This window comes from Anaerotignum lactatifermentans, assembly GCF_016902535.1.
Taxonomy (GTDB): Bacteria; Bacillota; Clostridia; order Lachnospirales; family Anaerotignaceae; genus Anaerotignum; species Anaerotignum lactatifermentans_A.
Map to the genome: position 1 here is coordinate 1 of NZ_JACSNY010000004.1, position 115,343 is coordinate 115,343.

At 48.4% G+C, this 115,343-nt stretch carries 103 protein-coding genes, 1 tRNA gene, 2 pseudogenes and 3 riboswitches (1 of these 109 running past the window's edge); of the genes and pseudogenes, 83 read left to right on the forward strand and 23 right to left on the reverse strand.

What is annotated here, in order from left to right:
- Positions 1-484: 484 nt before the first annotated feature.
- The 6 genes from H9X84_RS04055 to H9X84_RS04080 all read left to right on the forward strand — a co-directional run bounded on the left by H9X84_RS04055 (position 485) and on the right by H9X84_RS04080 (position 9,592).
- Positions 485-1,210 carry a DUF554 domain-containing protein gene (locus H9X84_RS04055; protein WP_205133210.1) on the forward strand — a complete coding sequence of 242 codons (726 nt, stop codon included), beginning with the start codon at positions 485-487 and terminating at the stop codon, positions 1,208-1,210.
- Between the two features lie 457 nt (positions 1,211-1,667).
- Positions 1,668-3,638: an FAD-dependent oxidoreductase gene (locus tag H9X84_RS04060; RefSeq protein WP_205133209.1), complete on the forward strand. Its 1,971-nt coding sequence runs from the start codon at positions 1,668-1,670 to the stop codon at positions 3,636-3,638.
- Positions 3,639-3,666: 28 nt separating this feature from the next.
- Positions 3,667-4,509, forward strand: a complete 843-nt coding sequence (aroE, locus tag H9X84_RS04065) for a shikimate dehydrogenase (protein WP_205133208.1) — start codon at positions 3,667-3,669, stop codon at positions 4,507-4,509.
- Between the two features lie 26 nt (positions 4,510-4,535).
- Positions 4,536-5,834, forward strand: coding sequence for an MFS transporter (locus H9X84_RS04070; protein ID WP_205133207.1), 1,299 nt, complete (start codon positions 4,536-4,538; stop codon positions 5,832-5,834).
- 92 nt (positions 5,835-5,926) lie between these two features.
- Positions 5,927-7,363, forward strand: coding sequence for a hypothetical protein (locus tag H9X84_RS04075; RefSeq protein WP_205133206.1), 1,437 nt, complete (start codon positions 5,927-5,929; stop codon positions 7,361-7,363).
- A gap of 228 nt (positions 7,364-7,591) precedes the next feature.
- Entirely contained in the window at positions 7,592-9,592 is a 2,001-nt protein-coding gene (locus H9X84_RS04080; RefSeq protein ID WP_205133205.1) for an FAD-dependent oxidoreductase, read from the forward strand.
- A 315-nt stretch (positions 9,593-9,907) separates the two neighbouring features.
- Here the strand turns inward: H9X84_RS04080 and H9X84_RS04085 are convergent, their stop codons facing one another.
- Positions 9,908-10,789: a LysR family transcriptional regulator gene (locus tag H9X84_RS04085; protein ID WP_205133204.1), complete on the reverse strand. Its 882-nt coding sequence runs from the start codon at positions 10,787-10,789 to the stop codon at positions 9,908-9,910.
- Positions 10,790-10,976: 187 nt separating this feature from the next.
- Between H9X84_RS04085 and H9X84_RS04090 the strand changes: the two genes are divergently transcribed.
- The 11 genes from H9X84_RS04090 to H9X84_RS04140 all read left to right on the forward strand — a co-directional run bounded on the left by H9X84_RS04090 (position 10,977) and on the right by H9X84_RS04140 (position 21,189).
- Positions 10,977-11,780, forward strand: a complete 804-nt coding sequence (locus H9X84_RS04090) for a shikimate kinase (protein ID WP_205133203.1) — start codon at positions 10,977-10,979, stop codon at positions 11,778-11,780.
- A 23-nt stretch (positions 11,781-11,803) separates the two neighbouring features.
- A complete protein-coding gene (locus tag H9X84_RS04095) occupies positions 11,804-12,652 on the forward strand; it encodes a sugar phosphate isomerase/epimerase family protein (RefSeq protein ID WP_205133202.1) in 849 nt (282 codons plus the stop codon).
- 21 nt (positions 12,653-12,673) lie between these two features.
- Complete coding sequence (locus H9X84_RS04100; protein WP_205133218.1) at positions 12,674-12,955, forward strand: putative quinol monooxygenase; 282 nt, start codon at positions 12,674-12,676, stop codon at positions 12,953-12,955.
- Positions 12,956-12,985: 30 nt separating this feature from the next.
- The gene (gene aroE, locus H9X84_RS04105) at positions 12,986-13,858 is read left to right on the forward strand and encodes a shikimate dehydrogenase (RefSeq protein ID WP_205133201.1); all 873 of its coding nucleotides are present in this window, start codon (positions 12,986-12,988) and stop codon (positions 13,856-13,858) included.
- 156 nt (positions 13,859-14,014) lie between these two features.
- On the forward strand, positions 14,015-14,512 hold the full coding sequence (locus H9X84_RS04110) for a pyridoxamine 5'-phosphate oxidase family protein (RefSeq protein WP_243423541.1): 498 nt from the start codon (positions 14,015-14,017) through the stop codon (positions 14,510-14,512).
- Between the two features lie 55 nt (positions 14,513-14,567).
- Complete coding sequence (locus tag H9X84_RS04115; protein ID WP_205133200.1) at positions 14,568-15,260, forward strand: Crp/Fnr family transcriptional regulator; 693 nt, start codon at positions 14,568-14,570, stop codon at positions 15,258-15,260.
- Between the two features lie 52 nt (positions 15,261-15,312).
- Complete coding sequence (locus H9X84_RS04120; RefSeq protein ID WP_205133199.1) at positions 15,313-15,822, forward strand: HD domain-containing protein; 510 nt, start codon at positions 15,313-15,315, stop codon at positions 15,820-15,822.
- Positions 15,823-16,043: 221 nt separating this feature from the next.
- Positions 16,044-17,639 carry a GBS Bsp-like repeat-containing protein gene (locus tag H9X84_RS04125; RefSeq protein WP_205133198.1) on the forward strand — a complete coding sequence of 532 codons (1,596 nt, stop codon included), beginning with the start codon at positions 16,044-16,046 and terminating at the stop codon, positions 17,637-17,639.
- Positions 17,640-17,648: 9 nt separating this feature from the next.
- The gene (locus H9X84_RS04130) at positions 17,649-19,055 is read left to right on the forward strand and encodes an MBOAT family O-acyltransferase (RefSeq protein ID WP_205133197.1); all 1,407 of its coding nucleotides are present in this window, start codon (positions 17,649-17,651) and stop codon (positions 19,053-19,055) included.
- An 11-nt stretch (positions 19,056-19,066) separates the two neighbouring features.
- On the forward strand, positions 19,067-20,461 hold the full coding sequence (locus H9X84_RS04135; protein WP_205133196.1) for an alginate O-acetyltransferase AlgX-related protein: 1,395 nt from the start codon (positions 19,067-19,069) through the stop codon (positions 20,459-20,461).
- Positions 20,462-20,472: 11 nt separating this feature from the next.
- Complete coding sequence (locus H9X84_RS04140) at positions 20,473-21,189, forward strand: hypothetical protein (RefSeq protein WP_205133195.1); 717 nt, start codon at positions 20,473-20,475, stop codon at positions 21,187-21,189.
- A 100-nt stretch (positions 21,190-21,289) separates the two neighbouring features.
- Here H9X84_RS04140 and H9X84_RS04145 read toward each other — a convergent pair whose 3' ends face one another.
- Complete coding sequence (locus H9X84_RS04145) at positions 21,290-22,183, reverse strand: LysR family transcriptional regulator (RefSeq protein WP_205133194.1); 894 nt, start codon at positions 22,181-22,183, stop codon at positions 21,290-21,292.
- Positions 22,184-22,343: 160 nt separating this feature from the next.
- On the opposite strand from H9X84_RS04145, the gene H9X84_RS04150 reads away from it, so the two are divergent.
- From H9X84_RS04150 to H9X84_RS04170, 5 genes are all read left to right on the forward strand, one after another.
- A complete protein-coding gene (locus H9X84_RS04150; protein ID WP_205133193.1) occupies positions 22,344-22,808 on the forward strand; it encodes a MarR family winged helix-turn-helix transcriptional regulator in 465 nt (154 codons plus the stop codon).
- Between the two features lie 25 nt (positions 22,809-22,833).
- Positions 22,834-24,594 (forward strand): ABC transporter ATP-binding protein, encoded by a 1,761-nt coding sequence (locus tag H9X84_RS04155; RefSeq protein ID WP_205133192.1) that lies wholly within the window; start codon positions 22,834-22,836, stop codon positions 24,592-24,594.
- Positions 24,587-26,452 carry an ABC transporter ATP-binding protein gene (locus H9X84_RS04160; protein ID WP_205133191.1) on the forward strand — a complete coding sequence of 622 codons (1,866 nt, stop codon included), beginning with the start codon at positions 24,587-24,589 and terminating at the stop codon, positions 26,450-26,452. The genes H9X84_RS04155 and H9X84_RS04160 overlap by 8 nt, the downstream gene beginning before the upstream one ends.
- Before the next feature lie 230 nt (positions 26,453-26,682).
- Positions 26,683-27,816, forward strand: coding sequence for a suppressor of fused domain protein (locus H9X84_RS04165; RefSeq protein ID WP_205133190.1), 1,134 nt, complete (start codon positions 26,683-26,685; stop codon positions 27,814-27,816).
- Positions 27,817-27,961: 145 nt separating this feature from the next.
- A riboswitch (FMN riboswitch) is annotated at positions 27,962-28,080 on the forward strand.
- Positions 28,081-28,206: 126 nt separating this feature from the next.
- Positions 28,207-29,769 carry an FGGY-family carbohydrate kinase gene (locus H9X84_RS04170; protein ID WP_205133189.1) on the forward strand — a complete coding sequence of 521 codons (1,563 nt, stop codon included), beginning with the start codon at positions 28,207-28,209 and terminating at the stop codon, positions 29,767-29,769.
- A 104-nt stretch (positions 29,770-29,873) separates the two neighbouring features.
- On the opposite strand, the gene H9X84_RS04175 is transcribed toward H9X84_RS04170, so the two are convergent.
- Complete coding sequence (locus H9X84_RS04175) at positions 29,874-31,124, reverse strand: shikimate kinase (protein ID WP_205133188.1); 1,251 nt, start codon at positions 31,122-31,124, stop codon at positions 29,874-29,876.
- Between the two features lie 178 nt (positions 31,125-31,302).
- Here H9X84_RS04175 and H9X84_RS04180 point away from each other — a divergent pair, with 178 nt between their 5' ends.
- The 7 genes from H9X84_RS04180 to H9X84_RS04210 all read left to right on the forward strand — a co-directional run bounded on the left by H9X84_RS04180 (position 31,303) and on the right by H9X84_RS04210 (position 39,747).
- Entirely contained in the window at positions 31,303-32,937 is a 1,635-nt protein-coding gene (locus H9X84_RS04180; RefSeq protein ID WP_205133187.1) for a family 10 glycosylhydrolase, read from the forward strand.
- A 246-nt stretch (positions 32,938-33,183) separates the two neighbouring features.
- Positions 33,184-34,308: a carbohydrate kinase family protein gene (locus H9X84_RS04185; RefSeq protein ID WP_205133186.1), complete on the forward strand. Its 1,125-nt coding sequence runs from the start codon at positions 33,184-33,186 to the stop codon at positions 34,306-34,308.
- 24 nt (positions 34,309-34,332) lie between these two features.
- On the forward strand, positions 34,333-35,157 hold the full coding sequence (locus H9X84_RS04190; protein WP_205133185.1) for a class II fructose-bisphosphate aldolase: 825 nt from the start codon (positions 34,333-34,335) through the stop codon (positions 35,155-35,157).
- 21 nt (positions 35,158-35,178) lie between these two features.
- Complete coding sequence (locus H9X84_RS04195) at positions 35,179-36,333, forward strand: radical SAM protein (protein WP_205133184.1); 1,155 nt, start codon at positions 35,179-35,181, stop codon at positions 36,331-36,333.
- 22 nt (positions 36,334-36,355) lie between these two features.
- Positions 36,356-36,556: a FeoB-associated Cys-rich membrane protein gene (locus H9X84_RS04200; RefSeq protein ID WP_243423562.1), complete on the forward strand. Its 201-nt coding sequence runs from the start codon at positions 36,356-36,358 to the stop codon at positions 36,554-36,556.
- Between the two features lie 125 nt (positions 36,557-36,681).
- Complete coding sequence (locus H9X84_RS04205; protein WP_205133182.1) at positions 36,682-37,482, forward strand: copper amine oxidase N-terminal domain-containing protein; 801 nt, start codon at positions 36,682-36,684, stop codon at positions 37,480-37,482.
- 363 nt (positions 37,483-37,845) lie between these two features.
- A complete protein-coding gene (locus H9X84_RS04210; protein ID WP_205133181.1) occupies positions 37,846-39,747 on the forward strand; it encodes a 5'-nucleotidase C-terminal domain-containing protein in 1,902 nt (633 codons plus the stop codon).
- A gap of 107 nt (positions 39,748-39,854) precedes the next feature.
- On the opposite strand, the gene H9X84_RS04215 is transcribed toward H9X84_RS04210, so the two are convergent.
- Positions 39,855-40,499, reverse strand: a complete 645-nt coding sequence (locus H9X84_RS04215; protein ID WP_205133180.1) for an HAD family hydrolase — start codon at positions 40,497-40,499, stop codon at positions 39,855-39,857.
- A gap of 4 nt (positions 40,500-40,503) precedes the next feature.
- Entirely contained in the window at positions 40,504-40,800 is a 297-nt protein-coding gene (locus H9X84_RS04220; protein WP_205133179.1) for a thiamine-binding protein, read from the reverse strand.
- A gap of 139 nt (positions 40,801-40,939) precedes the next feature.
- Between H9X84_RS04220 and fumC the strand changes: the two genes are divergently transcribed.
- A complete protein-coding gene (gene fumC / locus H9X84_RS04225) occupies positions 40,940-42,304 on the forward strand; it encodes a class II fumarate hydratase (protein WP_205133178.1) in 1,365 nt (454 codons plus the stop codon).
- An 18-nt stretch (positions 42,305-42,322) separates the two neighbouring features.
- A complete protein-coding gene (locus H9X84_RS04230; RefSeq protein WP_205133177.1) occupies positions 42,323-43,498 on the forward strand; it encodes an NAD(P)-dependent malic enzyme in 1,176 nt (391 codons plus the stop codon).
- An 86-nt stretch (positions 43,499-43,584) separates the two neighbouring features.
- Here H9X84_RS04230 and H9X84_RS04235 read toward each other — a convergent pair whose 3' ends face one another.
- A complete protein-coding gene (locus H9X84_RS04235; protein WP_205133176.1) occupies positions 43,585-44,046 on the reverse strand; it encodes a YaiI/YqxD family protein in 462 nt (153 codons plus the stop codon).
- A 104-nt stretch (positions 44,047-44,150) separates the two neighbouring features.
- Between H9X84_RS04235 and H9X84_RS04240 the strand changes: the two genes are divergently transcribed.
- A complete protein-coding gene (locus H9X84_RS04240; RefSeq protein WP_205133175.1) occupies positions 44,151-44,498 on the forward strand; it encodes a DUF1667 domain-containing protein in 348 nt (115 codons plus the stop codon).
- A gap of 59 nt (positions 44,499-44,557) precedes the next feature.
- Here the strand turns inward: H9X84_RS04240 and H9X84_RS04245 are convergent, their stop codons facing one another.
- Complete coding sequence (locus H9X84_RS04245) at positions 44,558-45,196, reverse strand: lactate utilization protein (RefSeq protein ID WP_205133174.1); 639 nt, start codon at positions 45,194-45,196, stop codon at positions 44,558-44,560.
- A 161-nt stretch (positions 45,197-45,357) separates the two neighbouring features.
- On the opposite strand from H9X84_RS04245, the gene H9X84_RS04250 reads away from it, so the two are divergent.
- The 6 genes from H9X84_RS04250 (at position 45,358) to H9X84_RS04275 (ending at position 49,891) form a co-directional block, all read left to right on the forward strand.
- Positions 45,358-46,155, forward strand: coding sequence for a TrmH family RNA methyltransferase (locus H9X84_RS04250; RefSeq protein ID WP_205133173.1), 798 nt, complete (start codon positions 45,358-45,360; stop codon positions 46,153-46,155).
- Between the two features lie 115 nt (positions 46,156-46,270).
- Positions 46,271-47,215 (forward strand): 3'-5' exoribonuclease YhaM family protein, encoded by a 945-nt coding sequence (locus tag H9X84_RS04255; RefSeq protein WP_205133172.1) that lies wholly within the window; start codon positions 46,271-46,273, stop codon positions 47,213-47,215.
- Positions 47,208-47,516: a hypothetical protein gene (locus tag H9X84_RS04260; RefSeq protein WP_205133171.1), complete on the forward strand. Its 309-nt coding sequence runs from the start codon at positions 47,208-47,210 to the stop codon at positions 47,514-47,516. The genes H9X84_RS04255 and H9X84_RS04260 overlap by 8 nt, the downstream gene beginning before the upstream one ends.
- Complete coding sequence (locus H9X84_RS04265; RefSeq protein WP_205133170.1) at positions 47,503-48,105, forward strand: CRISPR-associated protein Cas4; 603 nt, start codon at positions 47,503-47,505, stop codon at positions 48,103-48,105. The genes H9X84_RS04260 and H9X84_RS04265 overlap by 14 nt, the downstream gene beginning before the upstream one ends.
- Position 48,106: 1 nt before the next feature.
- Positions 48,107-49,471, forward strand: a complete 1,365-nt coding sequence (gene rlmD, locus H9X84_RS04270) for a 23S rRNA (uracil(1939)-C(5))-methyltransferase RlmD (RefSeq protein WP_205133169.1) — start codon at positions 48,107-48,109, stop codon at positions 49,469-49,471.
- Positions 49,472-49,546: 75 nt separating this feature from the next.
- A complete protein-coding gene (locus tag H9X84_RS04275; RefSeq protein ID WP_330634400.1) occupies positions 49,547-49,891 on the forward strand; it encodes an SdpI family protein in 345 nt (114 codons plus the stop codon).
- Positions 49,892-50,025: 134 nt separating this feature from the next.
- Here H9X84_RS04275 and H9X84_RS04280 read toward each other — a convergent pair whose 3' ends face one another.
- Positions 50,026-50,982, reverse strand: coding sequence for a carbohydrate kinase family protein (locus H9X84_RS04280; protein ID WP_205133167.1), 957 nt, complete (start codon positions 50,980-50,982; stop codon positions 50,026-50,028).
- Positions 50,983-51,006: 24 nt separating this feature from the next.
- On the reverse strand, positions 51,007-51,696 hold the full coding sequence (locus H9X84_RS04285) for a D-lyxose/D-mannose family sugar isomerase (RefSeq protein ID WP_205133166.1): 690 nt from the start codon (positions 51,694-51,696) through the stop codon (positions 51,007-51,009).
- Between the two features lie 209 nt (positions 51,697-51,905).
- Between H9X84_RS04285 and H9X84_RS04290 the strand changes: the two genes are divergently transcribed.
- The 3 genes from H9X84_RS04290 to H9X84_RS04300 all read left to right on the forward strand — a co-directional run bounded on the left by H9X84_RS04290 (position 51,906) and on the right by H9X84_RS04300 (position 54,541).
- The gene (locus tag H9X84_RS04290; RefSeq protein WP_205133165.1) at positions 51,906-53,207 is read left to right on the forward strand and encodes an SPFH domain-containing protein; all 1,302 of its coding nucleotides are present in this window, start codon (positions 51,906-51,908) and stop codon (positions 53,205-53,207) included.
- Between the two features lie 252 nt (positions 53,208-53,459).
- Positions 53,460-53,894, forward strand: a complete 435-nt coding sequence (locus H9X84_RS04295) for a MarR family winged helix-turn-helix transcriptional regulator (protein ID WP_205133164.1) — start codon at positions 53,460-53,462, stop codon at positions 53,892-53,894.
- Positions 53,891-54,541: a YczE/YyaS/YitT family protein gene (locus tag H9X84_RS04300; protein WP_205133163.1), complete on the forward strand. Its 651-nt coding sequence runs from the start codon at positions 53,891-53,893 to the stop codon at positions 54,539-54,541. The genes H9X84_RS04295 and H9X84_RS04300 overlap by 4 nt, the downstream gene beginning before the upstream one ends.
- Before the next feature lie 179 nt (positions 54,542-54,720).
- Here the strand turns inward: H9X84_RS04300 and H9X84_RS04305 are convergent, their stop codons facing one another.
- The gene (locus H9X84_RS04305; RefSeq protein ID WP_205133162.1) at positions 54,721-55,830 is read right to left on the reverse strand and encodes an alanine racemase; all 1,110 of its coding nucleotides are present in this window, start codon (positions 55,828-55,830) and stop codon (positions 54,721-54,723) included.
- Positions 55,831-56,144: 314 nt separating this feature from the next.
- On the opposite strand from H9X84_RS04305, the gene H9X84_RS04310 reads away from it, so the two are divergent.
- The 14 genes from H9X84_RS04310 (at position 56,145) to H9X84_RS04375 (ending at position 71,253) form a co-directional block, all read left to right on the forward strand.
- Positions 56,145-57,335, forward strand: a complete 1,191-nt coding sequence (locus tag H9X84_RS04310) for a M20 metallopeptidase family protein (protein ID WP_205133161.1) — start codon at positions 56,145-56,147, stop codon at positions 57,333-57,335.
- Between the two features lie 16 nt (positions 57,336-57,351).
- Positions 57,352-58,158 carry a DUF3100 domain-containing protein gene (locus H9X84_RS04315; protein ID WP_205133160.1) on the forward strand — a complete coding sequence of 269 codons (807 nt, stop codon included), beginning with the start codon at positions 57,352-57,354 and terminating at the stop codon, positions 58,156-58,158.
- Between the two features lie 128 nt (positions 58,159-58,286).
- Positions 58,287-58,646: a hypothetical protein gene (locus H9X84_RS04320; protein ID WP_243423538.1), complete on the forward strand. Its 360-nt coding sequence runs from the start codon at positions 58,287-58,289 to the stop codon at positions 58,644-58,646.
- Positions 58,647-58,886: 240 nt separating this feature from the next.
- On the forward strand, positions 58,887-60,320 hold the full coding sequence (locus H9X84_RS04325; RefSeq protein WP_205133159.1) for an alanine/glycine:cation symporter family protein: 1,434 nt from the start codon (positions 58,887-58,889) through the stop codon (positions 60,318-60,320).
- 139 nt (positions 60,321-60,459) lie between these two features.
- Entirely contained in the window at positions 60,460-61,716 is a 1,257-nt protein-coding gene (glyA, locus tag H9X84_RS04330; RefSeq protein WP_205133158.1) for a serine hydroxymethyltransferase, read from the forward strand.
- A 235-nt stretch (positions 61,717-61,951) separates the two neighbouring features.
- Positions 61,952-63,427, forward strand: a complete 1,476-nt coding sequence (locus H9X84_RS04335; protein WP_205133157.1) for a histidine kinase — start codon at positions 61,952-61,954, stop codon at positions 63,425-63,427.
- Positions 63,428-63,445: 18 nt separating this feature from the next.
- Positions 63,446-64,180 (forward strand): response regulator transcription factor, encoded by a 735-nt coding sequence (locus tag H9X84_RS04340; protein WP_205133156.1) that lies wholly within the window; start codon positions 63,446-63,448, stop codon positions 64,178-64,180.
- Between the two features lie 331 nt (positions 64,181-64,511).
- Positions 64,512-66,191, forward strand: coding sequence for a formate--tetrahydrofolate ligase (locus H9X84_RS04345; protein ID WP_205133155.1), 1,680 nt, complete (start codon positions 64,512-64,514; stop codon positions 66,189-66,191).
- Between the two features lie 23 nt (positions 66,192-66,214).
- The gene (locus H9X84_RS04350) at positions 66,215-66,838 is read left to right on the forward strand and encodes a cyclodeaminase/cyclohydrolase family protein (RefSeq protein WP_205133154.1); all 624 of its coding nucleotides are present in this window, start codon (positions 66,215-66,217) and stop codon (positions 66,836-66,838) included.
- Positions 66,835-67,686, forward strand: coding sequence for a bifunctional 5,10-methylenetetrahydrofolate dehydrogenase/5,10-methenyltetrahydrofolate cyclohydrolase (locus H9X84_RS04355; protein ID WP_205133153.1), 852 nt, complete (start codon positions 66,835-66,837; stop codon positions 67,684-67,686). Before H9X84_RS04350 ends, H9X84_RS04355 begins: the two co-directional genes overlap by 4 nt.
- Entirely contained in the window at positions 67,676-68,986 is a 1,311-nt protein-coding gene (locus tag H9X84_RS04360) for a bifunctional folylpolyglutamate synthase/dihydrofolate synthase (RefSeq protein ID WP_205133152.1), read from the forward strand. Before H9X84_RS04355 ends, H9X84_RS04360 begins: the two co-directional genes overlap by 11 nt.
- Positions 68,970-69,764, forward strand: a complete 795-nt coding sequence (locus H9X84_RS04365) for a formate/nitrite transporter family protein (protein WP_207750529.1) — start codon at positions 68,970-68,972, stop codon at positions 69,762-69,764. Before H9X84_RS04360 ends, H9X84_RS04365 begins: the two co-directional genes overlap by 17 nt.
- Positions 69,761-70,348 carry a 5-formyltetrahydrofolate cyclo-ligase gene (locus tag H9X84_RS04370; protein ID WP_205133151.1) on the forward strand — a complete coding sequence of 196 codons (588 nt, stop codon included), beginning with the start codon at positions 69,761-69,763 and terminating at the stop codon, positions 70,346-70,348. Before H9X84_RS04365 ends, H9X84_RS04370 begins: the two co-directional genes overlap by 4 nt.
- Before the next feature lie 93 nt (positions 70,349-70,441).
- Positions 70,442-70,540: riboswitch (THF riboswitch) on the forward strand.
- A gap of 197 nt (positions 70,541-70,737) precedes the next feature.
- Positions 70,738-71,253: a folate family ECF transporter S component gene (locus H9X84_RS04375; RefSeq protein ID WP_205133150.1), complete on the forward strand. Its 516-nt coding sequence runs from the start codon at positions 70,738-70,740 to the stop codon at positions 71,251-71,253.
- A gap of 103 nt (positions 71,254-71,356) precedes the next feature.
- Here H9X84_RS04375 and H9X84_RS04380 read toward each other — a convergent pair whose 3' ends face one another.
- Positions 71,357-72,025, reverse strand: coding sequence for a Crp/Fnr family transcriptional regulator (locus H9X84_RS04380; protein WP_205133149.1), 669 nt, complete (start codon positions 72,023-72,025; stop codon positions 71,357-71,359).
- Positions 72,026-72,598: 573 nt separating this feature from the next.
- On the opposite strand from H9X84_RS04380, the gene H9X84_RS04385 reads away from it, so the two are divergent.
- On the forward strand, positions 72,599-72,994 hold the full coding sequence (locus tag H9X84_RS04385; protein ID WP_205133148.1) for a hypothetical protein: 396 nt from the start codon (positions 72,599-72,601) through the stop codon (positions 72,992-72,994).
- A gap of 261 nt (positions 72,995-73,255) precedes the next feature.
- On the forward strand, positions 73,256-73,603 hold the full coding sequence (locus H9X84_RS04390; RefSeq protein WP_205133147.1) for a DUF1622 domain-containing protein: 348 nt from the start codon (positions 73,256-73,258) through the stop codon (positions 73,601-73,603).
- 372 nt (positions 73,604-73,975) lie between these two features.
- On the opposite strand, the gene H9X84_RS04395 is transcribed toward H9X84_RS04390, so the two are convergent.
- The 3 genes and pseudogenes from H9X84_RS04395 to H9X84_RS13255 form a co-directional block, all read right to left on the reverse strand.
- Positions 73,976-75,862, reverse strand: coding sequence for an LTA synthase family protein (locus H9X84_RS04395; protein ID WP_205133146.1), 1,887 nt, complete (start codon positions 75,860-75,862; stop codon positions 73,976-73,978).
- Positions 75,863-75,965: 103 nt separating this feature from the next.
- Positions 75,966-76,643, reverse strand: a complete 678-nt coding sequence (locus H9X84_RS04400) for a LysR family transcriptional regulator substrate-binding protein (RefSeq protein ID WP_330634402.1) — start codon at positions 76,641-76,643, stop codon at positions 75,966-75,968.
- A gap of 96 nt (positions 76,644-76,739) precedes the next feature.
- Positions 76,740-76,940: pseudogene (locus H9X84_RS13255) on the reverse strand (LysR family transcriptional regulator); the annotation flags it as partial.
- A 150-nt stretch (positions 76,941-77,090) separates the two neighbouring features.
- On the opposite strand from H9X84_RS13255, the gene megL reads away from it, so the two are divergent.
- Entirely contained in the window at positions 77,091-78,293 is a 1,203-nt protein-coding gene (gene megL / locus H9X84_RS04405) for a methionine gamma-lyase (protein WP_205133144.1), read from the forward strand.
- Positions 78,294-78,404: 111 nt separating this feature from the next.
- On the opposite strand, the gene H9X84_RS04410 is transcribed toward megL, so the two are convergent.
- From H9X84_RS04410 to H9X84_RS04425, 4 genes are all read right to left on the reverse strand, one after another.
- Positions 78,405-79,157, reverse strand: a complete 753-nt coding sequence (locus H9X84_RS04410; RefSeq protein WP_205133143.1) for an IclR family transcriptional regulator — start codon at positions 79,155-79,157, stop codon at positions 78,405-78,407.
- Between the two features lie 180 nt (positions 79,158-79,337).
- Complete coding sequence (locus tag H9X84_RS04415; RefSeq protein ID WP_205133142.1) at positions 79,338-80,075, reverse strand: DUF4367 domain-containing protein; 738 nt, start codon at positions 80,073-80,075, stop codon at positions 79,338-79,340.
- Between the two features lie 141 nt (positions 80,076-80,216).
- Positions 80,217-81,575: an MATE family efflux transporter gene (locus H9X84_RS04420; RefSeq protein ID WP_205133141.1), complete on the reverse strand. Its 1,359-nt coding sequence runs from the start codon at positions 81,573-81,575 to the stop codon at positions 80,217-80,219.
- Positions 81,576-81,668: 93 nt separating this feature from the next.
- Positions 81,669-82,352, reverse strand: a complete 684-nt coding sequence (locus H9X84_RS04425) for a TraX family protein (RefSeq protein ID WP_205133140.1) — start codon at positions 82,350-82,352, stop codon at positions 81,669-81,671.
- A gap of 148 nt (positions 82,353-82,500) precedes the next feature.
- Between H9X84_RS04425 and spoIVA the strand changes: the two genes are divergently transcribed.
- From spoIVA to H9X84_RS04440, 3 genes are all read left to right on the forward strand, one after another.
- Positions 82,501-83,979 (forward strand): stage IV sporulation protein A, encoded by a 1,479-nt coding sequence (gene spoIVA, locus H9X84_RS04430; protein ID WP_205133139.1) that lies wholly within the window; start codon positions 82,501-82,503, stop codon positions 83,977-83,979.
- Between the two features lie 366 nt (positions 83,980-84,345).
- Entirely contained in the window at positions 84,346-84,912 is a 567-nt protein-coding gene (locus tag H9X84_RS04435) for an RNA polymerase sigma factor (RefSeq protein WP_205133138.1), read from the forward strand.
- Positions 84,909-85,658, forward strand: coding sequence for a hypothetical protein (locus H9X84_RS04440; RefSeq protein WP_205133137.1), 750 nt, complete (start codon positions 84,909-84,911; stop codon positions 85,656-85,658). Before H9X84_RS04435 ends, H9X84_RS04440 begins: the two co-directional genes overlap by 4 nt.
- 211 nt (positions 85,659-85,869) lie before the next feature.
- Here H9X84_RS04440 and H9X84_RS04445 read toward each other — a convergent pair.
- Positions 85,870-87,262: pseudogene (locus tag H9X84_RS04445) on the reverse strand (MATE family efflux transporter).
- Positions 87,263-87,483: 221 nt separating this feature from the next.
- Positions 87,484-87,567, forward strand: a riboswitch (ZMP/ZTP riboswitch).
- Between the two features lie 56 nt (positions 87,568-87,623).
- Between H9X84_RS04445 and pflA the strand changes: the two are divergent.
- From pflA to H9X84_RS04540, 19 genes are all read left to right on the forward strand, one after another.
- Positions 87,624-88,340 (forward strand): pyruvate formate-lyase-activating protein, encoded by a 717-nt coding sequence (pflA, locus tag H9X84_RS04450; RefSeq protein WP_205133136.1) that lies wholly within the window; start codon positions 87,624-87,626, stop codon positions 88,338-88,340.
- 36 nt (positions 88,341-88,376) lie between these two features.
- Complete coding sequence (gene pflB / locus H9X84_RS04455; protein ID WP_205133135.1) at positions 88,377-90,611, forward strand: formate C-acetyltransferase; 2,235 nt, start codon at positions 88,377-88,379, stop codon at positions 90,609-90,611.
- A 229-nt stretch (positions 90,612-90,840) separates the two neighbouring features.
- Positions 90,841-91,026, forward strand: coding sequence for a ferredoxin (locus H9X84_RS04460; RefSeq protein ID WP_205133134.1), 186 nt, complete (start codon positions 90,841-90,843; stop codon positions 91,024-91,026).
- Between the two features lie 11 nt (positions 91,027-91,037).
- Complete coding sequence (locus H9X84_RS04465) at positions 91,038-91,382, forward strand: cupin domain-containing protein (RefSeq protein ID WP_205133133.1); 345 nt, start codon at positions 91,038-91,040, stop codon at positions 91,380-91,382.
- Between the two features lie 38 nt (positions 91,383-91,420).
- Positions 91,421-93,049 (forward strand): hydroxylamine reductase, encoded by a 1,629-nt coding sequence (hcp, locus tag H9X84_RS04470; protein ID WP_420314289.1) that lies wholly within the window; start codon positions 91,421-91,423, stop codon positions 93,047-93,049.
- Positions 93,050-93,239: 190 nt separating this feature from the next.
- Positions 93,240-94,706, forward strand: coding sequence for a S1C family serine protease (locus H9X84_RS04475; RefSeq protein WP_205133131.1), 1,467 nt, complete (start codon positions 93,240-93,242; stop codon positions 94,704-94,706).
- A 610-nt stretch (positions 94,707-95,316) separates the two neighbouring features.
- Positions 95,317-96,972: an HlyD family efflux transporter periplasmic adaptor subunit gene (locus H9X84_RS04480; RefSeq protein ID WP_205133130.1), complete on the forward strand. Its 1,656-nt coding sequence runs from the start codon at positions 95,317-95,319 to the stop codon at positions 96,970-96,972.
- Between the two features lie 21 nt (positions 96,973-96,993).
- Entirely contained in the window at positions 96,994-97,698 is a 705-nt protein-coding gene (locus tag H9X84_RS04485) for a YggS family pyridoxal phosphate-dependent enzyme (RefSeq protein WP_205133129.1), read from the forward strand.
- Positions 97,699-97,757: 59 nt separating this feature from the next.
- Complete coding sequence (locus H9X84_RS13260; RefSeq protein WP_205133128.1) at positions 97,758-98,279, forward strand: cell division protein SepF; 522 nt, start codon at positions 97,758-97,760, stop codon at positions 98,277-98,279.
- 36 nt (positions 98,280-98,315) lie between these two features.
- Positions 98,316-98,585 carry a YggT family protein gene (locus tag H9X84_RS04495; RefSeq protein ID WP_243423557.1) on the forward strand — a complete coding sequence of 90 codons (270 nt, stop codon included), beginning with the start codon at positions 98,316-98,318 and terminating at the stop codon, positions 98,583-98,585.
- 24 nt (positions 98,586-98,609) lie between these two features.
- Positions 98,610-99,398, forward strand: coding sequence for an RNA-binding protein (locus H9X84_RS04500; protein WP_205133126.1), 789 nt, complete (start codon positions 98,610-98,612; stop codon positions 99,396-99,398).
- A gap of 21 nt (positions 99,399-99,419) precedes the next feature.
- Entirely contained in the window at positions 99,420-99,899 is a 480-nt protein-coding gene (locus H9X84_RS04505) for a DivIVA domain-containing protein (RefSeq protein ID WP_205133125.1), read from the forward strand.
- A gap of 97 nt (positions 99,900-99,996) precedes the next feature.
- The gene (gene lspA / locus H9X84_RS04510) at positions 99,997-100,473 is read left to right on the forward strand and encodes a signal peptidase II (protein WP_205133124.1); all 477 of its coding nucleotides are present in this window, start codon (positions 99,997-99,999) and stop codon (positions 100,471-100,473) included.
- A 1-nt stretch (position 100,474) separates the two neighbouring features.
- Entirely contained in the window at positions 100,475-101,389 is a 915-nt protein-coding gene (locus tag H9X84_RS04515; protein ID WP_205133123.1) for an RluA family pseudouridine synthase, read from the forward strand.
- Between the two features lie 13 nt (positions 101,390-101,402).
- A complete protein-coding gene (locus H9X84_RS04520; protein ID WP_205133122.1) occupies positions 101,403-102,332 on the forward strand; it encodes an aspartate carbamoyltransferase catalytic subunit in 930 nt (309 codons plus the stop codon).
- Positions 102,329-103,600 carry a dihydroorotase gene (locus H9X84_RS04525; RefSeq protein WP_205133121.1) on the forward strand — a complete coding sequence of 424 codons (1,272 nt, stop codon included), beginning with the start codon at positions 102,329-102,331 and terminating at the stop codon, positions 103,598-103,600. Before H9X84_RS04520 ends, H9X84_RS04525 begins: the two co-directional genes overlap by 4 nt.
- A 29-nt stretch (positions 103,601-103,629) precedes the next feature.
- Positions 103,630-107,199, forward strand: a complete 3,570-nt coding sequence (smc, locus tag H9X84_RS04530) for a chromosome segregation protein SMC (protein WP_205133120.1) — start codon at positions 103,630-103,632, stop codon at positions 107,197-107,199.
- Between the two features lie 524 nt (positions 107,200-107,723).
- Positions 107,724-108,710, forward strand: a complete 987-nt coding sequence (gene ftsY, locus H9X84_RS04535) for a signal recognition particle-docking protein FtsY (RefSeq protein WP_334298050.1) — start codon at positions 107,724-107,726, stop codon at positions 108,708-108,710.
- A 3-nt stretch (positions 108,711-108,713) separates the two neighbouring features.
- Positions 108,714-109,472 (forward strand): suppressor of fused domain protein, encoded by a 759-nt coding sequence (locus H9X84_RS04540; RefSeq protein WP_205133118.1) that lies wholly within the window; start codon positions 108,714-108,716, stop codon positions 109,470-109,472.
- Positions 109,473-109,524: 52 nt separating this feature from the next.
- Here the strand turns inward: H9X84_RS04540 and H9X84_RS04545 are convergent, their stop codons facing one another.
- Positions 109,525-110,763 (reverse strand): DNA polymerase Y family protein, encoded by a 1,239-nt coding sequence (locus tag H9X84_RS04545; protein WP_205133117.1) that lies wholly within the window; start codon positions 110,761-110,763, stop codon positions 109,525-109,527.
- A gap of 183 nt (positions 110,764-110,946) precedes the next feature.
- Here H9X84_RS04545 and H9X84_RS04550 point away from each other — a divergent pair, with 183 nt between their 5' ends.
- From H9X84_RS04550 to H9X84_RS04560, 3 genes are all read left to right on the forward strand, one after another.
- Positions 110,947-111,768 (forward strand): metallophosphoesterase, encoded by an 822-nt coding sequence (locus H9X84_RS04550; RefSeq protein ID WP_205133116.1) that lies wholly within the window; start codon positions 110,947-110,949, stop codon positions 111,766-111,768.
- Positions 111,769-111,850: 82 nt separating this feature from the next.
- On the forward strand, positions 111,851-112,372 hold the full coding sequence (locus H9X84_RS04555; RefSeq protein WP_205133115.1) for a peptidylprolyl isomerase: 522 nt from the start codon (positions 111,851-111,853) through the stop codon (positions 112,370-112,372).
- Positions 112,373-112,780: 408 nt separating this feature from the next.
- Positions 112,781-112,865, forward strand: a tRNA-Leu gene (locus tag H9X84_RS04560).
- A gap of 38 nt (positions 112,866-112,903) precedes the next feature.
- Here H9X84_RS04560 and H9X84_RS04565 read toward each other — a convergent pair.
- The 3 genes from H9X84_RS04565 to H9X84_RS04575 all read right to left on the reverse strand — a co-directional run.
- A complete protein-coding gene (locus tag H9X84_RS04565; RefSeq protein WP_205133114.1) occupies positions 112,904-114,415 on the reverse strand; it encodes a tyrosine-type recombinase/integrase in 1,512 nt (503 codons plus the stop codon).
- An 83-nt stretch (positions 114,416-114,498) separates the two neighbouring features.
- Entirely contained in the window at positions 114,499-114,720 is a 222-nt protein-coding gene (locus H9X84_RS04570) for a helix-turn-helix domain-containing protein (RefSeq protein WP_096920737.1), read from the reverse strand.
- 501 nt (positions 114,721-115,221) lie between these two features.
- Positions 115,222-115,343, reverse strand: partial view of an RNA polymerase sigma factor gene (locus tag H9X84_RS04575; protein WP_205133113.1) — the end only. The gene runs 301 nt beyond the window's last position; only the last 122 of its 423 coding nucleotides appear in the window; its start codon lies beyond the right edge, outside the window; its stop codon occupies positions 115,222-115,224.

Genomic DNA, 115,343 nt, shown 5'->3' on the forward strand with positions numbered 1-115,343 from the left:
CCGTAATCGACGCTATGATTAACATGGCAAACGCAATGCTGGACAGAGACTTCTATGCGGATGGTCTGACACTGGACGATCTGGGCATTGGCCATATGACAAAAGAAGAGCTGCTGGACTACCTGAACAATGGTGTGTATAAGGCATAAGCGGCGCCGAACGGATCTTCACATACTTTAGACAATCAGAAAGACATTCAAAATAACCTCCAGAATATCCGCCTCTATCTTGGGGCGGATATTTTTTTGCGGCTTTCTTCTTGACAAGGAGCGAAGGCGCTTTATATAATACATGCAGTAAAAAACAATTCTGATTTCAGATCGATTCTTTTTCCGCAGCATTTTCTCATATTCTTTCCCGGAAAGAAAACTTCCCATTTTTTGACTGTAAAAGCAAAGAAAGTTCAGAACTCAGGCCAATGGTAAGGGTCTGTATTTCTGTGCGCTGATATTAGAAAAACCATAGAAGAAAAGGAGTTTTTGTCATGCCGATTGGAGTATTGGTCAATGGAGGCTCCGTCGTATTGGGCGGCATCCTCGGCTGTGTTTTAGGAAAAAAACTGAATCAGGAATTTCAGGAAAAATTGCAGATGGTTTTTGCTGTCTGTTCTATGGCGATGGGGATTACCACCATTGTATTGATGCAGAATATGCCGGCTGTGGTGCTTGCTATGATTCTGGGGACGGTTCTGGGTCATTTCTGCCGTCTGGATCACGGGATTCATAAGGCGGCAGGCGGGATGCAAAAGGCGGTATTTGGCATCGTAGGCTCCGGCAGAAAGTCCTCGCCGGAGGAAATGGACATCCTTTTGACGGTGATTGTGCTTTTTTGCGCATCCGGAACGGGGATCTACGGTTCCATTATTTCCGGTATGACTGGGGATCATAGCATCCTGATGGCAAAATCAGTGCTGGATCTTTTTACGGCGGCGATCTTTGCGTGCAGTCTGGGACTGGCGGTTTCTTTGATTGCTGTTCCCCAAATGGTGCTGTTTCTGCTGCTGTTTTTCTGTGCCGGAATCATTTATCCTCTTTGCTCACCGGAAATGATCGCGGATTTCAAGGCTTGCGGCGGCTGTATTATGCTGGCGACAGGCTTCCGTATGGTACGGCTGAAAATGTTCCCTGTGGCGGATATGATCCCCGCAATGATTCTGGTAATGCCTGTCAGCTGGATCTGGATGACCTATATTTTGCCATTAGTCAGTTGACTGAAAGGATATTCAAAATCATATTAAAATTTTGTAAAAAAATACATCTGAAAAAGGAGGGGTTCCTTTTCCGGATGTATTTTTTATACATAAAAACAGAGTCGCTCTATTTTCGGGCGGCTCTTTTTTCATAGAGAGACTTAATATTTTTTTATATATCCATGGCACTTTTCTATGTTTGCCTTTGGGAAAAGATAGAAAGGGCAAAGTAGGGGGGAATTATAAGATTTTTCTGATGGAAGATAAAAAAAATCTATTGTCAGTGCGGATTTTAATAATTGGTTTTTTTTAAATGCCTAAGCTATAATCAATTCAGTCAAAAAATGTTGAAAAATGAAAAAGAATATGTGGATTTTGTACACGGTATAAAGCGTATCGGGGCAGAAACGCAGTTCAAAATTTTTTTGAGTCAAGAATGTCAAGTATCAAAAAATATAAGAAAAGGAGAGAAAGAGTTATGAAATTCGAAAACATGTTTTCCCCCATTCAGATCGGTCCTATGACTGTAAAGAACCGTTTTGTGGTACCTCCTATGGGCAATAACTTTGCCAACACAGACGGCACATGGAGCGATCAGTCCGTTGCATACTATGCAGAACGCGCGAAAGGCCAGTTTGGTCTGATTACCATTGAGGCGACTGTTGTGCATGAAGGCGCAAAGGGCGGCCCCAGAAAACCCTGTCTGTACAATGACAACAGCATCGAAAGCCTGAGAAAAATCTGTGACGCAGTTCACGCGGAAGGCGCAAAGGTATCCATCCAGCTGCAGAACGCTGGTCCAGAAGGCAACGCGAAAAACGCAGGCGCTCCCATCACAGCAGCTTCTCCCATTCAGGCAGCAGAAGCAAAGGATATCCCTGTGGAAGTTCCCACAGAAAAAGTATATGAACTGGTAAAAGGCTATGGCGCAGCAGCAGAACGCGCTATGAAAGCCGGTGTAGACGCTGTGGAAATCCACATGGCACACGGTTATCTGGTAAACACATTCATGTCTCCCAGATCCAACAAACGTATCGATGAATTCGGCGGTAGCTTTGAAAACAGAATGAGATTCTCCCGTCTGATTATCGAAGAAGTAAAAGCAAAAACAGAAGGCAAGGTTGCTGTTCTGGTTCGTATTAACAGCACAGAAGATATGTTCGGCGGTCTGGATAACCACGACATGTGCGCAGTAGCTTCTTATCTGGAAAGCTGCGGTATCGACGGTCTGCACGTTTCCAGAGCGGTACATCTGAAAGATGAATACATGTGGGCTCCTACCGGTATCCACGGCGGTTTCTCCGCAGAACTGGTAGAAAACATCAAAAAATGCGTATCCGTTCCCGTAATTACCGTAGGTCGTTACACAGAGCCGCAGTTCGCAGAACTGATGGTAAAACTGGGCAGAGCTGATCTGGTTGCTTTTGGCCGTCAGTCTCTGGCAGATCCTCATATGCCTCTGAAGGCAATGGAAGACAGACTGGAAGATATGACACCTTGTATCGCTTGTCTGCAGGGCTGCGTAGCAAACATGCATGCGGGCAAACCTATCGTATGCTTGACAAATCCTCGTCTGAGCCACGAATCCGAACCCATCCAGCCTGCGGAAAAAGTGAAAAAAGTATATGTAATCGGCGGCGGTGTTTCCGGTATGTACGCTGCATATCTGGCAAAGAAGAGAGGACACGAAGTTACATTGTTTGAAGCCACAGACAAACTGGGCGGCAATATGAGACTGGCTGCATTCCCTCCCGGAAAAGGCGACATCACAAACATGATCCGCAGCTACATTGTAAAATGCGAGAAAGCTGGCGTGGACATTCGTCTGAACACAACAGTGACCGTAGAAATGCTGAAGGAAGATAAACCCGACGCAGTGATCCTGGCAACTGGTTCCGAAACACTGGTACTGCCTTTCATCAAAGGCATTTACAGCCCTGAGATCGTACACGGCATTGATTGCCTGGAAGGCAAACGTCCCGTTGGACATAAGGTACTGGTTGTCGGCGGCGGCATGGTCGGCGCGGAAACAGCAGAATTCCTGGCAGAACAGGGCCACGAAGTAGCTGTAATTGAAATGAGAGACGCCATCGGTCCTGATGTAATCCATGAACATCGTGTATTCCTGATGGAAGCTTTCGAAAAATATCATATCCAGCAGATCACAAGCGCAGCTGTTCAGGAAATCCTGCCTGACGGCGTTAAGTACAAAAACGCTGCTGATTCTTCCGACCAGACCATTTATGAAGCAAGAGGCTTCGACACAGTTGTTCTTTCCATGGGCTTCGTTTCCCGTTACACACACCGGGAAGGCCAGGAAGTGGTTTATGACTTCGCGGAAGAACTGCGCAAGATCGTGCCTGAAGTTCATGTAGTCGGCGACGCAATCAGAGCAAGACGTGCGCTGGACGCTACAAAAGAAGCATACGAAGCTGCCTGCAAATTGTAATTAAAATTCGATTTGGAGGAGCAAAAAGATGGAAAAAAGGATTAGTGGTCATACGGGACTGTATGGTCTGTTTGGTTCCCCGGTGGGACATTCCGGTTCTCCGGCCATGTATAACAAAGCCTTTGCCTACTACGGTTTGGACTTTGCCTATCTGGCCTTCGATGTAAAGGAAGAAGATATGCCCAAAGCCTTTGAAGCCATCCGGACGCTGCACATGCAGGGCGGGAATTTTACCATGCCCTGCAAGGTGGCGGCGGCCAGACTGGCGGACCACCTGACGCCGGCGGCGCAGATGGTAGGCGCGTGCAATGCCTTTGTCAATGAGGACGGCGTGATTACAGGACATGTGACCGACGGGATTGGTTTTGTGAAAAATCTGGAAAACCATGGCGTATCTGTCAGGGGGAAAAACGCCGTGATTTTCGGAGCGGGGGGTGCTGCCACCTCCATTCAGGTACAGCTTGCACTGGAGGGAGCAGGTCAGATTCACATTTTTAATCCCAAAGATAGATTTTATACCCGAGCGGAAGAACTGAAGGAGAAGCTCTCCGACGCCTGCCCCGACTGTCTGGTGACGGTAGGGGATGTGAAAGATCAGAAAGCAGTGGCACAGGCCATCGCTGACTGTGATATTGTAATCAACGGCACCATCATGGGCATGAAGCCACACGAGAACGTTTCGTTGGTAGACCCGGCCTGGTATCGAAAGGATTTGGTGGTTGCTGACACGGTGTATAATCCGGAAAAAACAAAAATGATCTTGGAAGCGAAAAAAGCCGGCTGTAAAGTTGTCGGCGGCGCAGGCATGCTGCTTCAGCAGGGAGCTGTCAACTTCAAGCTCTTTACGGGAAAAGAAATGCCTTTAGACTGAAAACAGGATCAGTGGGGAGGATAAAAATGAAAGCAAAAAATTATTTTATGTCTATCATCTGTGTATACATGTGCTATCTGACACATGGTATCCAGGCGATTATTCTGAATCAGAATAATGTTAATTTTGCAACACAGTGGGGATTTGATATGTCCAATCCCGACACGGCAGCTTATACAGCAGGTCTGGCAGCGGTAAGTACCGCAGTAGCCTGGACAGGCTTTGGTAAATTCGTCAGCGTATGGATCGGCGGCGAGATTTCTGACCGTGTGGGACGTAAGAAACTGATGATTGGCGGCGCACTGCTGTATATCCTGTGCTTTGCCGGTTTCCTGATGACAAAAAGCGCGCTGGTAGCGTCTATCTGCGGTTTTCTGTCCGGTATCGCAACATCCGGTTTCTGGGATGCAGCTGGTTATCCCGCAGTACAGGAAGCTTATCCCAAGGCTCCCGGCTCTGCTTTGATCGGTATCAAATTCTTCGTATCTTTGTCCGGTATGATCTATCCTCTGTTCGTTGTACAGATGGCAGCATCCGGCAACTGGAAAATGAACATCATTCTGCCTTTGGTAATGTCCGCAATTTGTGTAGTTCTGGCAGTGATCGCACCCTTTGCTTATGATGATAAAAAGAAAGAAGCAACAGCGGAAGATCATGGCGATCACAAGAAAAATGCGATGCAGGCAGAGATTGATGCAGCAAAAGCAGCAATGCTTGTAAAACCTAGTAAATTTGTGGTATTCTTAGTTATGTTCTATGCGTTCCTGTGCATGTCCATCATGTACGGCGCACAGCAGTATACAAAAGCATTTGGTCTGGCAGTTTGCGGCCTGACAGAAATGCAGGCGGCAGGTATGACCTCCGTTTACACCATTGGTTCTCTTTGCGCTGTTGTATTCTGGGCGTTTATGATGGCAAAGCTGAAGTGGAACCCTCTGAAAGTTGTTTTGATCGACTCTATCTTTACAGCAGTCGCTTTGCTGGGTGTACTGTTCATTCAGCAGGTTGTAATCATCTACATCGCTATTGCAATGCTGGGCTTCTTCGCCGCAGGCGGTGCTCTGCAGACAGGCCTGGCAGTAGTACAGCTCTTTAACCCCGGCCCGAAAGGCAGAAATACTGGTATCTACTACACCTTCATGGGTGCGGCAAGCTATCTGATTCCTGTGGTTGCGGCACAGCTGACAAAGATCTCCGGCGAGGAGAACGCCATCTATACTCTGATGATTATGCTGTTGGTATTTGCGATCCTGGCGATCCTGAGTTCTCTGTATCTGGCAAAACAGCATACAAAGATCTTTGGCAAGAGTGCTCTTGCAAAATAATTGTAAAAAAACATGTGCAAAAAGAAGCTTTGCTGCGGCAAAGTTTCTTTGCACATCCTGATTTTATCATTCGATGAGGAGGTTTCACGGTCTTGAGTGCCAAAATTTTAACAGACAAAAAAGAACTGCCCTACATCCCCCTTGGACCGTTCCAATGGCGAATTCCTGGCATACATTATCACTTAGAGAAAGTTGAGTTTTTTCAGGGGTTGATTTTGGGCGCTACCGCATTAAGCTCCATTCCTTATATGACTGATTGTTTGGGCCTGCCCTATGAGCTGGCCTGGAGCTGCGTAATTCTGGAGGTTTTCCTCTATATGCTGCACGGCTGGCTCGGGGACCCGGTCGTTCCCGGCTGGATTACACCGACATTGCCCTTTACACTGGTTTTTCTGGAAGGATTTGAGCAGGGCCCGGAACGAATACAGGCCCTGATCGCCGTACAGATGCTGGTAGCCATTATCTTTATTTTTATGGGTGTCACAAAACTGGCGGACCGGTTTGTCCGTTTGGTACCGGCTTCGGTAAAAGGCGGTATCCTGCTGGCGGCGCCAATTACCGTTATCCAGGGGCAGCTGGCGGAAGGCAGTCAGTTTATGATTGCACCTATATCGACACTGGTGGGTACCTTCCTGCTGGCTTTTTTGAGCTTTTCTCCCTTCTGTGACAAGAAGAGAGGCTCCATTAAAATCCTGGACATTATGGCAAAGTACGGGAATCTGTTCCCTTATCTTTTGGCTATGCTCATTGGTATTTTAATTAAAGAGCTGTCTTATCCTGAACTGGAGCTGGGCAGCATTATCCGTATCCCGGATTTTGGTGTTATGTTGGATACGGTCAGCATTTTTGCTGTTGGCGTGCCTTCTCCCGGACTGTTCCTGAAGGCGCTGCCTTTGGCCCTGATCTGCTACGTATTGGCTTTCGGTGACTTTGTTACTTCTGAGACATTGGTCAAAGAAGCACAGGAGAGCAGAAACGATGAATACATTGATTTCAACTCCAGCCGTTCTAATTTGATCAGCGGCCTGCGTAACCTGATTTTGTCCATTTTCGCGCCATTCCCGCCTCTTTCAGGCCCGTTGTGGGTGGGAATGACCGTTTCCGTAGCAATGAGATACCGGGAGGGCGAAAAGGCCATGAAATCCCTGCTGGGCGGCATGAGCTCCTTCCGTATCGCGACCTTTATCAGCGTTATCCTAGTACCGGTGGTTTCCTTCATGAAACCCATCATGGGGGTTGGCTCCGCCATTACGCTGCTGTTCCAGGCCTATGTCTGTGCCCGGATTGGTATGGAATACTGCAAATCCAATACGGATAAAAGTATTGCCGGTGTTATGGCTGCCATTCTGGCCTTCAAAGGCTCCGGATGGGCACTGCTGGCTGGCTTTGCCATGAACTTCCTGCTTTCCAATACGGATTACCAGAAGAAAAAACTGGGTATGCCTACAACAGATGAACTGGAAGAAATCGACCGGAAGCGGGACGCGGAGGTAAAGGAACTGACATTAAAAAAATCAACGGATTTATAAGAAAAATAAATCACAATGATGTGAAAAAACACAAGATCTGAAAGATCTTGTGTTTTTTTTAACTAATTCAAAGGAAATGCTGTTTTTTTCAAAATATTGATGGAAAACGCCGGCAGAAATAAATATTATCTATCAAAATAGTCAAAAACATTGATTTGATTTATGTGTTTTCTGTGGCTAAACTATAAGTAAGAAAAAACGAAACAAAATAGAAACGGAGGATTTGTAATGAAGAACAATTACCCGCACTTGTTCCAGCCCTATACCATTAGAAATATGACTGTGAAAAACCGTATTGTCATGATGCCTATGGGCAGTGACCTGGCAGGTCATAACGGGCAGATGAGTGACGAGCATATCAAGTATTATGAACAGCGTGCCAGAGGCGGCGTTGGACTGATCCTGGTGGAAAATATCTGTGTAACCTTCCCGCAGGGCTCCAATGGTGCTACCCAGCTGCGAATCGACCATGACTGTTATATTCCCAGACTGTATACTCTGGCGGAAGTTTGCCACAGACATGGTTCCTGCGTAGGTATCCAGCTGAACCATGCAGGTGCGTCCGCCATGAGCAGCCGTACAGGTATGCAGCCCGTATCCGCTTCCAATATTCCTTCTAAGGAAGGCGGCGAAATCCCCAGAAAGCTGACAAAGGTAGAATTGTTCAGTATTGCTCAGGACTATGGCGTAGCGGCGCAGCGTGCAGTAAACGCGGGCTTTGACCTGGTAGAGATCCATGCAGGTCATTCCTATCTGATCAGCCAGTTCCTGTCTCCTCTGATGAATGACCGTACAGACGAATTTGGCGGTTCCGTAGAGAACAGAGCGCGCTTCTGCCGTCTGGTCATTGATGAAGTACGAAAAGCCGTTGGCCCTAAGGTACCTATTTCCCTGCGTCTGAGTGTGGACGAGCTGGTGGAAGGCGGCAATACGCTGGAAGATTGTCTGGAATATCTGGAATACCTCAGTGATGAGGTGGATCTGTTCAATACTTCCGCCGGTCTGAACCAGAGCATCCAGTACCAGATCGATGCCAACTATCTGAAAGACGGCTGGAGATCCTATATGGCGAAGGCTGTTCGTGACAAATTCAACAAACCCACCATTGCCATGGGCAATATTCGTGATCCTAAGATTGCCGATGATATTATTGCCAGAGGCGATGCTGATTTCATCGGTCTGGGCCGTGGCCTGATTGCAGACCCCGATTGGTGTGTAAAAGCAAGATATGGTGATGTATCTGATATCCGTAAATGTATTTCCTGCAACATTGGCTGTGTAGGCAACCGTATCGGCGGCAACAAACCCATTCGCTGCTCTGTCAATCCGGATGTGGTATACGGCGAACAGTACAAGAAAACAAAAGTTACGAAGCCTTGCAGCGTAGTTGTCGTAGGCGGCGGTACAGCCGGTCTGGAAGCAGCCTGCACCGCTGCGGAAGTAGGCTGTAATGTTACTCTGCTGGAAAAGGAAGCAGAAGTAGGCGGCCTGTCTGTTCAGATTTCCAAGATTCCCGCGAAAACAAGACTGGGCGATTTCCCCAGATATCTGAAACATCGCGCCAGCAAGCTGGATCATCTGAATATCGTAACAGATACAGAGGCAACAGTAGAAAAAATCAGATGCTATAAGCCGGATCTGGTAATCAACGCAACTGGTTCCGTTCCTCTTTTGCCTCCCATTGAAGGTCTTCATGAAAACCTGAATAACCCCAACGCAAAAGTATATTCCATCAAGGATATGATTGAGAATCTGGGTCATTATCCTGAAGATCTGACTGGAAAGAAGGTCGCTGTGGTAGGCGGCGGCGCCGTAGGTCTGGACGTTATGGAATTCTTCGCGCCCAGAGGTGCGGAAGTGACAATCATCGAAATGATGGGTGTCATTGGCAATGGTTTGGATGCCTCCACGTCTTCCAGCATGAATGAGTGTATGAACAAGCATCATGTACGTAAAATGGTTCATACTGCTCTGACTAAGGTCAACGCGGATTCCTTTGAGGTAAAATATGGCGAAACAGAAGAAACCATTCCCTTTGACTATGGCTTTGTCTGCCTGGGCATGAAGGCTTATGCGTCTATTTGGGATGAAATCCAGCAGGCATTTGACGGCGAGGACGTAGAAGTGCTGAACATCGGCGATTCCGTTCGCGCCAGAAGAATCATTGACGGTGTAGACGCCGGGCGTCATCTGGTGCTGAGCACACTGGATCGGCTGGGCTTCCGTTAAGAATAAACTCCTGTAAAAACTCTGTGAAAAAATAGTGGAAAATCATAAAGGCTTTCCTTGGCTGTCCTCCCGACAGATCATAAAAATATAGTTTAAACAAGGAAACAAAAAAACAACAGATGCGGAACCTTCCCCAGGGAAACGCATCTGTTGTTTTTTTCTGTTATAAAACTGCCTTCATATTGTATCCTGCATACAATATGGAGGCGTAGAGTGTGAAAATTATGTTTTTTTCGGGAAAATTCACCATAAATCTTTTTTTTTAATCAATAAATTTCTTACATTACCAGGTGTTTTTGCCCATTTTTTGCCCGTTTACTTTGGATAGTTTTCCAGGACAAATTTCCGGAAATCCTGCACCACAGGAGACAGGTATTTATTCTTTAAAGTGGCCATATGGAAACTGCGTTCCCAGGAAGGGGAGGAGATCTGAATGATTTTTACATTCAAACGCAGCAGCTGTTCCATGTAAGGCACAACGGCGATACCAAAGCCTTTGGACACCAGACCGGCAATAACCTCATCCTCCTCAACTTCATAGGCGATGATAGGCTTTTTGTCAATCTTGCGGAAAAGCTTGTCAATAATGGAACGAAGGCCGGAGCCCTTGGTGAAATAAACCTGAGGATAGGGCAGTGTTTCCTCCAGATTGATGCTGTGGCGGTTGGAAAGAGGGTGATTTCTGGGGACGATCAGTACCAGATCCTGCTTTTCTACAGGAACAAAGTCGACTTCTGTCTCTTCATCAAACTTGGTGCAGAAGACCATATCGTATTTTTCCTGCTTCAGACCCTCCAAAAGACCGCTGGTAATGCCGGTATAGAACTCAAACTGTATGGATTTATTGGGTTTTGTTGCCAGAAAAGCGGCGGCTACCTCCGGCACAAAGGCGGTGCCCAATGTACGCAGAAAGCCCAGTTTGATGACGCCTTCGCCCAGGGAAACCTTCTGCATTGTGGCAACACCGTCATCCAGTATGGCCAGGGAACGCTGCACATAATCCAGGAACTGACGGCCTTCCTTAGTCAGAACAGAGGAACGGGACTGACGGTCAAAGAGGTTGACTCCCAGTTCCGACTCCAGCTGAGAAATGGCATGGCTCAGGCTGGGCTGGGTAATGCAAAGCTTTTCGGAAGCCTTGCGGAAGTGCTGCATTTCTGCAAGGACCACAAAATAGCGCAGATGACATAGATTCATTTTCTCACACCTTTCAGACTTTCCCAAAGATTTCTTTTTTCCAGTATACTATACAAGATAAAAATTGTCTATTAAAAGACAAAAACAATCAATTAGTATTTATCAAAAAAACGGCGTATACTGAGGGAGCAAAAGGGGAAATCGGCTTGACCGGAAGAAAGAAATCTACCTATGAGGGGGGAAAGAAATGGAACAACAGCATGATGCACTGGAGCAGATGCGGGAAACCATCGCACAGTGTGACGCCGCCATTACAGAGGCGCTGAAAACAAGAATGGCCTGTATCGAACAGATCATCCAATACAAAAGGGAAAACGGTGTGCCGATCCTACAGCCGGAACAGGAAAAGAAACAGCTGGATGTAGTGAAGCACAGTACAAAGGATTCCGTATTCCGTCACGAGATTATCCATATCTTTGAGGGGATTATCGAAAACAGCAAGCGAATTCAGGCAAAGACGCTGTTTGAGAAAAATATTCTGCTCATTGGCTTTATGGGTGCCGGAAAAACAACAGTTTCCGCCTGCCTGGGCAATCTTCTGGCCATGGAGGTCATGGAGATGGATGCTTATATCCAGAAAAAAGAAGGCATGTCTATCAAGGACATCTTTGCTGTTCACGGCGAGGAATACTTCCGTAACTGCGAAAGCAATACACTGATCTCTCTGCAGGAGAGAAGACACGTTGTGGTTTCCTGCGGCGGCGGGGTGCCCCTGAGAGAAAAAAATGTCGAACTGATGAAGAAAAGCGGTTATGTTGTATGGCTGACCGCAACACCGGAAGCCATCTTTGACAGAGTCAAGGACAGCACGGAACGTCCGCTGCTCAATGGCAATATGCGGGTAGACTTCATTCAGGATCTGATGGAAAGCCGCAGAGAAAAATATGAAGCGGCTGCGGACATCAAGATCGATACGACAAACAAAGACATTGTTGAGATCTGCGAGGAATTGCTGCAGAAGCTTTCCGCGCTGGAAAAGAATAAACATTAAGCAGATATAAGGAGGAAAAAATTATGTCTAAACAGTTCCCTATCACCGTAAGTTCCTGGACACTGGGCGATCAGTGCACATTCGAGGAAAGAGTAAAGGCTGCCAAAGAAGCTGGCTTCGAAGGTATCGGCCTGCGTGCGGAAACTTATGTAGACGCTTTGAACGAAGGCCTGTATGATGAAGACATTCTGGCAATCCTGAGAAAATACGATATGAAGGTAACAGAAGTAGAATACATCGTACAGTGGGCTGACGACGTTCGTTCCTATGAACAGAAATACAAAGAACAGATGTGCTTCCATATGTGCGCTCTGTTCGGCGTAAACCACATCAACTGCGGTCTGATGGAAAACTACTCCGTAGAACATACAGCACAGAAACTGAAAGAACTGTGCCACAGAGCAGGCAAATACACCATCGGTGTAGAACCCATGCCTTACAGCGGTCTGCCCGATATCAAAAAAGCATGGGCAGTTGTAAAAGAAAGCGGCTGCGACAACGCAAAACTGATCCTGGATACATGGCACTGGGTAAGAGCAAACCAGCCTAACGACATCAGTCTGCTGGAAGGTATCCCCGCAGAAAAGATCGTTTCCATCCAGATCAACGACGTACACGACAGAGCTTATGCAAAATCTATCCTGCGTGACGAATCCATGCACGACAGACTGGCACCCGGCACAGGCTATGGCGATACAGCTGGCTTCTGCCGTATGCTGAAAGAAAAAGGCGTAGAACCCAAGGCTCTGGGTGTAGAAGTAATCAGCGACGCAATCCTGGCAAAAGGTGTTGCGGAAGCAGCAAAATACAACTTCGAAAACACAGTAAAGGTTCTGGAAGCAGCTTGGCCCGAAGCTCTGCCTGAAAAATAAGAGGAGGCGGCTCTCGTGATCATGTTGATTGCAAAAAACACGGTGAAACAGGGAAAGCAGCAGGAATTTGTTGCGCTGGCAAAGGAAATGATCGCCAAAACAAGACAGGAAGCCGGATGCGTATATTATGATCTGGTTTCCGACCAGAACGACGATCAGATCTACTACTTTATCGAGAACTATGCGGATGAAGCGGCAGTAGCGGCACATCGCGCGTCGGAATATTTCCAGACCATCGTGCCCCAACTGGCGGAGCTGCGCGTAAAGCCCTCCGAGGTCAGCACCTGCACCGTAGTAGAATAAAAAAAGATTACATAAGGAGGTCATCACATCATGGAAAGAAGAATTAGCGGCAGAACAGGTATGTTTTGTTTGATCGGTACACCCGTAGGCCATTCCGGCTCTCCGGCAATGTATAACTACAGCTTCCAGAACAAGGGTCTGGACTATGCTTACCTGGCATACGATATCCCTCTGGAAAAAACAGAAGAAGCAGTTCAGGCGCTGCGTGTGCTGGGTTGCAAGGGCTTTAATGTAACAATGCCCTGCAAAACAAAGGTAGCAGAACTGGTTGACGAGCTGTCCGACGCAGCAAAACTGATCGGTGCCTGCAACACAGTTGTTGTGAAAGATGGAAAACTTTACGGCAACAATACAGATGGTATGGGCTTCGTTAGAAACCTGAAAGAAAACGGCGTAGACGTAAAAGGCAAAAAAATGACCATTATGGGTGCCGGCGGCGCTGCGACCGCTGTACAGGTACAGTCCGCTCTGGACGGTGCTGTAAAGATTTCCATTTTCAATAGAGATGACGAATTCTACGCAAACGCAGAACGCACAAAAGCAAAAATCAAAGAAATGCTGCCTGAATGCGATGTAAACGTATACCACCTGGAAGACACAGAGAAACTGTACGCTGAAATCAAAGACAGCGATATCCTGGTAAACGCTACAAAAGTAGGGATGAAGCCTCTGGATGAACAGTCTCTGGTAGAGGACAAATCCGTATTCCGTCCCGACCTGGTAGTTGCAGACGTTGTTTACAATCCTAAGGAAACAAAATTTGTGAAAGAAGCAAAAGAAGCTGGCTGCAAAGTAGCTGTTGGCGGCATCGGCATGCTGCTGTGGCAGGGTGCGGCTGCATTCAAGCTGTTCACAGGCGAAGATATGCCCACAGACGAAGTTTATGAGCTGTTCTTCAAATAATTTGTAAATGCTTTACTATGCCTTGTTAAATTGATTATGATTACCCTCGAAACCGGCTGTCATAGAGATATGACCGCCGGTTTTTTTGTAAAATGTTGCCTGCGCAACGCATTTTGGACAAAATCTATGGTATCCTGAATGCAGAGGTGATTGCAAATGAGAAGAAAAGACAGAGAAATGGATCAGCAGTTTGCTTATGGGGTATTGGACCGGGCACCCTACGCCACCATCAGCATGGTCCGTCCGGATGGCTCCGCCTATGGAATTCCCATTTCTATTGTGCGGGAAGAGGATCATTTTTATTTTCATTCCGCTATGGAAGGAGAAAAAATCGACAGCCTGGTGGCCCGGCCGGAGATCTGTGTCAGCGCTGTCAGCCGATGCCGTCCTGTCAAGGATCGTTTTACCATGGAATACGAATCGGCGGTGATTTTTGGAAAAGCGGTTATGGTAGAAGATGATGAGGAAAAGGTCCATGGCCTCCGTCTGCTGTGCCAGAGATTTTGTCCGGAAAATATGGCGGAATTTGATGTATCTATTGCCCGCAGTCTGAAACGGACGGCAGTGATCCGTGTGGATATTTCCTCGGTAACGGGAAAACGGAAGAAATACGACAAAGAGGGCAAGGAAATGAAATGGGGCAGAATGGAGTAACGAAATCACCTGACAGATGATTTTTCAGCACGGCATAGGGGAAGGAGGGACGTCAATGGAGCGGATGGAACGAATCGGAACATATCCGTTATTTCAAAATATTAAAGCGGAAGGGTTGGAGGAGATGCTTCAATGCGTCCATGTGCGATACAGGAGCTTCCCCAAAGACAGTTTTTTGGCTCTGGCAGAGGAGGAGATCCACTATGTGGGTGTTATCTGCAAGGGCAGTGTGCGTATGGTTCGGGAGGATGATTGGGGGAATCAGATCCTGCTGGTACATATGGGAGAGGGAGAACTTTTTGGGGAAACCTTCGTGTGCAGTGCTTCCTTTGCGTCCAAAGTCTCTTTTGTGACAGCGGAGGAAACGGAGATTTTGTTTTTGGATTATGACAGGGTCATGCATACCTGTTCTCTTACCTGCCGTCATCATCATCGGCTCATAGAGAATATGCTTCGCTGTATTGCCGAGAAGAATATACAGCTTATGGAAAAGATTGAGGTGATCTCCCAGAGAAGCCTGCGGGACAAGCTGATGACCTATCTGTCTTTAGAGTCGCAGCGACAGGGCAGGTCTGTCTTTTCTGTGCCGCTGAGCCGGGTGGAAATGGCCGAATATTTATGTGCCGACCGCAGCGCGGTGTCCAGAGAGCTTGCCAGTATGCAGGCGGACGGTCTGATTTCCTTTGAAAAAAATATCTTCTGCATTCTGGGAAAAGAAAATGGGAACAGGGACAGAAAGCGCCGGTGAGAGAGAGGAAGATTGTGGCAGTGAACGCGAATCAGAAAGAAGGAAAAAGATCATGAAGGATAAGGAACGAATGATTGAGGAATTGACAGAACGTATGATGCGCTTCGATCAGGGGGACAGCAAGCAGATCCAGCATTTTTTGAAGGTACATCGTCTGGCTGCCATAATCTGTGAAAAAGAAGGCATCGACGAAAAGACAAGGTTTCTGACGGAGTGTGCCGCATTGGTCCATGATATCGGGATACTTCCGGCAAGAAAGCGTTATGGCTGCTCCAGCGGGAGGCTGCAGGAACTGGAAGGCCCCGCCTATGCCCGTAAGATGCTGAAAGAAATGGGATTGGCGGCGGAGATGGTCGATAGGATCTGTTATCTGGTGGCTCATCACCATACCTATGACCAGATGCAGGGCATAGATTATCATATTCTGGTGGAGGCAGATTTTCTGGTGAATTTTTACGAAGATGAGATGGATGTCAGCCTTCGGGAAAAGATGGTAGCGGATTACTTCTATACGGCGGCGGGACGGGAACTGTATCGCTGGATGTACGCGCCGGAGAGCTAAAAAAATGATGTTGAATAAGGGTACAAGAGGAGATGGTTTTCTTTTTGGAAGGAAAATCTACTATAATGTAGAAGGAAGGACAGCATAGCCATGCTGTCTTTTTCTGCTTTTCTCAAAAAGACAGTTCAGATCGGTGTAAATCCCTTGCGTGTCAAATTTTGCGGCGTTATAATCAATAGTATGAAAAAAAGCAGTTTCAAAAGATAAAGGGGTTGGAAGTAATGAGGCGATATTATCGGCCTGCCGCATTAGGTATGGCCGCTGTTCTTTCTGTGGGCATTTTTACGGCGGAGGCTAACGCGCAGGAACCGCTGTCGGAGCCATGGAGCCAGGAAATGCCGGCGGAAGCAGACAGTGTAGGTACAATGACTTTGGAGGAAGTGACGGTTCTGGCGCAGGGCCAGGAAACCGAAGTGCTTTCCTTGGATACGGAAGCAGAGACGGCGGAAGCGCCCGCACCGGAGCAGAGCGAGTCTGCCGCGGCGGACAGAGATGCTGCCACCGGCGGGGAACTGTTTTCTGACGTAAGTCAAAGCAACTGGTATTACGGCGGTGTCAGCTATGTCATGAATAAGGGCCTGATGACAGGCATGGGAGACGGCACCTTTGGGCCCTATGTGAATATGACCCGAGCGCAGTTTCTGGTGGTGCTGTATCGTATGGAAGGCTCCCCGAAAACAGACCTTTCCGCGTCTGTTTTGAATATACCGGAAACGCTGTCCTACGCACCAGCAGTTTATTGGGCGGATCAGGCAGGAATTCTAAAGAAGCATCCGCAGATTGTGAATGGATTGGAAATGGCAATCAGCCGGGAAGAGATGGTATCTCTTTTTTATGAATACATCCAGAGCAAAGGGATTGCGGTGGAAGAACGGGCGGATCTGGCGGCATTTCCAGACAGCGGAAGCGTATCGGCCGCAGCCAGCGAAGCCATGAGCTGGGCGGTTGCCGTGGGACTCGTCAGCGGAGATGGGGCGGAGAAGCTGCTTTTGCCGGCAAAAGGCACTAGCAGGGCTACCTGTGCGGTCATGATCTCCAGACTTTGTGAGAAATATTTTCTGGGAGAATTTGCCAATATTCCCATCTATGCGCAGGCGGGGCATATTTCCTTTGAGACTGGCAATGAGAATACCGGGAAATTTGCGATTCTGATTTCCGAGATTGAGGCTAGTGCCAGCATCAAAAAAGTGGAAGCGGCGGTGTGGTGCAGCGGCGATCGAAGTGATCTGGCCTTGTATACCGCGGAAAAACGGGATGGACAGTATGTGGTGCAGGGCGATGTGACAAACCACAGATATCATTTCGGGCTCTATCAGACACAGATTTATGTAACGCTGACCAATGGTTTGCGGATTCCGGCCGGAACGCAGCAGGCCAATATACAGGGCAGCGAGGCCCAGGTGCGTCTGGGCAGACAGCTGGATCAGGTTTACAGGGAGGCAGGACGCAATCTGTATGCCTGCTATCGCTGGGTAGCGGAGCATGTGACCTACAAGACGCTGCCGATTCCGCTGGAACCGCCGGCAGGATATACGGCGGATCAGTGGTATGCACTGCAGGCCTTCGAAAATCGGGAAGGAAACTGCTTCTGTTATGCGGCGGCATTTTATCAGCTGGCAAAAGGTCTTGGATATGATGCGAAATTCGTAGAAGGAAAGGTTGCCATGGCACGGGGCGGCTACGACCCCCATGGATGGGTGGAAATCACCATAAACGGCGCAACCTATATCTGTGACCCGGATATGCAGTATGAGGCGCCCAGCCATAATTTCTATATGCAGCCCATCCATAGTCCTGTTATTAAATATGTTTGGTAGGAGGACGCTATGGTTTTTAGTTCACTGACGTTTTTATGTGTTTTTCTGCCGCTGGTGCTGGCGTTGTACTATGCACTGCCCTCTCTGCGGCTGAGAAATATGCTGCTGATTCTGGTCAGTCTCCTGTTTTATGCCTATGGCGAGCCAGTGTATGTGCTTTTGATGATTGCCAGTATTCTGTTAAACTATGTTTTTGGCAGAACAATGGACACAGAACAGGAAGGAAGACGGAGGATCATCCTGATACTGGCTGTTGTGGTCAATCTGGGGCTGCTGGCGGTCTTTAAATATACGGACATGTTTTTGCAGACAGTTTCTCAGCTCAGCGGGAAGAAGATCCAGCCGGTGGGATTAGCGCTGCCTATTGGGATTTCTTTTTTCACGTTCCAGGCGCTGTCTTATGTGATTGATGTGTATCGAAAAGAGGTAGAGCCGCAGAAGAATCTTTGGAATGTGATGCTCTACATCTCCTTTTTCCCGCAGCTGATTGCCGGACCCATTGTGAAGTATCACGATATTCAGGAACAGATTTCTCATCGGGAAACGGACAGCCGGCAGATTGCTCAGGGGCTGCGGCGTTTTCTGGCGGGACTGTCCAAAAAGGTACTGATTTCCAATACCATGGCGGTAACGGCAGACGCTCTTTTTGCGGCGGCGCCGGGAGAAATCTGCGCTTTGTCGGCATGGCTGGCGGCCATCAGCTATCTGCTCCAGATCTATTTTGATTTCAGTGGATACAGCGATATGGCCATTGGTCTGGGGCGGATGTTTGGGTTCCGATTTTTGGAAAATTTCCGCTACCCCTATGTTTCTGCCAGCATACAGGAATTCTGGAGAAGATGGCATATTTCCCTTTCCACATGGTTCAAGGAATATCTTTATATCCCTTTGGGCGGCAGCAGAAAAGGAACGCTGCGGACCTGTATCAATAAATTGATTGTGTTTTTCTGTACCGGACTGTGGCACGGCGCCAACTGGACCTTTGTCCTCTGGGGATTGTGGCACGGCACCTTTCTTCTTCTGGAGCAGGTGCTGCCGGTGAAAAAACTGCCAAAGACGCTGGCCCATATTTACGTACTGCTGGTGGTCTGTGTGGGATTTGTTATGTTCCGGGCGGATACCTTCCATCAGGGGATCTTCATGATCGGCAGTATGTTTGCTGGATGGGAATTTACGTCTTTGCAGCAGGCAGTGTTCTGGGAACAGCTTTCACCGCTGTATTTGGCAACGCTGGTGCTTGCGGTCGTTGGCAGTACACCCTGGCTGCCTAAGGCGGCAGGGCGTCTTCTGAAAACGGAACAATGGCGCAGACCGGCGGAATATTTCGGCTATGGAAGCAGTTTTCTGCTTTTGCTTTTGTGTATGCTGAGTCTGTCCAGCGGGACATACAATCCATTTATTTATTTTAGATTTTAGGGGCTGTGAAGATGAAACATAAAAAATATATTTGCTATCTCATCGTTGTCTGGGCAGTCCTGATCTTTCCTTTTGCGGGCATGGCCTTCTGGCCCAGCAACGAAACAACGGAAAATACGGAACTGGCCTCCTGGCCGGAACTGAAAACGGAAGAAGGCTGGAATAAGGAATATATGAGCCAGATGGGCGCTTATTTCGAGGACCATTTTGCCCTCCGGCAGTATTGGGTGACGGCCAATGCCCTGCTGCGGAGCACGCTGTTTTATACCAGCGCCACGGATCAGGTGGTGCTGGGTTCAGAGGACTGGCTCTATTACAGCGGCACGCTGGACGATTATCTGGGAAAAAATCTGTTTTCCGAACGGGAGAAGTTTGCGCTCCTCCATAATTTAAAGCTGATTCAGGAGTATGTAGAGGGACAGGGCAGTCAGTTTATTTTGATGGTCCCGCCCAATAAAAACAGCTTGTATGATGAGCATATGCCCTCCCATTATCAGAAGGCGGATGTCAGTAACCTGTGGGAGCTGACGGAAGCGTTGAAGGAAGAAGAGATTGGGTATGTGGATCTTCTGGAGGAATTTTCAAAGACGGAGGAAACCCTTTATTTCCAAAGAGATTCCCATTGGAACAGCAAAGGCGCGCTGCTGGCTTACTGTACGCTCATGGAGCAGACGGGACGAAACTTTGAGACCTATCGGAATGTGCCCTATGACCTGAAAAAAGAGCACAGCGGAGACCTGGACGAAATGCTTTTTCCCAAGGCAGTACAGATGGAAGAGGATTTCGTCTATGATTATGGCTGGAATTATCGTTATATCAATGAAGTGAAGGACAATATGGATTCCTGGATCGAAACGGTCAATCCACAAAAGGACGGTACAATTCTCATGTATCGGGATTCCTTTGGAGAAAGCCTGCTGCCTTTTGTGGCGGAGGCTTATGGCAGGGCTTATTTTTCCAGGCTGGTGCCCTATAATCTGTTACAGATAGGGCAGTATGGGCCGGATACGGTGGTCATTGAGAAAGTAGAGCGGAATCTGGACGATTTTATTCAACAGGCCCCCATTATGACATATCCCCAGAGGGAAAACATTTCCGCCCCGGAGGCGAAGACGGATACGACGATTCTGGCTGAAAAATCCGGCTCTTTTCTGGAAGTGCAGGGGATTTTGGATGAGGACTATTTAGATACCAAAACAGAGATCTATGTTTCCGTAAGGAATGAAGCCACGATGGAAACAAAGACCTATGAAGCATTTTATACCAGTACGGAGGAAGGCGGCGGTTTTCAGCTTTATCTCAGCGGCGGCAGCCTTTGGGAAGGCGAACTGCGGCTGAGTGTCATTGCCGTGAACGGCGGACAGGCCTTTCTTACTGGAAGCACAAATATCACATGGGAAATTTAGGAGGGAATGGTATGAACATGAGAAAAGTATGGGCATGGGCCATGGCAGCGGCAGTCTGCGCCGCTTTGGCTGGATGCGGACAAACGGAAGAAACCGTGGAAGAGGAACAGTATCTGACCATCGGCGCGGCGGCGGAAGGCGCTTTCGATCTGCTGGTGAATAACGCTACAGGCCAGGATATTACAGCCTTTGCCATGAAAACAGGGGTGGAGGAAACATATCCCGCCAGCATGATGGGCAGTGAGGATGTATGGAAAAACGGCGAGACAGCCGAAGTATTCTATCTGCCGGAGGAAACAGAGGAAATGGAAATGGAAACGGAGACCGATGTGGTGTTCCAGCCTTCCTATCAGGCACAAGTCACTTTGGCGGACGGCAGTGTATATGAGCTGACCGCTTTGGGTCTGGAGGATCTGGATGGAGAAGTAAGCCTTTGTATGGAAGAGGAAGTCCTTTATGTAACATATACCAGCAAGACTTCCGGCGATACGGTTTCTACTAAGGAACAGGAAATGGCGGCGATCGCGCAGCAGAAAGCAATGGAAGAGGCAGAAGCGCAGGCAGAGAGTCAGGCGGCACAGGAACCGGCTCAATCTGCACCCGCACAGTCTGAACCGGTTCAGACAGCACCGGCGCAGCAACCGGTACAGTCTGCTCCTGTGGAACAGATCCCGGAACAGACCACGGAAGGCTGCCTGACAGAAGGCGGCGGCCCGGTATTTAATTAAAGAGAACAGAAAGATTCCCTGCCATGTGTTTTTGTGGCAGGGGATGTTTTTTGGAGCCTGAAAAGGCTCTTTTTTTTATGTTGTTTTTTGGGGGCCTGTCTTATATCAATATTTGCTTTTCGGAGAAGAAGGTTCTGGCAAATTCCAGAAAGGATTTTAATTCGGGATGCCCCGCCAGCTTTTTGTAGTAAATGCCGTAGGAAAGCCGCTCTGTATCAGCGATGGGGACATAGGAAAGGGCGGGGTCCCTGATGGCGAAATGGTCGGGGACAATAGCGGTGCCGTAGCCTGCCCGGGCCAGTGTAACAGAGGTTTCTATGGAATCACAGAGATAGATATGAGAGGAGGGGCGATTTCCCATAACCTGGTGCTGTATTTTTGCCAGTTCCCCGGGACATTTTCTGGGGTCCAGAACAACCAGGCGTTCCTGCTCCAGGGCGGAGATGGTAATTTCTTCCGGTGCCGCAGTATCCTGCTTTCGCTTGGAAACAGCAATCACAGGCAGTTTTGTCAGTTCCTTGTAGTAGATATATTCTTTCAGGCCATATTCCTGAAAGGCGATGACCGCGTCCAGACTCCCTTCCACCAGATGCTGGTAAATATGACGGAAGGGGATCACCTGAAAAACAGGATAGATCTCCGGATATTTCAGCCGCATCTGTTCCAGTACGGAGGTAAGGAGATAAACATCGTTGTAAGTATGGCAACCAATGACAAAGGGCTTCCTTTGGTCCTCAAAGGAGCCTTCCATTCTTTTTTTGGCTCGTTCCATAATATCCAGTATGGATTTTGCGTCCGGGATGAACATGAGTCCGGCCCGGGTCAGCTCTACCTTGCGGGTGGTGCGAAGAAAGAGTGTTACGTTCAGTTCTTCCTCCAGGGAGTGAATCTGCTGGGTAACCGCTGGCTGGGTCACGTTCAGATGCTGGGCCGCTTTGGCAAAGTTCAATGTTTCCGCAACAGTCAGGAAACAGGAAAGCTGCATGGAATTCATAAAATACCTCCTATATTATTGATAAGTATTACTTATTAACAATAACATATTCTGAATTCACTTACAACAAAATTCGGTTTAAGATAATCCATAGAGCCAGTGATCGTTTGTTTGCTGACGATTGGAGGCCGAACAATTTAAAGGAAAGGAAGTGGCATCATTGAAAAATGATTTTGGCATTATACTGCTGCGGCAGATCAATGGCCTTCTGGGTTTTTATCATAACCACCGTCTGGAGAAAATATCCGGACTGACCTTCTCGCAGATTTTTCTGCTTTATGAGATGTTTGATATGGCGGATCAGGAGAAAAGAGGTTTTTCTCTTTCCGCTCTGGCGGCAGAAACGGGTTTTTCAAAATCCACGGTATGCGCTACATTAAGGGCGCTGAAAGAAGCCGGGTACATTAAGATGAACGCGGACCGTATGGATCATCGGCGGAAAAAGATATTTCTTACGCAGAAGGCCGAGGCGGCCCGTGAAGAAGTAAACGACTTTGTGAAAGAGGTAAATACTTCCCTGCGGCAGGGAATCACAGATCAGGAAATGGAAGTTCTGGAGTATTCCTTACAGAAGATACTGGAGAATATCCGGATAACCAGAGCGCGCTGTCTTGATCTGGAATAAAGAAGGAAGGAGACTGACGAAAAAAATGATCCAACTGATGAAATATTTGAAAGAATATAGAAAAGACGCTGTATTGACGCCCATCCTTGTCATATTGGAAACCATGGGGGAATTGATGCTGACCGTTATCATCGGCAGATTTATTGATGAGCTTTCCAATTCCGCTACGACCATGGATACTATCTGGCACTATGGCGTACAGCTGATTATTGTGGCGGCAATCTGCTTGATTTTTGGCTCTGTCTGCGGATGGGAGTCTGTAAAAGCGGCTTCGGGGCTGTCAAAAAATCTGAGAATTGCCATGTTTGATAAAATACAGGATTTTTCCTTTACGAACATTGACCGGTTCTCTACCAACAGCCTGGTAACCCGTATGACTACGGACGTGACGAATTTACAGAACGCTTATATGATGACTTTGCGAGTAGCGGCCAAAGCACCGATTTCCATTCTCTGTGCTTTGATTATGGCCTTTGTAATCAACTGGAAGATTGCTCTGGTATATATCGTGGTGATTTTGCTGCTGTTTGTAGGGCTGTTTACGATCGCCCGCGCGACACATCCTATTTTCCAGAGAGTATTCCGTACCTATGATAAGCTCAATGGCGTTGTTCGGGAAAACCTGCACGGAATCCGGGTGGTCAAGGGATTTGTCAGAGAGGACTTTGAAAATCAGAAATTTGAAACAATTTCCGGTGAGATCAAAAAAGATTTTACCAAGGCGGAGAAGCTGATTGCCTTCAACCCCTTTATGATGCAGACAGCCATTTATGTCTGCCTGATCTTTATTTCCTGGCTGTCCGCCAAAGCTATTGTCGGCTCTGCCAGCGGTGTGGCTGTGGGCGGCATTTATATGACCACGGGCAATTTCCAGAACCTGATTACTTATTCCATGATGATTCTGATGTCTCTGATGATGCTTTCTTTGATCTATGTCATGATGATGATGTCCAGAGAATCGGTACACCGTATCAAAGAAGTGCTGGCGGAAGAATCCAACCTTCATAATCCTGAGGAGGCAGTATCCGAGATCCGGGACGGTGAGATTATTTTTGAAAATGTCGGCTTCAGCTATGCGGATGACCCGGAAAAGCTCTGTCTGTCGGAAATCAATTTACAGATCCGCTCCGGTGAGACCATTGGCATTATCGGCGGCACAGGCTCCGGCAAATCCTCACTGATCCAGCTGATCCCCAGACTGTACGATGCGACTGTGGGTAAAGTATCCGTCGGCGGCAGAGATGTGCGGGAATATGAACTGGAAGCTCTTCGTGATGCCGTTGCCGTTGTACTCCAGAAAAATGTACTGTTTTCCGGTACCATCAAAGAAAATCTCCGCTGGGGCAACGCGGACGCCACAGACGAGGAGTTGCTGGAGGTATGCAGACTGGCACAGGCAGATTCCTTCATTTCTACCTTCCCCGATGGATATGATACCTATATCGAGCAGGGCGGCACCAATGTTTCCGGCGGCCAGAAGCAGCGGCTTTGTATTGCCAGAGCACTGCTGAAACATCCAAAAGTCCTGATTCTGGACGATTCCACCAGCGCGGTGGATACAAAGACAGACGCTCTGATCCGAAGAGCCTTTCGTTCCTATCTTCCTGAGACTACGAAGATCATCATTGCGCAAAGAATCTCTTCTGTGGAGGATGCAGACAGAATCATTGTGATGGACGGCGGTAGGATTGATGCCATCGGCACCCATGAGGAACTGCTGAAATCCAACAGGATCTATCAGGAAGTATATGAATCTCAGCAAAAAGGAGGCGGTGAAGATGAGTAAGCGTTCAAATAAAGGCACCATGGGCCGTCTGTTGGAATATATTACAAAGCGGCACAAACGGGAATTTGCTGTGGTGGTTGTCTGTATCCTCATCAGTGTAATCGCGGGTATGGTAGGGAGTCTTTTTATACAGGTCATTATAGATGATTATATTTTGAAAATGGTGGAAACGGGCGCAGACCTTTTTGACGGCCTGAAAAAAGTGTTGGTTATCATGGCACTGGTCTATGTTGTAGGCGTTCTGGGTACGCTGTTTTATAACAGAATCATCGCCATTGTGGGACAGAAAGTGCTCAAAGAAATTCGTGACGATCTTTTTGAGAAAATGCAGACACTGCCCATCCGTTTTTTTGATACCCACACCCATGGGGATATCATGAGCGTATATACCAATGATACAGACACACTGCGCCAGTTTATCGCGCAGAGTTTGCCTATGATTATTTCTTCCTTGGTGACGATTGTTTTTTCCTTCTGCGTGATGGTGCATTTTAACCTGATTCTGGCGCTGATCGTTGCGGTGCTTTCCGCCCTGATGATCTTTGTGGGCAGAGTCATGGTAAAGCACAGCGGGCACTATTTCACCAGACAGCAGATTTCCATGGGGAAGGTCAACGGCTATGTGGAAGAAATCTTCGGCGGGCTGAAGGTAGTCAAGGTATTTTGTCATGAGGAAGCCACGAAGGCCCAGCTGCGGGAAATCAATGAAGAACTGTATCAAAATTCCCTGCGGGCAGGCGGCATTTCTGTTGTAATGATGCCCATTATGTCCTGCTTCGGGAATCTGCAATATCTGATTGTGGCTGTTGTTGGCGGTGCTATGGCCCTTTTTGGAGACGGTATGTTGTCTACTACCATTGGCACGCTGATTTCCTTCCTGGGATTGATTCGTCAGTTTACCTCTTCCATTACGCAGACGGCGCAGCAGATGAACAGCGTGGTTCTTGGCTTTGCCGGGGCGGGGCGTATTTTTGAGCTGATGGACCAGGAGCCGGAAACCGACGAGGGTTATGTGACTTTGGTCCGTGCCAAAGAGGAAAACGGCGTTTTGACAGAATGTGAGGACGGCGATGTATACGCGTGGAAGCATCCACATCACGACGGCACGCTGACTTATACAAAGCTGCGGGGAAATGTGGTCTTTGACCATGTGGATTTCAGCTATGACGGCAGAAAGCTGGTGCTTCATGATATTTCTCTATACGCAAAACCGGGACAGAAGATTGCGTTTGTGGGCGCTACCGGCGCAGGCAAAACGACCATTACGAATCTGATTAACCGGTTTTATGATCTGGCTGACGGCAAGATCCGTTATGACGGCATCAATATCACCAAAATCAAAAAGCCGGATCTGAGAAGATCTATGGGGATCGTTTTACAGGATGTCAATCTGTTTACAGGCACCATTATGGAAAATATCCGCTATGGCCGTCTGGATGCCACAGACGAGGAATGTATTGCGGCGGCAAAACTTTCCGGCGCCGATTCCTTTATTACCAGACTGCCCCAGGGCTATAATACGGTGATACAGGGGGACACCAACAATCTGTCCCAGGGACAGTGCCAGCTGATCTCTATTGCCAGAGCCGCTGTTGCCGATCCGCCTGTTATGATTCTGGACGAAGCCACCTCCTCCATTGATACCAGAACCGAGGCCATTGTGCAGGATGGTATGGACCGGCTGATGGACGGCAGAACTGTTTTTGTCATTGCCCATCGTTTGTCTACGGTACGAAATTCCAAGGCCATCATGGTACTGGAGCAGGGCAGGATCATTGAACGGGGCGATCATGAACAGCTGATTGCGCAAAAAGGACAGTATTATCAGCTGTATACAGGCGCCTTTGAATTGGAATAATTGACAAAAAATATGATGAGGGGCAGTTTCCTTCATTATAATGCCAGACAGTATAAAATTGCCGGAGCCCTTTTCTCCATTGGGATTCCGGCAATATTTGCATGGCTGGAAGACAACTTTGATGCTTTGCGCCTTTTCCCGCGCTTTCGTTGCATCTCGTTTTTGTTTTTGCTAGAATAGACAAAAAAGCGGCGCAATATCTGTATCCATAAAGAAAGGAGTGCGGTCGGATGCCCATTTATGAATATACTGAGTCGGAACGCAAGGCGGCAGAGGAGCATATTGAATCCTATTTCGGCAGAGCGGAGGCGGTGCTGCATGAGATTCTTGCCACGCAGATCCAGGTGGATATTTATTTGATTCCGCCAGTAAAGGGCCGTGAATACTATACGCTGGTGACATTAGGTATGGGGGCGTATCCAATGAATGTGCCGGAAGATCTGGCGGGGCATGGGCTGGAACGGGCGGAACTGATGATTACACTGCCGCCGGATTGGAAGGTACGGGAAAGAGACGAAACATGGGACTGGCCCATTCGTTTGCTTGGGGGGCTGGCTTGTCTGCCGATGGAGACAGACTCCTGGCTGGGTTGGGGACATACCATGGACAACGAAGTCCCGTTCGCCGAAAATACGGAGCTTTCGGCGGCAATGCTGATAGAGGCCCAGGCGCTGGAGGGCAGTGAGATCATACTGCTGCCTACGGGGGAACTGGTGAATTTTTACCAGATCCTTCCGTTGTATCCGGAGGAGCTGGAGGAAAAGCTGACCTATGGAGCGGATAATCTGCTGGCGGGAATGGCGGAAATGGATCATGTGGTATCTATCGACCGGCCCAGAGCCAGTTTTACCGAGGCCGATTATGAAAAGGTCTACGAGAAACTGGTTATGGACGATATGCGCTGGCATCTGGAAAGTATACGGCAAAAGTGTCTGCCAGTAGAAGAAATCACTGCCTGCAATCATTTGGCTATTTACCTGCGGTGGTGTGTGGAACACCATCTTATGAGCGAAAATTTTTTGGAGCAGTACGGAAAAAAGATGGCGGCGGCCAAAACGGCGGATGGTTTTATGGATCTGCGGCCATTGGTACAGCAGGAACTATGCGGCGTGCTGCTGCTGACGTATTTTAATGAAGAAGGAATGGCGTTTGCCCGCCATTACTATATAGGGGAAGAGGAACCTTGCTTCCCGGAGGATGTCGATGGGCATGCCATGGCCTGTTTTGGGCGGGAGAGGTACGAATCCGATGAATTTCAGGATGAGGCCTATCTGTTTGTTCCCTTTGATGAGGCTTATTACCAGTCTATGGCAGAGATCATAGAGAAACGCTGGGAGAAGTGGCGGGAAAGGGAAGGCAGATGATGGAGGAACAAAGCCGGGAGATATTTTCTCATGAGGATATCTCCTGGCTTTCTTTTGGTAAATATGGCGGAAAGCGGCCCAAAAGAATCGTCACCTTTGCCGTTGTATGGGGGAAGATGGTGCGGTATAATGTATGCGTAGAAAAAAGTGTCTTCGGGGCAGGGTGCGATTCCCTACCGGCGGTATAGCCCGCGAGCCGCTTCGGCGGCAGGATCCGTTGCGATTACGGAGCCGACAGTATAGTCTGGATGAGAGAAGATGTGCTTTTTGTTCTGCGCTCTTTTGCTGCGTGGAAAAAGAAACATGGCCCTGTAAGACGGCCTGCCTTTGGCGGGTCGGAGGAAGCGGGGCTTTTTTTATTGCCCCTGATACGGAAAAGAGGCTGAAAAAATGGAAAAGTATTACCTTGGTTTTGACGCGGGTACACAAAGTGTTAAAGCGGCTGTTTATGACAGCCAAATACGCTGTATTGCAGAGCACAGTACGCCGACGCTGTTACGCTATCCTCACCCGGGATGGGTGGAGATGGATGCCGATCAGTATGTGGCAGCGGCAGTAGAAAGTATCCGTGCTTGTACAGAGAAAATGAAGGAAAAGGGCCTGCCGGTAGAAAATATCCGTTCTATTTTCGGAGATGGGGTAATTCTGGGTATTGTAGGTGTTGACGAGGATGGAAATGCCATTACGCCTTATATCAACTATCTGGATTCCCGTACCAAGGAGGATGCGGAAGCGCTGGCGGCACTGGGATTGGAGATCTGGGCGAAGGAAACGGGAAATCCACTGCCGAATTGTATGTTTCCTGCGCTGTTTGCCAGATGGTTCCTCCGCAACAGTCAGGAATTTCAGAAGAAAGGAAAGAAATTCCTCCATAACGCTCCTTATATTCTGTCCCATTTGGCAGGATGCAGGGCGGAGGATGCCTTTATTGACTGGGGGACACTTTCCGGCTGGGGGCTGGGCTATCGTGTGGAGAAAAAGGAATGGAGCCAGGAACAGCTGGAGATTCTGGAGATTTCCCGGGATTACCTGCCAAGAATCGTCAAACCATGGGATATCATTGGTCATCTGACGGAGGAATATGCGCAAAAAACAGGACTGCCGGCGGGGATTCCCATTTGTGCCGGCGCCGGGGATACCATGCAGAGCATGATCGGCTGCGGGGTAACGGCAGTCAATAAAGCGGCGGACGTAGCCGGGACCTGTGCCATGTTCTGTATTGCCGTAGACGGCATCAAGCCGGAACTGAGCCGGCCGGGTACGGACCTGATTTTTAACAGCGGAACATTGGAGAATACTTATTTTTACTGGGGCTTTATTCGAACGGGCGGTCTGGCTCTGCGATGGTTCCGGGACAATATCTGTGGGAAGGAAGGTGAAGGGGCGTATTTTGATGTGCTGACGGAACGGGCCAAAGCGGTGCCTCCCGGCAGCAACGGGGTACTGTTCCTGCCATATCTGACCGGCGGCTTTGGAGAGATCTCCGCGGCCAGCGGATGCTTTTTGAACATGACCATGGACACAGACCAGGCGGTGCTTTGGCGGGCGGTTCTGGAGGCCATAGCCTATGATTATATTGGTGTGACGGATGTATACCGGGCCGCCGGTGTGGAACTGCGCAACATTACCGTTACAGAAGGCGGCAGCCGTTCCGAGCTTTGGAATCAGATCAAGGCCGATATGCTGGACTGCCGGGTAACGACTTTGAAAACGGCTCAGGGCGCAGTCATGACCAATGCGGCCACGGCGGCCTATGCCGTGGGAGACATCCCGGACCTGAAGGCGGCTTTTGAGAACAATCTGACAGAAAGTGCCGTGTATGTGCCGGACCCGGCCCGGCGCGATTTCTACCGAGGGATTTATGAGAAGAAAACAAAGCTGGTGCGGGAGCAGATGAAAGACGCCTTCGATGCTTTGGAGGAGATCCGGACCATGGGAGAAGAAATGAAATAAAAAGAGAACCTTTTGGATATTTTTATAAGAAAGCAAATATGGCTGGAATCCCTGTTCGGATTCCAGCCATAATGTTTTAAATGGATTTGTTATGATATGTATGTTCAGAATACCAGGCTGGTATAGATATTTGCTACCTTTTCCACGGCTTCCTCGGCGGTGCCGTTGTTTTCGATGCGGTACTCGGCGGTTTTCGCGTAAACAGGCAGTCGAGCCGCATACAGTTTTGCGGCAGCCTCCGGTGTGGGAGCCAGAGGGCGGCCCTTGCCGCTTTCCAAAAGTTCCAGCGCCCGGTCAATCCAGAAGATACGGCCGTTCATTTTTAACAGCTGTACGTTTTTAGGGTCCAGAACGGCGCCACCGCCCACAGAGATGACCATACTGTTTTCTCCTGCCAGAGAGGCAATAATCTCGGATTCCACTTTACGGAAGGAGGCCTCGCCATAAGCTGCGAAATAATCAGCGATAGACATGCCAATCTTTTCCACAATCAGGGCGTCTGTATCCACAAATCTCTTGTTCAGCCGTTCCGCTAGCATTCTGCCTACGGTGGTCTTACCGCAGCCAGACATGCCGGTGAAAATCAGATTGCTCTGTACCAGCATCAGCCGGTCTGTTTCCTTCTGAATGATGCCGTTATCCAGCTTGGTATCCAGGAAGATTTCCACGGCGCTTTTGGCCTGGCCCACCAGCATTTCCAGTCCGGCCAGACTGGGGATGCCGCGTTCTTCCGCTTCCAGTACCAACTTGGTGCGCAGAGGGTTGTAAACAACGTCCACCACAGCTTCCAGATGTTGGAACCGGGAAAGGTCGATGGGGGTCTGGTCGATGTTGGGGAACATGCCCACCGGGGTAGTGTTCACAATGAGCTGTGCGTCCGCATGTTCCGCATAGCATTGTTCGTAACCAATGGTGCCGGGGGCGCTTTTATAGTAAACGATATGGATCTCACGGGCTTCCATGTCCTGCAAAGCGGTGATAACGGCTTTGGAGGCGCCGCCTTTGCCCAATACCAGCACTTTTCTGCCTTTTACGGCAACATGGTGGTCCTCCAGCTGGCAGCGGAAGCCGAAATAGTCTGTATTATAGCCATAGAGCTTTCCGTTTCTGTTGACAACGGCGTTGACGGCACCGATGCGCTGCGCTCTGGAATCGATCTCATCCAGCAAAGGCATAACAGCCTCTTTATAGGGGATGGTTACGTTCAAAGCGGCAAATTCTTTCCGGCGGATAAAGGACTCCATTTCCTCTTTTGCCAGAGGAATCAGCTCATAAGTATAATCTGCCATTCTTTCATGTATGATCTTGGAAAAACTATGTCCCAGCTTTTCGCCGATCAATCCATATCTGTTCATTACAATCACCTCATCTTTTGTTTATCATGTTATTTTTTTATCGTAATATAAATTTTTTTAAAAATCAACGCTTTTTCTGACGGATTGTAATAAAAACGTAACTTTTTTTATGAGAGAAGTATGTTAGAATATTTTTGTCGAAATGGCATAAGGTAAGAAGAAGAGGTGAAGGATAAAAATGAAAAAATGGATGAAAACAATACTCTCCGCTGTTTTGGGGATCTCTATACTGGCCGGGGCGGTTCCGGCACAGACAGCGCTGGCTGCTGAGGAAGATATGCGGGCGGTCTGGATTTCAACAGTATACCGTGCGGATTATCCTACGGCACAGAATGATATTGCCGCGCAGAAGACGGAATTTATTCAAAAGCTGGATCAGGCCCAGGCTTTGGGGCTGAATACGGTGGTAGTGCAGATTCGGCCTAAGGGCGACGCTTTCTATGAATCGGAGCTGAATCCCTGGAGTGAGATTCTGACCGGGACACAGGGCAAAGACCCGGGCTATGACCCTATGGCCTTTATGATCGAAGAGACCCATAAGCGAGGCATGGAGTTCCATGCATGGATGAACCCGTACCGCATCACAACTTCCGGGACAGACCTGGCGGCTCTTTCCGCCGATAATATGGCCAGACAGCATCCAGACTGGATTCTGACCTATAACGGAGCCATGTATTACAATCCCGCCAAAGAGGAAGTAAAGCAGTATATCATTGATACGGTGGCGGAAGTGGTGGAAAACTATGATGTGGATGCCATCCACTTTGACGACTATTTCTATCCCTCCAATTATCCTTTGAGCGAGGGGGAGACAAGAGACGGTCAGGAGGCCAATGCCAGAAGAGAACATGTCAATGACCTGATCGAAGGTGTCTATAAAAAAATCAAATCCATTGATTCCAGTGTGGAATTTGGCATCAGTCCCATGGGGATCTGGAAAAACCAGAAATCTGACAGCACCGGTTCCGCTACCAGCGGTTCCGAAGGGTATTATACCGTATACGGCGACGCGAAGACCTGGGTGAAAAATGGATGGGTGGACTATATTGTTCCTCAGATTTACTGGGAGACAGGAAATTCCGCCGCGGATTATGAAACACTGGTAAAATGGTGGAATGATCTGGTGGCAGGTACTGGTGTGGATCTGTATATCGGCCAGGGCATTTATAAAGACAGCGTGGCTTCGGAGATTACAAAGGAACTTGGAATTAACGAAAAATACAGTAATGTTGGCGGCAGCTTCTATTTCAGCCTGCGGGATCTGCTGAACGACCGTCAGGGTGTGGCAACGGCCGTAAAGAATTACTATGCTGCAAAGGATACTGTTTCCCAGCCGGAAAAAGAGGAAGATACACCTGCCGTAAATCCGGTGCAGCCTTCCGGCAATCAGATAGCCTATGCCGGCAGAGCGAACCTGCAGATCGACGGGACGGCAAAGGAAATGGATATTTATATCATCAATGATTACAGCTATTTCAAGCTGCGGGATATTGCCCGTTCCATTACGGGAACCAAAAAGCAGTTCGATACGGTTTGGATTGAGGATACCCAGTCCATTCATTTGCAGACGGGAATTCCTTATACCATCAACGGCACGGAATCTGTAAGCGCCGCTTTGTCGGATACGACGGCATATCCTTCCACGGCGAAGCTGTATGTGGACGGCGAAGCGCAGAGTGTGGCGGCTTATACCATCAATGATTATACCTATTATAAACTGCGTGATATTGCCGCATTGGTGGATTTCGGCGTAACATGGGACGAAAGCACCTTTACCATTGGCATTGTGACCAGCAGCGGCTATGATAGCTGACAAAAAAAGACGGAAATGTTCCCGGGATAGCAGTCTCCCCTTAAGAAAACAATTCTAATCAAAATTGAATTGCCGGAATCCTCTTTATTGCAAGGATTCCGGCAATATTTGTTTTCTTATGAAGATGCCTTTAACGGCCGTCTTTCTTTTTTTGGCAAAAGTGGGGAGAAGTGTATGCGCTTTGCCGTGACTTTTTGTTTCCGCTGTGATACAATGGGGCAAGAGTGGGAAGAAAGGGGTGCGGATATGAAGGATAGAAAACCAAAAGCAGTAGCTGCCGGCCATATTTGTCTGGATATTACGCCAGTTTTTCATGGCGGTGCTGAGGAAATCGGAAAAATACTGCTGCCGGGCAAAATCGTGGATGTGGGCGCGGCAGATATTCATACAGGCGGATCTGTGGCAAATACGGGTCTGGCCATGGGCCTGCTGGGGACAGAAATGAAGCTCATGGGCAAAGTCGGTACGGACGCTCTGGGACAGACCCTGCTGGCCTGTTTGAAGGCATACGGCACCGAGGGAATGAAAATAGACCCGTCGGCTTCTACGTCATACAGCGTTGTGCTGGCGGTTCCCGGGATTGACAGGATCTTCCTGCACCATTCTGGGGCCAATGACACCTTCTGCGCGAAAGATATTGATTTTGATGTAGTTGCCAAGGCGGATCTGTTCCATTTTGGTTATCCGCCGATTATGCGGCAGATGTATCTGGAAGAAGGCACAGAACTGGCGGAGATTTTCCGTCGGGTCCATGAAATGGGCGTCGTTACTTCGCTGGATATGGCTTCTGTAGACCCTAATTCCGAGGCGGCGAAGCAGGACTGGAAGCGGATTCTGGAGAATGTACTGCCCTATGTGGATCTTTTTGTGCCCAGTATTGAAGAAATCTGCTTTATGATAGACAGAGAGCGGTATCAAAGCTGGATGGAACGGGCGGCAGGCAAAGAAATTCCTTCCATATTAAATGTGGAAAAAGATATTCGTCCTGTGGCGGAACAGTTGCGTCAGCTGGGGGCAAAAAGCCTGCTGATGAAATGCGGGGCGCCGGGACTGTATTACCATATGGGAGGCCCGGAGGATATCATTGCCCTTGGGAGCAAGCTGGGCCGTTCTATGATGGATTGGGCCTATCGAAAGGGGTTCCAGCCCAGTTTCCGGGCGAAGCGGGTACTCTCTGCCACCGGCGCGGGAGATACCACAATCGCGGCCTTCCTGTCGGCTATGCTCCAGGGCTATGATCTGGACTGGTGCGTTCGGCTGGCGGCGGCCACAGGAGCGCTCTGCGTGGAAAACTATGACGCGCTCAGCGGTTTGAAGCCTTTGGCGGAACTGAAAAAAGACATTGAGAATGGTTGGGAAAAGAGAAAGTAAGCGATTGGGGAAAGGAAGATCAATATGCTGGTAAACTTAAATGATGTACTGCTGCCTGCCAAAAAGGCCGGGTATGGCGTGGGACTGTTCAATACACTGAATTCGGAAATGGCCAAAGGTGTTCTTCGGGCGGCGGAGCGGAACCAGAGCCCTGTTATCATCGGGACGGCGGAGGTGCTGCTGCCCCATGCGTCTTTGGAAGAGATTGCCGAACTGCTGCTGCCTATGGCAAAGCGGGCCACGGTGCCGGTAGTGCTTCATTTTGACCATGGTCTGACGGAGGAAGCCTGCTATAAAGCGCTGGATCTGGGATTTACCTCTATTATGTATGACTGCTCTACAGAGGATTATGAGACCAATCTGCGGAAGGTAAAGGAAATGGCAAAGATTGCCCATGACAGAGGCGCTACCATTGAGGCAGAACTGGGGCACGTAGGTCAGGCGGACGGGGATGATCCCTCTGCTTTTTATACCGATCCCAGACAGGCAAAGGAATTTGTGGAATACACTGAGGCAGACGCTTTGGCTATTGCCGTGGGGACGGCCCATGGCGCTTATAAATTTCCGCCGAAGCTGGATTTTGAACGGATCGAGACCATCGCTTCCCTGATTCCTACGCCGTTGGTGCTCCATGGCGGTTCCGGTCTGACAGATGAGGATTTCCGGGAGGCCATTCGCCGGGGAATTTCCAAAATCAATATCTTTACGGACATCAATATCGCTTATGCCAAAGCGGCGGAAAAGGCGCTGCAAAACGGCGCTCTTTGCGCAACGGATATGATGGAACAGCTGGTGGAAGGCGTTGCGGCGGAAACAGAGAAAAAAATGAAGCTGTTTTTAATGAAATAACATGAAAAAAGGAAGGTAAGCATGAACGAAGGAATCTTTCAGATCGGGCCCATCCGCCCGCCCAGCGAGGCCAACAGCCTGCTGCTGCGGGTGACGGAAAACTGCCCGTGGAACAAATGCAAGTTTTGCATGCTGTATAAAAAGAATGATTTTCATACCAGACCGGTGGCACAGGTGAAAAAAGATATTGATACCATGGCGGAATACAGAGACAGAATTCTTCAGCATAAGAAAGACGGAGAGTTTGACATGAGTGCTGTCCATGAAGAATTTATTTCCCTGCCTTCCGATGAAGCCAGAATGTGTTATCAGATGGTATTTACCTGGCTGACGGAAGGGGACAGTCAGGCGATCTTTTTGCAGGACGCCAATACCATGGTTCTGCGGCCGGAATGGCTCATAGAGATTGTTTCCTACGTACGCCAGAGACTGCCGGAGATCCAGCGAATCACTTCCTATGGCAGAGCGAATACCTTGTCCAGAATCTCTGAGGAGGATTTTAAGGCCATCCGTCAGGCGGGCCTGGACCGCATTCATTCCGGCTATGAATCCGGATCTGACAAGGTGCTGGAAATGATCTGCAAGGGCGCAACCCAGGAGGAAGAGATCATCGGCGGCAGAAAGGTGAAGGACGCAGGAATCGAGCTTTCCATTTATTTCATGCCGGGTGTGGGCGGCAGAGAGCTTTCGGAGGACAACGCCGTGGAAACAGCCAAGGTCATCAATGAGGTGAACCCGGATTTTGTCAGACTGCGTACCTTTGTGTTGCGTACCGGCTCTCTGATGGAAGAAGTGCGGGATTCCGGAAGATATACCGAGGCAACGGATATGGAAAAGCTGCTGGAAATCCGCAATCTGATTTCTCATATCGACCCGAAACGGGCCCATGGAAAAATCACCAGTGACCATATCATTAACCTTTTACAGGAGGTCAGCGGCTATATGGATCAGGATATTCCCTGGATGCTGTCTTATATTGACGAGTATCTGGCGCTTCCAGAACTGGAACAGCGGAAATATCAGCTGGCCAGACGTATGGGCTTTCCTCTGGACTGGAAGCAGTTCTACCGCCTGCGGGAAAAGGATCAGGCCTATATCGAGGATCTGGCGAAAAATGTAGTGGATGAGAAAGCATGGGAATCCATGCTGCATAAATATATGGACCGTTATATTTAAGGAGGTGAACGGAGTGGAACAGATGGATATTATCACAAAAGTTGTCCCTTTTATACTGGTGGTGCTGATTGTATACTGGAATATGCGCAGGATCAAAAAGAATCTGGATGGGATGAAGCGGGAACAGCAGATGAACAGCTGCAGCGGTTCCTGTCATGGCTGTGCCCACAGTGCCGGATGCACCTCTGCCCAGAAGGACAACCGGGAAGAAGAAAATCAGTAAGGTCCTCTAAAATATAAAGTGGCGTTTCCTGGCAAAAATTAAGACTTTTGAAAGAAAAGACGGAAATGAATATGATATAATGTTTTTGTTTTAATGCGATTTGTTTTTAAAGGAGGAAGAAAAACATGAAAAAGAAAGTATTGGCAGTTTTGTGCGCAGCTACCGTAGGTCTGTCCACAGTTCCCGCTTTCGCGGCTGAAACAGCAGCAGAAACAACAGCTGCAACAACAACAGAAACAACAGCAGAAGCTACAGCAGAAACAACAACAGAAGCTGCAGCAGAAACAACAACAGAAGCTACAGCAGAAACAACAACAGAAGCTGCAGCAGAAACAACAACAGAAACAGCAACAGAAGCTACAACAGAAACAACTGAGGAAGCACCTGTGGTTGGCCTGAAAGGCGATGCCGCTGTAGTTGTAAATGGTGAGGCAGTTGTATTTACAACGCAGGCTCCCGTTATCAAAAATGACATTACTCTGATCCCTGTCAGAGGTGTCCTGGAAGCTCTGGGCGTAACTGTTGTATGGGATAAGGTAGAAAGAAGCGTTACTATGACATCCGGCGACAAAGTTGGTGTTCTGGTGATCGGCGATGCTACATTCAAAGCTGGCGACAAAGAAGTTGAACTGGCAGCTCCTGCACAGATCATCAATGGCTCTACAATGATCCCTCTGCGCGCAGTAGCAGAATACTTCGGCGCAACAGTAACATGGGATGCAGCGACAAGAACTGTTGACGTGGCAACAGCAGCAGTAGAAGAAACACCCGCAGCTGATGCAGCAACAGAAACACCTGCAGCTGATGCAGCAACAGAAACACCCGCAGCTGACGCAGCAACAGAAACACCCGCAGCTGATGCAGCAACAGAAGCACCCGCAACCGACGCAGCAGCAGAAACACCTGCAGCCGATGCAGCAAAATAATTGATCTGACGTAAAATGAAAAAACAGCCCGTGGCTTTTCTGGATGAAGGCCGCGGGCTTTTTGTATAAAAAAAGGAATTGGCTTGAGGTGTCAGTTCTGGGGAATCAATGCTTTCCTGAATGAAACTGGTTTTATCTGACAGTTTTTTCGAAAAATTATTTTCTCTTTTGACAGAAAATAAAAAGGAAAAACAAAAAAGCAGGGCAGATTTTGTAAAAAACAAGTTAATTTCTTGTGAAAATAGATGAAAATTATAGATTTATATTTCGGATTTTGTTAATGTATGCTAAAGTCAGAATGTAGCGTTGCTTCGCCGGACCGGCGGAGCTGTGGTTTGTATAATCAAACAAGGAGGTTATGCTATGAAAAAGAGGAAGTGTCTTTCCCTGCTGCTTTCCCTGGCAATGACAGCAGGTCTTTCTGTTCCGGTATTTGCCAATGATCTGGACGGGAAGCTGGTAGTACTGCATACAAATGACATGCACGGCTATTACAGTGCTTCGGAAACATCTGTGGGCATTGCCGGTGTGGCAGGCTTAAAGGACTATTATGAGGAGCAGGGTGCGGATGTTATTCTGCTTGACGCCGGAGACTTTTCTCAGGGCACAACATTGGTGAACCATGAAAACGGCATGAAGGCGGCAGAATATTTGACAGCAGCTGACTATGACGTAGTTTCTCTGGGGAACCATGAATTTGACTTTGGCTTTGATGCGTTGCTGGATATTGTGGCGACGCTGAAAGCGGGCGGCGTGACGGTGCTGGATGCCAATGTCCTGGAAAAAGGAACAACAAAGCCTTATTTTGGGGATAATATCGCAGTGGATATGGATGGCTTTAAAGTAGGGATTTTTGGCCTGGATACGGCAGAGGCTCAAACCAAAGCCAGCCCCAGCAGCGTAGCTAAGCTATCCTTCCTGGACAAGGAAGAAATGTTTGTCTGCGCACAGGCTCAGGTGGATCAGCTCAAAGCACAGGGCTGTGATTATATCATCGCTCTGACACACCTTGGCGTGGATGAAGAAAGTGCGGGCAGACGTTCTACAGAACTGGCGGAGGCAGTAACCGGCATTGATCTGATCGTGGACGGCCACAGCCATACGGCCATGGACGGCGGCCAGATGGTAGGCGATACTATGATCGTCAGCACCGGTTCTTATCTGGAAAATGTAGGTACTGTAATTGTAGATAAGGCAACCGGGGAAGAAACAGCAAAACTGATCTCCGCGGCGGACTATGCGGCAAACTACGGCAAGTATGATGAGGTGCTGGCAGGTATGGTAGCGGCGGATCAGGAAGAAGTTGACGCGTATTACGCAGGTGTATTCGCTACCACAGAAGTGGATCTCAATGGGGAAAAGGACCCAGGTGTTCGTACAGAGGAAACCAATCTGGGAGACTTTACGGCGGATGCTTATCTGTACGCAGGCAGAAAATATGCACAGGAACAGAATCTGGGCATTACTGTGGATATTGCCATTTCCAATGGCGGCGGTATCCGGGCCAGTGTACCGAAGGGTGAAATCTCCATGAACACTCTTTATACGGTATTCCCTTACGGCAATACCCTTGCTCTGGTGACCATTACCGGTGAGCAGCTGCTGGAGGTATTGGAAGCATCTACCTTCTGCACACCGACAGCCATCGGCGGCTTCCCTCAGATCGCAGGCGCGGAATTTACCGTAAATACAGCGGTGGAATATACAAATGGGGAGCAATATCCCGATTCTACATATTACGCACCGGCTGATCCCGGCAGTCGTGTGACGATCACCAGTGTCGGCGGCAAGGCATTTGATCCGAAAGCCAATTATACAGTGGTTGTTAACAGCTTCCAGGCGGAAGGCGGCGACACCTATTATGTATTGACACAGGGCAGCTATATGCAGGATACTGGCGTCATTGACGCGGAAGCGCTCATTGATTACGTAAATTCCATGGATGGTGTTATCGGTCAGGAATATGCGCAACCGCAGGGCAGAATTCAGATTGTAGCGGAAGCTGTGGAAGAACCTGCCACAGAACCCGTAGAAGAACCGGCTGTGGAACCCGCAGAATCGGAGCAGACCACAGAAGTTGTACCCGAAGAAGAGGAAACACCGGATGTGATGATCTACACTGTAAAAGCCGGAGACAGCCTGTGGCGTATTGCGGAAAAGATTTTGGGCAACGGCAATTTCTGGAGCCGGATTTATGAGGCAAACCGTTCTGTAATCAAAGATCCTTCTTTGATTTACATTGGCCAGGAATTGAAACTGCCTTGATCTGAATAAACAGAATCGTCTTTTTCAAAAATGAAACGGAAACAATAGAAAACAGGAAGGTATGCGCACAAACGCATTCCTTCCTGTTTTTAATTTTACCCAAATTATTATTTTTCTTCCAAAAGTTCGGCGTAGCTGTGAATGTATCTGTCCGCTGCCGCCTGGATTTCCGGAATATCTTTTTCCGTCATGGCGTCGTATACAGCCACTACTTTCAGTCCGGCCGCCTTTGCGCCCTTGACCGCATAGCAGGCATCCTCGAATACAGCAGTATTTTCTTTGGTGCCTCCCAGCTGTTCCATCATTTTGTGGAAGACCTTCGGATCATCTTTGTTGGCGCCAATTTCTGTGCAGGTAGCGATAAAGTCGAAATACGGCGTGATCTTCAGCCGATCCAGAGCCAAATGGATATAGCTGGCTTCGGAGGCAGTGAGAATACACATTTTGGTGCCTTTTTTCTTCTCCTGCTCCAGAAATTCTCTGGCGAAGGGCTTCAGAGGGATGTGGTGGGCATACTGATCGGAGACATAGGAAATGACTTCATCGCAGATCTCCTCCACGCTTTGTGTTGCTCCCAGCTTTTCTCGAAAATATGCCGCAGATTCCGGCAGAGTCTGGGTTTTTAATATAGAGCGAAGGTTAGAGGGGACGGGCAGATGATGCCGTTCCAGATAAGTCTGGCCCGTATTTTTCCAGACGGGCATAGAATCCAGCAGTGTGCCGTCCAAATCGAATATAATATGTTTCATCATCGTCTTATTCATGGTATTTGTCGATTTTTTCGTTAATCGTCAAAACGCCGTTGGGGCTGTGGAATACTTTGATGTAGGTCTTTGTGGAAGGCGCGCCTTCTTCAATGGGAATTTCCTGACAGCGTTTGGCGATGGTCATCAGACCTTCCAGATCGCCTTCAATGGTAGTCTCGAAAGGACCCACTACATAATGATAGCCTGTGGACGCGATATAAGCAATGACCTTATCCACAATAGCCAGCACTTTTTCTGTTTCAGAAACGTCAGGCAGTACCTGAACCGCAATACTTGTTGTATACATGCTGCATTACCTCCTTTTTTTGTCAGTGTAGCACGTTCCCAAACAAAAGGCAAGAAAGCCGGAAAAGAAAGGATACCATTTTTCTGTCGGGTTTGGTATACTGTTTCTATGAAAAAAAGGAGAAAGAGAGTGATGGTTTATGGAATATCGGCTGGAACACGACTCCATGGGCGAAGTGCGTGTGCCCGCGGACGTATACTGGGGGGCACAGACCCAGAGAAGCTATGAAAATTTTAAGATCGGGACAGAAAAGATGCCTGAGGAGATTATTCGGGCCTTTTCGTATTTAAAAGAGGCGGCGGCATTGGCTAATTTCCGGCTGGGCAAGCTGGATGAGAAAAAATGCAGTATTATTGGGCAGGTCTGCCGGGAGATCAGGGAAGGAAAGCTGGCGGGGCAGTTCCCTCTGGCAGTATGGCAGACCGGCAGCGGCACACAGTCCAATATGAATGTGAATGAGGTTATCGCCAACCGGGGCAACGAATTGGCAGGAGAAAAGCTGCTGCATCCCAACGATCATGTAAATATGTCCCAGAGCTCCAATGATACCTTCCCCACAGCCATGCATATCGCGGCTGTGCTGGAAACGAAGGAGCAGCTTCTGCCGGAACTGGAAAAAATGATTGCTGTCATGAAACAGCTGGAAGAAACATATGGGGATATTGTCAAAACGGGACGTACTCATTTGCAGGACGCTACGCCCATCACCTTTGGGCAGGAGATCAGCGGCTGGCGGAGTATGCTGGAAAAAAGCGGGAAAATGATTGCTCTGGCTCTGGAAGAAGTGGGAGAACTGGCTTTGGGCGGTACCGCTGTGGGTACAGGTCTGAACGCCCCGAAGGGATTTGGGGAGGAAGCTGCAAAGGCCGTTTCCGAACTGACCGGCATGACCTTCAAAACGGCGGAAAATAAATTCCATTCCCTGACAGCCAAGGATGAGATCGTGTTTGCCCATGGCGCTTTGAAAGCGCTGGCAGCGGATCTGATGAAGATTGCCAATGATGTTCGGTGGTTAGCCAGCGGACCTCGCTGCGGTCTGGGAGAAATCCGTATTCCGGAAAATGAGCCGGGCAGCTCCATTATGCCGGGAAAGGTAAATCCTACTCAGTGTGAAGCAGTGACCATGGCGGCGGTACAGGTCATGGGGAATGATACTACCATTGGCATTTGCGCATCTCAGGGAAATTTTGAGCTGAATGTATTCATGCCTGTTTGCATTTACAATTATTTGCAGTCCGTGCGTCTGCTGGCGGACAGCCTGCGCTCCTTCCGCATCCACTGTGTAGAGGGTATTGTACCCAACCGGGAGAAAATGGCGGAAAACCTGCATCGTTCTTTGATGCTGGTGACGGCGTTAAATCCTTATATTGGCTATGAAAACGCGGCAAAAACGGCAAAACTGGCTTATGCGGAGGAAATTTCCCTGAAAGAAGCCTGTGTAAAGCTGGGATTTTTGACAGAAGAAAAATTTGACGAAGTATTCCATCCGGAAGAAATGGTTTGAGAAAAGAGGGAAAAGAAAATGACATTGGAAGAAAAGGCGCTGCAGCTGCATTATGAAATGCAGGGAAAAATAGAAGTGATTTCCAGAAAACCGGTCACCACAAGAGAGGATCTCTCTCTGCTGTATACTCCCGGCGTGGCGGAACCCTGTCGGGTCATCGCCAGGGACGAGGAGGAATCCTTCCGTCTTACCAGACGCTCCAATCTGGTGGCGGTAGTTACAGACGGCACAGCGGTGCTGGGACTGGGAGATATCGGCCCGGCGGCTGGGATGCCCGTTATGGAAGGAAAATGCGTGCTGTTCAAGGAATTTGGCGGCATTGACGCATTTCCTCTGTGCATTGACTCTAAGGATGTGGATACGATCGTGGAAACGGTGCGGCTCCTGTCCAAAAATTTTGGCGGCATCAATCTGGAGGACATTTCCGCGCCTCGTTGTTTTGAGATTGAACGGAGATTGAAAGAGGTCTGTGATATTCCTGTGTTCCATGATGACCAGCATGGCACAGCCATTGTGGTAGCGGCGGCTATGCTCAACGCCATGAAGGTGGCAGGTAAGGAAATGGGGAAAATGAAAATCGTCATCAACGGCGCTGGGGCGGCCGGCATTGCCATTGGCAAACTGCTGATCCGTATGGGCTTTGGGAATGTGGTGCTTTGTGACATTCATGGCATTATCTGCGAAGGCGATGATGGTTTGAACCCGGGACAGGAAGAAATCTCCCATATCAGCAATCTAAACAAGGAAAAAGGAACCCTGGCGGATGCTTTGAAGGGGGCGGATGCCTTTGTAGGCGTGTCCAGACCTCATATGGTGACAAAGGAAATGGTGGCGTCCATGAATCAGGGTATTGTGTTTGCCATGGCAAATCCTGTGCCGGAAATCATGCCGGAGGAAGCCAAGGCTGGCGGCGCTGTGGTCGTTGGCACGGGGCGTTCTGACTATCCAAACCAGATCAATAATGTGCTGATTTTCCCCGGTATTTTCAAAGGGGCCTTGGCGGTTCGTGCCAAAGAAATTACGGAATCCATGAAGGTACGGGCAGCCTATGCCATTGCGGCGCTGATTCCCGAGGACAAGCTAACGGCGGAAAATATCATTCCTTCCGCATTGGATAAAACTGTTGCGGATGCCGTGGCAAAGGCCGTGGCGGATGTTGCCATAGAGGAAGGCATCGCCCGGATCAAAAAATAACCGAGTTTTTTCAAAAGTCTTAAAATAAAAAACGCTGTTATCCTTACTAAACAAAGGATGACAGCGTTTTCGTTTGGAGGCTGGCCTTAAAGACCGGCCTCCCTTTTCTTTTGACAGAGAACATTTTCCAGCAGCGCCGCAAAGGCTTCGTCCTGCTGCGCGGTTCTTTTTTTGATATGGCCGGAGAATCGTTTTTTCTGCCGCCGCATTTCTTTGGAAAGATGGCGTTCAAAGAGCATACGGTCGATGGTTTCCTGGGTATAAGCAAAGCCGTTGGGGTGAAGGACCACAGCCCCTTTTCCCAGCAGGAGGGCAGCCAGACCATAGTCGGCGGTAACGCAGATATCCTCTTTTTGCGCCAGGTTGGCCAGCACCAGATCGGCACTGTCGGCACCCTTATCTACTGTTTTCACTGTCACAAAAGGCAGGTCATAGGAAAGGATATGGGAAACGTCACAAACCATGGTAACTTCTGTGTGATGGGTATTTGCTTTTTGCAGTATGATTTCTTTTACGGGACAGGCGTCCGCGTCTACCAGTATTTTCATGCGCATTCTCCTGAAATGGGCGGAAACACCCTTGTTATTTTTTTATTTCCGGATATAATTTTATAAGGAATCAGAAAAAGAAACAAGCGAAAAAGGTGGAAAATATGGAACAAAAGAATTTTCCCTGCAAGGGATGCGGGAATGGGTGCTTTTTGGAAGTGACTTATGAACCGGAGCGCATCTGCGCCATCCAGGGCAACAGCTGCCAGAACGGACGTCGATACGCCGAAGAGCTGCTGCTGTGTCAGGTAGTGGAAATCAGTCTGCCCACGACAGACGGCAGAACAATTTTGGCCCGCACGGCGGAACCGATCCCTTTAAAAAAGAGAGAAGAATGTCTGAAAGAATGTGAGGGAATTGTTATGGAAACGCCGGTGATACAGGGAGAAGTGATTCTGTATGACGCGGCGGGAACGGGGGTTTCCCTGATTGCGGCAAAAACCGTGATATAAAAGAAAAAAGAGGGTATCCCTCCTGTCGGAAACGAGAGGGGATACCCTTTTTGAGTACATCAATAGCCCAGATCTTCGCCTACCAGAATCACTTTGATCCGGCCCGCGGGACGGCATACTCTTGTGATAAGTACCTGATTGCAGATACATTCGGCGGAAATGCAGTTGTGGCATCTGCCGGTGGATGCGCAGGGAGTCTTGCCACGGAAACGCATGCTGTTGACGGGAGCGGCATAACCCCGGACACGTTTTACAGCGGCATCTACGTCTTTTGCGACCTTGTTCATACCGCAGATGACGATAACATTTTTAGGACCGAAGCAGATAGCGGCCAGACGGTTGCCGGTACCGTCGATGTTTACCAGAATACCTTCCTCGGAAATGGCATTGGTGCTGGTAAGGAAGTAGTCCGCCAGCAGACCCTGTCTGTGGAGAGCGGCTACCTCTTCCGGTGTTTTGCCCAGGTCTCTGTCGATAACCTCATAATCTCTTTCGTGAAGAGCTTTTGTCAGGCCCATATCCCGGATGGTCATAGAACCGCCCCAGGAAACGGAGCTTTTTTCGGGGATCAAAGAAAGGGCTTTTTCCAGCGCTTCCGCCGCTGTGGGACAGTAATAAGCCTCAAAGTGGCGGTTATTCAGATTTTCAACCAGAGTTTTGCCCAGTAATTCGTTGCGGATCTCTTTCGGTGTAGCCATGATACATATCTCCTTTCTTTTGTAAACAAAATCAATCAATCTTATTTTATCACAAAGAAAACAGATGGGATAGAATTTTTTGGAACAGGGAACTGTTTTTCTTGCAAAAATCAGGCGCAGTAGGTAAGATGTATACATAGGAAAACGGAAAGAGGGGTAGTATGGCAAAACGGATCGAAAGCCCGCAGAATAAGCTGGTAAAAAGAATACATGGATATAAACTACGCAAAAACAGAGAAAAGGATCAGATTTTTGTGGCGGAGGGACTGCGCTTTGTGGCGGAAATCCCGGGAGACTGGCCGGTAGAGTGCTATGTGGTTTCAGATGCTTTTGCGCAGACAGAAAACATATCCTCTCTGGAAAAGCGGGCGGAGGTCTACGTAGTGCCGGACAATTTGTTTGAGACTCTTTCGGAGACGGAAAATCCGCAGGGGATTCTGGCAGTCTGTGGCAGGAAGGAAACGGAAATCGAGGTGTTTCTGGAAAAGAAAAATGCCTTTTTTCTGCTGGCGGAGGAAATGAACGATCCCGGAAATCTGGGGACTGTGATCCGGACGGCTGACGCCTGCGGCGTGGACGCGGTATTTCTGTCCAAGGGCAGTGTGGATCTGTACCATCCCAAAACACTGCGGGCTACTATGGGTTCCGTGTTCCATGTGCCTGTGATACAGAATGTGTCATTGGAAGAAACGGCACAGCTGTTAAGAGCCAGAGGCATTCCTCTGTATGCCGCGCATCTGAAGGGCAGACAGTATCCTTACAGCCTGAATCTGCGGCGGGCCTGCGCTTTTCTTATTGGCAACGAAGCCAGAGGCCTTTCCGAAGAGGCGGCGGCCCTCTGTGACAGCTACGTTAAGATCCCTATGCCGGGACAGGCGGAATCTTTAAATGTTTCTGTGGCGGCAGGGGTCCTGCTTTATGAAGTGGTGCGCCAGCGGCTCATCCCCAGACAAAATTGAAGCCATTCCCCGGCGCCGCCGGGGATTTTTTTTTACCGGACCGGGAGAAGCTATGGCGGTACGGCCTTTTTTCGTGTATAATAAAATATTAAGACAACAGAAAGGACGAACGTTTATGAAATATATCAACGAATTGAGAGAAGGGGAGAATATCATAGAGCATTATCTGTGCAAGAGCAGACAGTCTATGAAATCCCGCAACGGAAAGACCTATCTTTCCTTGAAGCTGCAGGACAAGACCGGCATTGTGGATGCCAAGGTATGGGAACTGAATAATGACATTCAGAGTTTTCAGGAAAATGATTTTATCAAGGTAGATGCCTTTGTAACTACTTTTAATAACGATTTGCAGCTGAATGTAAAACGCATTCGCCGCAGCCGGGAAGGAGAATACGATCCGGCGGACTATATTCCCAGCACGGAAAAAAATATTGAGGAAATGTACCAGCAGCTGATGGCCTATATCAAAACCATCAAAAGCCCGTATATTAAAAAAATGCTGGAGGAGATCTTCCTGCGTCACCCCGTCATCAGCAAGGAATTTAAGTATCATTCTGCGGCAAAAGCCATGCACCACAGCTATCGGGGCGGTCTGGTGGAGCATACCCTTTCCGTGACGCAGCTTTGTGAATTTCTGGCACCCAGATACCGTTTTGTGGATCGGGATATTCTGATCGCTTCCGCCATGTTGCATGATGTGGGTAAGGTCATGGAACTTTCCGATTTTCCTGTGAATGATTATACGGACGATGGTCAGCTTTTGGGCCATTTGATGATTGGAGCGGAACTGATTGCCGATACGGCGGCGAAGATCGAGGGTTTCCCCAAACGTCTGGAGACCCTGCTGAAGCATTGTATGATTTCCCATCATGGAGAATTTGAGTACGGCTCTCCCAAACTGCCCTCTACCATTGAAGCGTTCCTGCTGCACTGCGCTGATAATTTGGACGCGAAAACAAATATGATTGAGGATATGCTGGCAGCGGACCATACACCGGGACACTGGGTAGGCTATCACCGGATGCTCCAGCGGAATCTGTGCCGGTCTGATTATGAATAAGCTGGAAGAAAAGGGGACACTTTCGGCACATGAGCTGAATAAATACGCCTATTGTCCCTATCAGTGGTACTTTGAGAAAAAATACGGCAGGAAAGAATTGCGCAGGCTGTACGTGGAGCGTAATGAAAAACTGGGGCTGGAGGACGCCATTGGGAGTCATTTCCGAAGAGGAGAGGCCTTCCATGATGAAAATTACCGGGGCTATCGTTTCCGGCGGAAAATCCGGCGTATCCTGGCAGCCGCTGCGGCAGTTTGTCTTTTGCTCCTGTGCGTTTTGGCGGTGAAATATGGTTGGATTTGAAGAATGGTTTTCTGCTTTGAGATGGACTGATTTCCTGACTGTCGGGATTTTGCTGGCAGTGTTCCTGCTCCTTGCCTTTCGTCTGCGCCGGCCGGCGCTTATGAAAATGCCTTTGGCGGATCGGACCAGAGGGCTGGTGCTCATTTATGCGGACCAGAAACAGGAGGGCAGAGCTGATTTTGGAAAACTGCTTTATTCCGGGAAATACGATCTGCGGGGAAAACCGGACTATGTATTCCGCCGCAGGTTTGGAAGGGCCATTATTCCGGTAGAGATCAAAAGCGGCAGAATTGGTCAGGAGGAGGTCCCCCACAGAGGGGATTTGCTACAGCTGTATGCCTATTTCCTGCTGTTGGAGGATGTCTTTGGACGGCGGCCGAAATATGGGTGGCTGGAATATCAGGATAGTATATTTTTTGTGCGCAATACCTCATCCGCCAGACGGGAGGCTTTGGGCACCATGAAGGAAATGCGGCAGATGCTGGCAACAGGCAAAGGAACGCCCCGGGCGGAATTTGCCGTCTGCCGCTACTGTGTCTGCAACGGCACAGTATGCCCTTACGCGAAGAATACATTGACGGAGGAATAGTATGGAACTTCCTGTACAGAAAAATCAAGAATATGAGATCAATATAGAGGATCTGGGAAATAATGGGGAAGGCATTGGCCGTATAGACGGATATACGGTTTTTGTGGAAGGAGCCCTGCCCGGGGAACGGGTCAGGGTGCTGATCGTAAAGACGAAAAAGCACTATGGTTATGGGAAGCTCCGGGAGATTTTAATGCCTTCGCCGGATCGTGTAGCGCCGGCCTGTCCCGTAGCGGCACGGTGCGGCGGATGCCAGCTCCAGCATCTTTCTTATGAGGCCCAGTTGAGATTTAAAACGAAAAAGGTCAGGGATCATCTGGAAAGGATCGGTGGGTTTTCCGGTGTGGAGGTTCTGCCGGCGCTGGGAATGGAAGACCCCTGGCGGTATCGAAACAAGGCCCAGTTTCCGGTAGGCGGCAAAACGGGGGAGCCGGAAATAGGATTTTACGCAAAAAGAAGTCATCGTATTATTGATACGCCGGTCTGTATGCTGCAAAATGAAGTCAATGACCGGATCGTGAAAATTGTGCGGACATTTCTGGCGGAGTTTGAACTTCCTCTTTATGACGAAACCATACATCGCGGTCTGGTGCGCCATATCCTGACTCGTATCGGCAGACACACAGGAGAAATTATGGTCTGTCTGGTGGTGAATGGGAAAAAACTGCCGCACAGCGATGTACTGGTGGAACGCCTGCGATCTGTGGAGGGAATGACTTCCATTGTTTTGAATGTAAATACGGCTCAGAACAATGTGATTTTGGGCAGTGAGATTCATGTGCTTTGGGGAAAAGAATACATTACGGATACCATTGGAACTGTAGAATTTGAGATCTCGCCCCTTTCCTTTTATCAGGTCAATCCTGTACAGACCAGAGTACTGTACCAGACCGCGCTGGATTTCGCGGATTTGGACGGTTCGGAAACGGTGCTGGACCTGTACTGCGGCATTGGTACCATTTCGCTCTTTTTTGCCCGGAAGGCGAAAAAAGTTTTTGGGGTGGAGATCGTACCCCAGGCCATTGCGGATGCCAAAAGAAACGCGGCCCAAAACAACATAGAAAACGCCTTTTTCCAGGCAGGCGCGGCGGAGGAAGTCATTCCGAGACTGTATCAGACAGAAGGGATACAGGCGGATGTGGTCGTTGTGGACCCGCCCAGAAAAGGCTGCGACCAGAGACTGCTGGAGACAATTCTGGAGATTGGCCCCAAAAAGCTGGTCTATGTTTCCTGTGATTCCGCTACGCTGGCCAGAGATTTAGCCTATCTTTGTCCGAAGGGATACCGCATCGAAAAGGTGCAGGTGGTGGATCAGTTCCCTTGGACGGTGCATGTAGAATCTGTGGCCCTCTTATCCAGGGAATAACATTACGGAGGTAAAATGGAAGGAATGTTTTTTGGGTTTTAGATGTTCTGCTCTGTATTGCTCCTTCCCGGAACTATGGTGTTTTTTGGGCGGTGGTTTTTGCGCCGTCCGCCGCAAAACATCAACGCTGTATTCGGATACCGGACAAAAATGTCCATGAAAAACAAAGAAACCTGGGCCTTTGCCCATAAATACTGCGGCAGATTATGGTATCGGTGGGGAAAGGTGTTATTAGTTTTGTCTTTTTTTGCCATGCTGGCAGTCATATGGAAATCTGTGAATACCATAGGTCTTGCAGGCGGCATTCTCTGTGCCGTCCAGCTGGTTTTCCTTGTAGGCGTTGTGTTTCCTACAGAAAAAGCGTTAAAAAATACTTTTGATGCAAAAGGAAGCCGACGGGACAAATCCATAGGGGAATAAGAAACAGCACGAATGCAGTCATAAGCTGGACCGTGCTGTTTTTATGCGGAAAGAAGAAAGAACTGTTGTCTTTTCCAAATCTGGAAGGGGAGACAGCTCTTTTTTTGTTCCATAAGGTATTTGGTTTTTTGCCTTTACAGGGATTTCATCTCTTTCAGAACCTGTTTTTTTTCGGGGATACTGGGAATACCGCCGGGTTTTTCCGTGGAGAGGCTGGCGGCGGTGACCGCGAAACGGCCTATATATGCCAGATCCTCTTCTGTCAGATGGCAGATGGGCTTATCCAGCTCCAGAAAACGGGAGAGGGCGCTGCCGCCGAAAATATCTCCCGCGCCGGTAGTGTCTACGGGATGTACACTGGGGCCGGGAATATGGATGTTTGCATGGGCCGTTTTCAAATAACAGCCCTTAGGGCCCAGAGTTACCATGGCCAGAGAAACACCGTGTTCCAGTAAGAGTTTTTCCGCGCCTTCCTCTGGGGAACAGCGCCAGAGAAAATCAACTTCATCATCACTGATTTTTACGATGTCCGCCTGAGACAGACTCCATAATATTTGTTCCGCCGCCTCCTGTTCACTTTTCCAAAGAGGTTTTCTTAAATTAGGGTCGCAGGTAATGAGTTTTCCCTGGGCTTTGGCATAGGCGATGGCCTTTTGGGTAGCGGTACGGATCGGTTCATCTGTCAGACTCAGTGTGCCAAAATGGAAGATTTTGGCCTCGTCGATCAGGGTACGGTTTACTTCCTCCCAGGACAGCTGCGTATCGGCGCCGGGTTTTCTGGCAAAGGAAAAGGTACGTTCACCGTTCCCATCCAGGGTGACAAAGGCCAATGTGGTGAAGTAACGGGAATCCATGGAAATGCCTTTTGTCTCAATGCCTGCTTTTTTTATGGTATCTGCCAGCAGGCGGCCGAAAGCGTCTTCTCCTACCTTGCCTAAAAAAGCGGTTTTTTTGCCATAAGCGCTTAAAGTTGCCAGAAAATTCCCCGGAGCGCCGCCGGGATGGGCTACCATGGTGGGATACCCATCGGCATCTGTTAAGCTGGTGGAAAAATCTATGAGCAGTTCACCCAAAGCCACGACATCATACATAAAAAGAACCTCCTTTGCCTGAATTCACTCTTTTGCCGGCGGATATTCGTTGCAGAGCAGACGATAGGGAGGCTCGTCCTCCTCAATGGCGGGGAAACGGCCTACCGGCGGGCAGAAACGATTATCCGTATTGTCATCATTGCACTGGCTGACTTCGGCCAGAAGCACATTTCCCGTACCGGGTTCGACACGAAAATCATGGTAAAGATACTGGGGGACATAAATAGATTCTCCCGGAGTCAGACGGATTACACTGCCTGCGGGAACGGTGCGGGCGCAGCCGTCTGTATGGATTGTTACATCGGATTCGTAATCGATGGACTCATCCGGCAGGCTGTTGTACACCTGAATCAGCACATTTCCGCCGCCGCAGTTGATAATATCCTCTGTTTTATACCAGTGAAAATGATTGGGAGAATACTGGCCTTCTTTCAAATACAGAAGCTTTTCCGCATAGACTTTAGGATATTTGTCCGGAAATTTCCGGCTGCCGTTGCGCAGAGTGATGAGGGAAAAACCGATTTGATCGAAGTTTCCCATGCCATAGTCCGTAATATCCCAGCCCAGCATACATTCCCGGACTTCATCATATTCATGGCCTTTTTCCTGCCACTGCGCAGGTGTAAAGTGGCAGAAGGGCGGCAGTTTTCTGCCATGGGCCGCACACATGGTTTCTAATTCTTTTAAAGCTTTGTTGATCTGAGAACGTTTCATAAATACTCTCCTTCATTACGATACTGTTGTTGGTGTCACCGTATCATTTCTCGAATGGTTTGTCAATCATCAGGGATATTTTTCGGAGGTGATTTGCTGAAAAGAAGGGCTTATGATAAAATAAGAAAAAACGAAAACCCTCTTCTTTTTTTGCCGGAACAGGTTTCTGGAAAGAGAAAAGAATATGGATAGAGGAAAGGAGAAAGCGTATGGGATTGATAAAAGCGGCATTTGGCGCTGCCGGCGGTGTGCTGGCGGACCAATGGAAGGAATACTTTTACTGTGAAGCCATTCCGGCGGAGATTCTGGTGGTGAAAGGGAAAAAGCGTTCTTCCGGCAGATCCAGCAATACGAAGGGAAGCGATAATATTATTTCCAGCGGTTCTGTGATCGCCGTAGCCGACGGACAGTGTATGCTGATCGTGGAGCAGGGAAAAGTGGCGGAAGTCTGTGCTGAGCCCGGGGAATATACTTATGACGCGTCTACGGAGCCTTCGATCTTTGCCGGGGAGCTGGGGGAAAGCATCGGCGAAGTATTCCGGAATATCGGAAAGCGTTTTACCTTTGGCGGAGAGCCGCCGAAGGATCAGCGGGTTTATTATTTTAATACAAAGGAATTGATCGGAAACAAATATGGTACGCCCAGTCCGGTTCCGTTTCGTGTGGTGGACCAGCGCGCGGGTATTGATCTGGATATTACTGTTCGCTGCTATGGGGAATATAGCTACCGTCTGGTAAATCCGCTGCTGTTTTACACCAATGTCTGCGGAAACGTAGCGGAAGCCTACGGCAGGGAAGAACTGGAAAGCCAGATGAAAAGCGAACTAATGACAGCTTTGCAGCCTGCCTTTGCCCGGATTTCGGCAATGGGAATCCGCTACTCGGCACTGCCGGGACATACGGCAGAGCTGGCGGAGGTACTGAAAGAAGAGTTGTCTGCCAAATGGCGGGACCATCGTGGCATCCAGATCCAGCAGATTGGGATTTCCTCTATCAAAGCCAGTGAAGAAGATGAAAAAATGATTCAGGAGCTGCAGCGCAGTGCGGCGTTTATGGACCCTACAAGAGCGGCAGCATATCTGACGGGGGCCCAGGGGGCGGCTATGCAGGCGGCGGCAGAAAATCCCAATGCCGGCCCTGCCATGGCGTTTATGGGAATGAATATGGCGGCTGGCGCTGGCGGTGCCAACGCGCAGAATTTGTTCCAGATGGGACAGCAGCAGGCGGCAGCTTCAGGAGGATGGAACTGTGCCTGCGGCAAGCAGCATAATCAGGGGAATTTCTGCCCGGAATGTGGAAGTCCCAAACCGGCGCCGGAGTCAGGCTGGATCTGTGCCTGCGGTGCGGTGAACAAAGGGAAATTCTGCTCAGAATGCGGCCGCAGAAAGCCGGAGGGCGTTCCCCAGTACCGATGTGACAAATGTGGATGGGAGCCGGAGGACCCGGCACATCCGCCCAGATTCTGCCCGGAATGCGGAGATCCATTTGATGATGGAGATCGAAAGAACTAAGAGATTAAGCAATAGAAAAAAGGGGAAAAGGAGAAGTAAAAAGACTTTTCTAAAAAAGTAATTTTCTGAAATAGCCGGTCAGAATCCCTTGGAGAACAAGGGATTCTGGCTGGTTTTGCTTTCCGGAAAAGAGACTTCTCAAACGCGTTGATTTTGTGTGTTTTTACTGTGAGAAACCCCTCTTGACACAGGAAGAAAAAAGCATATAATAAGTTTTGAAATAATAAGAATACTTATTATATGGAGGCGTTTATGGAATCTTTGCATTATTTACTAATGAAAGCGCATACTCTCATGAATCGGCAGATTGTCGGCGGAGCGGCGGCTTTGGGGTTGTCCTCTGGTCAGCCAAAGGTGCTGGAATATTTGCTGATGTATGGGGAAAGCAACCAGAAAACCATTGCCGATTACTGTGAGATTGAACAGGCCACGGTGGGAAGCATTTTATTGCGGATGGAAGAGAACGGCTTGATCCTTCGGGAGAAAAAGGCGGGAAACCGTCGGTCTCTCTATGTTACGCTGACAGAAAAGGGAAGAAAGGCGGCGGAAGAAATGGAACTTGTATTTCGGGAAAGTGAAGAACACGTTGGCGGAGGACTGTCTGAAGAAGAACGGCTGCAACTGCGGCAGTTGTTGGACCGGCTCTGTGAGAGCGCGGGACAGCGGGAAAGAAGGCGGGAAGCATGAAAAAACCCCATTTGCTGAGACGATACGCGCTGCTGGCGGTTGGCCTTTGGATTATGGCTTTTGGCGTTGCGTTTTCCATTAAGGCGGGGCTGGGGACATCTCCTATTTCCAGTCTGCCCTATGTGGTAAGTCTGATTTCTCCCTTGACGGTAGGGACAGCTACCATTGCTATGCACTGTGTCCTGATCCTGCTGCAAATCTTACTGCTGCGAAAAAATTTTCATCCCATACAGTTCATGCAGCTTCCTGTGGCATTTCTTTTTGGCTATCTGACGGACTTCGCTGTCTGGGCGATTCAGGGAATCCCGGTTGGTTTCTATGGGCAGCGGTGGCTGCTGTGCATTGTTGGTATTCTGCTGGTAGGTATTGGTGTGGGCTGCGAGGTTATCGCTGATGTGGTGACGCTGGCGGGGGAAGGCCTGATTCTGGCGGTTTGCAGTGTATTTCATTTTCCCTTTCCCAGAATCAAGATTTCTTTTGACTGTACGCTGGTTGCCTGTGCCTGTGTGCTTAGTTTCCTGTTTTTGCACCGCTTGGAAGGGGTGCGGGAAGGAACGGCAGCGGCGGCTATTTGTGTGGGAATCGTTTCCAAACAGGCCATTCGGCTGTTCCTGCGCCGGATTGAGAAAAAAATTCTGATGGAATAAAAAATGCCGGAGGAAAGCACAACTGTGAAATAGCTTTTTGAAAATAGTATTTATAAAAATAGAATCGCTGGAATCGTTTGTATATGGCAAAGATTCCAGCGATTTTTGTTTTTCTTTGAGGATGTGGGCAGGCGTTATTTTTTTCAAGCCCTCATCTTTTTTTGCCGCAAATAGACAATTCAGCTTTTCTTATGGCTGTTGCCGCGGTAATCCACTTCGATTTCATTGGTTACTTCCTGTCCTCTGGTACCAATGAGCCAGCTGGTCAGATTGGCGGAAGAACAGGAGTGGTTAGGGATGATCTGGATTTTGTCTCCGATCTTCAAATCTGTGGGACCTTCGATTTTGATTTTTCCCACTTCCTCAGACAGGCCATAAATAGTCAGCTCAGGATGACCTTTGACTACGCCAAAGCCTTTGACAGCGGCATTGCCATGGGCGCCCTGATCCAGTCCCAGACATTTTGCGCCGGCATCACAGATGAATACATCCTCGGAAGGATGAGAAACAATGGTAGCCAGCACTGTCAATGCGCAGTCTTTTTCCTGTGCGCTGCCCAGAGCCATTTGGATGGCGTCATGATAAATATAGTTGCCGGGATGATAGATCTGAATTGCCGGATCGGCAACCGTCAGCATAAAGGTAGGTGTGGAGCCGCTGGTCACATAGAAATTATCAAAGCCTGCCGCTTTCAGATCGGCAGCGGCTTTCGCCATGGTTTCACATTCCAGCTTTGCTACGGCTTCCCGTTCCTCTTGCGTAGTACAGCCGTATACCTGTCCCGGATGGGTGGAGATGGCGTAGAGTTTCAGACGGGGATAGGCCTTCATTTCCTGAGCAAAAGCGACTACCTTGTCCGCAGCCACGCCAAAACGGTGGAACTGCATATCTACAATAATGGAATAATAGAATGTCACGGCTTCTTTATCCGCAACTTCCTCCAAAAGCTGCGCGGCTTCCAGATTATCCAGTCGAACGATGACCTCGGTTTTTTTCGCCAGTGCGGCCAAGCGCTGAATATTTTTGGTGTTGGCAGGAGGATAGGCGTACATGACTTTTTTCGCGCCAGCGGCCGTGGCCATTTCACATTCGTCCACTGTGCCGCACAAAGCGCCTTTCGCCCCCATTTCCAACTGTTTTTTCAGCAGAGCGGTACTCTTGTGGGTCTTTACCATAGGCCAGAGCTTTTTGCCGTTTTCTTTGCAAAGAGCCTGATAAGTACGCAGATTGTTTTCCGCAATATCCAGATCCAGCAGAATTGCCGGAGTTTCTAAATCTTTGATTTTCATAAACAACACATCCTTTCTGTTGCTTCTAATTTTTCTTTTGTATTTATTCAAGCACAAGGGGAGGGAAAAGTCAAGATATGGAAAATAAGAGCATCCATTTTTGAAATGTTTTGGAGCGAAAACTCTATCTTGTGAAGCAAAAAAATAGTTCACGACACAAAGTATCAATTTTGATACATGATTTGATTTTTTATCAATTTCTTTAAAAAAGACGAATGATATAATGGAGCAAATATGAAATTTTGAACAGGGGGGAGTATTTTTTTTAAAGGAAAATGATAAAAACGACAAACAAGGGAGTGATTGTATGAAAAATGTTGAAAGTGAGATCCAAAAAAATGATGGAAGAGCGTAAAGAGGAATTCATGGAAATCTTCAAGCGTTTTCATCAGTACCCAGAATTAAGCTTCAAAGAATTTGAAACAACAAAGTATATTAAGACAGAATTAGAAAAGCTGGGCATTGAGATCCTGGATTATGGCCTGGAAACAGGTGTTATCGGCTTATTGAAAGGAAAATGTGAAGGCCCTTGCATCGGTCTTCGGGCGGATATCGATGCACTGCCTGTTTTGGAGCAGGCAAGCTGTGATTATAGATCAAAGAATGTGGGGGTAATGCATGCCTGCGGACATGACTCTCATGCTTCTTCTTTGCTTTGCGCGGCACATATCCTATCCGCGCTTCGGGATGAAATCTGCGGCAGTGTAAAATTTCTCTTCCAGCCGGCAGAAGAGATCAATATGGGCGCAAAACTGCTGGTGAAGCAAGGATGTCTGGAAAATCCTCATGTAGACGCTATTTTCGGTATGCATAACTCCCCCGAGGTTCCCGCTGGTTCCGTAGCTGTAAAAAATGGACCGCTGATGGCGGCGGTAGATCGTATCAATATTACCATCAAGGGGAAAGGCGGACACGGCGGTGTGCCCCAGAGAAATGTAGACCCTATCGTTGCAGCTGCCGCGGTAATTCAGTCTCTTCAGACCATTGTCAGCAGAAATGTCAGCCCGCTGGATTCCTGTGTGGTTTCTGTCTGCAATATAAAAGCGGGGGAAGGCACTACCAATAACGTAACACCGGACGAGGTAAAAATGTATGGTACGGTACGCAGCTACAAAAAAGATGTGGAAAAGATGCTGGAAACCAGAATCAAGGAAATCGTTTCCAATGTTTCCGCAGCGTATGGCTGTGTAGGCGAAACAGAATATATTTATGAGCTGGCGGTAACAGACAACTGCGAACAGATGTATCAGATTGCGCTGGCGGCAGTTAAGGCTATTGGAGTGGACGCTTTTGATCCGATTCCTTCCACCGGCGGCGAAGATTTTTCCGAATATACGGAATATGGGATTCACGGATTCATGTATTGGCTGGGAACAAGAAACGAGGAAAAAGACTGTGTTTATTCCTGGCATAGCCCGAAATTCAAATTTGATCCCGAATGTATTCCCATTGGTGCGGGAACATACGCCATGTCTGTATTTGAAGCCATTAACGCATTGAAATAAAAAAGGAGGAACGCTTATGGAACGAATCCAGGAAATAACAAAAAACTGGAAACTTCATCTGGTCATTTTGATTATCGTTATGATTTCTGAAAAGATCAATATTGTTAAAATTCCCATTGGCAGCGGCAGCATTATGTTTTTACCTATGCTGTACGCCATGGTATTAGGTTTGATTATGTATCTTGCAAAACCCGTAAAAATTATCGGAAAAGCGCAGGAAGCCATTTCCGGAAAATTCGTTGTACTGGGCATCTCTGTTTTTATTGCAAAAGTTAGTATCAACAGTGGTTTGGCGGTACAGGAAGTTATCGCGGCCGGGCCTGCTTTGATTTTACAGGAATTAGGCAATTTGGGTACTATTTTTGTAGCACTGCCCATCGCGCTCCTGCTGGGCTTTAAACGCGAAGCCGTAGGTATGACACATTCCATAGCCAGAGAGCCCAATGTTGCTTATATCGCACAGAAATATACATTAGATTCTCCGGAAGGCCGCGGCGTTATGATTACTTATGTCGTTGGTACACTGATTGGTACGATCTTTATGGGGCTGGTGGCAAGTACCCTGGCTACTTTCACACCACTGCATCCCTACGCATTGGCAATGGCTTGCGGTGTTGGCAGCGGCAGTATGATGGCGGCATCCTCAGCGCCTCTGGTAGAGATGTTCCCGGAAATGGCGGAGACGATTTCTGCATATGCCGCTACCAGTAACGTGCTGTCCACGGCCGACGGTATTCTTATGACAGTATTGATCGGGCTGCCTCTTTGCAACTTCCTTTATAAGATACTTTATCCTATTTTGGGCAGAAAAGAGAAAAAATAATATGAGGGAGAGGTGAATCAAATGAAAGAAAATTATCCTTAGATATATTTTTGGAATACGTACTGATTTTATTGATTGTTACTTTCATTGCATTTATCGGCAATTCTATTTACACAGGAATTGGTCTGATGGAAAGCTTGCCGGGCATCATTATTTTAATGCTGATCGCCATGGCGGGGATCACTCTGGAAAAACTGATCCCTTTGCCGATTCCCACCATCATTTATATTACAGTCATCGGCGTTTTGCTGGCAATGCCTTATAGCCCCACCAGTGAAGTGGTAGGGACACTGGTCGGGAAAGTAGAGATGCTTCCTCTGGCAACGCCTGTACTGGCATATGCCGGTGTTTCCATGGGGAAGGACTGGGTCGAATTCAAAAAAATCAGCTGGCGCGGTATTCTTTTGGCAGCCTGTGTTATGATTGGTACCTTCCTGGGATCAGCAGTAGTATCCCATATTATCCTGTCCATCCAGGGAATTATTTAACAGATAAAAATAGTTGACTCCACTAAAATGCTGTTTTCTTATGAAGAAGACAGCATTTTTTTAGGAAGCAGAAGAGCACACATATTGTCAAAATCAAGAAAAGAATTGGCAATATCAAGAATTGAGTCCGTCTGATTGTGCAGATACAATAAATTTTAAGTAGGAAATGATACATTGCGCGCGAATCTATGGACTACGAATGAAAAAAACTGCGAAACTGAGAAAGAGGGAGGCTAAAACATGAGCTTTATTGAAACGGCAATTACCACAGTGAACAATTTGATTTGGAGTACGCCGATGATCGTCATTTGTTTGTTGGCCGGCGTATACTTCTCCATTCGTATGAAATTTCCCCAGCTTCGTCTTTTGAAGCATACCTTCGGTCTATTGGTCCATGGGGAAACAGATGAAAACGGTATCACACCCTTCCAGGCTTTTGCCACAACAGTAGGCGCCCGTGTAGGTATGGGCAATATCGCCGGTGTAGCCACTGCCATTTATTTCAGCGGCCCCGGCGCGGTTTTCTGGATGTGGCTGCTGGCACTGATCGGAAGCGCATCCTCTTTTGTGGAATGTGCGCTGGCGCAGGCATACAAATCCAAGGATGGCGGCCAGTATACCGGCGGTCCCGCGTATTACATTGAAAAAGGCCTGAAATGCAAACCTTACGGCATCGCTTTTGCGATTGCGGCAATTCTGGGACCTGGCCTCTTTATGCCCGGTGTACAGACATATTCTGTAGCAAGTACCGTATCCGAAGCCTTTTCCGTAGGTATGACGCCAGTTACCATTGTTTTCTGTATTATCGTTGCAATCGTTATCTGCGGCGGTATCAAACGTATCGGCCGTATTGCCGAAGTTATCGCACCTTTTATGTGTGCTGTATATTTAATTATGACCATCATCATTCTGGTACTGTTTGCGGACCGTATCCCTACCGTATTTGCTATGATCTTTAAATCCGCTTTTGGTTTTGAACAGGCATTTGCCGGTATTATGGGTTCTACCATCGCATGGGGCATCAAACGTGGTGTTTATTCTAACGAAGCTGGTCAGGGCTCCGGTGCTATCGTTGCCGCTTCCGCATCCTGCAAACACCCCGCTGAACAGGGCTTGATTCAGTCTCTTTCCGTTATCATTGATACTTTACTTGTATGCACCTGTTCCGCGCTGATTATTCTGCTGACAGAGACTTATAACGTTGTAGACGCATCCGGTTCCTTTATTGTAAGCAACGTACCTGATGTAGAATACGGTATCCTTTGGGCGCAGAACGCTCTGGTAAATGGTCTGGGCGCAAACTGGGTAGGCCAGGTTCTGTCCGCCATTGTTGTACTGTTCGTATTTACCAGTCTGCTGGGCTACTACTATCAGGCAGAAAGCAACGTAACTTATATCTTCAAAAACAGCAAAACAGCAATCTGGGTATTCCGTGTAATCTTTATTCTGTCCAACCTGGCGGGTGTTGTTGTTACAAACGACACAATCTGGACCATGGGTGATCTGGGCTGTGGTCTGATGACATGGCTGAATGTTATCGCGATCCTGCTGCTGTCTACAAAGGGTATCCGTCTGCTGAAGGATTACGAGGAAAAATTGAAGAGCGGCAAGGAAATGTCCTTCGATCCCGCTGCTGTCGGCATTGAGGATAAAGATGGCGTATGGTCCAAATAATGGAAAGTCAATTTTGATAAAAGAAAAATGCTAATTTCAGAATTTCACAAAAACCTGTCCTATGTTATCCTCTAGTTACCAAATGACAGGTAATCAAAAACAGAACAAAAGTCAAACATGTAAAGGAGTGTGTTGTATTATGTTGCCTAAGACAAGAGTATCTGACCCCGAACTTTATCAGCTGGTGGAAGAAGAACTGTACCGCCAGGAGCACAATATCGAAATGATCGCTTCCGAAAGCACAGTCCCTCTGGAAGTTATGGAATTGAGCGGCAGTGTTTTCACAAATAAAACACTGGAAGGTTATCCCGGTTCCCGTTTCCAGGCTGGCGCGGAAGTAGCCGATAAACTGGAAACAATGGCCATCGAAAGAGCAAAGGCGCTGTATGGCTGCGAACATGTCAATATTCAGCCTTATTCCGGCGCGACAGCAAACTATGGCGTATATGCGGCCATTCTGGAACCCGGCGACACAGTTTTGGGGATGCGTCTGGACCAGGGCGGTCATCTGACACACGGCAGCCCGGCAAACTTCCTGTACAAAGTATATAAATTCGCTGCATATGGCGTAGATCCTGAAACAGAAGAAATTGACTACGACGCTCTGGAAAAACAGGCAAAAGAAATCAAACCCAAGCTGATTATCGCCGGCGGCAGCTCTTATCCCAGACTGATTGATTACGAAAGAATCAGCAAGGTAGCCAAAGAAGTAGGCGCTTACTTCATGGTAGATATGGCCCATGTCAGCGGTCTGGTAGCAGCAGGCGTAATTCCCAGCCCCGTACCTTATGCGGACTTTGTTACATCCTCTACCACAAAGACTTTCTGCGGTCCCAGAGGCGGTATGATCCTCTGCAAGGCAGAACATGCAAAGAAAGTAGACAAGGGCGTATTCCCCGGCTCTCTGGGTTCTATGCACTTGACCACAATGGCTGCCAAGGCATGGTGCTTCAAGCATATGGCAACACCGGAATTTAAGGAACTGATGCAGCAGATCGTTGTTAACGCAAAACTGCTGGCGGAAGAACTGAGCAAATATGGTTTCCGTATTGTCAGCGGTACAACAGACAATCATCTGATTATGGTTGACCTGCGTCCTAAGAATATTTCCGGTAAAGTACTCCAGAACGCTCTGGACAGCATCGGTATTACAGTAAACAAAAACCAGATTCCTTTCGACCCCGCTTCTCCTTTCGTAACCAGCGGCGCAAGAATCGGTTTGACCTCCATTACACAGAGAGGTCTTCGTGAAAAAGAAGTTAAGATCATCGCTTCTATTATGAACGATGTAGCAAACGCGCCGGAAGACGAAGCAGTTCTGGCAGACTGCAAGGCAAGAGTGCTGCAGCTGATCGAAAACTTCCCTCTGTATCCCGCAGGCAGCTTTGATGATTAAAATTTGATTAGAATTTTATGAGAATTTACGGATGTTCAACTTATTGAATTTTAATCTAATATACTGAACTGGTCTGTAACAAGATTTGTGGAAGAAGAAATATTAAAATTACTTTAGACAAAAAAGAGCAAGGGAGAGCCGCCTTGGGAAGCAAGGCGGTAATCCCTGTTTTTGTAGTTGACATAATGTATAGAATGGCGTAGGATAGGTAAAAAAAATAGCAGGAGGGAGAATTATGTTTATACAGAAAACGGAGTGGGGACAAGTTGCATGGCTTCACACCTCAGACAAAAATGATCTCCGTCAAAACATGGATGTGGGGATTACGACGATCTCCCCTGGGAAACGAATACGCCCTCATATTCATTATGGACATGAACAAATGCTCTATAACTACATCAATGGAGAAAAGCTGGAATACAAGAAAGGGATGCACTTTTATCTGCCGGCGGATGCCAGACACGAAACTGTACCCACGGGAGAGGAAGAAACCAGAGAATTGATGGTATCTAACCCTGTATTTCAGAATGTGGATATTTTTTTATCCGGAAATGAGGAACCGGTTACCAATGGAAAAAACCTGCTGTATGCTGCGGTGGAGGCCATTCGGGAACAGCTGCTGAGCAGTCCCTTTGTCCCCTTTACTATTTTTGACAGCATGTGGAATATCATTTCGGCGGGGGGAGAGTTTTCTGAATTCTGTAATCACCAATGCCGGGCCAGTCAGGACAGACGAGGTTGCGCCTGCTTGCAGGAGCTGGAACTGAGCGGGCTTTCCTATACCAAAAGCATGCAGTTCCAATGTCCATATGGTATGACCATTGTTCAGGTACAGATTGTATACAACAATAAATCTCTTGGCGTAATCCGCGGAGGACATGTACTGCTTTCAGAGCCGGAAACGGAATTTGACAGCAGTATGTACGTTACGCCGGCGGCAACATTTGCCAGCATCCAGAAAAAACTTCAGCAGATCGTGGAAAGCATTGTAAAGTTCTGCTATTTTAATGCCGCAAGGGAGGAGATCATGCAAAAGGATGAGCGCCTGCGTTCTGTGGAAACAGATCGGATGCAGCTGAAAATGAATCTGACGGTGGCCCAGGAAAACGTAACAAACCTGAAGATCAATCATCATTTTTTATTTAATACGCTGAATTCTATGGCGAGCATGGCGCTGGAAGGAAATAACCCCACATTATATGACGCGATTATTGACCTGTCCAAAATGTTCCGCTATACCATGGCGACGGATCTTCGCTTTATGCCTTTTTCGGCGGAACTGGAGTACTTGCAGACCTATTTGAATCTGCAGAGAATGCGTTATGGGGATACGCTGGATGTGCGGATGGAAATACCGGAGGAGCTGTATCCGATTTCCATGCCGTTTAATTTCTTGCAGCCCATCGTAGAAAACGCCTTTACCCATGGTTTTGATGTGGTGGAAGAAAAAAAGAAGATTTATATTTACGCGGAAAAAACAGGAAAGTATGTGAAGATCAGAATTTACAACAATGGGAATGTGCTGGATGATATTACTTTAAACAGAGTCAGAAAAAGTCTGGAGAACAACACGGGACATGGCCTGTCTCTGATCTACGCGAAACTCAAATCTGCCTACCATACGGATTTTATGCTGGATATCACATCGGGAAAAAAAGAGGGCACAGTTGTTTCTGTTGCTTTTCCCATAGATCATTTTGGAGGGCGGTAATAAAGGGGGAAAGAGAAGATGACAAGGACGATTATTGTGGATGATGAACCGGCAGTAGCGAAAATGATACAGTATTTTATCGACAAGGAGAACCTGCCGTTAGATGTGGTGGGGATCGCCTATAATGGACAACAGGCCATTGAGCTCATTGATAAAACCGCACCGAAAATCGTTTTTCTGGATATTCAAATGCCAGTCAAAAATGGTTTTGAGGTGATGAAGGAAAGGCCTAATCAGCAGTATATCATCATTACGGCCTATGAATCCTTTCGCTATGCCCAGCAGGCTCTGCGTTTGGGAGCGAAGGATATCATACTAAAGCCGGTAGAGTATCGTCAGCTGGAAACGGCTGTGGTAAATCTGTTGGGGTGGCATATTACCAATAACGATACCGTCAATGATATTCTGGAGTATGTCCATGGGAATTACGCGGAGAAAATCGAATTGAACAAGCTGGCGGAGCATTTTTTCATCGCGCCCAGTCATTTGGCTAGGCTGTTTAAAAAGCATACGGGTTCCAGCCTGATTACATATATCAATAAAGTGAGGATTCAAAAGGCCTGCGCCCTTTTGGACGCAGGTGTCAGTGTAAAAGAAGCGGCGGAGCAGACGGGATACGAAAGCCTGAATAATTTTTATAAATACTTCAAGCTTTACGAGGGGATGACTCCGGCGGCTTATTGCAAGGCGCAAAAGCCCGTTTTCCCGGAAAAGGAAGCCCAAAAGGAGAAAGAAGAACCGCCGACCATATGAATTGCAGGCCGCATTCAGGAGAAAAAGAAGGATCGGATCATCAGACCACGGCAAAGACCGGAGGTCTTGTTCCGGTCATTTTTTGTGCCCGAAAAAAGGCGGATTTGTACAAAATGGAACTAATCAAAATTGATAAATGAAAGGGAGTAATATGAGAATATCAATCTTTTCTCAGGAATGGTAAGGTTATGTCAGAAAGAAAACAACTGTATTTTGTCGGTGGATAGACATTTTTGCGGTGGAAGGCAAAGCAGATTCCCTCTCATGTTTGCCTTCTTCCGCAAGAAGCTGTCTACATCACGGACAGCAGAAAGATAAGGAGGAAGATAAAATGACAGCATGGAAAAGTGATATTGAAATTGCCCAGAGCACAGAAATGTGGCCCATCGAGAAAGTAGCGGAAAAAATCGGGATCTCTTCCGATGATCTTGAATTTTATGGAAAATATAAAGCAAAACTGAATTACAACAAACTGGCGGCAGGAAAAGAAGATAAGGCGAAACTGGTTCTGGTAACAGCCATTACACCGACTCCCGCCGGAGAAGGCAAGACAACCACAGTCGTTGGTTTGAGTGACGCACTGAACCGCATCGGCAAAAAAACCATTATGGCGCTGCGTGAGCCTTCCCTTGGTCCTGTATTCGGCGTAAAGGGCGGCGCGGCCGGCGGCGGTTATGCACAGGTAGTTCCTATGGAAGACATCAATCTGCATTTTACAGGCGATTTTCATGCCATTGGCGCAGCCAACAACCTGCTGGCGGCAATGATCGACAACCATATTTTCCATGGCAATGCACTGGGGATCGACTGCCGGAGAATTACATGGAAACGTGTTGTGGATATGAATGACAGACAGCTGCGCAATATTGTCTGCGGCATCGGCGGCAGAGTCAACGGCGTCCCCAGAGAAGACGGTTATGATATTACCGTAGCTTCCGAAATCATGGCGATCCTTTGCCTGTCCAACAGCATCAGTGATCTGAAACAGCGTCTGGCAAGCATTATTATCGGTTACACAAGAGATGAACAGCCTATTACCGCTGGTATGCTCCATGCGGAAGGCGCTATGGCGGCACTGTTAAAGGATGCCATCAATCCAAATCTGGTGCAGACACTGGAACACAATCCCGCGCTGATCCATGGCGGTCCCTTCGCGAATATTGCCCATGGCTGCAACAGTGTTATGGCGACAAAACTGGCTATGAAGCTGGCGGATTATGTCGTAACGGAAGCGGGCTTCGGCGCAGATCTGGGTGCAGAGAAATTTATCAATATCAAGTGCAGAAAAGCTGGTTTGAAACCTTCCGCCGTTGTGATCGTAGCCACCGTAAAAGCTTTGAAAATGCATGGCGGTGTAGCAAAAACAGATCTGGCCGGCAAAAATGTGGAAGCGCTGGAGCGGGGTCTGCCTAACCTGCTGAAACATATTGAAAATGTAACACAGGTTTATGGTCTGCCCGCAGTGGTAGCTATCAATAAATTCCCCACAGATGACGCGGAGGAACTGGAACTGATCGAAAAGAAATGTAAGGAACTGGGCGTAAACGTAGCACTGTCCGATGTTTGGGGACAGGGCGGCGCAGGCGGCGAAGCGCTGGCAAAAGAAGTCGTTCGTCTGGCAGAAGAGGGCGAAAATAACTTCCATCTGCTGTATCCCGATGAAATGCCCATCGCGGAAAAAATCAATACCATCGTTACAAAGGTATATGGCGGCGACGGTATTACACTGAGTCCCGCAGCGGCAAAGGAAATCAAGAAGCTGGAGGATCTGGGCTTCGGCAATCTGCCGGTATGTATGGCAAAAACACAGTACTCTTTCTCTGATGACGCTGCAAAGCTGGGCCGTCCCACAGGCTTCACCGTAACGATCCGTAACGTAAAAGTAGCCGCAGGCGCTGGGTTCATCGTTGCGCTGACCGGAGATATTATGACAATGCCCGGTTTGCCCAAGGTACCTTCTGCGGAAAAGATTGACATGGATGAGAACGGAAAGATTTCCGGTTTGTTCTAAATAAGGATGGGAAGGGATACGATATGCTGGAGAAAAGCTGTAAGGAATTTTTACGGGAACTGTCGTCGGCGGCACCGGCTCCCGGCGGCGGCGGGGCATCTGCATTGGGCGGAGCCTTAGGCGTTGCGCTGGGCAGTATGGTAGGAAATCTGACGACGGGAAAGAAAAAATACGCGGATGTGGAACAGGAAATTCAGCGGCTGCTGATGCTGCTGGAGGATTCCGGAAAACGGCTGATGGATTTGGTACAAGCCGATGCCGATGCCTTCCTGCCGCTGTCAAAAGCCTATGGTATGCCCAAGGATACGCAAGAAGAAAAGGAAGAAAAAGCACAGGTTATGGAACAGGCGCTCAAGGGCGCCTGTGCCGTACCGTTGGAAATTATGGAGGAATGTCTGTTTGCCTTGGGGCTGCTGAAAGAAATGGGAGAAAAAGGCAGTCGGCTGGCCATCAGCGATGCGGCAGTGGGCGCCGTATTTTTAAAAGCGGCGGCGCAGGGGGCAGCGGTAAATGTATTTACCAATACCCGTCTGATGAAGGAGAGAGGCTATGCCGCGGTATGCGAGCAGAGAGCGCTGCGGATGCGTGAGGAAGCGGAAAAACTGGCAGACAGGATTTATAATCAGGTAGAGGAGGAATTGCGATGACAGTAGTAAAGGGCGCTGATGTCGTAAAAGAAATGATGGAGGAGCTGCGGCAGGAGGTGGCTCGGCTGGAGGCCAAAGGGATTCATCCCTGCGCAAAGATCGTGCGGGTTGGGGATAATCCCAGCTGTATCGCCTATGGCAAGGGCGCTGCGAAAAAACTGGAAAGTGTTGGCATTCAGGTGACCTATGCTACATTCCCTGAGGATATTTCCCAGAAAGATTTTCTGGCGGAATTTCGGAAGATCAATGAGGACAAGGATGTCCATGGGATTCTGCTTCTTCGCCCTCTGCCTGCACAGCTGGATGAAAAGGAGATCAGCAGAGTCATTGATCCCAGAAAAGATGTGGATGCCATCAGCCCCATCAATATGTATAAGGTTATGATCGGTGATGATACGGCGTTTCCTCCCTGTACTCCGGAGGCGGTTATGCGGATCATTGACCATATTGGCATCGACTTGACAGGGAAAAAGGTTGCCATTGTCGGCGCCAGCATGGTTGTGGGCCGTCCTCTGTTTTTGCTGATGCTGAACCGGAACGCTACCTGTGTGCAGTGCCATATTTATACCAAAGATCTGGTGGCAGAATGTAAGCATGCGGAAATTATTGTTGTAGCGGCAGGCAAGCAAGGACTGATTCGTCTGGAACACGTTTCTCCCGGTGCGACGGTCATTGATGTCGGCATCAATATTGGCGAAGACGACAAGATTCATGGAGATGTGGATTTCGACGCGGTTGCGCCTGTTACAGAATATATTACGCCGGTACCCGGCGGCGTGGGTTCCGTAACTTCTACTGTTTTGGCGGCTCACGTAGTAAAGGCGGCGAAGCTGCTCTATGAAAATTAAGGAATGTATGGAATATTTGGACACGCCGAATTTCATGAATCCTGATCCTGGTCTGGAAAATATTCAGGCGCTGATGGAAGCGCTGGGAAACCCGCAGGATCAGCTGAAATTCGTGCATATCGCCGGTACCAACGGCAAAGGGTCCACAGCGGCCTTTTTGGAACGTATCCTGCGGGAAAGCGGATACAGAACAGGAATGTATACTTCACCGTATCTGCTGCATTTTTCGGAAAAAATACAGGTAGATGGAGTGGAAATTTCAGAGAACGAGATTCTTTCCCTTTGCGAAAGACTGCAAAAGGCGGAAAAGCGGGTACAGGAAGAAAAAGGCCTGTATCCTACGGTTTTTGAACGTGTTACAGCTTTGGCGCTTCTGTATTTCTATGAGAAGCAATGTGATATTGTTGTGTTGGAGACGGGTCTGGGGGGACGTCTGGACGCCACCAACGTGGTAAAAAATACAGAAGTAGCTGTTATCACAGCCATCGGTCTGGACCATACGGATATTTTGGGTGATACCAGGGAAAAAATTGCGGCGGAAAAAGCGGGCATCTGCAAGCCCGGCTGCGAAGTGGTGCTCTATGACCAGGAAAAAGAGGTTATGGAGGTCTTGATTTCGGCGGCAAAAGCGTTGGATTGTCCGGTACATATTGCTCCTGTTTTCGAAGGGAAAATGGAAGATATGACAGAAAAAGGGCAGGTTTTTTCCTTTGGGGAGCATCATTGTCTTAAAACAGGGATGCTGGGCCTGTACCAGATGAGAAACGCTATTACAGCAGTTACTGCCGCGCAGGCACTGCGGAAACGGGGGTGGAAAGTTCCGGAAGACAAGATCAGGACCGGGCTGGAAAAAGCCAGATGGCTGGGTCGGCTGGAAGTCAGAAAAGAACATCCGCTTTTTCTGGTGGATGCCGCGCATAATCCACAGGGCGTATCTGTATTGGCGGAGAGTTTGCGGCAGCTCATCCCAAATCAGAAAAAAATATTTGTGCTGGGAGTTCTGGCGGATAAAGACTATCCGCAGATGCTGGATCTGATCGAGCCCCAGGCAGAGCGTTTCTATGTTGTGACTCCTCATAGTACCAGAGCGTTGGCGGGAGAAAAACTGGCGGAGCTGCTGCAAGGCAGAGGCTTTTCGGCAGAAGTCTTTCCCTCCGTGCCGGAGGCGGTGCGGGCGGCACAAAAGGCCGCGAAAGAAGAAAACAGAGTCACTTGCGCTTTCGGTTCTCTGTATTACATCGGAGAGGTCATTGACTGCCTGGAAAAGGAAGGAGACGGTTGTGATGATCAACAGCCCTAAGGAAGTGGCAAATCATTGTTTGGAAATTGGAAAAAATAAAGCGTCGCTGCCTGCGGGCAGAATGTTCCTGCTGGCAGTGCTGGCAGGAATGTTTATTGCTCTAGGGGCGGTGGGGGCCAATACGGTTTCCTGTCTGATGGAAAACGGCAGTGCCGCTAAGATTGCCGCCGGCGTGATCTTTCCCGCTGGATTGGCTATGGTGGTAATTGCGGGCGGTGAACTGTTTACAGGCAACTGCCTGATCCTGCTGTCCGTATTGGGCAAAAGGACTTCGGCGGAAAAAATGCTTCGCAACTGGATCATTGTATATCTGGGCAACTTTGTCGGAGCAATTTTTGTGGCCTGGGGCGTATATGCAGGAGGGCAGACGCAGCTGTTCCAGGGAGCGCTGTTGGAACTGACTATACAGACGGCTGTGACAAAATGCGGCCATACCTTTGGAGAGGCGCTGCTTTTGGGCGTTTTCTGCAATTTTCTGGTATGTATTGCTGTATGGATGGGCTTTGCTGGGAAAACGGCGGTGGATAAGATTGTGGGTTTGTTTTTTCCGATCTTTTTGTTTGTGGCATCCGGCTATGAACATTCCGTAGCCAATATGTATTATATTCCGGCAGGCATATTTTCCGCGGGAGAAGCAGGCCAAAGCATGGGTCTGACGTGGTCGGGCTTTCTGTTTTCCAATCTGCTGCCTGTCACCATCGGCAATATTCTTGGCGGCGCTTTGCTGGTAGCCGGTATTTATTATCTGGTGTATATCAAGGGAGAGAGTCAAACATGAGTGTGAAAGAACAAAAAAAGGCCCAGCGCAAATGGGTCAAGGAGAAACAGAAAATGATGGCCCTCAGATCCTGGGAGGCGGAAGACAGAAAGATTTGTGAGGGTTTGCTGTCTCTGGCTGCGTACCGGCGGGCAAAAACCATCTTTTGTTTTGTCAGCATGCCAGAGGAGATCGACACGGATTTTTTTCTGCAGCAGGCGTGGAAAGACGGAAAGCGTGTTGTGGTGCCCAGATGCGGGCAAAAAGGTGTCATGGCGGCCTACGAGGTTTCTTCCTTGCGGGATTTGGAGGCGGGACAGTACGGCATCCGGGAGCCAAAGGCTTATTGTGCCTTGGTGGCGCCGGAAGAGATCGACTTTGGTGTGATCCCTTGTCTTTCCTGTGATAGAAAAGGGTTCCGGCTGGGGCATGGCGGCGGTTATTACGACCGCTATCTGGAAGGAACGAATTTCCCTACGGCGGTGATCTGTCGGGAGGAACTTTTGTTGGAGGAAACGGCCATAGAACCCTTTGACACCCAAATGGACTGGGTAATTACGGAAAAGGAAATTATGTCAGTAAAAAAGGGTCATTTTGAGAAATAAACACCCTCTTTCCCATCAAAAATGAGCATATACGGGAAAGAGGGCGCATGTTAGAATACCATCAGCAAGGGGCGGAAACGCCTTTTGTGCAAATACAGAGTAGGAAACCGCGCGTTAAGTGTCTCATGGACGGGGAGTTGTCAGAGAACGAAAAGAAAGCTTCTTGCGTTGTGGTTTCTGCATCCCGCTGTTCGTCCAAAAGGAAGCTCTCTTTTGGAGCGTCTTTCCGGCAGAACCCAGCGGCCATATCTGGATGGGGCTGTTCCGGGAAAGAAGCTTTGGAAATACTGCTTTTTCGGATCGAAAGGATGACGTATTTGCGTAAGAGAAAAAAGTAGTATAACAAGGTGCCACTTTAAAAAAGGCACCGCAAAAGGGAGGTTTTATGTATGACGGTACAAAAGCGTTTTTCTACACAGCAGCTGGTTTTTATGGCGGTACTGATTGCCATGAACATCATCCTATCCAGATTTTTGTCCATAGCGGCATGGAATCTGAAGATTGGCTTTGCCTTTTTGCCGGTAGTAGCGGCGGCGATCTATATGGGACCGTTGCAGGCGGCTATTGTCGGGGCGCTGGGGGATCTGCTGGGAGCGACCATGTTTCCCATTGGCGCTTATTTCCCCGGGTTTACGGTTACGGCGTTTCTGGTAGGGCTGACCTACGGATATCTTCTTCATAAAAAGCAGGATTGGAAACGAATCCTTCTGGCGGTATGTTTGACGGAATTTGTAGGATCTCTGCTGCTGAATACATTTTGGATTTCAGTGTTATATGGATCTCCGTTTTTCCCGCTGCTCTATACCAGAATATTCCAGGTCGTTGTCATGGGGATCGTGGAATCCGTGGTAATCCGCAGCATGACAGGTGTTTTGGTGAGACTGCCCCATGCCTCCCGTGGATAAGATGGTTGGAGAAAAATAGTTATTTCCGAAAAAAAGAGACAGAAACTTTTGAAATGGATCAAAGGGTTTCTGCCTCTTTTTGTTTGCGGAAAAATCAGAACAATTACAGATAGCTGCGCAGTTTTTTCTTATCCAGTACACGGATACCGCCCCGGAAGGTCTCCACAATGCCTTCCTGAGAGAAATATTTAATCATACGGGTGACGACCTCTCTGGCAGTGCCCATATATTTTGCCATTTGTTCCTGGGTCATACGGATCTCGTTAGATCCGGATTTCGCCATTTCATCGGAAAGAAAAATGGCCAGGCGTTTATCCATGCCCATGAAAAGAATCTGCTGCATGGCCCACATGACGTCGGAAAAACGGTCCGCGGCCATATGATAATTAAATGCTTCCACATAAATATTTTCCTGGGCCAGCTTTCGAAGAACGGCGGCACTGATGGCCAGCAGCTCTGTGTCCTCTTCCGCGTCTACGGAAACATCAAAGGTGATGGCATCCAGCACGCAGGCAGCGGAAAGGATACAGGTATCCCCGGAAAACAGGCGGTACAGAGTGACTTCTCTGCCGTCCTCGGAAAGCAGATAGGCACGAATCTGGCCGGATATGATATAGAGCAGCCCTGCGCATTCTTCTGAGCCGTCGTGCAGATGAGCGCCCTGTGGGTATTTGGAGATCATAGCGTTTTGCAGGAGAAGCTCTTTTTCCTCCGGCCGCAGATGGGGCCAGAAGGGGAAGCTTTCCAGACAGCAAAGGATTTGTTCCTTCATTTTGGTCACCTCGGTTTTTGTTCTAAATCCAGTGTAGCAGGGAGAAAGATCTTTGGCAAGGAAAAAGAAGGGTAAGATATTTTATGAGAAGCAAAGTGTTCAGGTGCAAAAAGAAAAGCCCCAAAAGGGACTTTTTCTTTTTTCGATATTTGATCGAAAGGGGAGGGGTATGTACTATGTCAAACCAAATATAGGTCAGTAATCTTTGGAATATGGGGAGCGTTTCCGCTCCCCTGCTTCATAAGAAAAATGAAAAAGTTATTTCATAAGAGAGTATTCTTCTCGTTATGGGAAGGGGTGCCTAAGACCGCTCGGGGAAACGATCTTAGGCGGGAAGTAAAAGGGGGCGTCCTTTTGACTTCTCCTACAGTATAGCGGACAAATGTGTCCATTTTATGAATAGAAACTTAACAGATGCTTAAGAATAACCGTATAAATGTTTGCGATAAAATCAGCCTTTTTCGGGTAAAAAACAGTAGAAAACATGTATTTGCCGCCATTTTTCCACCAATAGCATGAGCCAATGGAATAAAGCATATATTTTGGAAGGAGCCGAAAAGGAGAGGAAGGATTTTGACAATGGTTATGGAGGATTGGTTTTTTCTGGCGGCTGGCGTATTCCTTGGCTTTGTGCTGGGGCTGGTGTGTTTTCGGTTGACAATGCCGCCCGGAAAGGAACGGATAAGAAAAATCAGGGGATGGATATTCGTTGCCGTTATGGAGGCGGAGCGTCAGCTAGGTGACGGTACAGGCCTCTTAAAGCTGCGGCAGGTGTATGATCGCTTTGAACAGTGTTTTCCAAAAGAGGCCAGAAACATTTCCTTTAGTGTCTTTGTTCAGTGGGTGGATGAGGCACTGGCGGACATGCGTCGGGTGCTTAAAGAACAGGAGGAGGTTTATGGGCTGTTGGAACAGCGGAAAGAAGAAGTAATGCGGCCAGAGGAAATGGTTTCGGGGATTACACATTAAATCTGCATAATAAAAAAAATATTCAGTTTTATTGTGTGACGGTTTTTTTCAAAAAAACCGTCTGTTTTTTTGAGAAAAACAATTTTTCCAAAAAAGAAACTTGTTGAAAAATCAGGGGGTTTCGACATTTACAGCCATATTTCTTTTTGATATAATAAAGAAAAAGGGGATATTCTTCGTTTTCTTAACAGTATCATTTTTTCCTGAAAGGAAATCGAAGAAATGAATACTGTTTTGAAAAGTGAATATGGGGGTGTGTCCATGGATACCTTATATCAGTATTTATCTGTCATCATTCAATTTTCCAGTATTCTGTTAGAATTCATCGGCGTGATTATTTTGCTGGAAGGTGCCATGCGGGCTCTGGTGAATTATATCAAAAAGGACCCCGACGCCAGAATGAAGTTTTACCATGTCATGGCTATGGCGCTGGAATTCAAGCTGGGCGGGGAGATCCTGCGCACCGTCATTGTCCGGGATTTTTCCGAAATCGCGCTGGTAGGGTGTATTATCGTGCTGCGGGCGGCGCTGTCCTTCCTGATCCAGTGGTCCATCAAGACAGAGCGGACGGAGGAGAAGGCCAAAAAGGAGCATGAGACCATCTGGTAGAGGTATGGTTTTATGCCAAATGGGAATCAGCGGCAGGCTTTTTAAGGATTTATGATATTGTGCTGCTTTTCCAGAAAGCCATCCCGATTGTTTTTCAAAGAAAAATGAGCAAAAGAAAATCGCTGGAATCCTTTGTGTGACAGGGGAATTCCAGCGATTTATTTTTTTGATAGGAAAGAGGGAAAGCCAGACTCCCCTGAAGGAAACCACGTTTTTTCCTGTTTTTTTAAGGGGAAATGCAACGGCTGTCTTCATAAGAAAACAATTCCGATTTAAATTGAATTGCCGGAATCCTTTTTGTTAAAGGACTCCGGCAATACGTGTTTTCATATGAAGATGCCACTAAGGTCGCTTCTTTTTTATAGAGGAAAATTAAAAATCAAATCCCTGCATTTTGTTCAGATAGCCTTCCCCGATCAGTTCATCATAGGTGAGGTACCGATGGAGCTTTTGAATTTCTTCCCGTTCCTCTTCGGTGCTTTCGGGAGAATAGAGCTGATAATAATAACTGAACACAGGGCAGGTCTCATAGACATCCAGCAGGAAATTGGTCTGGAGGCAGGCCGGCGCGCCGATATAGTCACAGAGGAGCGCCTCCAGCAGGTACGGGGAAACGCGTTCACCCTCTGCCCGGTATTCTTTGCCGGTATCGTAATTGGCAAAGATCAGATAGGGAGTGCAGAACATGGTATATTTTTCCTCCTCTGTCCACTGTGCCGCTTTATCGGCCTGGATGGTGCCGGTGGTGGTATAAGGCACGAAGTTATCTCCCAATGTAGGCAGATGGTCGCCGTACCACAGAAGCACTGTAGGCTTTTCCCTCTGCATGATATATTCGTAAAGCGTTCCAAGGGCGGCGTCGGAATCCTTGACCCCTTTGCAGTAATTCTGGAGAGAGATCACATCCTGCTCCGACAGATTTTCACCGCTGACCTGGATATCCCAGTCCTCCGCATCGAACTTGTCTGTATAGAGACTGTGGTTTTCCATGGTGATAGCCGTCAGGTAAAGACCGGTTTCGTGGGGCTGTTCCAACTGGTAGATGATTTCCTCGGCAATGGTTTCGTCGGTAATATAAGGCCCGCTGTTCCAATGCAGTTCCGCGTGCATATCGTTTTCTCCCAGGAAATCGTCAAAGCCCATAAGAGGATAGGTACGGTCCCGTTCGTAGAAGGTTTTCTGGTAGGTGTGGATGCCCAGCGTGTCATACCCCATACTTTTGAACATCTGCGCGTAAGCAAAGGTCTTGTTTTTCAAATACTGCTGGTAGGGCATATTGCCGGAGGGCAGTGTGCTGGTGGACATTCCGGAAAGAACTTCAAATTCCGGCCGGACGGTGCCGCCGCCGAAGGTGCAGGAAACCATTTCCCCGCTGGGGTGCTCCGCCGCGATGGCTCTGTAATTTTTCAGAGGGTCATCGGAGAAGGTAACACCTTCCAGCTTAGTAGGGTCCCAAAAAGCCTCGGAAAGCACGACAATGACATCGGGATTCTGGAAATCCTCGCTGCCTGTTTCCGCAGGAACATACTGAGCAAACATTTCCTCTATGGTCTGCTGGCTGTAATCCTGAGGCCGCAGGGTATCTACTGTGCCGCAGTTGAGAGCAAAGCCGCAGAGAAAGCCGTAGGTGTCGTAGATGGTATCCTGGTCCATGCCTTCGTGGATCGAGATGCAGAAAACAGGCTCGTAGCTGTTCCGCAGGGTAGTATTGGTCAGAAGGCCAAATAAAGCCAAGGCGAATACAGGCACGCCGATGAATCGTTTCTTTCCCCATTTGGGCAGCATGGGCCGGGCCAGATTCAGTACCAGCCAGTACAGTATGAGAATCAAAATCAACAGGATAAAGGATGCCGGAAAAGAAATGGAGCCTAAAAACTCCGTAAAAGAACCGGCGTTCTGTGCCAGCGTCAGATCCCAGGGATAAAAATGATCCTGAAGGATGGCGCATTTAAAATGGTCGATCATAGGCAGCAGCGTAAATACAAAAGCCGTGATGCCTGCTGCTGTGGAGAACCGCCGGAAAAGAAAAACCCAGGCGAAATAAAACAGATAGATCAGGACAGCGCCAAAGAGAAAGGCTCTTGGCTGGTGTGTCAGCAGCGTTCCCAGCTTGTCCAGAGAGCCAAAGGAGATAAAATTGGCTGTCAAAGTCAGCCAAAGGGGGAAACATAGGGTCAAAACCCACAACAGACCCCGCAAAAGGGAAGATTCCCGAAGTTTAGACCGGATATTTCGTTTCAGTTTTGAGATACTTTTCATGACGCATAACCTCTTTAGAAAAAATTTACCCTGAATACTTTATTTTAACATGAGTAAAATTTCTTTTCAATCAGAACTGCTCCTTTTTTGGAAAAGAGAAGGTCTATAAAGGCGCTGGTTCCTCCAGAAGCTTTTTGGCGTCTTCCAGGGCTTCCTTTGTCAGCTCGATAAAACGGGTCATTTCCTCTGTCATAGGTTTTCCTTTGAGTTTGATCCAGCCCAGCTGCATCATCTGGGGATCGCCTTCAATGGGAAGGGAGATCACGTGTCTGCTGGAAAAACCCGGCGGCAGAAGACCGGTGCCGATGGAAAAAGCATCGGTGTGTTCCACAATATTATAGAAGGTAGAACGGTCCTTAATGTAAATGATACGGTCGGCCTGCTTCAGATCATGGAGAGCCACCTCTTCCGCGTAGTCGATGCCTACGCCGCTTTCCTGCTCGAAAACGATCATAGGATAACCGCTGACTTCCTCCAGAGAGACGCTTTTGCGAGTGGCAAGCGGATGATCCTTGCTGAAATAGATTCTGGGCCGCAGGGTTTCCAATGGATGAAAGGCGATTCCCTTGGCTTTCAGTTCCTTGCGGATAAAGCCCTCCGTCAGTTCCGACATAAACAGGATACCCAGTTCGCTGCGGTTTTGAAATACATCCTCAATGACCTGATCCATGTCCGTTTCCATCATGTGAAAGACACAGCGTTCCGACGCTTTTTCCTGAAAAAACCGGAGAAAAGCGTCTACCACAAAGGGGTAATGCTGGCCGGATACAGAAAAATACATGGCAGGTTCTGTATTCTGGCGGGTATACAGCTCCTCCAGACGCCGTTTCTGTTCCACAAGGGGGCGGGCGTAGTTGAGAAATTCCTTGCCATGGTTGGTGATGGCAACCCCTCGATTGGTGCGCTTGAACAGCTCTACCCCCAGTTCTTCCTCCAGTTCCTTAATCAGACTGCTGATGTTGGACTGGGAAAGGAACAGCTTTTGGGCGGCTTTATTGATGGAACCCCAGCGGGCTACTTCCAGAACATACTGTAATTGTTGAAATGTCATAGAATCCCTCCTGATCCGCTGTAAAAAATGATGAACAGAATTGACTTATTTGGTAATTTTGCTATCTGTTTTAGCGATAACCAATCATTTGAAATACATATTAACACATTTTTTGGGAGAAAGCTATAATGAAATCAGACAAGATCATGAAAAAGAGATCAAAGGAGGTTTGCATTTATGGAAATGAAAAAGGAATATGGTTTTGGTACAAGAGCGATCCACGCGGGCAACAAAAAGGACACACAGTATGGTGCTTTGACAACACCCATTTATCAAACGTCTACCTTTGTATTTGAGGACTGCAAACAGGGCGGAAATCGTTTTGCCGGCGAAGAAAGCGGCTTCATTTATTCCCGTCTGGGCAACCCCACCTCTTCCGTACTGGAAGAAAAGATCGCCAATCTGGAAGGCGGCGAGGCGGCGGCAGTGACCAGCTCCGGTATGGGCGCCATTACCTCCGCTCTTTGGACCATCTGCAAAGCGGGGGATCATATTATTGCCGATGGTACGCTGTACGGCTGTACATTTGCTTATCTTTCCCATGGCATTTCTCGCTACGGTGTGGAAGTGACTTTCCTGGATACCTCCGATCTGGAGGCGCTGAAGGCGGCGCTGCGTCCCAATACGAAAGTAGTTTATCTGGAAACACCCGCTAACCCGAACCTGAAAATTACAGACATCCGCGCCGTTTCCGATCTGGTGCATGGATTTAACCCGGAAATCAAGGTGGTATGTGACAATACCTTTGCTACCCCTTATTTACAGCGTCCTCTGGAACTGGGAGCAGATGTGGTGGTACATTCCGCTACAAAATACCTCAACGGCCATGGCGACGTTATTGCTGGCGTGGTTGTGGGCAAAGCCGATTATATCGCGGAAGTAAGACTTTTCGGCATTAAGGATATGACCGGTTCTGTATTGGGGCCGTTTGAGTCCTTCCTGATTCTCCGGGGCTTAAAGACTATGGAGATCCGTATGGACCGCCATTGTGAATCTGCCCAGAAGGTAGCGGAATTTTTGAAGGACCATCCCGCTGTGGAAAGCATTAGTTTTCCCGGTCTGCCGGAGCATCCCGGTTATGAGGTGGCGAAAAAACAGATGCTCAAACCCGGTGCTATGATCTCCTTTGAGGTCAAAGGCGGACGGGCCAATGGGGCGAAGCTGCTGGATAGCCTGGAGATGTGCGCTTTGGCCGTAAGTCTGGGGGATGCGGAAACACTCATCGAGCATCCTGCCTCTATGACACATTCCCCTTACAGCGCGGAGGAATTGGAAGAAGTTGGCATTTCAGAAGGACTGGTACGTCTTTCCGTTGGTCTGGAAAATGTAGAGGACATTATTGCCGATCTGAAACAGGGGCTGGATCAGCTGACCTGGTAAAAGAGACATAAAAAAGCACGGGAATCCCGTGCTTTTTTGCTGCTTGCTGTTCTATCATATTTCTGCTTGGTGTGTGGAAAGCAAAGCGCTTTCGTTTTATTTATGGTTTTATCAGGATAAAATCTGATGAATCTCTCCGGCGATTTCTTTTAAATAGCGGATATGCTCCTCTTTCCGGGCCGTCATGCGGCTGGTAGGACCGGAAGAACTGATGGCGGCGATGGGATAGCCGGAAGCGTCCAGAACGGGTACGGCATAGCAGGTCAGGCCGATCTCACATTCTTCACTGTCGCTGGCATAGCCCTGAGCACGAACTTCTTCCAGTACTGCCAGAAATTCCTTTGCCCCCGGAATGGAACGGTCTGTTTTCTGGGGAAAATCCGCCATACGCAGATATTGACGGATGGCTCGTTCCGTCTCAAAGGCAAGGATGGCCTTGCCGGTTCCTGTTAGGTGGGCAAACTGGTGGTAGCCCAGAGGTGTATCCATCCGCAGCAGGGAAGAACTGACCACTTTATCCAGAAAGACAATGTGCGTGGCATCATCCATCATGGAAAGATGGCTGGTCTCTCCTCCCAGACGGGACAGTTTTTCCAGATAGGGATGAATGATAGAGATTAGCTCCATACGGCTGTATACCAGCTGTCCCAGAGTAAACAGCTTCAGACCGAGGGCATAACGGCCGCCTTCCTTCCGCAGAAGATATCCTCTGTTTTCCAATGTAGCCAGAATACGGAATACGGTGCTTTTATTCAAACCGGAGAGAGAACTGATCTCCCCGGCATTCAGTTCATTGTGAGAAATAAATAGCTGGAGCACGCCCAGAGCGTTGTCCAGAGAGCTTAAAATATATTTTTGATCCATGGGATTTCCCCCTTTCTGTCTGTGTTCAGTATAGCAGTCAGCGGAAAGAGCGTCAATTTTTTTCTGACAGCCTGTGAGCAAAAAAACACCGGAATCACCGGAATCCCTGTAAGGATTCCGGCGCCAGCCGCTTTCCGATAAGGAGGCTTTCTGCGTTTTTCCGCTTTTGGTTATTCTGTTTTATCCTCTGCCGCTGAGAACGGTATCCGGGGCCTCTCCCTCTTTCAGGCGCAGGTATTCCTCCTCCGTCAAAGTATAGCTGATTCCGTCATGGACCAGCACAGAGCCGCCTACGGTTTTATCCTCATCCAGCGCAACGGTCCAATCCTCTACGTCAGGCGCGGGACGGTTATCCAGATAGGTAGAGACCGAAAAGGCAATAGACATCATATCTTCCTGGGATAAATTCCCGCGCAGGAACAGCATACGGCTGCCTTTTGTCCAGCACACGACATTTTCCAGTTCGCCATACTGGAAATAATAGCCGTCTTCTTCTGTAACATTCTCGGAATTGGAAATGTCATATTTCAGGTTGTATGTTTCGTCATTGGATTGTTGGAACCAAAGGGAGTCCGATTCGATATTTTCCGCCCGAAACAGCCGAGAAAGCCCGCCGAAAAAGGCGGAATCGTTCTTGAAATGCAGATCCTCGAAATAACATTCTATGATCTCTGAGCCATCCTGTTGGCCAGAGCGCAGCTCTACACTCCGAAGAGAATAATTTTGTGGGATATGTTCCGGGAAATAAAAGAGGGAAGGCGCAGCTTCCGCAAAGCCTTCACTGATTGCATCCTTGTCCTCCGCGGTGATTTCCCGCCAGACAGTCTTTTCTTCCTTCGGATTTTGTGAGAGCCAAAGTACAGCCGCAAAAACCACAATCACAAGGAGTACGATCCATTTCAAACTTTTCTTCATCATCTATGTTCCCACCTTTTCGCTTGTCAAACAATACCTTTGATTTCAGTATAGAGGGAAGGGGTGATTTTGTAAAGCAGTATCAAAAAACCGTCCTGGTTCTTCAAAAAATATTTTTTGAAGAACCAGGACGGTTGAAAATGCTCAGACAGCTTCTTTTCGTTTTAGGTTCCGGTAGAAAATCAATACCACAATCAGAGAAATGGAGTCCACAATGGGCTGTACCCACATGCAGCCGTATAAGGGCAGAAGATGATCCATCAGTGCCAGCAGGGGAATATCCAGCACACCTTTTCGCAGGATAGAGGCGAACAGGGATTCCCGTACCTTGCCCATGGCCTGAAACTGTATAATCATAGGATAGCAGATGGACATCATGGGCATGGCCGTTACCATTCGCCGCAGGAAGGACGCGCTGTAATTTACCGTTGCCGGATCATTGATGAACAATGCCGCAAGCTGGGGCGCAAAGATTTCGTAAGCCACCAGACAGAGCAGAGAAAAGCCCAGAGAGATCATTACACCGAAGCGGAAGGCTTCCTGCCGCCGTTTCTGGTTCCCAGCGGAATAATTATAGGCCAGCAAAGGCAGAAGTCCGCTGGCAACACCAATGGAAAAATATAAAGGCAGCTGATCCAGCTTTTTGACAATGCCCAAAGCGGCAACTGCCTCTGTGGCGTAATGGGAAACGAATTTCGACTGGGCCGCTACGGCTACCACCGTCAGGGCGTACTGCACCGCGGAGGGAAAGCCGATGGACAATATGGAAGGCAGATAACGCTTCGTAAAAAGCAGGGATTTTGGATGGATGCGAATGACGGTGTTTTTTCTCTGGCGGTAAAGAAAAATCAGGAAATAGACCAGCGCTGTACAGTTGGATAAGGCTGTGGCCATACCGGCGCCGACGGCCCCCAGACCAGCGAACTGGGGCAGGATAAATAAGGGGTCCAGTACAATATTGACAAGTCCGCCCAGAGAAACGCCAAAGGATGCTTTTGCGGCGCTGCCTTCGGAGCGGATCAGGTTTGCCAGAAGGGTATTCAGTACCGTAGGACAGCCGCCCAGAATCACTACATATTTGGCATAGGCGAAAGCGATGTCGAAGGTTTCTTCTGTGGCGCCGCAAAGAGACAGCAGGGGCTTTGCCAGTAAAAAGAAAAGCAGAGAAAAGAGAATGGACCCAGCCAGACCAAACCAGAAGGCAATCGATGCCATCTGCTTCGCCTTCATGGTATGCTTTTTGCCCAAAGCCCGGGCGATGGCGGAAGCGCCGCCAACGCCAAACAGATTGGAAATGGCCGTAAGCATGACAAAAGCGGGTGCCACAATGGTGACCGCCGCTGTCTGGTGGGGATCGTTGAGCATCCCAACAAAATACGTATCCGCAAGATTATAGACCAGAGCGATCATCTGTGCCGCTACGGCGGGGAAAATCTGACGGCAGACCGCCTGCCGCACGGGCATCCGCTCGAATATCTCGGTCCTGTCCTGTATGGTATTCATGAAAACATCTCCTTTGCTGTTCTGCATGTGCCAAAGCAATCGGAGGGAGCCTTGTTTTTATGGGTTCGATTCGATTGTTTTCCTGATGAAGCCTTATGAGAGGATATAGTCTATGCCCCAGATCACAGAAAGATGCAGGGGATAGTAGATATAAAACAAATATTTCAGACGCCACTTGCCTCTTTGTCCATTATAGAGGGCCAGCAGAGGAAGCGCCGCCAGAGAGAACCATTGTATACCGCCGTATTGGAGGTTTACCAGTACCAGGCCGATGGCCGCCAGAAGCAGCTTCTGTTCTCTGGTATTGCCCAGATAGATAAACAGAGGAAGGAGTACCCCGAAGAAGTGGTAGTCAACGGAAAAATCGTAATCTCCCAGACAAAGCGGAAGAATCTCACAGAAAAAATAAGCTGTGACCATACACAGAGGAAAGAGCAGTTTCGCAGGCAGACCTTTGTGGCTGCGGCCGAAATCCATGGAAAAAATCAGGGCCATGGAGAAAGAAAAGGTGATAAAAATACATTGTGCCAGACTGCCCTCCACAAGAAACAGCACCAGCTGGAAGAGGATTCCCAGTCCCAGGATCAATAGCAGATGGTGTTTTCTGTTGCGGGTATAGCGGCAGCCTTCCGCGATCATATAGGCAAAGATCGGGAAGGCGATTCTGCCGATGATACGAAAGGGCATGTAGTTGTCACATAAGATATAGCCGATATGGTCGATGGTCATGATAAGCAGCGCCAGTATTTTCAGCGCGTTGCCATTCAGTACCGCCATGGAGTTCATCTCCCTTTTGGATGGTGTAAAAATCTCATTAAGATAATGATGCCACAGGGGGAGGGGAATGTCAATGCGGATGGTTCTATTCCATTCCGGAAAAGCATAGACTGCATTGTATGGATACGATTTAACAGGAGGGATACATATGGCGGGATTTGATATTTACAAAGACATCGCGGAGCGGACCAACGGGGATATTTATATTGGTGTGGTAGGCCCGGTACGGACAGGGAAATCCACGTTTATCAAGCGGTTTATGGATCTTTTGGTGCTTCCCAATATTGAAAATACCTATACCAGGGAACGGGCCAGAGATGAACTGCCCCAGTCGGCATCCGGAAAAAATATTATGACAACGGAGCCCAAATTTGTGCCAAATGAGGCCATCCCCGTTTCGCTGGAAGGCGGAACAGATTTTCGGGTACGCATGATTGATTGCGTAGGATATCTGGTGCCGGCGGCGGAGGGACACATGGATGGAGACCTGCCCCGCATGGTGCATACACCATGGTCGGAGGAAGCCATGCCTTTTGTGGAGGCGGCGGAGGCCGGAACAAAGAAGGTCATTACGGATCATTCTACCATTGGTATTGTGGTGACAACCGACGGCAGTGTGACAGAACTGGACAGAGAGGACTATCTGGAGGCAGAAGAACGGGTAATATCGGAACTGCGGGAACTGGGAAGACCCTTTGTGGTGCTGCTGAATACAGCCGCGCCGTATGACGCGGAAACAGCGCAGATGCGGGCAGAGATGGAGGAAAAATACGGTGTGCCGGTGCTGGCCGTCAATGTGGCCCAGTTGAAAACAGAGGACATTCAAAAAATATTGGAGCGTGTTCTGTATCAATTTCCCATGAAGGAACTGCGGTTCTATTTCCCGGGCTGGGTGGAGACACTGGAGCAGGATCACTGGCTGAAACGGGATCTGATTTCTTCCCTGAAGCAGGTGATGGAAAAAACAGAAAAGCTGGAGGATATTCCGGCGGCCATTGAGGAAATGACAAAAGGGGAGACCATTCAGAAAGCCTATACGGATAAGATCCTGCCGGGGGAAGGAGCGGCGGAAATCGGTCTGGCCTTTGATGATGGGCTGTTTTATAAGGTGCTCAGCGAAACGGTGGATCTGCCTATTGAAAACGACTATTCTCTCGTGGAGACCATCAAACTGCTTTCCGCCATCAAAAAAGAGTATGATAAGATTTCCGGCGCTTTGCAGGACGTAAAGCGGAAGGGGTATGGTGTGGTGACCCCGGCTTTTGAGGAGATTACACTGGAAAAACCGGAGGTATTCAAACAGGGTAGCCGTTATGGCATCAAGCTGCGGGCGAAAGGAGAATCTATCCACTTGATTAAGGCGGATGTGGAAACAGAGGTTTCTCCTATCATCGGCAACGAGGAACAGTCCCATGAGTTTATTGACAATCTGATTGCGGATTACGAGGAAGAACCGGAAAAAATCTGGGATTTGAATATTTTCGGAAGAACATTAAGTGCTATGGTCAACGACGGGATGCAGAACAAGATTTACCGTATGCCGGAGGATGCCCAGATGAAGCTGCAGGAGACTTTGCAGCGGATCGTCAATGAGGGGAGCGGCGGCCTGATCTGCATTATCCTCTGAGGGGAAAACAGAAAAGCAGAAGCTATGTGGTAAATAATAGCGATAGCCGGAACTCTTTGTGGAATAGAGAGTTCCGGTTATGGCTTTTTATTTTATTACAGTGTTTTTTAAAGACTGTCTCTGCGGTATCCATTAAGAACTTAGGAACCGGAAAACGATTTTTAAAGAAGGCTGATCCGCCTTTCTCATGTTTTTTGATGCTGAAAGAAGTGGTAGTCAGAACAGCCTTGCGAGGGCATGATATAATTTAAGTCTGGGTGGAGTTTCTTAAGTTTTTTTAAAGAACAGAAAAAACAGTAAACCTTTTTCTTATTTTTTTTCTCTTTATAGCAGACGCGTCAAAAAACGCAAGAGGGAGGTTCTGCATTGACAAAAGATAACACAGCGGCGCTGGTCCGGCGGATGCAGGCTGGAGACAGTCAGGCGTTTTCCGAACTATTTGCCGGTTTTTACAAAAAAGCAGTGCGCACTGCGGCTTTGCTCTGCGGCCGGGAGGCTCTGGCGGAGGATGTTGCGCAGGAGACCTTTGTCATCTGTCTGATGCGGATTGAGGATCTGAAAAACCCTTATGCTTTCGAGACATGGTTTTGGAAGATCCTTACCAGAAATGTCTGGCGGCTGTCGGAAAAAGGCGGCAGGATGGTGCCTATGGAGGAATATATGGAAAGCGGCGCAGAAATGGCCGCGGCGGTCTATGACAGCTATCCCAGCGAAAAGCAGGCGAAATACGATACTTTATATGACGCCATAGAACATCTGGGGCCAAAGCTGAAAACGGCTGTGGTGCTGTATTATTACAATCAGCTGAGCATACGGGAAATTGCCGTGGTAACATCCTCTTTGGAGGCAACGGTAAAATCCCGGCTGTTTCTGGCAAAACGGCAGATCCGCAAAAGACTTGGAGCAAAGAACGGAAGGGGCGATACATTGTGAAAATGGATCATCTGGATAACAGCATACGTCAGGTATTGGAGGCAAAAGCGGAACGGATCAATATATCAGAAGATATGGAGGCGCGTATTTTGCGGGAAGTATCTGCGAGAAAGAGAAAGGAGCATGGAAGAATGAAAGGATTCGGCAAAAAAATCGCGGCGGCAGCGGCAGCGGCCTGCCTGATTACAGGAACCTGTTACGCGGCGGTAACGCTGCATGGTGTGGAGAGCCATACCAGAATGGAGTATACTTCTTTTGCCCAGATGGAAAAAGCTGAGGAAAAAGCGGGATTCGATGGGAAGTTTGTGGAGCGCTTTGAGAATGGCTTTACATTTTATCTTGGAGGTACAGGATATACACAGGGAATGGATGAGAATGGCAGTGGCGTTGGGAAAGAATACAGCGCGTTGACGCTGACCTATAAAAATGAGGAGGATCAGCTTCTTTCTCTGACCATTACCAATGGCGATCCAAGCGTGGATGCAGGCGAAACCTTTGCGGAAGGCTATTCTGTATTGAATTGCAAATTTGTTCCGCCGGATTATGAACTGACAAAAGAAGATCTGGCCAAACAGGAGAGCGGAGAACTGAATATTGCCTATGGTACCGCCACCGTAGAGGAAGAAACCGTGGAATCCTATGGCTGGGTGGATGATGGCTTATACTATGTTCTGTCTGCTTCCGACTGCGATCTGGGCCGTGAGGAAATGGAGAATATGGCCCAGGAAATCATGGACGCGCAATAAGGCAACCGAAAAGGAAGGGAAACCTTTATGACGCGGAACATTTCAAAGACATCATCATAAGAAAATAAAAATGGCCGAAATCCTTGCAATAACAGGGATTCCGGCTATTTTTTGATTGATGCTGTGTGTTATAATCCGCCATGGCAGTTCTGGTTATGAAATAAGAACGCTGTTGCGTTTTTAAAGAAAAACAGTTTCAGCTCTTGGATTTTCAGGCTGTGGTTTCTTCCGCCAAAAGAGCCTCCTGTTTCCGGAAGAATTTCTTCTGATAAAACAGGAAGTAAACGATAAAGAGCACAGCGGTAAATCCCCACGAAATGGGATAGCTGAGCAGGATATTGAAAATGCTCAGATGCTGCCGCACAAAAAGGAAGATCCAGAGGATACGAAGTACGCAGACACCGCCGCAGGTCATGAGCATGGGGACCAGCACATTTCCCATGCCTCGCAGAGAGCTGGAGAGAATTTCTATAAAAATAAATACCGTATAAGAAGGTGCGATGATACGGATGATTCGCATCCCGATTTCGATTACGTTGGGGTCTGTGGTAAACAGTCGCAGCAGATAAGGCCCCATCAGAAGCATTACTGTGGAAAGAATCACAGAGGCCAGAGGCCGCCAGGTCCATCAGCAGGCAGACCTTAATGCTCTTTTTCATACGGTCGAATTTTCTGGCGCCAAAGTTCTGGCCGATAAAGGTGATGATGGAGACGCTGAAGGCGCCGGAGATCATCCAGTAAATGGCGTCAATTTTTGTAAAGGCCGTATGGGCCGCTACCGTTTCCGTTCCCAGACTGTTCAGGGAGGTCTGGATAATGATGTTGGAGATGCTGTACATAACAGACTGTATCCCGGCAGGCAGGCCAATGGTGATGATGGAGATCAGCAGAGAACGATGGAACCGTATTTTTCTGGGCCGCAGACGATAGATGTCGGTGGAGCGTCCAAGAGAGAGCAGAACCAAAAGTGCGCTGACGGCCTGCGAAATGACGGTGGCATAAGCGGCGCCTTTGATGCCCAGATGCAGCAGAACAACAAAAAGGATATCCAGCCCAATATTCAAAAAGCAGCATACCATCAGAAAATACAAAGGTCGTTTGGAATCTCCGACGGCACGCAGGATACCGGAGCCGATATTGTAAACAAAGACAAAAATAATGCCCGCGAAATATATACGCAGATACGCGATAGATCCACCGATGACATCCGCGGGCGTCTGCATCATTTCCAGAATAGACGGCGTCAGCAGGATGCCAAGAATGGCTGTGATAATGCAGCCGGTGATAGAAAGGGCAATGGCGGTATGCAGGGCGTTGTTCAGTTTCCATCGGTTTCCGGCTCCGTAAAATCTGGCGATGATTACGGTAGCGCCGGAGGAGAGGCCAACAAAGAAATTGACCACCAGATTGACGATCTGCCCGGTGGAACCGCCCACAGAGGCAAGGGCGTCTGTACCCACAAACCGGCCGACCACAATGGTATCTGCTGTATTGTACAGCTGCTGGAACAGTGTCCCCAGCAGGATCGGAAAAAAGAAAAACAACAGCTGTTTCCAGATAACACCTTCGGTGATCTGGTTTTTCGCAGGACTTCTGCTTAACATGAAATCATTCCCCCCAACGGGCCAGGACGCCCTTGAATTCCACAATATGTTAATACTTTTTTCCTTCTTTCGCAACACATTTTGCACATATCTTTTTGCAAAAAAACAAGGAGAACGGAAAATTCCGGAAAATTGTCCGCATCGGAAGGATTTTTGCGGTGGGTATGTTTTTTTTGAAAAAAATTGATTGACAAGGATTTTCTTTCATGCTAGTATCGGGATGTAGATTATATGACTGACGGAACCGTGGATTCAACCACATGGAGTATAATCGAGATGACAAGCCGACCGTCTGGGCAGAAAAAGCCCGGACGTGCGGCTTTTTCTATTTCACAAAACTGCATATGAAAGAGGTGAAGCTTTGGAAACTGGGAAGATCCATTCCATCGAGTCTATGGGGCTGGTAGATGGACCGGGAATCCGCACGGTACTCTTTTTTCAGGGATGTGCGCTGCGGTGCCGGTACTGTCATAACCCGGACACCTGGCAGATGGAAGGCGGCAGAGAAATGAGCGTGGAGCAGGTCATGAAAATGCTGCGGCGCTACCGGCCTTATTATGGAGAGACTGGCGGCCTGACCTGTTCAGGGGGAGAACCCCTGCTGCAGCCGGCATTTCTGACGGAGCTGTTCCGGACCTGTAAGAAAGAAGGCATTTCCACCTGTCTGGATACAGCGGGATATGGAAATGGGGATTACGAGGAACTGCTTTCCTATACAGATTTGGTGATATGGGATATTAAGCACCATAAGCCGGAGGCATACCATCGTCTTACCGGCGGTCTGATCCGGACGCCTCAGAATTTCCTGGAGGCAGTGAAAAAAGCGGAGGTTCCCCTGTGGGTCCGCCATGTAGTGGTACCAGGACTGACAGATGGAGAGGAACATATCCGCAGTCTGGGCGCTTACATTCGGAACATTCCGAAGGTAGAACGGATTGAACTGCTTCCTTATCACGTGATGGGTGTGGAAAAGTACCATGTCATGGGGATTCCGTATACGCTGGAAGGTGTGCCGCCCATGGAAAAAGACAGAACAGAGCGCCTTCAGGCGCTGATCCAAACAGCAGCAGGCAAATAGAAAAAATGTGGTTGAATCGCGAAAGGATGATATAACATGCAGAATGCAGCTTGGCAGGGTTTTCAGGAAGGGAAATGGACCAAGGAGATCGACGTCAGAAACTTTATTCAGAAAAACTACACTCTCTACGAAGGAGATGATTCCTTCCTGGAAGGTGTTACCGATAGAACAAAAAAAGTCTGGGACAAATGCCATGAGCTGATCCTGGAGGAAATGAAAAAGGGAGGCGTTTTGGATGTGGAGACCAATATTGTTTCCGGCATCGACAATTTCGCTCCCGGCTATATCGACAAGGAAAACGAAGTGATCGTAGGCTTGCAGACAGACGCGCCTCTGAAACGGATCGTGAACCTGTACGGCGGTATGAAAATGGCAAAAAGCGCGCTGGATCAGTATGGTTATCAGCTGAATCCACAGCTGGAAAAAGATTTCCACGCTTACCGCAAGACCCATAACGAAGGCGTTTTTGACGCTTATCCCAAGAGAACAAAGGTAGCCAGACATGTGGGCCTGCTGACTGGTCTGCCCGATGCTTACGGCAGAGGCCGTGTCATTGGGGACTACCGCAGAGTATCCCTGTACGGCATTGATTTCCTGGTGGAACAGAAGGAAAGAGAACTGGATGAGCTGGATGGGCCGATGACAGACGAACTGATCCGTCTGAGAGAGGAAGTACGGATGCAGATCAGCGCCCTGGAGGAAATGAAATCCATGGCGAAAAAATACGGCGTAGATCTGAGCGCGCCTGCGAAAAACGCAAAAGAGGCCGTACAGTTCCTGTACATGGCTTATCTGGCAGGAGTAAAAGAAAATAACGGCGCGGCGATTTCTCTGGGCCGTACCTCTACATTCCTGGATATTTATCTGGAAAGAGACCTGAGAAACGGTGTGATTACAGAAAAAGAAGCGCAGGAGCTGATCGACCAGTTTATTATTAAGCTGAGACTGGTGCGTCACCTGAGAACACCGGAATACAATGAACTTTTCGGCGGAGACCCTACCTGGGTGACAGAGGCTATTGGCGGTGTCAGTGTCAACGGCAAGCCTCTGGTAACGAAAAACTCCTTCCGTTATCTGCATACCCTGACCAATCTGGGGACAGCGCCGGAACCCAACATGACGGTGCTGTGGAGCCGTGACCTGCCGGAAGAATTTAAGAAATACTGCTCCAAAATGAGCATTTTGACAGATTCCATCCAGTATGAGAACGACGATGTAATGCGTCCTCTGTACGGGGATGATTACGCCATCTCCTGCTGTGTATCCGCCATGCGGGTAGGCAAACAGATGCAGTTCTTCGGCGCCAGAGCCAATATTGCAAAATCCTTGCTGCTGGCACTGAACGGTGGTGTGGACGAATTGCAGAAGGTACCCGTTGTACCGGGGATCGAACCTTTGACAGAGGGTGTTTTACAGTATGAGGAAGTACTGGATCGGTATAAAAAAGTTCTGGATTATGTAGCGGAGCTGTATGTGGATACCATCAATATCATCCATTATATGCACGACAAATACGCCTATGAAGCAAGCCAGATGGCACTGCATGATGCCAATGTGGAACGCCTGACCGCTTTTGGTATGGCGGGGATCTCCGTTGCGGCAGACTCCCTTTCTGCCATCAAATATGCCAAGGTTACCCCTGTTCGTGATGAGCATGGTGTGACCGTAGATTTTAAAGTGGAAGGCGATTTCCCGAAATACGGCAACGATGATGACAGAGTGGATGATCTTGCGGTAGAAGTAGCAACTTACTTCTCCAATGCTTTGAAAAAACATCCTATTTACAGAAACGCGAAACATACCCTGTCTGCCCTGACCATTACCAGCAACGTAATGTACGGCAAAAAGACAGGCACAACACCCGACGGCAGAAAGTATGGCGAGCCTTTGGCACCCGGCGCGAACCCCATGCATGGCCGGGACGAGAATGGCGCTTTGGCCTCTTTGAACTCTGTGGCAAAGATTCCTTACAGAAATGTGTGCCAGGACGGCGTTTCCAATACCTTCTCTATTGTCCCTACCGCTTTGGGCAAGACAGAGGAGCAGAGAGTAGAAAACCTGATCCATATTCTGGACGGTTATTTCTATCAGGGCGCGCACCATCTGAACGTGAATGTAATGAACCGGGAGGTTCTCATTGACGCCATGGAGCACCCGGAAAAATATCCTACGCTGACCATCCGTGTTTCCGGCTATGCCGTAAACTTTAATCGTCTGTCCAGAGAACAGCAGCAGGAGGTTATCATGCGTACCTTCCACGAAGCAGTATAATGAAAAAACGAATTCCATTCAAATAAGAATGTTTTAGAAAGCACGAGGATTCTTCCTCGTGCTTTTTATATGGTATTTTGTCGAAGGAGTTTTCTGTTTTCGAAAATATAGCGCTGTTTTTCGTTGCTTTTGCAACATAATTTTTTTCGAAATTAAAATATACTGACCTCAGAAACAAAGTATAAATCAAAAAAAACAGGGTATCACAAAAAAGAAAGGAGTGCTTTTTATGAGATACAAGGTAAATGACAGTTGTATTGGCTGTGGGCTGTGTGCCTCCGTATGTCCCGCTGTATTTGAGATGGGTCCTTCCGGTTTGGCACAGGCCGCAGAGGGAGAAGTAGCACCGGAACAGGAGGCTGCCGCGGAGGAAGCCATGAGCGGATGTCCTGTCGGCGCTATCGAACAGGCGTAAGGAGGGAGAAAATGGAATATATCAGAAATATTCCCCACGAAAGCGTTCGGACATTGGCGGATGAGGTTCGGGCGGAAAAGGGGCAGATTGTCTCCAAAACACTGGCCCAGAATCCTTATGTGAGTCTGACGCTGTTCGCTTTTTCCAAGGGCGAGGAGATCGGTACCCATGATTCCAGAGGAGACGCTATGGTCTATGTACTGGAGGGCAAAGGGAAATTTACCGTAGATGGGAAGGAATATCTTCTGGAGGCAGGGGAGAGTCTGGTAATGCCGGCGGAAAAACCCCATTCCGTATTTGCCGAGGAAGATTTTAAAATGCTGCTGACCGTAGTATTTCCTTTAGAGAAAGAATAGAATTTGTCGAGAAAAGAACAGGAGGAAAAAAGATGGAAATGTTTTGTTATCAGTGTCAGGAAACGGCGGGCTGCAAAGGCTGTACCAGAGTCGGTGTATGCGGGAAAACCCCTGACGTGGCCGCCATGCAGGATTTGCTGGTCTTCGTCTCCAAAGGCCTGTCCGCTGTGACGACGCAGCTGCGCAAAGAGGAGAGACCGGTATCCAAAGAGGTAAACCATCTGATTACCCTGAATTTGTTTGTGACCATTACCAATGCTAATTTTGATCGGGAAGCCATTGTGGCAAGAATTAAGGAAACGCTTTCTGTCAAGAAGGAACTTCTGGAAAAGGTGAAAAACAAAAAAGCGTTGCCTGCCGATGCTCTTTGGGAGGGCGAGGAAAGCGGCTTTATGGAAAAAGCGGCGGAAGTTGGCGTGTTGTCTACGGAAAATGAGGATCTGCGTTCTTTGCGGGAACTGATTACCTATGGCCTGAAAGGGCTTTCCGCCTATTCTAAACATGCCAACGCACTGCTGGAGGATAATGAAGCGGTAGATGCCTTTTTGCAGCGGGCTTTGGCGGCAACGCTGGATGACAGTCTGTCGGCGGATGATCTGGTGGCGCTGACATTGGAAACAGGAAAATATGGCGTGGAAGGCATGGCTCTGCTGGATCAGGCCAATACAGGGGCATATGGCAATCCGGAGATCACCAAGGTAAAGATCGGCGTTGGAAAGAACCCTGGGATTCTGGTTTCCGGCCATGACCTGCGGGATCTGGAAATGCTTCTGGAACAGACACAGGGTACCGGTGTGGATGTATATACTCACTCTGAAATGCTGCCTGCCCATTACTATCCAGCCTTTAAGAAATATCCCAATTTCTATGGCAACTACGGCAACGCTTGGTGGAAGCAGAAGGAGGAATTTGAGTCCTTTCAGGGGCCTATCCTTATGACAACAAACTGTATCGTTCCGCCGAAGGATAGTTATAAAGACAGAATGTTCACTACCGGCGCGGCGGGCTATCCGGGATGTAAGCATATTCCAGGCGAAATCGGCGAGAAAAAGGATTTTTCCGAAATCATTGAACTGGCGAAAACCTGTCCAGCCCCCATAGAGATCGAGCAGGGGGAAATCATCGGCGGCTTTGCCCATCATCAGGTGCTGGCGTTGGCGGATCAAGTAGTGGAAGCCGTAAAATCCGGCGCCATCAAAAAGTTTGTTGTTATGGCAGGCTGTGATGGTCGGGCCAAGAGCAGAGAATACTATACGGAATTTGCTAAGGCGCTGCCCAAGGATACAGTGATCCTGACGGCAGGCTGTGCGAAATATAAATATAATAAGCTGGAACTGGGCGACATTGGCGGAATTCCCCGTGTGCTGGATGCCGGTCAGTGTAATGACTCTTATTCTCTGGCGGTGATTGCCCTGAAATTAAAGGAAGTCTTTGGTCTGGAAAATATCAATGAACTGCCTATCATCTACAATATCGCCTGGTATGAGCAAAAAGCGGTGATTGTACTGCTGTCCCTGCTGTATCTGGGTGTGAAAAACATTCATCTGGGGCCTACACTGCCCGCCTTCCTCAGCCCCAATGTGGCGAAGGTACTGGTGGAAAACTTCGGGATCTCCGGCATTGGTACCGTAGAAGAGGATATGGCGCTGTTTTTCGGGGAAGCATAAAATATCTGTGGAGCATGAGTTTTACTCATGCTCCTTTCTATTTTGCATATTATTAAGGAAGAAAAGAAAAAATGAACAGTTTGTAAAATGTATTTTCAAAAATTGTTTATGCAGTGTTCATACTTTGTTCAAAATGATGGATTATACTGGATTCATAAAGAAAAAGAGATAACGGATGGAGGTAATCAATATGTATGATCCGAATAATAATAACGAAATGAACCACAATCACAAAGAAGAACAGAAACATGAATATCCTACTTATTGGGAAAATCCCGCTCTGGCGAAAAAAGAGACAGATTACACACCGGAGGATGTTCCCATGGAAGGCACTTACTCCAGCGAAGTCCATGACAGCGAACAGGAGAGAGTTATGGGGGAAGCGGCAAACCCGGAGGAAATGAGAAGGGAGGAACCGACAGCAGAAGAGAAGAGAGGAGAATCTATGGGAAACGGCCATCATGGCGAAGGCGTAAGAGAAGAACACCGCAAGCCCTGTTATGAAGAGCGGATTAAACGCAATAAACCAAGATCCAAAGGCTGGGCAAAGCTTATCGCGGGATGTCTGATCGTTGGTCTGGCTGGCGGCACCAGCATTGGCGCCGGCTATGGTCTGGTGGAACAGCATTACGGCACAGACTCTACAGAGATTTCCAACGGCATTACACAAGTGTCTACCGTATCATCCAATTCCGGACTTTCGGCCGTGGATATTGTAAAAAATGTAAAGCCTTCTGTAGTCAGCATTTCTACTGTTATTGAAGGCACCACAGAATATATGAGAGGCATTTATATTCCCTATGAAGGGGAAGGCGCAGGCAGCGGTGTGATCTTCTATCAGGATGATGAGAAAGTTGCCATCGTTACAAACAATCATGTTATCGAAGACGCAACAGAGGTTTATGTAACCTTTGACGGCGATGTATCTGTGAAAGCGAAAGTAGTCGGTACAAAAGCGGATTCTGATTTGGCGGTTCTGACTGTATCCCGCAGCGATCTGAAAGAAGCGGGAATCGACAGCGTAACCGTAGCCACATTTGGTGATTCCGACCAGCTGGAAGTTGGCGCGGGCGTAATTGCCATCGGTAATGCCATGGGGCTGGGACTGTCCGCAACAGACGGCATTGTCAGCGTAACGGAACAGACCATCAGCGTGGACGGCAATACACTGAATGTAATCCAGACCAGCGCGGCCATCAACAGCGGCAACAGCGGCGGCGCACTGGTGAACAGCGCCGGTGAGGTTATCGGTATTAACACAGCCAAGTATAATTCTACCATGACAGAAGGCATGGGCTATGCAATTCCCAGTAATGAAGTAATCCCTGTAATGGAATCTTTGCTGACAGACGGCACAGCACCTTCTCCCTATATTGGCGTAATGGGCACAGATATTACGGAGGACAAAGCTTCCTTATATAAACTGCCCGTAGGCGCGCTGATTATGGAAGTGACAGAAGGCGGCCCCGCTGACCAGGCTGGCATTGAAGCCGGTGATATCATTACGGAATTTAATGGCAAGACCGTTATGGATATGGAAAGCTTATCCGATATTATCAACAGTATGGAGGTGGGACAGACCGCATCTGTCCATATCATCCGCAACGGTGAGACAGGTATGGATTTGACAGTAACGATTGCGGATAAAAATGCGTAACGCACGGCGGTACAGTGCTTTCAGATACAGGGCAGGCGAGGATTCGCCTGCCCTTTGTGCGCTGTGAGAACCAACGGGAGAGAGCATTGATTTTTGGTGAGCTCTGGTTTTTAATATAATTAAGGAAGAAAAGGAGGCATATAAAGTTCAGAGAAGGATGAAATGGGATTAAAATGGTGGGAAGAAGGCTTAAAATCCGAATCTGCCCTTTGAGCGTGAAAAGAGGTAAAAATGATCGCAAAGCTGTGTGATGGGGCTGGCGTTTTGCTTTTGATTTGTTTTCCGGGGAAAACGGTCTTTGATTTTAGCCGATACAATTCTGTGTCTTTTTCTGTTTGGATTGCCGGGAATATAATTTAGTTCCCAATTCCGGCCGTGGTTTTATGGATTGTGGGGGTAGTCATAAAAAGGAAGGGCAGCAGCTGAAAAAGGCAGGAACTTATTTTTTAATAAGAAGAAATCAGGGCGGTAACCGCCGGTTTTTGCCGAAAAATGACGGCCATGAAATGGGACAGCCTATTTACCGCAACAGAAAAATGTATTATAATAAAATGATGTAATAAAAAATACATGATATTACAAATAAATACAAACAGCAAGGAGGATTCCCATGAAAAAAGGTTCCTCAGGAAATAGGAAAAAACGGCTGCGTAATCAGGAGCCGAATCCGGCGAGACGTCAATATCCCTCCCGGGACAATGTGTATGAGCTTAAGCAGTATCAGCAAAGAGCCAGAGAAAAGGAAAACCGCCGGTATCGTCCTGCACAGCAGCAGGTAAGAACTGTATCGGCGCCAAAACATCGTACACATGCCAAAAAAAGAAGAAATGTTTCCGGCAGAGTACTGCCCATGTTTGTTTTTCTGGTTATTGCGCTGTATCTGGTGGGACAGATCTTTACCATGGCGGTACGAAAGCCGGAGGTGGGTGTGGAAACGGTAACCTATGGTTCTATTGATACGCCGGAAAGCTTTCAGGGCCTGATCGTTCGGGACGAGGTGGTCGTCACCTCCAATCGTGCCGGGACGCCTTTTTATCAATATGCCGAAGGGGATAACGTAAAAAAATCCGCTGTGGTTTGCAGTATCAAGGATACGGCCTCCACAGACGTATTAGAAGATAAGCTGGCGAATATTGATGCGGACATTCTGGAGAGTCAGAAGGAGCGGGCGGATCTTTCCGCTTTTGCCGAGGATATCCAGCGGCTGGAAAACACGATGAAAAGCACAGTGGATTCTTTTGCCGGAAAGTCTATGTCAGAAAGCACATCCTATCTGTATTCCATGCGTACACAGCTGGAAAGCAGCATCAACCAGAGAAATGAGATCTGGCTGTCGGAAAATGTAGAGAGTCTTTCTCAGCTTAATGAGGAAAAAAATGCCTATGAGCAGCAGCTTTCCCAGAGTATGAGTAATTTGACAGCGCCAGAAAGCGGGGTGCTGGCATTTACTTATGACGGTCTGGAGGAAACACTGACGCCAGAGGCGATTCCGGAGATTTCTGTGGATCAGATCAGTGGGAATGAAAAAATGACGTCCATTTCCAAGGTGAGCAATGTAGTGGAAGGGGACCCTGTATTCCGTCTGGTTACCAGCAACCGCTGGTATATCATTACGTCTCTGCCCGCTTCGGATGTGGCGGACTGGGAAGTGAATACCTGGAAAAAAATCAATCTGATCGGCGAGGAAGGCACGTATCAGGCGACCGCTACCGTAGAAAGTGTAGAAAAGGGCGAGAGCCAGAGTCGGGTGGTGCTGTCCTGCAATTCGTATTTGAATGAGTTTATCAATAACCGCCTCATTACCATTCAGCTGGACAGTACTGTGGTAGAGGGGCTGAAGATTCCCAATAATGCCATTGTGGAGAAATCCATGCTGAAGATTCCTGTGGAATGTCTGACAGAAAGCGGCGGAAACCAGGGCTTCCTGCTGGTCAATGGCTCTAATTCCAAATTTGTTTCGGTACAGATCGTTTCCAGTGACGAATCCTACTGCTACATTGAACAGGATAATGGAAGCATCGCTCTGGGAGATGTCATTTTGCAGGGGACAGGGGAAACGGCTGTGGAATACACGGTGTCGGAAGTAGCTACTTCTCCCGGTGTATATGTCGCGAACAGCTCCATGGCGAAATTTGCATCCATTCGTATTCTGGAACAGAATCAGGAATTTGCCATTGTGGAATCGGCTACGACCTATGGACTTCAGGCTTATGATACCATTGTGTCGGATGCGAAAAATATTACAGAAGGACAATCTATTTATTAAAAATACAAGGAGATGAAAAAGATGCAGAGCATCAAGGAAAATATTCGTCTGGTGGAAGAAAAGGTATGCGCCGCCGCGCAAAGAAGCGGCAGAAAGCAGGAGGATGTGCTCCTGCTTGCCGTAAGCAAAACAAAGCCTGTGGAAACCATTCGGGAGGCAGTGGAATGTGGCCTCACCTCTTTGGGGGAAAACAAGGTACAGGAGATCATGGAGAAGTATGAACCTATGGGTCCCGGCGTCCATTGGCATTTGATTGGACATTTGCAGACAAATAAGGTAAAATATATTATTGACAAGGTGGATATGATCCATTCCGTGGACAGTCTGCGTTTGGCGGAGGAGATCGACAAACGCGGCGCGGCAAAGGACATTGTAATGCCGGTGCTTATTGAGGTGAATATGGCGGATGAAGAAAGCAAATTCGGCGTAAAGCCGGAAGAAGTGGAAACACTGCTGCGGCAGCTTTCTTCCATGAGCTACATTTGTGTCAAAGGGCTCATGACTGTTGCGCCTTTTGTCGAAGATCCTGAGGAAAACAGGGTATATTTCCGTAAAATGCGAGAATTACTGGTTGACATGAACGCCAAAAAAATTGATAATATAATCATGGACCAGCTGTCTATGGGGATGACTGGCGATTACGAAGTAGCCATTGAGGAAGGCGCTACTATCGTGCGTGTCGGAACCGGTATATTTGGTGAGAGATATTATCCTGACCGCGGCTGAAACAGCATAAGACCCACCGTGGCAAATGCAAGGAATTACATCTAGGAGGATATGGAACAGTGGCTAAGATTTTTGACAAAATGAAAGACTTGATGTTTGGTGAATATGAGGATGACGATGATTACTATGAAGACGATTACGAATATGAAGCGCCGGTAAGAGAAACGGCCAGCAGCAGTTATGGTCTCAGAGAGGTTCCCAGAGAACGGGAATACACCGCTCCGGCACCCCGCAAAACAACAGCATCAAGAAGCAATCCGCAGGTGTACAGCATCAATACCAATGTACAGATGCAGGTTGTGATTATTAAGCCCGAATGTTATGAGGACGCGCAGGAAATCTGTGATCAGATCAAAACAAAGAAACCTGTTGTGGTAAATCTGGAAAAGGTGGAATTCCCTATTGCCCAGCGGATCATGGACTTTTTGAGCGGTACCTGCTACTCTCTGGAGGGTTCTATCCAGCGTGTGGCAAATAATATTTTTATTATCGCGCCGGAAAATGTGGATATCAGCGGCGACTTCAAGGAAGAGCTGAAAACAAAAGGTATCCTTATGCCCTGGGCAAGCAACGGCAGATAAGGAAGGACGGAAAGGTTGAATACAATACAGATTCTATTGATAAGAGCACTTGATATTTTTTTCTACGTTCTGGAAATTCTGATTTTTGTCCGGATTGTATTTTCCTGGGTACCCGGTATGGGTTATCGGAGCGCTATTGGACAGCTTATCTATAATCTGACGGAGCCTATTCTGGGCCCCTGTCGGCGGATGCTGGACAAATCCCCTTTGGGCGGAGGGATGATGCTGGATTTTTCTCCCATTATCGCTCTGATTATCATGGCGCTGGTTTCCCGTCTGCTGGTTAGTCTGGTCAACATTTTATGACAGACTGAGTTAAGGAAGGAAAAGATGGACAGACAAGGATTATTAAAAGCAATGACACAGCCTGACGAAAGACTTTTGTTTGCGAAAGTGCTGGATCAGGCTGCTTTCAGTTTAAAGCGACATTCGCCTGCGTTTACGGATTTTCTGGATATGGCCAAAAGCGGGAAATTCCTGGAACTGCTTTCTTATGAACGGGATCTTCAGGTCATGGCCTTTGGCGGAACAGAGGATACGGAGCGGCGAATGTTGGGATTTGCGCCGGACTATATGGAATTTGGGAAAGAGGATTTTCCCATCTGTGCCCTGAGAATTCAAAAAAACAGGAAATTCGGCCAGGCGGATTTAAGCCACCGGGACTATCTTGGTTCTATTCTGGGGCTGGGAATTGACCGGGGGAAGATTGGCGATATTTTCGTAGGCGAGGAGGAGACCATCTGCTTCGTGGAACGGGACATCGCCCCTTATATCACAGCGAATCTGCAAAAAGTTTCCCGTACACCGGTAGAGGTGGAAGAGACAGAGATAGAGGCTGTGTCAGTGGAAAAAGAAATGGAACTGCGGCATTTGAGTGTGGCTTCTGTACGGTTGGACGCTGTGGCGGGAGCGGCGCTGCATTTGTCCCGCGGAAAGATACAGGATTACATATCTGCCGAAAAGGCCAATGTAAACTGGAGCGTTACGACAAATCCTTCCTGTATGCTAAAGGAAGGCGATATGGTTTCTGTTCGGGGCTTTGGAAGGTTTCGTGTGCTTTCCATAGGAGGCAGGACCAAAAAGGACAGGATCGTAGTGGAAGTGGGAATTTATATATAGCGGTTTTAAGGAGGTTTTTTCGTGGTTACACCCAATGATATTGCAACGAAGGACTTTAAAAAAGTAGCAGTTGGTTATTCTCCGGAAGAAGTAGACACCTTTTTGGATGAGATCTATGAGGATTATGAACGACTGTACCGGGAAAGCAGACAGGAAAAAGCCAAGACGGAAACGGTCAGCGAAGATACAGACCGTCTGCGCAATCTGGAAAAGACACTGGAGCGCACACTGACTCTGGCGGAAGCGGCTGCGGAGGAAACAAAGCAGGCGGCACAGGCAGAGGCACAGCAGATTCTGGAGCGGGCGAAGCTGGAAAGAGAGCAGATTCTTTCTGCGGCCAGAACAAAGGTCTTTGAGATCCAGCAGGAGATTGAAGCCCTGGAAAACCGCTATGAATTGATGCGTACCAGAGTAAAACTGCTGCTGTACGCGGAAATCGAGCTTTTGGACAAGAACGAAATCCTGGCGGAGAAGGAAGCCGCACAGGAAGAAAAACAATAATAGGCAGACAACAAACGGCTGTAACGAAGAGCCTTCTTTTTAGAAGGTTCTTTGCTGCGGCTGCTTTTGTTATGTGCCAAGATGGAGATGAGAAGATATGTGGATTGCAGTTATCGTGGCTGCTCTGCTGATTGGGGTGGATCAGTTGACGAAGTATCTGGCGCTGACCAGCCTGAAGCCGGTGGGCAGCATTACCTTCCTGGAAGGCTTTATGGATTTTACCTTTGTGGAAAACAGAGGTGTGGCCTTTGGGATGTTTTCGGGACAAAAATGGTTTATCCTGCTGCTGACGGGCATCATTGTGGCTGTTATGGTATATTATTTTATCCGTTTGCCGCATACCAGAGAATACCGTTGGGTCAGAAGCGCCATGGTACTGGTTCTGGCCGGTGCTTTGGGCAATATGATTGACCGGATTTTCCGGGGATATGTGGTGGATTTCTTTGAATTCACTTTTTTTGACTGGCCGGTGTTTAATGTGGCGGATATTTATGTGGTAGTGGGTGTAATCCTGCTGGCAATACTGATACTGTTTGTAATCAAGGACGAACCGAAAGAGAAAAAGGAAGATTGATATGGAATATTTGACCTTTGGGGCGGAAAAAGAGGATGTCGGCTGCCGCATTGACCTGTTTCTGGCGGAAAATGTGGAGGATTTATCCCGCAGCGGCGTACAGAAGCTGATTGCTTCCGGGAATATTCGGCTGAACGGCGGAAGTGTAAAAGCGAATTATAAGCTGCGGGAAAAAGATGTGATTGATGTGGAGATCCCTGATGCTGTGGAGCCGGAAATTTTGCCGGAGGATATTCCTCTGGATATTCTTTATGAGGATCAGGATGTGATTGTAGTGAATAAGCCACAGGGGATGGTAGTGCATCCGGCACCGGGACATCTTTCCGGCACGCTGGTGAACGCGCTGCTGTATCACTGCGGCGGGGAGCTTTCCGGCATCAATGGAGAAAAGCGCCCGGGCATCGTCCATCGTATTGACAAGGATACCTCCGGTGTACTGATGATCGCCAAAAATAACGCGGCGCACCAGTCTTTGGCGGAACAGCTGGCGGTTCACAGCATCACCAGAAAATATAATGCCATTGTATATAACGGATTTACGGAGGACGAGGGCACTGTGGATCAGCCCATTGGCCGGAATCCCCAGGACCGGAAGAAAATGGCCGTGACCCAGAAGCACAGCCGCAGAGCGGTGACCCATTACAGGGTGCTGGAGCGGATGAAGAATTTTACGCTCATAGAGGCACAGCTGGAAACGGGGCGTACCCACCAGATCCGAGTGCATATGACCTATATCGGTCACCCGCTTTTGGGAGATACGGTCTATGGCCCGAAAAAGCAGCCCTTCCCTCTGGAAGGACAGGTACTCCATGCCCGGGTGCTGGGCTTTCAGCATCCTACCACGGGAGAATATATGGAATTTGAGGCGCCGCTGCCTCCTTATTTTGAGAAACTGGTAGATCGTTTGAGAGGATGAAGGGAGGCTCATCATGTCGTTGTATCGGAAGGATTTTTTTGGTCTGCGGGACCTGACGGCGGAGGACATCAGCTATATTCTCAGCACGGCGGAGACCATGAAATACATATTAAATCAGAAAAATAAAAAAGCGCCCCATTTGCAGGGGAAATCTGTCATTATTCTGTTTTATGAGCAGAGCGCCCGGGCGAAGCTTTCCTACGAGCTGGCGGCCCAGCATTTGAGCGCCAATGTGGTGGATATGACCAATTCCGCTCATACCATGGAGCGGGAAAGCCTGCAGGATATGGGCCAGTTGGTGGACCAGATGGGCGCGGACTTTATTATCCTTCGTCATCCTATGGCGGGGGCGCCTCGTCTGCTGGCGGAATGTGTGGAGGCCTCTGTTATCAATGCCGGAGATGGATATAATGAAAACCCCGGCCAGTCTTTGCTGGATCTGCTGACAATCAAGGAACGCAAAGGCGGTTTTGAAGGCTTGAAAGTCGCTATTGTCGGCGATTTGATCCACAGCCGTGTTTCTAAAAGCAATATCTGGGGGCTGACAAAGCTGGGAGCGGAGGTCTGCGTTTCCGGGCCGCCGACACTGCTTTTGCCGGAAATTGAAAAATTCGGCGTAGAGGTGCATTATGATGCCAGAGAGGCGGTCAATAACGCCGATGTCATCCTGACGACCCGTATGCGTCTGGAGACCCACGACAAGACGTTTCTACCTTCTTTGGATGAATATAAGCGGTTTTTCCGCATTGACCACAATCTGCTGAAATATGCCAAAAAGGATGCCATCGTCATGCACCCCGGCCCGATTCAGAGAGGCATCGAGATTTCTGATGGCGTCATCGACAGTCCTCAGTGTATCATCAATGACCAGATTGCCAACAGTGTAGCGGTGCGTATGGCCATGTTCTATATTCTTTCTCAGATGGGAGGCGGTCTTGTATGAAAACATTGCTGAAAAACTGTAAGCTGGTGACAGCTCCGTATTCTCCCGAGAAGCGTTATGATATCCTTGTGGAACAGGGGACCATCACCCGTATCGGCGAGGGAATCAGGGAAGAAAATGTGAAAACCGTGGATGTGGGCGGAAATATGGTAGTGCCGGGATTTATTGATATGCACTGCAATATCTGCGAGCCGGGCTATGAAAATATCGAGGATATTGAAACTGTATCCCACAGCGCCATCCGGGGTGGCTTTACTACCATCACCTGTGAACCCAGTACAAAGCCTGTCATTGATAATAAGACTGTTGTGGAATACATCATTTCCAAATCAAAGGCGCAGTCTCAGGTCAATATTTATCCCTATGGCAGTATGTCCATGGGATGCGAGGGGAAATCCATTGCGGAGATCGGGGAAATGTACGAAGCGGGTATTGTCGGCATTTCCGATGGAGATGAATTTTTGGACAGCGCTGCACTGCTGCGCAATGTTATGCGGTATTCCAAGATGTTTGATCTGCCGATTATGACGCACTGCGAGGATAGAAGTTTGTCCGGAAAAGGCGTTATGAATGAGGGATATACGGCCACCTGTCTGGGGCTGTCGGGGATGCCCAGAGAGGCCGAAGAGATTCAGGTCTCCCGGAATTTGATTCTGGCGGAGATTACAGGGGCAAGACTGCATATCGCGCATGTAAGCACGGCGGGCGCAGTTTCCATGATCCGGGATGCCAAGAAAAAAGGTCTTCCGGTTACCTGCGAGACATGCCCCCATTATTTCTCTTTAACAGAGGAAGCCGTGGAGGATTACAATACCTTTGCCAAGGTGAATCCGCCTCTGCGGACGGCAGAGGACGTGGCGGCCATCCTTTCCGGTATTGCCGACGGAACCATTGACGTTATTGCTACGGGCCACAGCCCTACCAGCATGACGGATAAGAACAGGGAATTCGATCAGGCGGCCTACGGCATTTCCGCTTTGGAAACGGCATTTCCCCTGTGCTATACCCGATTGGTGGAAACGGGGATCATCACCATGGAACGGCTGACGGAACTTTTGTCCAAAAATCCGGCAAAGATCCTGCGGCTGGTACATAAGGGCTGTATCGCAGAGGGCTATGACGCGGATCTGACGGTCGTTGACTGCTCGGAATATTATCATATTGATCCGAAGCATTTTGCGTCAAAAGCGAAATTCTCCCCCTTTGCCGGACAGCAGGTAAAAGGCAGAGCCGTGTACACCATGGTAGGCGGGAAGATTCTGCCCTAATATGGTTCCCTAATGGAACGAGGTGTGAAATGTATTTAAAACGATTGGATTTACAGGGCTTTAAGTCCTTTCCTGAAAAAGTCAAGCTGGAGTTTAATCCGGGGATAACGGCGGTGGTTGGGCCCAACGGCAGCGGAAAAAGCAACGTATCCGATGCGGTGCGCTGGGTTTTAGGCGAGCAGCGGGCCAAGAGCCTGCGAGGCGATAAAATGGAAGACGTTATTTTCGCCGGAACGGAGAACCGCAAGCCTCAGGGCTTTGCGGATGTAACCATCGTCATTGACAATCAGGATGGAAAATTGCCTATTGATTATACAGAGGTGCAGGTGACCCGGCGGGTATTCCGCTCCGGCGAGAGCGAATACCGCATCAATGGTGCCGCCTGCCGCCTGAAAGATATCCAGGAGCTTTTCATGGATACGGGGGTGGGCCGGGAAGGCTACTCCATCATTGGACAGGGGAGGATTGATGAGATCCTCAATGCCAAAGGAGAGGAACGCCGTCGTATTTTTGAGGAAGCCACCGGTATCGTCAAATATAAAACAAGAAAGAATGAGGCTGTTGCGAAACTGGAAAAGGAACAACAGAACCTGACCAGAGTAGAGGATATTATTTCTGAGCTGGAAAGTCAGCTGGAGCCGCTGGAAGAGGAGAGTCGTGTGGCGGAGGAATATCTGCGCCTGAAGGAACAGCTGAAGGACGCGGAAATTTCCATGTTCCGCACAGACGCCAACCGGCTGGAAACAGAAATGGAACGTCTGACCCGGCAGAAAGCGGACGCGGAAAGCCAGAGTATGGAGTCCGCTGCGGCGCAGGAAACCGCCAGGGAAAGAGCGCAGAGCCTGCGTTTGAAGTATGAGGAACAAACAGCAGCTCTGCGGCGGATCAATGAGGATGTGGCGCAGGTAAAGGCGGATATTGAGAAGAACGAGGGCCTGGTTCGATTGACAAAGGAACAGATGCAGCACGATGCTGATAACATGAGCCGGGTGGAAAAAGAGATCCTGGAGCGTCTGCGTCAGCAGGAAGAAGCCAAAAAAGAGCAGGAAATCTGCCGCAGCCGCATCACGGCTCTGCATATGACCATGAACCAGCAGCAGGAACGCCTGGATCGTCTGGAAGAAGAAAGCAGCAGTCTGGAAACAGCGCTCAGTCAGAAGGAAAGCAAGGCGGAAAGCTTTAAGGATGAGATCTTTGAGCAAATCCGGATCGGTACAGAGGCCAAGGGCGAGATCGCCAAACAGGAGGCCATGAAGGAGCAGTTTCTTGCCAGAAAAGAACAGCTGGATGAAGAACTGGCCCATGGCAGAGGCCGTCTGGAGGAAATGAGTGTTCATTTGCAGGTGCTGGAGAAACAGGAAAAAGAACGTCGGGAATTTATGGAATTCCTTTCCAGAGAACTGGATACGCTGGAAAAGGACAGCCAGCATGCGGCGGAGATAAAAGAGGATGCCGAACGTCAGATGTCCCGACAGGAACGGCTCATTTCCGAGAAGCAGTCCAGATTATCCCTGCTTTCTGAAATGGAAAAGGAACATGAAGGCTTTTTCAACAGCGTCAAAAACCTGCTGAATCTGCCGGACAGAGAACGGCGGGGTATCCACGGTGCCGTGGGACAACTATTGCAGGTGGAAGAAGCCTATGAAACGGCCATTGAGGCCGCTTTGGGCGGCGCCATGCAGAATGTGGTAACCCAGACGGAGGAAGATGCCAGAGACGCCATCCGTTTTTTGAAGGAGCATCGGCTGGGACGGGCTACCTTTCTGCCCATTACGGCGGTGAAGGCCCGTCCGCTGGAAGGCCATCAGCCCATATTGGATGAAAAGGGCGTAATAGGCACCGCGGATTCGCTGGTTCGTTTTGACCGCCAGTATTACGGTATCGTTTCCAATCTTCTGGGGCGTATCCTCATTGTGGATCATCTGGATGAGGCGGTACGGTTAGCGAAAAAATATCAACATCGCTATAAAATGGTGACGCTGGAGGGGGATATTATGAACCCCGGCGGCGCGATGACCGGCGGTTCCCGCTCCAACAAAACAACGGGGATCTTTGGCAGAGCCAGAGAGATCGCGTCTCTTCGACAGGAAATGGAAAATCTTCGGGCACAGGCGGCGGCCATGAAGGACCGTCTCCAGCTGGCGGAGGAAGATTTGCAGGAGATTGGGGAGCAGATCGTAGAAAAGAAACTGGAACAGCAGAAGCTGTTGGTAACATTACATTCTGCTCAGGAACAGAAGCAAAAAAGCCAGGAAGAACAGAAAGAAGCTGCGGAAAGAGTTCGCCTGATGGAAGTAGAAGAAGGTCAGTTGAAGGACCAGCTGGCAGTAGCTGAGGCGGATATGGAGGCCGGGAGAAATCGACTGGCATCCTCTGAAGCCCTGATGGCGCAATTTAATGCGGCGTTGTCGGAATACCAGGAAAATTTGACGGAAGAGCGGGAAAAACGCAGCTCTATTCAGGAGGAAATCACTGCTGTGAAGATTTCCATTTCCCAAAGCGGTCAAAGCGTTGCCGCGGCTCAAGAGAATCTTCTTCGTCTGGAAAAAGAAGCGGAAAAAGCCAAAATGGAGGCGGAAACACTGCGATCCCAGAAGGAAGAGCTGGAAAAAAGCGGCGGTCTGCGGCAGGATCAGCAGATCGACCTGCAAAAGGAAGGCCAGAATCTGCGGCAGAAGGAAGAGGAACTGAGCCGTCTGCTGGAAAATACAACGTCACAGATTTCCGTATTGGCGGAGGAAATGACCAGATGCGAGGAACAGGCGCAGGAACAGGCGGAAACCGTATCCCGTTTGAAAAATGAAATCTTCCGTCTGGAGACCAAAATGGAAAAGGTCACAGAGGAACGCCAGAGGATCTTTGACCGGATGTGGGAGGAATATGAGATCACCTACCAGACGGCTGGAGAATATGCCCAGGCGGAGGAACGCAGTTACAGTCAGCTGAGCCACCTTGCGAAGGAATGGAAGGCGCAGATGCGGGCTATGGGAGATGTCAATACGGGCTCTATCGCCAGATACCGGGAGGTAAAGGAACGGTTCGCCTTCCTTTCTGCCCAGAAGGCGGATATTCTGGAGGCAGAGGAAAAGCTCAAAGGTATCATTGAAGAGCTTTCACAGCTGATGGAGCGTCAGTTTAAGGAGCAGTTCGCAGTGATCTCGGAGAATTTCAGTGCCGTTTTTCAGGAAATGTTTGGCGGCGGCAAGGCGTATTTGCGGCTGAGTGACGAGGACAAGGTGCTGGATTCACCCATTGAGATCGTAGCCCAGCCACCCGGAAAAAGTTTGCAGAATATGCAGCTTTTGTCCGGCGGCGAACGAGCGCTGACGGCTATTTCCATACTGTTTTCCATATTGAAAATGAAGCCTTCGCCTTTCTGTATCCTGGATGAGATCGAGGCGGCTCTGGATGACGCCAATGTACGGCGGTATGCCCAGTTCCTGCGGCGGTTTTCCAAGGAGACACAGTTTATTGTTATTACACACAGAAAGGGTACCATGGAGTTTGCTGATGTAATGTACGGCGTAACCATGCAGGAAAAAGGCATTTCCAAGCTGATTTCCGTGAATTTCGCGGAGCAGCAGGAATTTGTAGAATAAGTTTGAGGTGAATAAGAACCATGGGTTTATTTGATTTTTTTAAGAAGAAAGAAGAAACGCCTGCTTCCGTGCAGAAGCAGGAAGATGTGATGGAGATCGGCGGCATCACCATTGATTCTGCGGAAGAGGAAGGCGAAATCATTCTGAATGTGGACGAAAATCTTTCCACCACCACAGCCATCAATCAGGCGGTCCATGAAATCATGGACGAAGAAGACATTGAGTTCCACGAAAAGGCCGGCGGTACCCTCTATCGGGAAAATGACGACCTTGCGGCGGAAGAGATGGAGGCACCGGAAATGGAGATCGAACTATCCGAGGATGTGCTGGTGCCGGCGTCTCAGGAAGAGGCAGATCAGCTGATGGAGGATGTGGAAGAGGCCGTTCTGGAAGAATTGGAAGCAGTGGCTGACGCAGAACGTGAAGTCAAGGTGGAAACAGCCGAGGAGGATGTTTTTGTAGCCGATACAGCCGAAGAAGGGACACAGTTTGTGGAAGAACTGGCGGATCTTGTAGGGGAGCAGTTGGAAGAAGCGGCAGAAGACGCGCAGACAGAGGAAGTTCCGGAAGAGGCTCCCGTAGAGGAAAAGAAGGGGTTCTTTGCCCGGCTGAAGGCTGGTCTGAACAAGACCAGAAGCAGTATTCTGGGCGGCGTAGATACCGTTCTGGGCAGCTTTACCAAGATTGACGAGGATTTGTTTGAGGAACTGGAAGAAGCTCTGATTATGGCGGATATGGGCGTACAGACGACCATGGATATTGTGGAGAATCTGCGCCAGAGAGTAAAACGGGAGCGTGCCACAGACCCGGCACTTATCAAAGGGATGCTCATTGACGAGATCACCGCTATTTTGCAGGAAGATGTGGAAGAGGAGGAAACACTGCCTTCTCCTTCTGTAATGCTGGTCATTGGCGTTAACGGGGTAGGCAAGACTACTACCATTGGCAAGCTGGCCCATAATTTCAAGGCGGAAGGCAAAACGGTTCTTCTGGCGGCGGCGGATACTTTCCGTGCGGCGGCCATCGACCAGCTGGAGATCTGGGGTCAGAGAGCGGGTATTGCTGTTATCAAGCATGAGGAAAACGCTGATCCAGCGGCGGTAGTTTTTGACGCGGTTCATGCGGCAAAGAACAAAAAAACAGACCTGCTGATCTGTGATACAGCGGGACGTCTCCATAACAAAAAGAATCTGATGGAAGAGCTTCGGAAAATTTCCCGTGTCATTGAAAAGGAATATCCCGCGGCGCATAGGGAAACGTACCTAGTGTTGGACGCGACTACGGGACAGAACGCTTTGCAGCAGGCGAAAGTATTTATGGAAGTGGCGGAAATCACCGGTATTATCCTGACAAAGCTGGACGGCACGGCCAAAGGCGGCATCGTTGTGGCTATCAAGAGTGAACTGAAGATTCCTGTGCGTTATATCGGCGTAGGGGAAGGCATCGAGGATTTGCAGAAATTCAACGCGGCGGATTTTGCCAGAGCGTTGTTTGGCGAAGGAGAGGAATAAGCAATGTCTATGGAAGAGAAAAAACAGACAGAACAAACCGCTGTTTATCATCAGGAGCCCAGAAAACAGGAGAAACAGCGTCCGGTACATGTAACGCCTTATAGTCAGGAGATCCAGAAACATATGCTCAAATGCTTTCCGGATCGTCAGGAAAAGGTGTTTTACGATAAACGTTCCGATTTTTTGCAGATTGATATCCATATGCTGGAAGCACCGACCAATAAGGATTTTCATGTTCTTTATACTGTTGGTATGAGCGCGTTGCCCATGAAGCTGCCAAAGGAATTTTATCCTGAATATCAGATGTTGGAGCGTGCGGAGCTGATGGTGCTTCTGCCGGCGGAATGGAAGCTGGAGGAACCGTCGGAAGGGGAAGATTTGAACAATTCCCTTTGGTGGCCGGTGGACCTGCTGCAGTATCTGGCCAGATTCCCTCATGAGTATGAAACATGGCTGGGCTGGGGTCATACGATTCCCAATTCCGACCAGTATGTGTCTTATGACGAAAAAACCACCAAGCTGTGCGGAACCATGCTGTCCTCCCTTCATGAGAATATTTCCATGTTCCATGCTAAGGATGGTACTCTGATCAGCTTTTACACACTGCTGCCTTTGTATCGGGAGGAGATCGCCTTCCAGCAGGAAGCGGGCAGTGAGGCTATGCTCCAGAAAATGGGGGACATCAATGGTTTTGGAATGATCGTATTCCCGGACCGTCCCAATGTCTGCGCTGAAGAACAAACCGAAGCAACAGAAGCCTGAAAAAGGAGAAGAAGCCGAAAGCAGTATAGGAACTGCTTCCGGCTTCTTTTTATTACAAGATTTTATGATGGATCTTTATTTTTCCGCCTTCAAAGGCTTTCTCCTCATTACCGGCGAAAGTAGAACGTTGTACCGCTTTTTTTCCATATTTCAGCTTCAGCTGGTCCATGGCTGCATCAGCCTGCTTCTGTCGGGACCAGTCCTCCTCCATCAGGGACAGCTGCACACAGCCTTCCTGACACAGTTTTCCGGCTCGAATTCCCAAAAGCCGGATAGGCTCTTTTTTCCAGGCGGCATCAAACACCTCCAGAGCCGTTTCATAAACAGCATTGGTACAGTCCACAGCGTTAAGCAGTTGTTTTTGATGGGAATACACCCTAAAATCAGATGTTTTGATGGTAACGGCAATTTCCTGCGCGCATAGGCTGCTGCAGCGCAGCCGCATTCCTACTGTCTCTGCCAGTGCCAGCAGGATTTTATGGGCTGTTTCCCGGTCTGTCACATCATAAGGCAATGTTGTGCTGTTTCCGATGCTCTTTGTTTCCCGGGACTCTTCCGCAGAGGCCACCGGAGTATCATCCAATCCATTGGCATAGGCGTGGAGGGTCATCCCAAAGCTCTTAAATTCGCGTACCAGAAGCGCCGGCGGATATTTCGCCAGATCCTCAATGGTATATATGCCCATTTTATGAAGTCTGGGCGCTGTTTTTCTTCCTACCATAAACAATTCCTCCACTGGCAGCGGCCACAGCTTCTGTGGCACTTCCTGCGGGAAAAGGGTCAGCAGTTTATCCGGCTTTTCCAGTTCCCCGGCCATTTTCGCCAGCAATTTATTGGAACTGATGCCGATATTGACGGTAAAACCCAGTTCCCGGAAGATTCGGTCCTTGATCTTTTGGGCACATTCCTGCGGAGGACCAAACAGCGCTTCCATCCCCGTATAGTCCAGAAAGCCTTCGTCTATGCTGAAACGCTCCAAACGGTCGGAATATTCTGATAGAATTTGGAACATGCTTTCCGAGGAACGGGCATATAACGGAAAGTCCGGCGGAAAACACAGCAGCTGGGGACATTTTTTCAGGGCCATAGCAATGGGTTCTCCTGTCTGCACGCCGAATTTTTTTGCCGGTGTGCTTTTGGCAAGAATAACTCCATGACGGCTTTGGTCGTCCCCGGCAATAGCGGAAGGAATGGTCCGCAGATCCGGCTCTATACCCTCTTTCAGCCGCTGCACCGCGGTCCAGCTTAAAAAAGCACTGTTAACATCAATATGAAATATCACTCTGCTCATCCGTCCGCCTCCTTTCCGATTTTCCTCTGCACCATTATACTACGTTTCGATTTTTGGCTCAATGCGGCAAATTTTAAAAAAATCTTTCATTGTCACAGAAAGGATTTACTTTTATAATAAAGAGGAATAGAATAGACAAGATTTGTGAAATTTGGAAATCCATTTAAAGAAACAGGTGATAACATGAATAAAAGCAGCGGAAAGCTTCTTTGTGCCGCGGCGGCAGCAGGCGCTTTTTTATATTGGCAGGATAATGGGCTGATGGTCAGCCAACAGTATTATAAAGGAGATGTCCCCGAGGCCTTTCATGGCTTTAAAATTCTGCATATTTCTGATTTGCAGAACAAGAGATTCGGAAAAAAACAGAAAAACCTGATCTATCGTGCAGAATGTTCCTCTCCGGATATGATCGTAATTACAGGAGACCTTATCGACAGAAACCGCACAAACCTGGATGCGGCAATGGAACTGATTGATGCCATTGTAGACCTGGCACCGGTATACTATGTTTCTGGGAATCATGAGCATCAATCCGGCCGTTTTGAGGAACTGGCGGAACGTCTGACCAAAGCCGGTGTTAAAGTTATGAACAACGGCAAAACCGTAATAGAACGAGATGGCGATACCATCGTACTGCTGGGGCTGACAGATAAATGGGCAAATCCCCATTATCGCAGTATTCTGCATATGCTGTGCCAGGGACAGGAGGATGCCTTTAAAATTCTTCTTTCCCATCGGCCGGAGCTGTTCGAGGAATACGTGGAAGAAGAGATCGACCTCATCTGCTGCGGACATGCTCACGGCGGTCAGATCCGCCTGCCGGGCATTAACGGTGTCTTTGCCCCGAATCAGGGCTTCCTGCCTGCCTATACAGCAGGTATGTATCGCGAGGGCAAAACAGCTATGGTCGTCAGCCGCGGCCTGGGCAACAGTTCTTTCCCTTTTCGTATCGGCAACAGGCCGGAACTGGTGGAAATCACCCTGATGCGGAAGGGAAGCAAGTGACCCTGTACAGCGGAGGGAAATTTTGATAGAATAAGATGATGCCCTTGGGCGAAATCATAGAAAAAAGAAAGGATGAAAAATCATGGCAAAAAATCCTGTTGTTACTTTTCAAATGAAAGACGGTGGCGTGATTAAGGCGGAACTGTATCCCGAAATCGCACCCAACACAGTCAATAACTTTATTTCTCTGGTGCAGAAGCATTTTTACGATGGACTGATTTTCCACCGCGTAATCCGCGGTTTTATGATCCAGGGTGGGTGTCCCGAAGGCACCGGTATGGGCGGCCCCGGCTATTGCATCCGTGGAGAATTCAGCTATAATGGATTTAAAAATGATTTGAGACATGAACCCGGCGTACTGTCTATGGCACGTGCAATGCACCCCAACAGCGCAGGTTCTCAGTTCTTTATCATGCACGAGACTTCCCCTCATCTGGACGGACAATATGCCGCTTTTGGTAAAGTTATTGAAGGCATGGATGTCGTTAACCGTATTGCGGAAACAAAAACCAGCCGTGGAGACAGACCTCTGGAAGATCAGGTTATGGAACAGGTTACCGTTGATACTTTTGGCGAAACATACCCCGAACCTGAAAAAATGTAAAAACGGAAACAGTGCAGCCCCCTCAAGAAAACATGTGGCTTTTTGATTTCTTGTTTTCTTAGGGGGCTGACTGACTCTATTAGTTTGCAATTTTTAATATAACGGTGAAACTTGTTTTCCTGCGCGGACGACCCAAATCCTCATGACATTTTTTCTGTACTTGGAAAAAAACTCTTGCATTTGGGTTCATATTATGGTATTATAGTCAAGCAGTTTGATCTGCGGCTGTGGCGGAACTGGCAGACGCACCAGACTCAAAATCTTGTTCGTCTATTCACAGGCGTTTTTGTAAAACCCTTGGAATTACAGCTTCTTTTCAACTGAATAACTGCATTTAGTTTTAATATCCCTCCCGCATATCCCTCCAAAATCAGAGATATGCAGGACACAGGGAATTAAAATATAAATGCCGGTGTGGCGGAATTGGCAGACGCACCGCACTCAAAATGCGGCGGAGCAATCCGTGCCGGTTCGAGTCCGGCCACCGGCACCAGAATTTTCAGCCCTGAACTTCCAGAGTTCAGGGCTTTTTTACTGCCCGATAGTCTGTACTCTGGTGTTTTCCGGGTAAAATGCGAGAATTGCATTTGCCGACGAAACCTTGCTGCTATAATCAAGGTGGGTGTAAATATTCGATGTCGTTCCGATGTCGCTATGCCCCAGCCACTCCTGAATCTCTTTCAGGCTGACGCCGTTGGCGTAAAGAAGGCTGGCACAGCTATGGCGGAGATCGTGGAAACGGATTTTTTTCAATCCGTGGTTTTTCAATACAATCTCGAAATGCTGGGTGATGAAGTTTGGTTTAACAAGTTCGCCCATTGCATTTACATAGATATAATCCAGATATTCTTTGCAATAGGCAGCACCGCATACCTTTTGATTGACAAGCTGCTCTTGCTTCAATCGCCGCAGCAGTTCTTCAAAGGGCGGGACCAACGGTAAGGTCCGGTAACTGGACTTTGTTTTCGTCCGGTCCTTCTGTACGGTGATGTTCTTGCCATCCACATTGACTTGCGTAACGGTATGCTTTATGCTGATTGTCTTTTTTTCAAAGTCAATCGCATCCCATTTCAGTCCGACTACCTCGCTCCGCCGCAGTCCGTAAAATGCGGCAAGAATAACGCCCAGCTCAATGGGGTCTCCCTTTACAGTCTTGAAAAGAGTTTCCAGCTCTTGCTGGTTGTAAATCGTCGCAAGGTATTTGTCCTTCCGGGGCCGCTCTACACGGTCAGCGGGGTTCGACTTAATGAGGCCGATCTGGAACGCATACTGCAAGCATTTACGGATGTTGGCGTGGCGATGAATTACGGTATTAGCCGTAAGTCCTTTACCAAGCTCAAATTGATAGTAATCCTGAATGTGCTTGGGGTGTTTCTCCAGGTCCTGCAAGGTAAGCATTTTGTCTTTGAAGTATGGGACAATGCTTCCCTTGATGGAATTGGCATAGGATGAATAGGTGGTCAACTCGACACTACTTTTCATCATTTCCAGCCATTCCAGAATAAAATCGGTAAAGAGTATGGGGGCTTCATCTGCACATGGGTTGATATGAGCCACAGGGTTTTCCTTCAGCCATGTCAACTCAACGGCGTATTGAAATGCCGCCACGATTATCTCGTGGTATTGCAGCAACTCCTGCGAAGAAGCCTCGCGTTCTTGCCTTTCATAGCGATAAAATGACTCCAGATCGCGTCCGGTCATTTTGAGCAGACCAATGGGATGCTTCTCAAAAAAAGGCTCAATCTGACTTCTAACATCGTAGGCATATTCTGCGTATGTACTTGGGCTAAAGGAAAAAGCATTTTCTTTCAGCCACTTACTCAAAAAAATGTGAAACGGCACATCTGCGTTTTCCAGCAGGTTTTCGGGGTTAAATTCTTTTCGGGTCTTGAGCAGCATTGCTTCAGCCCGCTTTTTATTGCCCTTTACGGCAAGTCCTGTGCTGATAGATTTGCTTTTTCGTTTACCGTCAGCACCTTTCCAGCTTAATATCATCTGGAAATATCCATTTTGTTCTCTCAGGTGGCCTGCTACCATCATCATTCCTCCTTTTTGCAGCAGCTATATTCACCCGCTGTTGACGGTATCATCGTACCATCGCCCTGTAAATGTAGCAAGGATATGAATTAGCTTCGTCTGATGATGTGCAAGTAATTCAATATGTGAAGTTTGGGAATTTTGTAGGTTCGGCCCACGCGGAAATGTTCAATGCTGTTTTCCTGCAACAATCGGTAGGCAGACTTCTCGCTGATCCCCAGCATTTTGCTCATTTGTGCGACGCTGACAATATCGGGATAGTTTGAAAAAACCATGCTGTAAGCGTCTTTCTGAGATATTGACATACTCATAATGAACACCTCCTCAGCGTGGAGAATGTCAAAATAGAAAAGCAGCCGCACCGATAAAGTAGAGGGTATATGCTAACCTACAAGTCGGTACGGCTGCTGTATTATAATTTGATTTCAATTCGTCACATTTGCCACGCACCCCTGACGATGGGAACATTCCTGGTCTCCGCTGGCGCGGCTGTCATAACTCCGCAGCGTCGTTTTTCTCGTGCGCCGCAGGGTTCCCCCCAAGTCTTTAGGAGGCCGTGAGGAAGTATCTTTAAGCCCCCATGCAGTCATCGCACCCCAAAGTGCCAACTCTAGGTTTCAGGCTTGCGTTGATCGCTCAGGACAGCCTGTTCATCACCTCCTTGGCTTGTCCTTCTTGGCGGCGCGCCTGATTCGCTCATACATGGGTTATGTACCAGAAATGCCGTCTATTCGGTTGTCAATGTGCTAACGAAGGTGAAGATTGTCCTTCTAATAGTAGTGAAGAAAACGGCGTTTTTTTGGCCATGTAAATTAAACTTTCTCAAATTTTTTTGCCAGATGCTTTAAGCCGCGCTTAATGCTCTTATAGATCCAGCTCTGATCAATACTTTCGGCTTGTGCAATTTCCTTGACGGTCATACCCAGGTAGAACC

Excerpts from the sequence above, each read along its gene's own strand:
- H9X84_RS04515 (WP_205133123.1), top strand. The coding sequence starts at position 100,475 with ATGGAATATTTGACCTTTGGGGCGGAAAAAGAGGATGTCGGCTGCCGC.
- H9X84_RS04480 (WP_205133130.1), top strand. The coding sequence starts at position 95,317 with ATGAAAAAAGGTTCCTCAGGAAATAGGAAAAAACGGCTGCGTAATCAG.
- H9X84_RS04550 (WP_205133116.1), top strand. The coding sequence starts at position 110,947 with ATGAATAAAAGCAGCGGAAAGCTTCTTTGTGCCGCGGCGGCAGCAGGC.
- H9X84_RS04070 (WP_205133207.1), top strand. The coding sequence starts at position 4,536 with ATGAAAGCAAAAAATTATTTTATGTCTATCATCTGTGTATACATGTGC.
- H9X84_RS04060 (WP_205133209.1), top strand. The coding sequence starts at position 1,668 with ATGAAATTCGAAAACATGTTTTCCCCCATTCAGATCGGTCCTATGACT.
- H9X84_RS04365 (WP_207750529.1), top strand. The coding sequence starts at position 68,970 with ATGATCAACAGCCCTAAGGAAGTGGCAAATCATTGTTTGGAAATTGGA.
- H9X84_RS04215 (WP_205133180.1), bottom strand. The coding sequence starts at position 40,499 with ATGATGAAACATATTATATTCGATTTGGACGGCACACTGCTGGATTCT.
- H9X84_RS04115 (WP_205133200.1), top strand. The coding sequence starts at position 14,568 with ATGGAGCGGATGGAACGAATCGGAACATATCCGTTATTTCAAAATATT.
- H9X84_RS04160 (WP_205133191.1), top strand. The coding sequence starts at position 24,587 with ATGAGTAAGCGTTCAAATAAAGGCACCATGGGCCGTCTGTTGGAATAT.
- H9X84_RS04420 (WP_205133141.1), bottom strand. The coding sequence starts at position 81,575 with ATGAATACCATACAGGACAGGACCGAGATATTCGAGCGGATGCCCGTG.
- H9X84_RS04475 (WP_205133131.1), top strand. The coding sequence starts at position 93,240 with ATGTATGATCCGAATAATAATAACGAAATGAACCACAATCACAAAGAA.
- H9X84_RS04240 (WP_205133175.1), top strand. The coding sequence starts at position 44,151 with ATGGAACAAAAGAATTTTCCCTGCAAGGGATGCGGGAATGGGTGCTTT.
- H9X84_RS04415 (WP_205133142.1), bottom strand. The coding sequence starts at position 80,075 with ATGATGAAGAAAAGTTTGAAATGGATCGTACTCCTTGTGATTGTGGTT.
- H9X84_RS04195 (WP_205133184.1), top strand. The coding sequence starts at position 35,179 with ATGAACGAAGGAATCTTTCAGATCGGGCCCATCCGCCCGCCCAGCGAG.
- H9X84_RS04335 (WP_205133157.1), top strand. The coding sequence starts at position 61,952 with ATGTTTATACAGAAAACGGAGTGGGGACAAGTTGCATGGCTTCACACC.
- H9X84_RS04155 (WP_205133192.1), top strand. The coding sequence starts at position 22,834 with ATGATCCAACTGATGAAATATTTGAAAGAATATAGAAAAGACGCTGTA.
- H9X84_RS04395 (WP_205133146.1), bottom strand. The coding sequence starts at position 75,862 with ATGAAAAGTATCTCAAAACTGAAACGAAATATCCGGTCTAAACTTCGG.
- H9X84_RS04565 (WP_205133114.1), bottom strand. The coding sequence starts at position 114,415 with ATGATGATGGTAGCAGGCCACCTGAGAGAACAAAATGGATATTTCCAG.
- H9X84_RS04200 (WP_243423562.1), top strand. The coding sequence starts at position 36,356 with ATGGATATTATCACAAAAGTTGTCCCTTTTATACTGGTGGTGCTGATT.
- H9X84_RS04080 (WP_205133205.1), top strand. The coding sequence starts at position 7,592 with ATGAAGAACAATTACCCGCACTTGTTCCAGCCCTATACCATTAGAAAT.
- H9X84_RS04165 (WP_205133190.1), top strand. The coding sequence starts at position 26,683 with ATGCCCATTTATGAATATACTGAGTCGGAACGCAAGGCGGCAGAGGAG.
- H9X84_RS04400 (WP_330634402.1), bottom strand. The coding sequence starts at position 76,643 with ATGTATTTTTCTGTATCCGGCCAGCATTACCCCTTTGTGGTAGACGCT.
- H9X84_RS04095 (WP_205133202.1), top strand. The coding sequence starts at position 11,804 with ATGTCTAAACAGTTCCCTATCACCGTAAGTTCCTGGACACTGGGCGAT.
- H9X84_RS04120 (WP_205133199.1), top strand. The coding sequence starts at position 15,313 with ATGAAGGATAAGGAACGAATGATTGAGGAATTGACAGAACGTATGATG.
- H9X84_RS04350 (WP_205133154.1), top strand. The coding sequence starts at position 66,215 with ATGCTGGAGAAAAGCTGTAAGGAATTTTTACGGGAACTGTCGTCGGCG.
- aroE (WP_205133201.1), top strand. The coding sequence starts at position 12,986 with ATGGAAAGAAGAATTAGCGGCAGAACAGGTATGTTTTGTTTGATCGGT.
- H9X84_RS04285 (WP_205133166.1), bottom strand. The coding sequence starts at position 51,696 with ATGAAACGTTCTCAGATCAACAAAGCTTTAAAAGAATTAGAAACCATG.
- H9X84_RS04210 (WP_205133181.1), top strand. The coding sequence starts at position 37,846 with ATGAAAAAGAGGAAGTGTCTTTCCCTGCTGCTTTCCCTGGCAATGACA.
- H9X84_RS04525 (WP_205133121.1), top strand. The coding sequence starts at position 102,329 with ATGAAAACATTGCTGAAAAACTGTAAGCTGGTGACAGCTCCGTATTCT.
- H9X84_RS04375 (WP_205133150.1), top strand. The coding sequence starts at position 70,738 with ATGACGGTACAAAAGCGTTTTTCTACACAGCAGCTGGTTTTTATGGCG.
- H9X84_RS04135 (WP_205133196.1), top strand. The coding sequence starts at position 19,067 with ATGAAACATAAAAAATATATTTGCTATCTCATCGTTGTCTGGGCAGTC.
- H9X84_RS04230 (WP_205133177.1), top strand. The coding sequence starts at position 42,323 with ATGACATTGGAAGAAAAGGCGCTGCAGCTGCATTATGAAATGCAGGGA.
- H9X84_RS04175 (WP_205133188.1), bottom strand. The coding sequence starts at position 31,124 with ATGAACAGATATGGATTGATCGGCGAAAAGCTGGGACATAGTTTTTCC.
- H9X84_RS04055 (WP_205133210.1), top strand. The coding sequence starts at position 485 with ATGCCGATTGGAGTATTGGTCAATGGAGGCTCCGTCGTATTGGGCGGC.
- H9X84_RS04100 (WP_205133218.1), top strand. The coding sequence starts at position 12,674 with ATGTTGATTGCAAAAAACACGGTGAAACAGGGAAAGCAGCAGGAATTT.
- H9X84_RS04305 (WP_205133162.1), bottom strand. The coding sequence starts at position 55,830 with ATGAAAATCAAAGATTTAGAAACTCCGGCAATTCTGCTGGATCTGGAT.
- H9X84_RS04355 (WP_205133153.1), top strand. The coding sequence starts at position 66,835 with ATGACAGTAGTAAAGGGCGCTGATGTCGTAAAAGAAATGATGGAGGAG.
- H9X84_RS04185 (WP_205133186.1), top strand. The coding sequence starts at position 33,184 with ATGAAGGATAGAAAACCAAAAGCAGTAGCTGCCGGCCATATTTGTCTG.
- hcp (WP_420314289.1), top strand. The coding sequence starts at position 91,421 with ATGTTTTGTTATCAGTGTCAGGAAACGGCGGGCTGCAAAGGCTGTACC.
- H9X84_RS04465 (WP_205133133.1), top strand. The coding sequence starts at position 91,038 with ATGGAATATATCAGAAATATTCCCCACGAAAGCGTTCGGACATTGGCG.
- H9X84_RS04360 (WP_205133152.1), top strand. The coding sequence starts at position 67,676 with ATGAAAATTAAGGAATGTATGGAATATTTGGACACGCCGAATTTCATG.
- H9X84_RS04390 (WP_205133147.1), top strand. The coding sequence starts at position 73,256 with ATGGATACCTTATATCAGTATTTATCTGTCATCATTCAATTTTCCAGT.
- H9X84_RS04085 (WP_205133204.1), bottom strand. The coding sequence starts at position 10,789 with ATGAATCTATGTCATCTGCGCTATTTTGTGGTCCTTGCAGAAATGCAG.
- H9X84_RS04280 (WP_205133167.1), bottom strand. The coding sequence starts at position 50,982 with ATGTATGATGTCGTGGCTTTGGGTGAACTGCTCATAGATTTTTCCACC.
- pflB (WP_205133135.1), top strand. The coding sequence starts at position 88,377 with ATGCAGAATGCAGCTTGGCAGGGTTTTCAGGAAGGGAAATGGACCAAG.
- H9X84_RS04265 (WP_205133170.1), top strand. The coding sequence starts at position 47,503 with ATGGTTGGATTTGAAGAATGGTTTTCTGCTTTGAGATGGACTGATTTC.
- H9X84_RS04140 (WP_205133195.1), top strand. The coding sequence starts at position 20,473 with ATGAACATGAGAAAAGTATGGGCATGGGCCATGGCAGCGGCAGTCTGC.
- H9X84_RS04110 (WP_243423541.1), top strand. The coding sequence starts at position 14,015 with ATGAGAAGAAAAGACAGAGAAATGGATCAGCAGTTTGCTTATGGGGTA.
- H9X84_RS04380 (WP_205133149.1), bottom strand. The coding sequence starts at position 72,025 with ATGAAGGAACAAATCCTTTGCTGTCTGGAAAGCTTCCCCTTCTGGCCC.
- glyA (WP_205133158.1), top strand. The coding sequence starts at position 60,460 with ATGTTGCCTAAGACAAGAGTATCTGACCCCGAACTTTATCAGCTGGTG.
- smc (WP_205133120.1), top strand. The coding sequence starts at position 103,630 with ATGTATTTAAAACGATTGGATTTACAGGGCTTTAAGTCCTTTCCTGAA.
- H9X84_RS04275 (WP_330634400.1), top strand. The coding sequence starts at position 49,547 with ATGGTGTTTTTTGGGCGGTGGTTTTTGCGCCGTCCGCCGCAAAACATC.
- H9X84_RS04345 (WP_205133155.1), top strand. The coding sequence starts at position 64,512 with ATGACAGCATGGAAAAGTGATATTGAAATTGCCCAGAGCACAGAAATG.
- H9X84_RS04300 (WP_205133163.1), top strand. The coding sequence starts at position 53,891 with ATGAAAAAACCCCATTTGCTGAGACGATACGCGCTGCTGGCGGTTGGC.
- H9X84_RS04425 (WP_205133140.1), bottom strand. The coding sequence starts at position 82,352 with ATGGCGGTACTGAATGGCAACGCGCTGAAAATACTGGCGCTGCTTATC.
- H9X84_RS04260 (WP_205133171.1), top strand. The coding sequence starts at position 47,208 with ATGAATAAGCTGGAAGAAAAGGGGACACTTTCGGCACATGAGCTGAAT.
- H9X84_RS04500 (WP_205133126.1), top strand. The coding sequence starts at position 98,610 with ATGGACAGACAAGGATTATTAAAAGCAATGACACAGCCTGACGAAAGA.
- H9X84_RS04295 (WP_205133164.1), top strand. The coding sequence starts at position 53,460 with ATGGAATCTTTGCATTATTTACTAATGAAAGCGCATACTCTCATGAAT.
- H9X84_RS04410 (WP_205133143.1), bottom strand. The coding sequence starts at position 79,157 with ATGGATCAAAAATATATTTTAAGCTCTCTGGACAACGCTCTGGGCGTG.
- H9X84_RS04255 (WP_205133172.1), top strand. The coding sequence starts at position 46,271 with ATGAAATATATCAACGAATTGAGAGAAGGGGAGAATATCATAGAGCAT.
- H9X84_RS04325 (WP_205133159.1), top strand. The coding sequence starts at position 58,887 with ATGAGCTTTATTGAAACGGCAATTACCACAGTGAACAATTTGATTTGG.
- H9X84_RS04090 (WP_205133203.1), top strand. The coding sequence starts at position 10,977 with ATGGAACAACAGCATGATGCACTGGAGCAGATGCGGGAAACCATCGCA.
- H9X84_RS04130 (WP_205133197.1), top strand. The coding sequence starts at position 17,649 with ATGGTTTTTAGTTCACTGACGTTTTTATGTGTTTTTCTGCCGCTGGTG.
- H9X84_RS04290 (WP_205133165.1), top strand. The coding sequence starts at position 51,906 with ATGGGATTGATAAAAGCGGCATTTGGCGCTGCCGGCGGTGTGCTGGCG.
- H9X84_RS04555 (WP_205133115.1), top strand. The coding sequence starts at position 111,851 with ATGGCAAAAAATCCTGTTGTTACTTTTCAAATGAAAGACGGTGGCGTG.
- H9X84_RS04540 (WP_205133118.1), top strand. The coding sequence starts at position 108,714 with ATGTCTATGGAAGAGAAAAAACAGACAGAACAAACCGCTGTTTATCAT.
- megL (WP_205133144.1), top strand. The coding sequence starts at position 77,091 with ATGGAAATGAAAAAGGAATATGGTTTTGGTACAAGAGCGATCCACGCG.
- H9X84_RS04170 (WP_205133189.1), top strand. The coding sequence starts at position 28,207 with ATGGAAAAGTATTACCTTGGTTTTGACGCGGGTACACAAAGTGTTAAA.
- H9X84_RS04125 (WP_205133198.1), top strand. The coding sequence starts at position 16,044 with ATGAGGCGATATTATCGGCCTGCCGCATTAGGTATGGCCGCTGTTCTT.
- H9X84_RS04570 (WP_096920737.1), bottom strand. The coding sequence starts at position 114,720 with ATGAGTATGTCAATATCTCAGAAAGACGCTTACAGCATGGTTTTTTCA.
- H9X84_RS04180 (WP_205133187.1), top strand. The coding sequence starts at position 31,303 with ATGAAAAAATGGATGAAAACAATACTCTCCGCTGTTTTGGGGATCTCT.
- fumC (WP_205133178.1), top strand. The coding sequence starts at position 40,940 with ATGGAATATCGGCTGGAACACGACTCCATGGGCGAAGTGCGTGTGCCC.
- lspA (WP_205133124.1), top strand. The coding sequence starts at position 99,997 with ATGTGGATTGCAGTTATCGTGGCTGCTCTGCTGATTGGGGTGGATCAG.
- H9X84_RS04520 (WP_205133122.1), top strand. The coding sequence starts at position 101,403 with ATGTCGTTGTATCGGAAGGATTTTTTTGGTCTGCGGGACCTGACGGCG.
- H9X84_RS04310 (WP_205133161.1), top strand. The coding sequence starts at position 56,145 with ATGTTGAAAGTGAGATCCAAAAAAATGATGGAAGAGCGTAAAGAGGAA.
- spoIVA (WP_205133139.1), top strand. The coding sequence starts at position 82,501 with ATGGCGGGATTTGATATTTACAAAGACATCGCGGAGCGGACCAACGGG.
- H9X84_RS04460 (WP_205133134.1), top strand. The coding sequence starts at position 90,841 with ATGAGATACAAGGTAAATGACAGTTGTATTGGCTGTGGGCTGTGTGCC.
- H9X84_RS04485 (WP_205133129.1), top strand. The coding sequence starts at position 96,994 with ATGCAGAGCATCAAGGAAAATATTCGTCTGGTGGAAGAAAAGGTATGC.
- H9X84_RS04315 (WP_205133160.1), top strand. The coding sequence starts at position 57,352 with ATGGAACGAATCCAGGAAATAACAAAAAACTGGAAACTTCATCTGGTC.
- H9X84_RS04190 (WP_205133185.1), top strand. The coding sequence starts at position 34,333 with ATGCTGGTAAACTTAAATGATGTACTGCTGCCTGCCAAAAAGGCCGGG.
- H9X84_RS04235 (WP_205133176.1), bottom strand. The coding sequence starts at position 44,046 with ATGAAAATACTGGTAGACGCGGACGCCTGTCCCGTAAAAGAAATCATA.
- H9X84_RS04370 (WP_205133151.1), top strand. The coding sequence starts at position 69,761 with ATGAGTGTGAAAGAACAAAAAAAGGCCCAGCGCAAATGGGTCAAGGAG.
- H9X84_RS04205 (WP_205133182.1), top strand. The coding sequence starts at position 36,682 with ATGAAAAAGAAAGTATTGGCAGTTTTGTGCGCAGCTACCGTAGGTCTG.
- H9X84_RS04250 (WP_205133173.1), top strand. The coding sequence starts at position 45,358 with ATGGCAAAACGGATCGAAAGCCCGCAGAATAAGCTGGTAAAAAGAATA.
- H9X84_RS04220 (WP_205133179.1), bottom strand. The coding sequence starts at position 40,800 with ATGTATACAACAAGTATTGCGGTTCAGGTACTGCCTGACGTTTCTGAA.
- H9X84_RS04320 (WP_243423538.1), top strand. The coding sequence starts at position 58,287 with ATGGAAAGCTTGCCGGGCATCATTATTTTAATGCTGATCGCCATGGCG.
- aroE (WP_205133208.1), top strand. The coding sequence starts at position 3,667 with ATGGAAAAAAGGATTAGTGGTCATACGGGACTGTATGGTCTGTTTGGT.
- rlmD (WP_205133169.1), top strand. The coding sequence starts at position 48,107 with ATGGAACTTCCTGTACAGAAAAATCAAGAATATGAGATCAATATAGAG.
- H9X84_RS04245 (WP_205133174.1), bottom strand. The coding sequence starts at position 45,196 with ATGGCTACACCGAAAGAGATCCGCAACGAATTACTGGGCAAAACTCTG.
- H9X84_RS04340 (WP_205133156.1), top strand. The coding sequence starts at position 63,446 with ATGACAAGGACGATTATTGTGGATGATGAACCGGCAGTAGCGAAAATG.
- H9X84_RS04145 (WP_205133194.1), bottom strand. The coding sequence starts at position 22,183 with ATGAATTCCATGCAGCTTTCCTGTTTCCTGACTGTTGCGGAAACATTG.
- H9X84_RS04545 (WP_205133117.1), bottom strand. The coding sequence starts at position 110,763 with ATGAGCAGAGTGATATTTCATATTGATGTTAACAGTGCTTTTTTAAGC.